Origin of the sequence: Fusobacterium ulcerans ATCC 49185, from assembly GCF_900683735.1 — a bacterium.
In the GTDB taxonomy this organism is placed as follows: domain Bacteria; phylum Fusobacteriota; class Fusobacteriia; order Fusobacteriales; family Fusobacteriaceae; genus Fusobacterium_A; species Fusobacterium_A ulcerans_A.
The window spans coordinates 2,076,177-2,191,519 of the sequence record NZ_LR215979.1 but is presented as its reverse complement, the minus strand read 5'-3'; the positions used below and the strand labels follow the sequence as shown (position 1 = coordinate 2,191,519).

The following is a 115,343-nucleotide window of genomic DNA, read 5'->3' as shown; positions in this document are numbered from 1 at the left end:
AGCAGCAGCACTAGGAATAGCAAGCATAAATATAAATTTTGCAGTTTCCTGTTCCTCTTCACTCCACATAATATCATTGCTAAGTCTTGCAAAAGCTACAGCAGGATACTTCACAGCAGTACTTTTTCCATGAGGAAGTCCTACTTCATAACCTACAGCAGTTTCAGCAATAGCTTCTCTGTCCATTAAAGATTTAAGATATTCATCATAATTATCCACTACCCCATCTTCAACGAATAATTTTGCCATCTCTTTAATTGCTTCATTTTTGTTTTTCATAGTTTTGTTTAATAAGATACGATTTGCATTTATTAATGCCATTTTGTTTTCCCCCTAATTAAATAAATTTTTAAATGTTATGTAAATTTCACTAATAGTTTGACAATTTTCTAAAGTGTCCAGAAGCTTTACTTCTCTTAATGTGTTAATGAATTCCATTAATCCATTGAGATGCTCCCTCTTGTCCTTGCTGGCAAGAGTGATAAGAAGTTTTACTTTTTCATTTTCAGGAAATTCCACAGGCTCATCTAACAGCAGAACGCTTATACCTGTTTTTAATACACTTTCGTTTCCTCTGGCATGAGAGAGAATTATTCCTTCCTGTATTACCATATAGCTTCCGAATTTGTTGATAAGATCTATTATTTCATCAAGATAACCTTCAGACACAATATTTTCATGAAGGAGTTTTTCTCCACTCATTTTGATTGCCTCTTCCCAGCTATCAGCTTTTTCTCTTTTTTCAATTCTTGACATACTGATCATATCAGTAAATTTTAAGAAGCTTGCTTTTGAAATATCATCTAGTATTTCATTTTTGAAGTGTCTTTTCATATCTTTGATAAAGTTTTCTTCATCGTGTATATCTGCATTTCTCTTTGTAAGTTCTAGAAGTTTAGATAATTTTATTTTGTTTTTAGATTGAGAAAGATGAAGAGCTTCCAGCTTTCTTACATCTTCTTTGCTCAATATTGGAGATACAGTTACCACTGGGAGAAGAGTACTCTCCAGATTAGATATAGTAGTTATTATTAAGTCTATATTCTCAACATTCTTGTAAGTTTCAAGCATATTATATGGAATAGTATCCACAATATTTACTGAGAACTTTTCCTGAATGCTCTCTGCTAAAAATTTAGAAGTACTGTATCCTGAACCACATACTATGAGAATATCTTTAAATACTCTTTTTTTAACTCTTTTGATTGCCAGCTGAAAGTGCATTGCTATATATGCTATCTCTTCATCTGACATACTCAGTCCTTGAAAATCACATTTTTTCCATGCTTCCTCTACTTGAGATAGTATCAGTGGATAGCTTTCTTTAAAATCATTATATATTTCTGAACTTAGCTGTATTCCTGTTTTTGCTCTGTAGATAGCAGGTTTTATATGGTTGATAAGTCCTTCCAGAAGAGTTTCATCTTTATCCAGACCAGAATATCCAAATTTACTTACTTCTTTAATCAATTGCATTATGAAGGTTTCTATCTGCACCCAGTTTCCATAGAATGAATGATCAAAATTGAAAGTGTTGCTTCCAAGAAAATATTCAGTAAGTGTGAGAAGTTCCCCCTCTGAAAATTCAGGTTCTTTGAGAAATTCCTTTACTCCCTGATACTCAGGGGTGTTTGACAGAAAGTTCATATTCTTTATTGTAGTTATTTCATGATTTTTATATCTGTTAAGAAGTATAAGAATATAGAAGAACAAAACTTTAAAAGCTTCATCACTTATATTTTTGTTGTTTTCTTTGAGAATATTTTTTAAAAGCTTGTATGCTTTATCTGTAATAGCTTTATCAAAGAAATCGTCCATCTCTTTCCATGGAATAAAGAATCCATGGTAATATGTTTTAGTTATGATTATTTCATCATTTTTAAATGCAATATCATAGTTTTTTAAAAGAATATCCAGAAGAAGTTTTCTGACATTTCTTTCATCTCCTGTGATAGTGAGGCATTTATTATTTTCATTAGAAAGATTCAGCATAAATGTTTTTAAATATTTTTTTATACGTTTGATGTCATTTTTTAATGTTACAGCACTTACTCCTAGAAATATACTTATATCTTCTATAGTAGTAGGCTCTTTTTTGAAAAGATAGAAGTTGATTATTATCTTTTCTCTTTCATCTTGTGAAAAACTGTAAAGATATATGTTTTCATTTATTTTCTCCACTACTGTATCCAGTGTAGAAGAAAAAGTGATTATGCCTTTTTTAATATTTAGCTCTGGAAGTTTTAAAATATTTAAATGGTAGTTACAGTCATCTATCTTATATCTAAGACTTCTTTCACTGAGATCCATAATTTTAGAATTTTCTTCCAATGTGTTGATTTTGTTCTGAGTTATGTTTTTTATGAGATTTAGAATATCTCTAGTCATGGCCATATAACTTCAACCTCCCTCAATATATTCTAAGTATACTTTTCTTTCATAAGATATTCAAGTAAAATGGTTTTCACTTTTTTTGTGAAAAGAAATATATCAATAGGAATATTTTGAATTTAAAAAAAACTATATGTATGTTTTTAGTATGAATAAAGTTGAAGAAAAGATAGGAAAATTATTTGAGGAAAACTGTTAAAAAAGCAAATCAATCAATTGTTGTGAGAGAATATTGACTTTTAAAATTAAAATCTGTATAATAAAGTTAGCATATACAAAAAATGGAGGTGAAGGAATGAAGAAAATTTCTTGCTAATAATTTAAATGGTGTATCAAAAAATGACAAACGGCATCGCCGTTGATTTTGATGTGCCTTAGCAGGAAAGTAATTCATTTTTTCTCTCATTTATATATACAGAAGATTCTTTTTTGAAGTATATTTTTTCTGTGACTTTGTGAGCTGTAAGAATTGACTTTCTTGCGGCTTTTATTAATTTCACAGGGGGGATGTGTATGTCACTTATAAATATATCAAATTTGACATTTGCCTATGATGGCAGTGGAGAAAATATTTTTGAAAATGTATCTTTTCAGATAGATACAGATTGGAAACTTGGATTTACTGGAAGAAACGGAAGAGGGAAAACGACTTTTTTAAATCTTCTTTTGGGAAAATATGAATATAAGGGAAGTATTTCAGATGGGGTTATATTTGAATATTTTCCATTTGAAATAAAAGATAAAACTTTAAAAACAATAGATATAATAAACAGCTTAAACCGTGATTATCAGATGTGGGAGCTTGAAAGGGAGGTGTCCCTTTTGGATATCTCAGAAGATGTATTATACAGAGGGTTTGATACATTATCTAATGGAGAGCAGACTAAAATACTTCTTGCAGTTCTTTTTTTGAGAGAGGATAGATTCCTTCTTATAGATGAGCCTACCAACCACTTAGATGCAGAGGGGAGAGAGGTAGTTGCTGAATATCTTAAATCTAAAAATGGATTTATTCTTGTATCCCATGATAGAAGGTTTTTAGATAACTGTATAGATCATATTTTATCAATAAACAGGACAAATATAGAGATACAAAAGGGAAATTTTTCATCATGGCAGATGAATAAAGAAATGCAGGATAATTTTGAAATTGCCAAAAACTATAAATTAAAGAAAGATATTAAAAGATTAGAACAAGCAGCTAAACGAACTTCAGAATGGTCAGATAAAAAAGAAGAAAAGAAAAGTAAAAAAAGTTATGGGGGAAGAGCTCCAGCCATGATAGATAAAGGATTTGTAGGTGCAAAGGCAGCTAAAATGATGAAGAGATCAAAAAATCTTGAAGCAAGGCAGAATTCTGCTTTAGAAGAAAAAACGAAACTTCTTAAAAATATAGAGCTTTCAGAGTCCTTAAAAATAAAACCTGAAGAATATCATTCAAATAGAATGATAACTTTAGATAAAGTTTCTATATTTTATGGAGAAAAGGAAGTGTGCAGAAATATTAGTTTTGTTATAGAAAAAGGAGATAGAATCGCTTTAAGAGGTAAAAATGGTTCTGGAAAATCTACTATATTAAAGCTTATATTAGGAGAGGATTTGAAATATACAGGAAATCTTTACAAAGGAAGCAGAATGAAGATATCCTATGTATCACAGGAAACAGGGTTTCTTAAAGGGAAGCTTTCAGATTTTGCTCGTGACAGCAGTATAGATGAAACATTATTCAGAGCTATATTAAGGAAGATGGATTTTTCAAGGGAGCAGTTTGAAAAAGATTTAAGTTCATATAGTGGAGGGCAGAAAAAGAAAGTCCTTGTAGCTAGAAGTCTATGTGAAAAAGCACATCTTTATGTGTGGGATGAGCCATTGAACTTTATAGATGTTCTTTCAAGAATGCAGATAGAGGAACTTCTTCTGGAATTTCAGCCTACTATAATATTTGTAGAACATGATATGGTATTCTCTGAAACTATTGCAAATAAAATAGTAAAATTATAAGGAGATAGAAAGTTTCAATTTTTTTTGAAAGAAAATATACATAGAAAAAAATTCAAATAAATTGTACACTTATAATTGAAAAGAATATAAAGCAGGAGGAATATAGATGTATCCATTAAAATTTAAAAAGAATCTTGTAAAAAAAGTATGGGGTGGAAGAAAATTTAAAGAAATTTTAAATATGGAACTTCCAGATGATGAATTATATGGAGAATCTTGGGAGGTAAGTTCTCACAAAGGTGGACTATCTTATGTAGAGAATGGTGAATTCCAAGGAAAATCTTTAATAGAACTTATAGAAAAATATGGAAAGGATATATTAGGAGAAGAGATAACAGATAAATTCAAAGGGAAATTTCCTCTTCTTATAAAATATCTTGATATTAATGACAGACTTTCAGTTCAGGTACACCCAAGTGATGAATATGCTTTAAGAGTAGAAGGAGAGTTTGGGAAAAGTGAAAGCTGGTATATAATGGAAGCTAGTGATGATGCCACTCTTATACTTGGAATCAAAGCAGGAATAACAAAAGAGATATTTAAAGAAAAAGTAGAGGCAAAAGAATTTGATGGACTGTTTAATACAGTAAAAGTGAAAAAAGGGGACTTTATAAATCTATGTCCAGGAGTTGTTCATGCAACTATGGAAGGATCTATCTTGATTTGTGAAGTACAGCAGAATTCAGATACTACTTACAGAATATATGATTTTGACAGACTGGTTGATGGAAAACTTAGAGAACTTCATATAGATAAAGCACTTGATGTAATAGATTTTGAAAGAGATGTAGAAATAACAACTGATGTGGGAAGAAAGAAAATACTTTTAGCAGGAGCAGAGAAAGAGGAACTTATCAGAGGAGAATATTTCAGCATAGATAAATATCTTGTAGATGGAGAATTTAAGGATGAGATAAATAGAAATTTTAAAATTTATTCTATATTAGATGGTGAAGGTAAGATAATATATAACGGAGAAGAATATCAGGCTGAAAAAGGGGATACATACTTTATTCCAGCAGGGTTAGAATTAAAAATAACTGGAAAGTTAGAAATTCTTAAATCTTTCATGTAAATTTAAATTAAGAGATGATTCAAATATCCTAAAAGATATAAAATTTGAATCATCTTTTTCTTTTTATTCAGAGGAAATTAAAAAAATACATGGTATACATTCTTACAGTTTATATTTTTCTAAAAATATATTGAATAAAAGTTTTCTTATGTTTATAATATAAGAAAAGTACAACAAGGAGTTACCTATGAAAACAACAAAATATGTTATAGGCTTGATAATAGCGGCAGCTTTGAGTGGATGTACTACTGTTGGAGTTTCTCCTGGAATAGGAATAGGCTGGGGAAGTGGAGGAAGAGTAGGAGCAGGAATATCTTTGAATACATGGATGAAACCTGATGGGGATTGGGGATCAGACAGTAAATATAGAGATTTCTATATTAAAAACTATAAATATCTTGTAAAAAGATATGATCAGCTTAGTGCTCAGAAAAATCCAAATATTGAAGAGGTTAAAGAGCTGAGAATAAAAATGCTGGCTTTAAGACAACAGGTAAATACTCAGTGGAATGAAATTGATAAGAGAAAAGATTTTATAAGAAACTTTAATCAGGATATAGATTTTTATCTTAATAGTGTAGAGAGCTATGAGGCAAGAAGAGTATGGTAATATTTTAAATATAAAATATAAAATTAAATTTGGGGTGAAGCAATGTTTGGTTTGATGGAAGGTATGGATTTATCAGGGTTTATTTTTTTAGGAGTAGCTTGCTTTTTTGCAGCTTTTATTGATGCAATAGCAGGTGGAGGAGGACTTATCAGTTTACCAGCTTTTCTGGCGTCTGGACTTCCTGCTCATGTGGCACTTGGTACAAATAAGGTAGCAGCTTGCTGTTCTACAATAGCCAGCAGCGCTAAATTTGCTCAGTCAGGAAAAATTAACTGGCAATTGATGAAAAAATTAGCAGCATTTTCATTTATTGGAGCAGTACTTGGAGTAAAGACAGTAGTAATGATAGATTCAAAATACCTCTATCCAATAGCGATAGTTCTTCTTATTATGGTGTTGATATATACACTTCGTAATAAAAATCTTGGAGAAGAGAATAGATTTGAGGGATTGAATGGACAGAATGTAAAATGGGGAATTATAATGGCTTTTGCTTTAGGTTTTTATGATGGATTCTTTGGCCCAGGAACAGGTTCTTTTCTTATATTTGCTATGATTAGAATATTCAAGATAGATTTTACTAATGCAAGTGGAAATGCAAAAATATTAAATCTTTCAAGTAATGTGGCAAGTGTTATAATGTTTGTATCTATGGGAAAAGTAGCATATATTTATTCTTTTTCTATGGCTGCTATAATGGTGGTTGGAGCAATAATTGGTGCTAAAATGGCAGTGACAAAAGGAACAAAATTTATAAAACCTATGTTCCTCATAGTAACTACAGTAGTTCTTTCAAAAATGATTGCTGAATCTATATTTGGAATAGATGTAGGAGCAGGAATAAAAAACCTGATGTCAATGTTTATAAAATAAATTAAAGAGGGCAGCCAAAAGCTGGATTATATTTCTGCTTAGGAGCTGCCCTCTTTGTTTTTAGAATATTTATAAACTATTTAAGAGATTGATTTTTTCAGCAATTCTTTTTTTACCTCTCTAAATGTTGTTCTTAATTTATTTTTTTTATAATTATATTTTCTCCAATATTTATTCTAGGTTCAGAATGACCTAGTTTTTTTACTATTCTCATTCTATAACGAAGTATAGCCTTTTCTATAGCTTGTTCTTTAGTTTCTGCCTTTACTACCATAAAAAATTTAGTAAAGTAAATATCATTTATTATGTTTATTATAAAATTACTCATTATTTCACCTCTAACCTTTTAATAAGATTATACCATGTTAATAGGAAAAAAATAAATATTTATAAAATTGTTAAATTTTTTTAGTAGAATTTTATGTATTTAAAGAAAAATAAAAAGCTGCACAGAGGCAGCTTTTTTTTAATCAAGTATGTATCCAATACTAAACTGAGATATTACATCTCCTCTTTTATTATCTTTAGATACTGAAAGTTCTATTGGTCCAAACATAGTTTCATATGTCAGAGAAAGAGCAAATCCCTGATGATAGTCATCCCACAGGAGATTGTCATTTCTGCTCATAGTATCACTTTTTTCTTTAACTTCTCTAAATGTTCCTATATTCCAATTAGTTCCTAGATAAAGATTAGTAGATATTTCATAATCAAGTCCTAACCTTCCTATAAGGAACTGGTCAACAAGCTTTTGATGTACTTCATATCCATAGAAAGCAAATTCTTTATTCTGAATATGGTTTTTAGTACCTCCAAGTTTTATATATTGATCAAGAAGTATATTATCTCCAGAGATAACTCCACCATAGAATCCATAAGAGAAATTAAACTTTTTGTTTATAGGAATATATCCATCAAACTGATAAAGAGGACCATAGAAATTTGATTTAGAAGCACCAAATGTTCCTCCCCATACATAGTTTAGTTCACCTTTTACACCAGAAGTAGGACGATTTCCACCACTTAGTCTATCCAGAGATAATTTAAAGAAAGCTTCATTGTAGTTTTTAGAATATTCAAATTGTTCTGTCCATTCAAGTCCTGTTTCCTGCTCAAGTTTAGAATAATTTACAGCAATTCCATAAGAAGCTAAAAGCTGGTTGTCATACTGAGTAAGAACTCCAGTTTCAAGCCTTAGAGCTTTAGTAGTATAATCAGAAATCTTTTTTGTATTGTCATATAAATAAAGAGGTGACTCTTTGTAGCTTGCATTAGCAAAGATACCTATTTTATTAGAAACTCCATAGTAGAAGAAATTTCTAGTTGATAGACCTAGATAATCTCCAAATTGTGCATTTATTGTGCTGCTGCTTCCAAGTTTCTTCGCATTGGAAAGTTCAGTACCAATATTAAAAGTAGTTCCATAGCCAGTGGCATAACTTGCTCCTATACCAAAGACATTTGCAGGATTAATATCTGCATCAAGGAAAAGAGTATTTCCTTCAACTTCATAATATATTTTATTTATAAAATCTATTCCATAAAGTTTCAGCATTATATCTTCCATTTCTTCATCAGTAATAGATTTATTCATATATTTTGCTAGAAGATTATTTAATATCTCTTGTTTGTCAGGTGAAAACTTATCAGAATACATAATATTTTCAATATAAATATTGTTATTTGAAACAGGGGCTTTAACTATCTTATCTCTTTTAGGAAGTTTTTTTAAATCAGGTATTTTTTCCTGAGCTGCTTCAAATCCAAGAGTTATAAATTCCCTTCCTCTTTTCATATCAGTGGCATTATATGCCTGTATATCTGGAGAAATAAGAATAGTAGCCATTTCTCTCTGATGTTGTGTAGAAGAGGCACTTTGTATAGTTACCAGCTGATTCATAACACTAAGAATATTATAATCTTTGTTGTCTTTTACTTCATTCCCTACATCACTGGCAATTACTATATCTGCTCCCATGTTGATAACATCTTCAACAGGAAGATTTCTTGAAATCAATCCATCTACATAGAGATTCCCATTTATTTCAACAGGATCAAGAATAGTAGGAATAGCAACACTTGCAGTTATTGCTCTGGCTAAATCTCCTTTGGAAAGGGCTACAGCTTTACCAGAGTTTAAATCAGTTGTTATTATTCTTAAAGGAATAGGCAGTTTATCAAAATCATTGATATTATCCACATTGGCAAGCAATTTTTTCAGTCTTAAATAGATAATCTCTGTACTTCCAAATCCCTTAGGAAGAGAAAGATTAAATTCTTTATCATATCTCACAGTAGCAGCATACTTTTGGTTATTTAGTTTTTTCTCAAGAGGAATTTTTTTGTTGTCAAGTTCTCCACTTATATATCCATTCCAGTTTATATCTACCAGAATATTTTCTATCTGATCTGGAGTATATCCAGCAGAATAAAGAGATGCAACTACTGCTCCCATACTTGTACCTGTAATATAATCAATTTTAATATTTTGTTCTTCAAGTACTTTAAGAACTCCTACATGGGCAAGCCCTTTTGCACCTCCACCACTTAATGCAAGTCCAATTTTCAGCTCAGATTTATTTTTTTTAAGTTTAACAGCTTTTGTTTTTTCTAGTGTTTCTATTTTTTCTTCTAAAAGTTTTACTTGAGCTTTCAATTTATCTATTTCAATATCTTCTTCTAAAGTTAAATTATTACTTATTGATTTTAAATTTGAAAAACTTTTAGAGGGTATTAATCCAATGAAAAGTATAGTAAAAATGAGAAGAAACTTTCTCTTCATGAAATCCTCCTAGTGTGATATTTTAGTAATATTTTTAATATATAATCTATATTATAGCAATTTTTCATAATAAAGAAAATAAGAAATATCTTAAATTTGATTTTTAGTGATATAAGTGTTATAATTGCTAGAAAAATAGAAAAGAAGCGTTAAGATGTTAAGAAATATTTTCTTTTTATAAAATTTATTCGAAATATACTAGGATAAATATTAAGTAAAAATATGAAAAGATTTTATAAAATATTCTAAAAATTAGGAGAACAAAAGATGAAAGCTGATAGACACCCTGAGTTGCTGGGAAGTAATTATAAGATGACTGCTGTTAACAAAGAAATATTTTGGAATTTAATTCTTTTACTGCAAAAGCAATTAAAAGATCAAAGTAATAAAAACCCTGTTAGTAAAATAGATACTTTAAACTATGTTAATTCAAAGATAGAAATTAAAGAATTAAAAAGTTTAAATTATAAAAATATATCAGATAATATAATAGAAAAAGCTGTTAAAGCAATTTATAATACAGATTTTGCTTTTAGAAATGAAAATTTTTCTAAAACACACAAATTATTTAACAAATTAGAGATTTCAGAAGATTTTGAATATATTACAGTTGAAATTAAAGTAGGATATAGATATTTATTTTATCCAAGCAATTCATTTTTAACTAAATTAGAAAAAACTTTCAGAAGACAAATAAAAGCTAAAGAGAATAGTAAAGCAGATTCAACATATAGATCAACTAGAACTAAAGCAAGAAATTTTATAACAAAAGATATTACTCTTGAAGATTTAAAAGAATTTAAAAAGATAGTAGATGAAAGAATGGTAGAATTAAAAGAGGCTAAAAAAGAATCTGAGAAAAATTTTCAAGTTCAATAAGAGTATTAATTTTTAAAATACAAGCTTCCTTATCATGGGGAGCTTTTTTTATATACTTCAATTGATTGAGAAGAAAAAAGAAATAATCTTTGAGTTAGGAAATTTCTTTTATAGCAATGCCTAGAGGAATAGGAAAAAAGTATGGAGCTACTTAGATAATAAGATATGGAAAAAATGAGAAAATTGTGATATAATTACTAGAAAACTGAAATTTAAAAGCTCGTAAGTAGTAAGAGGTAAAAGGTGAACAGCATTTCTGCTTTTACTCCTTATTATTTACCTTTTAAGTTTCTAAGTAGACTAGAAGAAAATAATAGGAGGAATTTATGTTTGATGAAAAAAAAGTTGAATTGGAATTAGCTGGAAGGACGCTAAGTTTTTCAACTGGAAAAATAGCAAGACAATCTTGCGGAGCTGTAATGGTTCAATATGGTGATACAGTATTATTAAGTACTGTAAACCGTAGTAAAGAACCAAGAAAAGGGGCTGACTTTTTCCCTTTAACAGTTGATTATATTGAAAAGTTTTATGCTGCTGGAAAATTTCCAGGAGGATTTAATAAAAGAGAAGGAAGACCTTCAACTAATGCAACATTGACAGCTAGACTTATAGACAGACCTATAAGACCAATGTTCCCAGAAGGGTTTAACCATGATGTACATATTGTAAATACTGTATTTTCATATGATGAAAAAAATACACCTGACTACTTAGGGATAATAGGATCTTCAATGGCACTTATGCTTTCTGATCTTCCATTCTATGGACCAGTAGCAGGAGTAGTAGTAGGATATAAAAATGGAGAATTTATTTTAAATCCAACTCCAGAAGAATTAGAAACAAGTGACCTTGAACTATCTGTAGCAGGATCAAAAGATGCAGTAAATATGGTTGAGGCAGGAGCAAAAGAACTAGATGAGGAAACTATGCTTGCTGCAATAATGTTTGCTCATGAAAATATCAAAAAAATCTGTGCTTTCCAAGAAGAATTTGCAAAAGTTGCTGGAAAAGAAAAAATGGATTTTGTTAAAAAAGAAGTTTTACCATTAGTAAAAGATTTTATAGATGAAAAAGGAATGGAAAGATTGAAAGCGGCTGTTCTTACTTTAGGTAAAAAAGCAAGAGAAGAAGCAGTTGATTCATTAGAAGAAGAATTAATGGAAGCATTTATTCTTGAAAATTATGAAGGTGTTGAAGAAGAGGATATTCCAGAAGAAGTAATTGGAGAATTCAAAGGATATTATCATGATCTTATGAAAAAATTAGTAAGAGAAGCTATCCTTTATCATAAACATAGAGTAGATGGAAGAAAAACTACTGAAATAAGACCATTATTTGCAGAAATTGGAGTTCTTCCTATTCCTCATGGATCAGCAATGTTTACAAGAGGAGAAACTCAAGCTGTTGTTGTAACTACTCTAGGAACTAAAGAAGATGAGCAGTTAGTTGATGACTTAGAAAAAGAATATTTCAAAAAATTCTATCTTCACTATAACTTCCCTCCATACTCAGTAGGAGAAACTGGAAGAATGGGATCACCTGGTAGAAGAGAATTAGGACATGGATCTCTTGCTGAAAGAGCTCTTAGCTATGTAATTCCATCAGAAGAAGAATTTCCATATACTATAAGAGTAGTATCTGAGATAACTGAATCAAATGGATCATCTTCTCAAGCATCAATCTGTGGAGGATCACTTTCACTTATGGCTGCTGGGGTACCTATTAAAGAACATGTAGCTGGAATAGCTATGGGACTTATTAAAGAGGGAGAAGAGTTCACAGTATTAACAGATATAATGGGACTTGAAGACCACTTAGGAGATATGGACTTTAAAGTAGCAGGAACTAAAAAAGGAATAACTGCACTTCAAATGGATATAAAAATAACTGGAATAACAGAAGAAATAATGAGAATAGCTTTAAAACAAGCATTAGATGCTAGAAATGAGATATTAATTGTTATGAATAACGCTATTTCTACACCAGCAGATCTTAGACCTAATGTACCAAGAATTTATCAAATGAAAATAGCTACTGATAAAATAGCTGCATTAATTGGACCTGGAGGAAAAAATATTAAAGGTATCATAGAAAAAACTGGAGCAACTATTGACATTAGTGATGATGGTAGTGTTTCTATTTTCTCTAAAGATGAAGAAGTATTAAAAGAAACAATAACTCTTGTAAATGCATTTGTAAAAGATGTAGAAGTAGGAGAAATATATAATGGAAGAGTAGTAAATATTGCTAAATTTGGAGCATTTATGGAAATACTTCCTGGAAAAGAAGGACTTCTTCATGTTTCTGAAATTTCAAATGAAAGAGTAGCAAATGTAGAAGATGTGTTGAAAGTTGGAGATAAATTTGATGTAAAAGTTATTTCTACTGAAAATGGAAAAATTAGTTTAAGTAAAAAGAAAATTTAGTTCTTTATACAAAGAGAACACAGAGATACCTTTCTGTGTTCTCTTTAGTATGAAGTTATTTTAGATGAGGTGAAGAATGAAATTTGCTTTAATTAGCTTGGGATGCAGCAAAAATCTTGTGGACAGCGAGAATTTTATTGGGATATTAGTAAACAAAAGAGGATTTGAAGTAACTAGTGAATTAGGGGAAGCAGATATTATAATAGTTAATACTTGCGGTTTTATTGGAGATGCAAAGAAAGAATCAATTGAAACTATCCTAGAGGTTAGTGATTTAAAAATAAATGGTAATCTAAAAAAAATAATAGTAACTGGATGCCTAGCACAAAGATATGCAGGAGAAATATTAAAAGAACTTCCTGAAGTTGATGCTGTAATTGGAACTGGTGAAATTGATAAAATAGAAAAAGTAGTAGAGGAAGTACTGGCAGATAAAAGAGTTGTAGAAAGTACTAAAATGGATTTTCTAGCAGATTCTGAAACTGATAGGGTTTTGACTACAGCTTCTCATACAGCTTATTTAAAAATAGCTGAAGGTTGTGACAGAAAATGTACTTACTGTATAATTCCGCAATTAAGAGGAAGCTTGAGAAGCAGAACTATAGAAGATATACTTAAAGAAGCAAATAAACTTGTAGATTCTGGAGTGAGGGAACTTAACCTTTTAGCTCAAGAAACTACTGAGTATGGAATAGATTTGTACAAAGAGAAATCTTTGGCAAGATTGATGAAAGAATTAGTGAAAATAGATGGGTTAAAATGGCTTAGAACTTACTATATGTTTCCAGATTCTCTTACTGATGAACTTATAGATGTTATGAAAAATGAAGAAAAAATATGTAAATATTTTGATATACCTGTTCAGCATATATCTGATAATATACTTCAACAGATGGGAAGAGCTAAATCTGGAGATCATATTAAAGGGATACTTAACAGAATAAGAAAAGAGATACCAGATGCAGTGATAAGAACAGCAGTTATAGTTGGTTTTCCAGGAGAAACAGAGGAAAATTTTGAAGAGCTTAAAGCTTTTATAGAGGAATATAAGTTTGATTATGTAGGAGTTTTTAAATATTCAAGAGAAGAAGATACAAAAGCTTATGACATGGAAAATCAAGTTCCAGAGGAAATAAAAGAAAAAAGATGGGTGGAAATAACAAATCTTCAAAGTAAAATTGCTGAAAATAAAAACAGGAATATGTTAGGAAAGATTGTAGAAGTAATGATAGATGGTGTTTCTAGTGAAAGTGAGTACTTATTAGAAGGAAGAACAAAAGGTCAGGCTCTGGAAATAGATGGAAAAGTACTTACAAATGATGGAACAGCAAAACCTGGAGAAATTGTTAGAGTTAAATTAGAACAGAACTTTGATTACGATTTTATAGGGCCAATAGTTGAAAATGAGCAGTAAATAATAAATTCTATGGAGGATGTCAAATTATGAACTTACCTAATAAGTTAACTTTTATAAGATTAGTATTGGCTGTACCTTTCATATATTTTCTTCAGGAATCAAATGCTGAAGGTTTTGTATATAGAATGATAGCTTTTGCATTGTTTGTAGTGGCTTCATTAACAGATTTTTTTGATGGTTATCTAGCTAGAAAATATAATCTGGTAACTGATTTTGGAAAACTTATGGATCCATTGGCAGACAAGATACTGGTCATATCAGCTTTGGTACTTTTTGTTGAATTGAGATATATTCCAGCTTGGATGTCAATAATAGTAATAGCAAGAGAATTTCTTATAAGTGGAATAAGAATGCTTGCTGCTGCTAAAGGTGAGGTTATTCCAGCAGGAAAACTTGGAAAATATAAGACAACAAGTCAGATGATAGTTATCCTGATAATGATTATAGTAGGAAATCAATGGTATAATTTTTACCTTATGCTTATACCAATAATTCTAACTTTATGGTCTGGATGGGAATATACATCAAAAGCTAAACATTATTTTATGAACTCAAAATAGAATAGAATAAATGTTTAATAAAGAAAAAGGAGTGTTTATTTATGTATATGTTCATTAGAATTTTTGATTTATTAATAACAGTTATAAATACTCTTATATTAATAAGAGTAGTGCTTTCATGGCTTTCTCCTAGTTCAACAAATGGTTTTACAGAATTGGTTTATAATCTGACTGAGCCTATTTTGAGACCATTTAGAGTGTTGCTGCCAATGGGAAATTTCAGACTGGATATTGCACCTATAATTGCATATATCTTTTTTGGAATAGTAAGAAGAGTAGTTTTTATGATACTGCTTTAATTAGATGTGGGTGACTTATAGTTTTTTGGTCACCCATATTTTATAATTTTTAAGAATAATAAAACAGGAGTTGATTATAGAGTGGAAGAAATTATAAGTGAATATCATATACCTGTCCTGTATAGAGAATGTATTGATAACCTTGTTATAAATAAAGATGGTATTTATCTTGACTGTACTCTTGGAGGAGGAGGTCATTCTGAAGGAATATTAAAAGAGCTTTCTGAAAAGGGAAGACTTATCTCTATAGATCAGGATCAGCAGGCAATAGATTTTGCTAAGAAAAGATTAGAAAAATATGGAAATAAATGGCAGGTTTTTAAAAATAACTTTGAAAATCTGGATACAGTTATATATATGGCTGGCTATGATAAAGTAGATGGAATACTTATGGATATTGGAGTATCTTCTACACAGCTGGATGATCCAGAGAGAGGATTCTCATATAGATATGATACAAAGCTTGATATGAGGATGAATCAGAATAGTCCTCTGTCTGCTTATGAAGTAGTAAATGAGTACAGTGAAGAAGCTCTTATGAAAATATTCTTTGAATATGGAGAAGAGAGAAACTCAAGAAGAATAGCGAAATTTATCTGTGAAGCGAGAGAAATAAAAAAGATAGAAACGACAGGAGAGCTTGTAGCTATAATAAAAAGAGCTTACCCAGAAAGAGCAGCAAAACACCCTGCTAAAAAAACATTCCAAGCTATTAGAATTGAGGTAAATAGAGAGCTCGAAGTGCTGGAAAAAGCTATAGATAAAGCTGTAGATTCTTTAAAAGTAGGAGGAAGATTAGGAATAATAACTTTCCATTCTCTTGAAGACAGACTGGTAAAAACTAAATTTAAAGATTTGGCAACTGCCTGTAAATGCCCTCCAGGGTTACCTATATGTGTATGTGGAGGTAAGGCTAAAGTTAAATTGATAACTAAGAAGCCTATAATTCCAGAAGGAAATGAAGTAGAATTCAATAATAGAGCTCACTCTTCAAAATTAAGAGTAGTTGAAAGGATAGGGTAGAAGTGAGAAAGACTTTTTTTAGTGTACTTATTACTATAGTTATAGTATGGCTCATACATGGAATGTTTTTGATAAAAATATCAAAGCTCGAAATAGCCATAAATGCTGATAGAAAAACCTTAGAAACAGTAGAGAAAGATCTGGATAAAAAAATTATAGAATATGATTCTAAAGTGGATTTGGAAAAAATAGGAAAAGAAATGAGAACTAAGAATAAAATGGAGATATCTAACAGTATAAAATTTTTTCAAATTGAAGAATAATGCTGTTTTGGAGGAAAAATGGTAAAAAAGTTTGAGATAATTGAACTCAAGATAGATAAGATAGTAAATGGGGGAGAAGGGTTAGGATACTATAATGATTTTGCAGTATTTGTACCTATGTCTGTACCTGGAGATATATTAAAAGTAAAAATAATTTCTGTTAAAAAGACTTATGCCAGAGGTTTGATTGAAGAGATAATTGCATCAGGTGAAGAGAGAGTAGAAGACATCAATAAAATATCTTTTGAGGATTTTCAAGGGTGTGATTTTGGAATGCTTAAATATGATGCTCAGTTGAAATATAAAAAGCTTATGGTTGAGGATGTTATTAAAAAGATAGGAAAAATAGAAAATGTATCTGTAGAAGATGTAATTGGAAGTGAAGATCCATATCATTATAGAAATAAGATAATAGAACCTTTCAGAAAATCAAAGGGAGAAATTATAAGCGGATTTTTTAAAAGAAAATCTCATGATGTTTTTGAGGTAGAAGAGAATATACTGAATTCAAAACTTGGAAATAAAATAATAAAAGAGCTGAAAAGTATATTGAACAGAGAAAAAGTTTCTGTATATGATGAGAATGAGCATAAAGGAATATTGAGAAATGTAATGGTAAGAACAAATTCTAAAAATGAAGTTATGCTTGTACTTATTATAAATGCAGTAAAAGTTGAAAAAAGATACAAAGACATACTTATGGAACTTAAAAATAAAGTTGAAGAGATAAAATCTATTTATATATCTTTAAATCCAAAGAGAACTAATGTTGCCTTGGGAGATAAAAATATATTTATCTGGGGAGAAAAAACTATAACAGAAGAGATAGATGGAATAAGTTTTAATATTTCACCACTTTCTTTTTTTCAGATAAATCTTCCTCAAACTAAAAAACTGTACAATACAGCAGTGAACTATTTTAAAGATCTTAAAAATAAAAATGTTGTAGATGCTTATTCAGGAACTGGTACTCTTGCAATGATACTTTCTAAGAAAGCTAGAAAAGTATTTGCAATAGAATTAGTACAGTCAGCAACTAATGATGGAATAAAAACAGCTAAAGAAAATAAAATTGAGAATATAGAATTTATAAATGGAGCTGTAGAAGATAAACTTCCTGAGCTTATAAAAAAAGGAGAAAAGGTAGATGCAATTATTTTTGACCCACCTAGAAAGGGAATAGAAGAAAGCAGTTTATTAAAGGTAGCTGAGAGCAATATAAGAGAGATAGTATATATTTCTTGTAATCCATCTACTTTTGCCAGAGATGCTGAGATACTAAGCAAACAAGGGTATATTCTTGAAAAAGTACAGCCTGTAGACATGTTTCCAGGTACTGCCCACACTGAAGTAGTGGGAAGATTTATCAAGTAAAATAAGCGTTTGAAGTAATAAAAAAAATATTGGTAGCCTTGCCTACCAATTGCCAACTAAAAATAATAATATTGGCAGAGATAATTAAATTCAGAAGGGAGAAAAGTATGAAGAAACTATATGAGGAATGGAAAAGAACAGCTAAACAGGTTGATGTAGAAAAATTTAGTGTATCAATAAGTGAATTAATTTCATGGTATACAGCTAAAAGACCAAGATTAATAATAAATCCAGTATATCAAAGATTTTATCGTTGGGAAAATGAACAAAAATCTGAATTAATTGAATCTATTCTATTGGGATTTCCAATACCACCATTATTTTTATATAAATCTCAGGAAGAGGGACGATTTGAGGTTCTAGATGGACTGCAAAGATTAGCTACTATCTTTGAATTTACAGGAAATTTAAGAAAAGAAGAAATAATTCCAAAATATGATTTAAGTAAATTAACTAGAACACCATTTTTAGAAGAGTTAAAAGGAAAGGAATGGTATGATTTTGAGATTCAAGGCTTAGATTTTACATTTCTTTCAAGAAGCTTAGACTTCATAGTTTTAGATAGTAATAAAAATGATAAATCAATTAAATATAAATTATTTAGAAGATTGAATAAGTCTTCAACAGTTTTAGAGCCACAAGAAATTAGAAATGCAACAATAGCTGAGATTGATACAGAATTATATAAAAAAATAATAGATGCTTTTTCTAATCAAATAAAACTTGATTTCTTAAGTGAAACTGAAAAAAGTTACAGAAAAGATATAGAGTTATTTATTATGTTTTTATTAATAAAAAAATATTTAGAAGATGAAAATATGGTTAATTCAATAAAATATAAAAGTACAAATTTTAGAGAATTATTAGATTATTATACAGATACTTTAATTGGAAATAAAGAATATATAGAGATAGGATTGAAAGAATTTGAAATTTTTATGGAAATGACAAAAGATTTTGGATTTAAAAGATATGATGAAAAAGCACAAAAATTTAAAGGTCTTTTTGTAAATGCCTTTTTTGAAATAGCTTCAACTATATTTTTTATAAAAAGAAGTTTATTATTAAATGAGAAATTTTTAAAACAAGAATTTTCTATGTCATATGCAGAATGGCAAATAAAAATAAAGAAAAATAATCCACCAGCAATAGTTAGAATATTTGAATCTATTAATTATGCTAAGGAGATTTTAAAATATGAAGAACAAGAGAATTGAAAATATAAAATTAACAGAAAAAATAATTGATGAAAATTTTAAAGATTCAATAATTGAAATAATATTAGTAGTAGATGTATACTTAAAATTATTAAGAGAAGTAAAAGAAGATATAGAAAAATCTTTTATTATTATTGCAGGAATAGCTTCTTTAAATTCTTTATATGAAAAATATATGAAGGACTTTTTAAATAAGTATTTAAAAGTATGGAGTTATTCTAAAAAAGGAAAAGAGAAAGAATTAAAAGTTTTATTATCAATTATCTATAAGAAAGGTAAGTTCATATCAAATTTTGAATTTAAAGATATTTTGGAATATAAAGATAAATGTAAAAATGAAAATATTATAGAATTGGTAGAAGAGAGATCTTTTAAAGATAAATATAAGTCTTTTGAAAGTACAGAAGATATTTATATTATGTTAGTACAGCCTTTTTTTAATTTGGAGACTATTGAAGAAAAGATACGAGCAATTCAAGAAATTATAGATACTGAATTAGAGGATAAAAATATAGATCAAGATTTAAGAAAAATAGATATCGAACTGTTAAAAAACATAAATCAAATTAAATCTCAAATTAGATATATATATAAAAATATAAGAACCAATCTTATACATGGAGATTTTTCAAATTTTGAAGATATCTACATTAGTAAAAGTTTTGATTCAAAACTTTTTGGAAAGTATTGTATTTTGTGGATGATTATTATATATTTAAGTTTAAAAAATTTAACAGAGGATATAAAATAATCTATAGACAATCTTTTTTTGTTATAATAGCTATCGTTAAAAAAAAATAGATAAGGTGGAGTAATGGAAAAAATCTATGAATATTTTGAAAAAAAAACAAGTAATTATCTAAATTCTAAAAATAAAGAATATAGAAAAACTTTTTCTCAGTTTTTCACTCCAAAGGATATAGCTAAAATTATGGTAAAAGATATATCTTTTTATAATGGAGTTACTGAGATTAAGATTCTTGAACCTTCAGCTGGAACAGGAATATTAATCCTTGCTGTGATAGAAAAAATATTATTAGAATTTAAAAATATAAAAAAAGTATACATAGAAGCAATAGAGTTGGATAAAGAACTTTATAAAATTTTAGAAGAAAATATGAAGTATTTAAAAATGAATACTTTAAATAAAATAGAAATGAATATTTTGCTTCTAAATGAGAATTTTATTGAATTATATGGCGAGGTATGGGAAACAAATGATAAAAATCTTTTTTCTTATCTTAATACCAAAAAAGAAATAACAAAATTTGATTTAATTATTTCAAATCCTCCTTTTAAAAAAATAAATAAAAATGATAAAGAAAATAAATATTTTAATGATTTAATATTGGGACAGCCAAATATTTATCATTTATTTATAGCACTATCTTTAAAATTACTTGTTCCAAGTGGAAAGTATATTTTAATTTCACCTAAAAATTATTTGGGAGGAAAATATACTGAAAATCTTAGAAAATTTATTTTTAATAATTTTTCATTAGAAAGTATACATCTATTTAATGAAAGAAATAAGGCTTTTGGAAGTGAAGTTCTTCAAGAAATATGTATTGCTTATTTTATAAATGAAAAGAAAGATAAAATTGAAATATCTTATAATGGAAAAAAAGATGATTCTTTTATTGTAAATACTAAAGATATATTTTTAAAAAATTCAAATGCTCTTATTTTTCCTAAAAATGAAATAGAGTTGAAATATAAAAAGAAATTAACTAAAGGTTATAAAACTTTATTAGAACAAGGATTAGAATTTAAAATTGGTCAAATTGTACAATTTAGAATTGATAAAGAAGATAAAAAAATACAAGCTTTTTCTGAAGGAGAAGTTCCTTTGTTACTTGTTCAGCATATAACTAAAAATAATATTAATTATTTTCCTTTGACTGGAAATAAAGGAAAAGGAAAAATAATTTCCTTAAATTTTAATGAAAAAACAAAAAGAAAACTAATTAAAAATGAAAATTATGTTATTTTGAGAAAAAATGTTGATTTTGAAAGTGAAAATTTTATTCAAGCAGCTGTTTATAAAAAAAATACTTTAAAAACTGAGTATTTAGGAATAGATAATAATCTAGCATATATCACTTCTGCTGATGGGAATCTGTCTTTAGAAAAAGCAAAAAAAATATGCTCATTTCTTAATTCAAGATTATTTAAAAATTATTATAAAATGTTTAATAATAGCCATACTATAAATAGTTATGAAATTAATAATATGCTATTTCCAATATTTTAAAAAAGTCAGAAATTTTATTCTGACTTTTTCTTTATTGTATAAAAAAACCACTTGCTAAGCGAGTGGTACAAAAAAGCCGGAAGGCTATGCTTAGAAAATAAAAGCTCCTTTGATATAATTAATTAGGTTTGCTGGCCGATTAACTAATCAAAGGAGGTCATAAGATGTATGACAATAATAGTCTATCACATACAACATGGAATTGTAAATATCATATCATATTCGCACCAAAATATAGAAGGCAGGTAATATATGGAAAAATCAAAGGAGATATAGGGCAGATATTAAGAAAACTCTGCGAATTTAAAGGAGTAGAAATAATAGAGGCTAATGCCTGTAAAGACCATATACATATGTTGGTAAGTATACCTCCGAAAATAAGCATATCAAGTTTTATGGGATATTTGAAAGGGAAAAGTTCATTGATGATATTTGATAAATATGTAAATTTAAAATATAAATATGGGAACAGACATTTTTGGTGTAGAGGATATTATGTTGATACAGTAGGAAGAAATAAAGAAAGGATTGCAAAATATATAAGGGAACAGTTGCAAGAAGATATAGCGAATGATCAATTGACATTGAAAGAGTATATAGATCCTTTCGGAGAAAAAACAAACTAAAGCACACCAGCTACTTAAGTAGCTGAATGAAGAATTACGCGGTTGGCAAACCATTCAGTAAGGCTTAAGCCTAAGCTAGTACGGTGGAGCAAACCACCACTTCAAGTGGTGGTTTGTGATTATAACTAAATTTTTAAAAATCTTAACAGAATCTTCAGCCATTTTTATAGTAGCATGGGTATAAGTGTCAAGAGTAGTTTTTATAGAACTATGCCCTAACCTGTCCTATACAGATTTAATATTAGCCCCAGCTTCAATTAAGAATGTAGCATGGGTATGTCTTAAAGAGTGGAAATTAAATTCAATTCCTAATTCAAAATTAATAATTTTTGAAGCATACTTAAAAGAATCAGGAGTAATCATTGCTACATTTTCTTTTGTACAAACCATTTCTACAAAATCATAAACTTGTGTATCAACATAAGAGTCAAAAGAATGAATTATTTTTATATCTTTTTTGGGGTACTTTCAATTCTTACATATTGATTAATGTAATATTCTAAATATTTTTCTTCATTTAATTTTTGCTGTGATTTCCATTTCTTTAAAACCTCAATTAAGGTTTGACCTATTTTTATTTTCCTTACAGATCCTGGAGTTTTAGTTGTTCCAAAACACCAAACAGGAGGTCTTTTATCTTCTCTCTTATAAATAATTTTATTTATATCAATAAAACCTTTAGCTAAATCAATAGCTTTCCAAGTTAATCCCATTACTTCCCCAATTCTGCATCTAGTATAAAATCCCATTATTAGAGATATATAAAAGGGAGAACTTTCATTAAATCTTTTTATAATTTTTTCAAAATCTTCAATAGAGATTATTTTTTTATTTATTTTAGATTTTTTTAATTCTATTTTAGGAATTTTTACATATTGCATAGGAGTTGACTTTAATTACAAGGAAAAACTACAAAGGTTTAGTAGAAAATTTAAGTTATTAGAGTATTTTTGAGTGAGAGTAAAAATCAATATACAAAAAATAAAGAAATAGATCTGATTGTCAAAGATAGTAGAATAAAATATTACTTTTTTATATAATAGTTGTAAAAAAATACTCTCCTTACAGAATAAAATTATTTATGCTATACTATAAATAATAATTTGGAATTAAATTCTAATCATATTAAAAAATGTTTATATTATACGAATAAATAAAGTGGAAATTAATGGGGAGACTAATGAAAAAGAAATATAATGAATTTTATTTTAATGATGATGGAATAATTTATCCTGATTCAGAATATTGGGATGCATATGAAAATAATAAAATAAGTACAATAAAGAAATATGATGGTAAAATGTATTGTCCAATGTGCTTGAAAGCACCTTTGACTATTGCTAATGGTATAGAGCGTAAGTATTTTAAAGTGGTTAACTCAGATATGGGGAAACATGATGAAGGATGTGCATATTTGTTGGAAAAGGCAACAAAGAAAGAAATTAATCAATTTTATGGTGAAGTAGATAAGGATGATATAAAAAATAGATTGACTTTATGTATGAATAAAATGCTTAAGAAAAGTATACATAATACTGAAATGAATAATATGATAGAAAGTCTTAATAAAGATAGTTGTAGTGATATGTTTGTGATTGAAAATTCCAAAAAGGAAAAAAAATATCTACCTAATATCAATTTATATTCAAGATCGATAAAAGAAAATATAAATATATTAAAAATTTATTATGGACAATGTAAAATATATGTTGCTTCTTTTAGTGAAAAAGAATCAAAAGAAGTTAAGCGCTATTATTTGAATATTTTAAATCGTAATACACTATTTAAAATTTGTAGTGTCTCTCTTAGTCCAACTGTATACAAGTATATAGGAATTAATTTTTCAGATACTAAAGAGAATGCAAAAGAGTATTTTTTATGTTTTGTTGCAGAAATGAACTTGAAGAATAATTATTTGAATTGTTCAATTGGTGATTCTAGAAGAACTTTATTTGAAGAGATTTAATGAGTCTAAAGTTAAGTATTTGTAAATACAATGATATAAATAAGTAATAAAAAATATCACTCATAATATCTAAGGGAAGAAGATAAAATAAAAATATATAGCTTTAGAAGGATATAATTTGAATTTATAAGATCAAGTTTTATATTATTGTTTAATAATAGACTTAACTTTAAGTAATAATAGTGGGGAAGATTTATCAAGTAAAATAAGAGTTTGAAACAATAAAAATAGAATACTGGTAGTTTTTGCCTAGGAGAGATATTACACCTATCTTCCCTTCAATAAAAAATTATTTGGCTTTCCTTTAAAAGAGTAATACAATTAAGTAGGAAAATAGAAAAAGTCTGTTTGTAAAAACGACAAGTAAAAAAGAGGTTTACACCAACCTCTTTTTTATTTACCTTAAATATGTTTGTAGCTTTTCTTTATCTAAAATATGAATTTGCCTATTTTTATAACATAGTATACCTTCTTTTGTACATGCTGCAATAGCACGATTGATACTTCGCACAGGGGATTTAGTTTCTTTTGCCACTTCTTCTTTTGTTAGAGATTTTATGTTGTTAAGTTGATAATGAGTAGCAATACAGCGTAAAAAACGTTCTTTAACAGTCAATTGTGATATCTCCTCGATATACTCACTATTCAAAATCAACTTATGAACAATCTCTTTGATAATTAGTTTGGTTACTTCAAAATCCTTTTTCATCCAATCAAAAAAATCGTTTCTATGGAGTTTATCTACTATACATGGAGTCATAGCAGAAATTTCTACTGGCTTTCTTCCTGTATAGAACTGTTCTGCTTCACCAAAAAAACTACCTGGTTTATAAATATGAACAGTTGAAAACCCTCCTTGTGAATTTGGAATATAAGCTTCTGCCATACCATCAATCAAGAAATGGACATAATCATTTTCAGTTTCTGCATAAAGTATAATTTCACCTGGAGAAAATGTATTGTGTTGTAATTTTTTTTTCACATCATTGGGCATAAAATCAACTAACTTCATTTTATTTCTCCCCTTTGGGTCAACTGACCTTTACTTTAATTATAGTTGTAATTTATAATGAAATCAACTAGAAAATTAACTATATATTGAGGTGGTGTATAATGAGTGTAATCATAGATAGAATTTTGAACCAAATAGGTGACCATGAGATTATTGATAAGCTGCTATCCCTGTCACAAGCAGATTTGAATTCGCTACTTTTGGAGATTTTTGAAAAACAAACTGAGAAATTTACTCCAGCAAATATGCTAAAGTCATATCGGTTAAACCGATTTTCTGTACCTAGCAAGATAAATCCTGCAAGGTTTCATGCTTTGGAAGCACAACTTTTATCAATAGCACAGGAAATGAATATTCAAACAGTTTTACTTTCTCCCTCAGCACCTCTTGGTAGTTGCAGTGTCTTTGGTTGTGTTAACCAGTACAATGTAGTAAGTGCTTTACGTGGAACAGAAACACTTTCTGACCCATCCAACATGTTGGCAATCATAATTGCTGATAAATTAAGAAATAAAACAGTCACCAACACCTCTCCCTTGCATTATTCAACGACAGCAAGGGTAATCCGAGCACAGCCAGTTGAGGGAAAAGGATTTTTTTCTCACTTTGGAATATATTGTATGGTATCATCATGTAAGGATAATGGTTCTTATACTAGTGAAAAAAAGCTATTAGAAAAACACTTAACTTTTTATAAAGAAATGCTCCAAACACAATTTGGAGCAAAGTTATCAATTATTTTACGGAAAAGGGGAGGCTACAAAGATATTGATGGTTTTTTTGGTAAAATGACTGAGACTATAGAAACTATATTCCCTGAAATTTCGCTCTCATTTGATTTTGAAAATGTAGATAATAAGTATTATCAGGGTATCAACTTTAAGATAATGCTAGAAACAAAAGACTGTCAAATTGAAATTGGTGATGGTGGATTTGTTGATTGGATTTCTCAGATACTTGGTAATAAAAAAGAAAGATGTTTAATTAGTGGTATTGGATTAGATAGGCTTCTATTATTTAATGAATGAAATAAGAATAAAAAATATTTATATAAATATGCTGTTGATTTAACTAAGTGACATGTGTGCCACTTAGTTAAATTTTTATTTAATAGTTTTTAAAATTTGGTTTAGCATTTTATATTCAGTATGAGTAAGTTCTTCAATGAGATTTTTATTTTAAAAATAATAAAAAAATATTGAAAAAAATAGATTTAAATAGTATCATTATAATAATATGTGTATTCTTTAAGTTTAAAGATATTTTTTGAAAGAACGAAGAATTGTTGTGTAAAATAATAAAATTTTCAAAATAAAATACTTTAGCAAAACAAGGAGCAAAAATGGTGAAAAATAAAAAGCTTATAAAATCTATTTTTTTCATTTTATTATGTGCAGCATGCCTAGTTTCAATAAATTCCATTGTACAGCTTCAAAAATATGGCCGCTGGATCAATTATCTAGGAATAGTAAGAGGAGTATCTCAAAGAATATTTAAGCTAGAAGCAAATCATCAAGGAAATGATGAACTTCTTGGTGATATTGATGATATTTTACATGACCTTTCTACAGGAAAAGGAAAATATGGACTTCCTTATGTGGAAAAAGATCCAGTTTATTCAGAGAATCTGAAAGAGTTGAATAAAAAATGGGAATTAATTAAACAGGATATTTATGATGCAAGAAATGGAAAAGATAGTACAGATCTTCTAAAAGCAAGTGAAGATTTTTTTTTGTTGGCTAATAAGACTGTTTTTGCTGGAGAGGAATACACAAAAAATCAAGCTACTAAACTAATGTTATTAGTAGTTCTTCTTTCTATATCTTCTTTGATCACATGGTTGCTTATTTTCATATTACAGTCAAAAAATCAGAGTTATTTAGAAAAAATGAATAATAAATTTAGAGATATGATATATAAAGATGATTTGACAGGAGAGTGGAATTCAAAAAAATTTAAAATAGATGGAGAAATAATTATAAAAGAAAATCCAGAAACAAAATTTGCTATTTTTTATTTAGATTTTGAAAATTTTAAATACTGTAATGATGTACTAGGATATAAATTTGGGGACTATATATTAAAAGAATATACTAGACTGCTCAAAGAGGACATGGAAGAGAAGGAGATATTTGGACGTATTTCAGCTGATAGATTTGTTGTTTTGAGAAAATATACAGATAAATCTGAACTTATAGAACGTCAGAAAAATGTAAATGAGAAGCTTAAAGGAGTTGTAGAAAAAAGTAATGAACGCTATAATGCAGTCATATATTGGGGAATATGCTGCCTTGAAGATGTAAATGAGGATATGAAAATAACAGAGCTGATAGATAAAGCCAATTTTGCTCAAAAAACAATAAAGGGACAGCTTACTAATTATGCTTTTTATAATGAAAGTATAAGAAGCAAAATGAGAGAAGAAAATTATATAAGAGATAATATTTTAAAAGCAATAGAAAATGAAGAATTTATAGTATATTTTCAACCAAAAGTAGAATTAAAAGAGAGTAAAATAAGAAATGTGGAAGCTTTAGTAAGATGGAAAAATTCTGAAGGAAAAATGCTTTCCCCAGGAGTTTTTATTCCTATTCTTGAAAAAGATTTATTAATAAGTGTTTTAGATCAATATGTTTTTGAAAAGACATGCCAATGGTTGAGAAAACAGATGGATAAGTATAAAAGAGTATTTCCCGTATCTGTAAATGTATCTAAAATGCAGTTTTATAGTCTGGATTTTATAATGGTTTACAGTAAAATAAAAGAGAAACATAGTATACCAGATGGCATATTGATAATTGAATTTACTGAATCAGCTATCTTTAATGATATAAAAAGAGTAAAAGAAATAATTTTTGAGCTTCATAGAAATGGATTTTTATGTGCAATAGATGATTTTGGAAAGGGCTATTCTTCTTTGAATGCTTTAAAGGATATGAGGGTAGACAGTCTTAAAATTGATTCATTATTCTTTAACGAAAGTGAAAATAAAGAGAGAGAAAAAATTGTTGTAAAAGGAATAATAGATTTAGCCCAAAACCTTAATATGACTATAGTAGCAGAGGGGATAGAAAAAGAGGAACAGGTTGATTTCCTTAGAGAAGCAGGTTGCGATATGATTCAGGGATATATATTTTATAGACCTATGCCTATTGAAGAGTTTGAAAAGCTAGAAAATATAAGATGGATAGAATATAAAAAAGAGAATGATTAAATAAAATATAATTTTTAAATTTCTAAAACTTAATTTTTTTAATAATCATTCTCTTTTTATAGATTATTTATTTCTTAGAAGAGCTTCAATTTTGATAGGAAGTCCAAAAAGATTAATAAATCCTTCAGCGTCCTGTTGATTGTACACAGTATCTTCATCAAATGTAGAAAATTCTTCAGAGTATAGAGAATATTTAGAATCCATACCATTTAACAAAATATTTCCTTTGTAAAGTTTAAGATTTACAGTTCCAGTTATAAATTCTTGTGTTTCTTCTACAAAAGCTGATAGAGCTTTTCTATATCTAGTAAACCATTGTCCATTGTATATTAATTTTGCCATGTCATTAGATAGTTTCATTTTTGCTTGAAGGGACTCTCTATCCATACATAATCTTTCAAGCTCTTCATGAGCAAAATAAAGTATAGTTCCACCAGGAGTTTCATACACTCCACGAGATTTCATTCCAACAAGACGATTTTCAACAAGGTCTATAACTCCCACTCCATGCTTTGCTCCTATCTCATTTAAAGAATTTATAATATCAAGAGCTGACATAGACTTTCCATTAAGTTTTACAGGAACACCTTTTTCAAAATCTATAGATATGCACTCAGGAGTATCACTTGTTTTCTCCAGAGGAAGCACCCACTGCAGTACATGATTGTAGTCTGGAGCATTGTGAGGACTTTCAAGTTCAAGTCCTTCGTGGCTTATGTGAAATAGATTTTCATCTCTGCTGTAAGAAGTGTTTTCTTTAAATGGGAGTTCTATCCCATGAGATTTCAAATATTCAATTTCCTGTTTACGAGATTTGATATCCCAGATACGCCAGGGAGCGATAACTTTCATATTAGGTGCAAGAGCTTTGATACCTAATTCAAATCTCACCTGGTCATTACCTTTTCCAGTAGCTCCATGAACTATGTAAGAAGCACCTTCCTGCTGAGCAATTTCTACAAGAGCTTTAGCTATTACAGGTCTGGCTATAGATGTTCCTAATAGATATGTTCCCTCATATTTTGCTCCTGATTTAAGCATAGGGATTATGAAATCATTAACTAATTCCTCTTTTTTATCAGCAGCATAGAACTTTGAAGCTCCTATCTGCAGAGCTTTTTTCTCAACAGCTGCAAAATCATCCTTTTGTCCAACATCTACTGCTACAGCTATAACATCGAAATCATAATTTTCCTTTAACCATGGAATGATAACAGAAGTATCTAACCCTCCTGAATATGCTAAAACAACTTTTTCCTTCATTTTAATGCCTCCCTTAAGTTTTAAAATAATCTATTTCTGAATTTTTTTATTTATCTCCAAAATATTTTTGAATAAGTTTATCATAAGTTCCATTTTCATTAAGCGTCTTTAGAGCCTTGTCTATATTATCAACAAGAGCTTTGTTGTCTTTTCCAACAGCGATTGCATACTCTTCTTTAGATACATCAGTATTGATAAGTCCAAGTTCATTGTTTTGTTTAGCATAATTTTTAGCAGGCTCAGAGTCTAAAACCACTGCATCTACTTTTTTAGCTTTAAGAGCCATTATAGCTTCTGCTGCTCCGTTGTATCTCTGAACTTTAACTCCATCTATTGCACTTACAGCAATGTCCCCTGTATATCCAAGGATAACTCCAACATTGTGTCCAGCAAGTTTATCAAAAGATTCAACTACTGGATTTTCTTTGTTGATTAAAATCATTTGATTAGATGTATAATAAGTTTCAGAGAAGTTGACGAATTTTTTTCTCTCCTCTGTAGCTGTCATTCCAGCTATGATTACATCTAATTTTTTAGCCTGAAGAGCTGGAAGCAGTCCATCAAAAGCTATATTTTTCCATTCAATCTTTTTTCCCATTAGCTTGGCAATTTCCTCCATAAGTTCCACATCAAATCCAACTATTTTTCCATTTTCAAGATATTCAAACGGCTGAAATTCGGCATTAGTTCCCACATAAAGAACTTTACTTTCTTTGGCAAAACTTACACTTCCAACAATCCCCATAAGCAACATCATAACTGCACAAAATAATTTTTTCATAATTTTTCCTCCCTTTAATCTTTTAATATGTTTAAAATAAATGTTTTGGCTATATTTGGGTATAAAAAAAACAGACCAGCAAATTTTTTAATGCTGATCTGTTGATATTTTAAAATATAAAATACACAGTGATATGGCTGATGCTTCTTTGAATAGAGATATAGCTCATACCTTTAGTATAAATTGAATTTTATTAATCTTCAAAATATTTTCAGGAAATAAACTATTACCTATGCTTCAAAAAAACATCTTTTTTAGAATAAGCCATAATGTTATCAGATTCATTAAAAAAGATAGAATATGCATTTGTAGTATATTTCCTGTTCCTCAATTTTAATGCCTTCAACATGATGACCCTCCTTTTTTATTTTTTAATAAGCTAATAATATCACAACATATTTTTGAAGTCAATCTTTTTTTAAAAAATATTTTTTGAAAAATTATTTTTATTTGATAACTTTATCCTTTTTCATTTCAGTTTGAAGTTTCTCTGCAAGTTTTAAATAATTGTCCCATGCAGTATTACGAATAGTGAATCCTGATTTTTTATAATCTCCAGTTTCTTCAGTCGCAGGAAGCCCTGTAAGATCAAGCATATTTTGAGTAGCCACAACTTTATCATTAAGTTCATCCATTTGGATATTAAAACCAATACGAGAATCTTCATCAAAGTCTACACTTTCATATTTTGATTGTCTATAGTATTGTTTTTGTCTAGGAAGTTTGATATCTTCAGGAGAGTCTGCAAATATTTCATCATATCTGCAAGAGATGATTTTTCCATCTTCAACAACAACTTTCAATCTTCCTGTGATTCCTTTTCCAAGATCTTCAGCTATACTGTAAAATTTAGCTTTAGAAGGTTTTTCAGTTGCTGGTGCAAGTTCAGCAGCTAATGGAACCATAGATTGCTGAATACTGTTAGAAGCCCCTGCTACTGTATCAAAATCCCCTGTTAATCTTTGCTCATCCATCATTTGTTTCTCAGCTTTTAATACTCCCTGTATCCAAGCAGCACCTTTAGCTTCTCCCATTTTGAAGTTATATGAAGACATACGTTTTGATACATTTTGAAAGTAACGGTTGTAGTAATTAGGTCTAGTCATTTCATTAAATTCAACTAGAACAATTTTTCCATCTTTTTTTACAACTTCTAAAGTTCCAAGATGTCCTTGACGGAATCTTTTTTCATTTTTGTAATAATCCCCTTTGATGATTCCTAATTGTGGCTGGACACTCCATTCTAGAACTGGTTTTTCTTTTTTTACTGTTTCCGCAAAACTTATACAGCTGATAATAAGAGCAGCAGCAATAATAATTTTTTTCATTATTTCCCCCTTGTTAAAGTTTTAATATTCTAAAATTATACTATATTTTAAAAAGATTTTAAACGTTTTTTTAAATTATTCTGTTAAAATTTAATTTCTTAACCATGAGTTTATCATAGCTTTCACTGAACGATTCATTTCAGTCATAAAATCTGATGTAATTTTTCTTTTGTACATATGAATAGCTTGATTGTGACATCCAGAAAGAAATGCAGGGGAATCTTTTTCAGCTATTTCTTTGTCCATATCTTCAAATTCCTCTATTGAAGGTTTTCTATAAATATTTTTATGAACAAGCATATCCTTAGTAAAATATCTTCTTTTCATAGTTCTGTTTTTCTGCTGTTCAGTAGGATATCCAATACATAACATTGTAATAGGAAGAGCATATTTAGGAAGGTTAAAAAGTTCTTTATGTATTTCAAAATTTTCCATGATATCACCAATATAGCAGCTTCCAAGTCCAAGATCCTCAGCAGCAAGGACAGCTGTTTGAGCAGCTATAAGGGCATCATTAATAGCAAGAAACATATCTCCTTCTTTAGGGATATACTTTTCCAAATTATTTTCTTTATTAAATTTTTCTACTCCAGAGGCTTCTATATAATCCATCCATCTTTGAAAATCAGCAAGAAATAAAAGCAGAATGGGAGCTTTTCCAATCATTCCCTGATTATCACAAGTTTTAACAAGCTTATTTTTTATAGATTGATCATCTATGTCGATAATGGAATACATCATCATATTACCTGCTGTAGGAGCTTGAAAAGCTGCTGTTATAATTTTATCTTTTATTTCTCGAGGAATTTCTTTCTCCTCATATACTCTTACTGATTTTCTTTTCATGATAAGCTCTAAACAATTCATAAAATACCTCCCAAGATAAAATATTCTTAAAAATAGTATACTATGTATTTCTAAGAATTAAAATATTTTATTGAAAATAAAAAAAGTAAATAAACATCATAAATTAAAGCTTAAAAAACTAATAAAGCTATTTGGATATTTATCTACTCTTAATGAAATATAAAATTTTTATTTAAGTATAAAATTGGTATAAAAATTAAGCCTTGCAGATGAAGTAACTTATTTCATAAGTTAAAGTACAAGAAGCAAAAGAACGTATTTTACTGATGCTTGTCTTTTGAAAACCTGTAACACCAGTATTTTTCAGATGTCTTAATGCCTCTAAAGGGCTATTGAATTCAAGGATTACAGTTTCTTTCATGAAATTTATATCTCTGAATCTTTTTTTTAATATTTGATTAATTTCATTGTTTGCTAAATAATTTAATGAAATATTGAAATGTTCATCTATCTCTTTTAAGTTTCCTTTTGTATATAGAGAAAAAGCTAGATTATCACTTGATTGTGAAATATTATCTATCAGTTTTTCAAAAGAATTTACCCATTGAAAAGCTGAACTGGAAATTATCATATCAGCTTTTGGAAAAGTAAGACTTTCAATATCTCCTTGAATAAATTCGTTATAATCTAAATCAGACAGATATTTTTCCACATCAAAAAAATCATTAAGAATAAGATAGCGAGGGTTATTTTTAGAGAGAAATTCTCTTGTGAATATTCCAGTTCCACATCCAAGTTCAATGACTTTATTCATAGCTTTAGAAAGGGAAATATCATTTTTTATATATTCAACCAAATTAGCAGCTACTTTTTTTTGAACTATTGCATTTTTATCATATGTAGTAAAATTTTTTTCAAAAGTCATATTATTCTCCAATCAAAATATCCCAGCTTTTTATTGCAGAAAAAGGATAATGTCCGCAAGTTATTTCTGTGAAAGCAGTTTCATTAGTTTCAAAATATTTTTTTTGTCTTGAAACAGGAATTATTTTATCTTTTTTTCCAATAAAAGCATGAGTAAATACATTTTTCTGTGGGACATAATGGTCTTTAAAATACTGTAGTTCATCTTTTATATCCTGAAAATTCTTTTTAGATGGAGAAAAGGTATCATCAATCCCCATATTTCCATAAAATTTCAGTAAAGTATCAGGAGTAAGAGTATCAAGAGTTAGATTAAACACTCCTTCAGAAATTCCATTTTTTCCAATCATTTCTGGAGAACCATTTAATGATATTACTTTTTTACATTTTATATTATTTTCTGTTAGATATTTAGCAAGATAATAGCTTCCAAAAGACCATCCAACAGGAATGACTTCATTGTATTGTTGAAAAATAGCACTATTAATATCATATGGAAAATTTATTGTCTTTAAAGTGTATCCAGAAGGAATATCCAAGTGAGAAATGATGTTTTCATCCATTCCCCAGCCATTAAAAAACAGTATCAATTTCATATTTTAGCTCCTTTACAAGTCTTGAGATATCTTCTTTTGAAAGAGATGGGTTTAATCCTATTCTAAATCTGGCTGTTCCTTTTGGAACTGTAGGCTCTTTTACTCCATAAAGTAAAAATCCTTTTTTCTTCATATTTTCAGATATTTTTATAATTTTTGAATTATCTCCTATTATTATACTAACTATATGAGTTGAAGATAAAGTTTCTATATGATTTTCTTTCAAAAGAGAAAGAGTATATTCTTTAATTTCTTGAAGTTTTTCTATTTTTTCTTTAAAATATGGGATTTTTTTCAATATAAAAAGATTCCACATATGATTTACTGGAGGAAGAGCAGTACTGTATATAAATTTTCTGCTTTTATTAATTATATAATCTTTTGATAATTGAGAACAGATAACATATGCTCCCACAGACCCTCCGCCTTTTCCTAGAGGAATCACAAGGAAGTCAATATCATTAACAACATCAAGTTCTTTAGCTATTCCATAACCATAAACTCCATAAGAGTGAGCTTCATCTATCATAAGGTCGAAGTTGTATGTTTTTTTTAGTTGAATAAGTTTTTGGAGGTCAGCTATATCTCCATCCATACTGTAAACTGTTTCAGAAACCACAAGAATATCTTCATAACTGTCTTTGTATTTTATGAGAAGCTTTTCAAGATTTTCCATATCCAGATGTTTATATCTCATAAAAACAGCTTCACTGTTAAGAATTCCATCATAAATACTGGCATGATTTAATCTGTCAGTAAGTATTAAAGAATTTTTATTATAAAAAGTTTCTATAATAGAGGAATTAGCATCAAATCCAGAATTAAATAATATAGCTGGACTTTTATAAATAACTTCAAGTTCCTTTTCCAATTCCATGACCTCATAATAAGAACCATCTATAAGTCTGGAAGAACTTGAAGAAAGTTTTGGGTTGTATTTGGAATAGAATTCATTTAATAGCTTTTCATCATTTGCAATTCCCAAATAATCATTGGATGAAAGATTTATAAGAAAATTCTCACATTTTTTTAACTCCCTGAAATTATTAACAGATTTAAGGGCATTAAGTTCTTTTATTAAAATTTCTTTTTTCATTAAAATTCACCAGCTTTATTTGAAGTATATACAATTGTAGCACTAAAAAAACAATATTTCAATTCATAAAATAGAATGAATAAAATTTCAATATAGATAAATTTTCTTAAATAGTATAAAATAGTAAAAGTAACTAGGTGAAATTTTTTTGGAGGGATTTAAGTGAAACATAACAGAACAAAGCAACAAGCATGGTTTATCAGAAAGATATTATTTTCTATATTTTGTTATATAGTATTTCTGATTACAACAGCAGACATTACTAAAGGGATGTCTTTGGGAGCTCAGACAATATTAGATGAAAAACCAAGGCTGGAAGAAGTAAAAAAAGAAAATGTAAATGAAGTAAAACAGGAAACTGATGAGAAAAAAGCAACTGAGGAAAGTGATAAAAAACAAAAAATTGAAAAAATAGCAGAAGAAACTGAAAATTCATCAATTACAAAAGAGGTTGAAAATACAGATAAATCTTCTGAGATAATAAATGAGAAATATAAATATGCTAAAGGGAATATAAGAGTTTTTAAAGAAGCTAAAATGACTCCTAAAGCAGAAGATAACTTAAAAATAGGAACAAGAGTGGAAGTTCTTGAAGAGAAAAAAGTTGAAAAAGTGAAAGAAAAAACTGTAAAAAAACCTGATGGAAAAACAGAGGTTCAAAAAACTACTACTGTTGAAAACTGGGAAAAAATATCTTATCAAAAAAATAGAGAGAAAAGAACTGGCTGGATAAAGAATAAACAACTGGTAGATACTCTTGGAGCAACTCTTCCTAAAGAATGGAAAAATCTTGATTTTTCTCCAGTAGAGAAGAAGAACTATCCTGAAAATAAGAGAAGAGAAGTAAGAGGAATATATGTAACAAGCAGTTCAGCTTCATTAACAAAGAGGGTAGATGACCTTATAGCTCTTTCTAAGAGAACTAAGATTAATGCTTTTGTAATAGATGTAAAAGAAGATGATGGAACACTTTTATTTAAAATGGAGGCAGGGGCAAAGTATAATCCCAATGCCAATAGAAGATCTCCAATAAAAGACATAAATAAATTTATGAAAAAATTAAAAGACAATAACATATATACTATAGCAAGAATAGTATCTTTTAAAGATCCTACTTATGCAAAAGCTAATCCAGATAAGGCTATAATCACTAAAGCTACTGGAAAGCCTTTTACAAACAGTGATGGGGTTATATGGGTATCTCCTCATGACAGATATCTTTGGGAATATAATATAGCAGTAGCTAAAGAAGCTGCTCTTGCAGGATTTGATGAGATACAGTTTGACTATGTAAGATTTCCAGCTTCTAATGGTGGGAAACTCGATAAAGAACTTGATTATAGAAATCCTAATAAAGAGTCAAAACCTGAAACTATACAAAAGTATCTTCAGTATGCAAGAAAAGAATTAGAACCTTTAGGAGTATATATTGCTGCTGATGTGTATGGTCAGGTGGGAAGCCTTCCAGATGATATGGCTCTAGGGCAGCATTGGGAATCAGTAAGTAATGTAGTAGATTATATATGTCCAATGATATATCCAAGCCATTATGGAAAAGGAGTGTATGGACTTCCTGTTCCAGATGCTGAACCATATAAAACAGTATATCGTTCAACACAAGATTCTATGAATAGAAATGCCAATATAGATACTCCAGCTATGATAAGACCATGGATACAGGCTTTTACTGCTAGATGGGTAAAAGGATATATAGTTTATGGACCTGAACAAATAGAATTACAAGTAAAAGCTTTAAAAGATTTGGGAATAAATGAGTATATTTTATGGAGCCCTACAAATAAATATAGAATAGAAAAAGAGTCATCTTCTGTTAAGAAAACAGAAACTATAAAAACTGCAGAAACAACTAAAAAGGCTGAAACAGTAAAGAAAACTGAAGCTGTAAAAAAGCCATAAATAGAAAAAAATAATAAAAGTGTTTGAAGATCGAATAAGATATGTTATAATAAGGGATAGTTCTGTGTAGGAGTTGATATTTTGGAAGGTATAATTAATGTGAATAAACCTAGCGGAATAACTTCTTTTGATGTCGTAAGAAAATTGAGAAGAATTCTGCATGAAAGAAAGATAGGTCATACAGGAACTCTGGATCCTTTAGCAGAAGGTGTTTTAGTTGTATGTGTAGGCAAAGCAACAAAAATGGTTCAGGATATAGAGGGATATGAAAAGACTTATACTGCAGGATTTGAACTTGGATATAGAACAGACACCTATGATACAGAGGGTCAGATAATAGAAAAGAGAGAAGTTAGTGATATTACTCTTGAAAAACTCAAAAATGTATTGAAAAATTTCATTGGAGAGATAGAGCAAGTTCCTCCTATGTATTCAGCTTTAAAGGTAGATGGAAAAAAACTTTATGAACTGGCAAGACAAGGAATTGAAATTGAAAGAAAAGCCAGATTGATAGAGATAAAGTTTATAGATATCATAGAGTTTGACGGAGTAAAGGGAAAAATTAGATGTGGTGTTTCAAAAGGAACATATATCCGTTCGTTGATAGATGATATGGGAAAAGCTTTAGGAACTCTTGCTACAATGACATCTTTAGTGAGAGAAAAAGTAGGAAGTTCAAATATTGAAGATTCTTATACGCTGGAAGAGATAGAAGCTATTTCTCTTGAAAAGAAAACAGATTTTTTATGCAGTGTGGAAGATTTCTTCAGATATCCTAAAATAACATTAGAGGGAGAAAAGAATATGGTTCTTTTTCTCAATGGAAATACAGTAAGACTCATAACTGCTGATGGTAGATATAGGATATATGATGATACTGGAAAGTTTTTAGGATTGTGTAATGTAAGTAATAATTTATTAAAGGGATATAAATATTTTTAATTCCCGTAAGGAAGGTTGAAGAATGAAAATCAAAAACATAGCAATAATTGCCCATGTTGACCACGGAAAAACAACACTAGTAGATTGTCTTTTAAGACAGGCAGGAGTATTTGGGAGCCATGAACTTGAAAAAGTAGAAGAAAGAGTAATGGACTCAAATGACATTGAAAAAGAAAGAGGAATAACTATTTTCTCTAAAAATGCATCTGTGCAGTATAAGGACTATAAAATTAATATAGTTGATACTCCAGGACATGCTGACTTTGGAGGAGAAGTACAAAGAATCATGAAAATGGTAGAATCTGTTGTACTATTAGTTGATGCTTTTGAAGGACCAATGCCTCAAACTAAATATGTTTTGAAAAAAGCATTAGAGCAAGGACATAGACCAATAGTTGTAGTTAATAAGGTAGATAAGCCAAATGCAAGACCAGAAGAAGTGTTATACATGGTTTATGATCTTTTTATAGAATTGAATGCCAATGATCTTCAATTAGATTTCCCAGTAGTATATGCTTCTGGAAAAGGTGGATTTGCTAAAAAAGAACTTACTGATGTAAGTGATGATATGACTCCATTATTTGAAACTATTCTTGATCATGTTGATGACCCAGAAGGAGATCCTGAAAAACCTATGCAATTCCTTATTACTAATATAGCTTATGATAACTATGTTGGAAAATTAGCTGTAGGAAGAATACATAATGGAATTGTAAAAAGAAATCAAGAAGTTATGTTAATAAAAAGAGATGGAAAAATGATGAAAGGGAAAATTTCAGTTCTTTATGGATATGAAGGATTGAAAAGAACTGAAGTTCAAGAAGCTCAGGCAGGAGATATAGTTTGTATAGCAGGTATAGATAATATAGATATTGGAGAAACATTTGCTGATGTAAATGATCCAGTTGCTTTGCCACTTATAGACATAGATGAACCTACTCTTGCAATGACTTTTATGGTAAATGATTCACCATTTGCTGGAAAAGAAGGGAAATTTGTAACTTCTAGACATATATGGGAAAGACTGCAAAAAGAACTTCAAACAAATGTAAGTATGAGAGTAGAAGCAACTGATGCTCCAGATGCATTTGTTGTAAAAGGAAGAGGAGAACTTCAACTTTCTATACTTCTTGAGAATATGAGAAGAGAAGGATTTGAAATACAAGTTTCAAAACCAAGAGTTCTTATGAAAGAAGAAAATGGTCAAAAGATGGAACCAATTGAAATGGCTCTTATTGATGTTGATGAATGCTATACAGGTGTAGTTATAGAAAAAATAGGAAGCAGAAAAGGAGAAATGGTATCAATGGTTCCAGGTGCTGATGGATATACTCGTTTAGAGTTTAAAGTACCAGCAAGAGGACTTATAGGATTCAGAAATGAATTCCTTACAGATACTAAAGGAACTGGAATAATCAATCACTCATTCTTCAGTTTTGAGCCTCATAAAGGAGAAATTCCTATGAGAACTAAAGGTGTTCTTATAGCAACTGAACCAGGAGTAACAGTTCCATATGCTCTTAATAATATTCAGGACAGAGGAATATTATTCCTTGATCCAGGTGTTCCAGTATATGAAGGAATGATAGTTGGAGAACATAACAGAGAAAATGACCTTGTAGTAAATGTTTGTAAAACTAAAAAGCTTACTAATATGAGAGCAGCAGGAACTGATGATGCTGTTAAATTAGCTACTCCTAGAAGATTCAGCTTGGAACAGGCTCTTGATTATATAGCAGAAGATGAATTAGTTGAAGTAACTCCAACAAATATCAGATTGAGAAAGAAAGTCCTTAAAGAAGGGGAAAGAAGAAAATTTGAAAAGAGAAATGAAGACTAATCATAGAGAGGTAAAATATGAAAAAACTACTGATACTTTTCATAATATCTATCACATTTATCAGCTGCAGCAGTTTTGGAAATAAAGATACCTATTTAGTAACTCCAGAAGAAGTATTGAATGCTGTAGAAACTGATAATGTAATGCTTTTAAATAACTTTTTTGCATCAGATTTTCCTGTTGATTTTGTGAATAAAGAAGGAAAAAGTCTTTTAGTGGTAGCACTGGAGAATGACAGCCAGAAAGTTTTGGATATGCTTCTTGCAAGGGGAGTATATTTAGAAAGAACTTTTGAAGAGGGAAAGACACCTATATTTTATGTAAGGAGTCTGAATGCTTTGGAACAGATAGTAAAAGCAGGGGCAGATATAAATAGAAAAAATAGCAGTGGAAAGACTTTGCTAAGTTATTTCATAGAAACAAAACCTTTAAGTTATAGTAAATATCTCATTGAAGCAGGGGCAAATGTAAATGCAGTGGAAGAGAATAACTGGACACCAGTATTCAGAGCAGCAGTAGGAACAGATATTTCTCTGATAGAAGCTATGAAAAATAGTGAGGGAGATTTTACAAAACAAGATTTAACAGGAAATTATCCAATATACTATGCACAGGATAAAGAAGTCTTATTAAAACTTTTAAATAGTGCAAAGTATGATTTGAATACAGAAAATAAAAAAGGAGAAAATGTTTTAGGAGAAATTTATCTTAGAGCAGTATCTCATAATTATACTTCTGTTATAGAAAAACTTTTAGAAATAGGGGTAAATCCTAATTATATGTCTTATGGGGATAGTGCTTTATCAATAGCCAAAGATACTAGGAATGAATCTATGATAAAATTTTTGAATTCAAAAGGAATAAAATAAATAAAAAACACTGTCATTCATTTGGCAGTGTTTTTTGTATATGCTTAATAATAAAAAAAATTTATTATTATAGAAAATTCTTAATGATGTATGAAAATATAGAATTCTTTCTTGACATATTTTATCAGTTATGTAACAATAGTTACATAACATATGTTTTAAATAAAAATTTAATGGGGGAAGTGAATTTATATGCCACCTAAAGCAAAAATAACCAAAAGAATGATTTTAGATACAGTTTTGGATATTACAAGAGAAACAGGATTTGAAACTGTAAATGCAAGAAGTGTTGCAAATAAACTACAATGTTCTACCAGACCAATTTTTACCTGTTATGAGAATATGGATGCATTAAAAAATGAGTTTCTTATTTTTGCTTATGAATATTACAATCAATATGTAATTAATTATCAAAATTCTGTAGATATCAGTCCTTATTTAATCCATCCTCTGTCATATATTGAATTTGCTCAAGAAGAAACATATTTATTTAAGCTGCTGTTTATAAGTGATATGGATTTGCAAATGACAGATATAAAAGATTTTTACAAAGAAGTGGACAATGAAAAAAGAGCAGAAGCTTTTTCAAAAGCTATAGGAATAAGGCTGGAATGCGCAAAAGTAATATTTTTGGATTTGTTTCTTTATACTCATGGAATAGCAGTATTAACAGTTATGAAAAAATTAACTTTAGATAGGAATAATGCTGAAAAAATGTTAATGAATATATTATCAGCTTTTATTAAACAAGAAAAACCAGATTGGAATTCAGCCATTTGATGCTGAATGTATAAGGGAGGAGAATATGAAAACAAATCACTACTTAATTGATTTTTATAATAACTATGATGAAGATAAGAGATTAACATTAAAACATGGATCAGTTGAGTTTCTCACAACTATGCATTATATTGAAAAATATATAAGACCTGGTGATTGTGTACTTGAAATTGGTGCAGGAACTGGCAGATATTCTCATACATTAGCACGTCTGGGATATAGTGTGGATGCAGTGGAGTTAGTAGGACATAACATAGAGATTTTTCGTCAGAATACTCATCCTGAGGAAAATATAACAATTAGACAGGGAAATGCCATGGATTTATCTGGATTTTCAGACAATCAATATGATATTACCTTATTGTTAGGTCCCTTGTATCATCTTTATACTATAGAAGATAAACATCAAGCTTTAAAAGAAGCAATTCGTGTAACAAAGCCAGGAGGAGTTATTTTTGCTGCATATGTTATATCTGATATGTGTATTCTTGATGAAGGATTCAATCGTAATAATGTTAATATTGAAAAATATATAGAAGAAGGTTTGATTGATGCTCAAACATTTGCAACTAAATCACAGCCAAAAGATTTATTTGAACTTGTTCGTAAAGAAAATATTGATGATTTGATGTCAAAATTTTCTGTGTCACGGTTACACTATGTTGCATCAAATGGTTGTACTTTATTTATGCGTGAAAAGATAGATGCTATGGATGATAAAACATTTGAATTATATTTAAAATATCATATTGCTACTTGTGAACGTGAAGATTTGATAGGATTTACTAATAATTCGCTTGATATATTCAGAAAATAAGTATTTATTTTAAATTTTTAGAATATTTTAAAATTTGTCAAAAAAAAGTGGAAATTATTTAAAGAAAATAGTAAAATATAAACTGACAAGTAATGTTTACACAAAAGGAGGTGGTATTTAAAATGAAGATAAAAACAGGGATTGTATATTATTTTATGGCATTTGTCTTTTTGTTTTTTACTTCAACTTTAAATATAAAGACTACCAGACCTCCTTTAATAGTAAGAAGCACACAAGAAAATCTAATTCTTTTGCATGAAAAACAACCAATTCAAAATTATGTCTCTGCAAATTTAACAGACAATGGGAACACAGATGTAGCTGTATGGAGAGATTTTCTCCCAGAAGTCTTAATAGAAAGCAGTGTCCAAGAAGAAAAAATAATCACTCATGAAAAAATTGAGAACAAACAGTATAAAAAGCCATTATACACCATACTTTCTCGGTATAGAGAACGGGTATTGAGGATTTGATATATTCTTTCATTTTTAAATAACAATTATAAAAAAATGGAGGAAAAAAATGTTAAGTGCAAAAGAGAAAATGGAATTGGAAGAATTAGAATTAATGAATGATAAAATAGATGAGGAAACAAATAAGGAAATTGAAGATGAATATGAGTATGACAATAGATTTGGAGCTACTCTATTATTAATTTCATACTGCGCTATTGCTTTATTTATAATTTATAAAGTGGCAGAACTTTTAGTAAAAAGATTTAGTTGATAAGGAGTAAAAGGGGATGGATTTAGGAAAAAAGCTATCAGCAGTATTTATAGGATTATTTTTATCAGTCGTAGTTTATGCTAATGGAACTGCTTTTCAAGCAAAAGAGCTGTATAATGAAATGAAATTAAATGGGCTCATTAAATATGATGTTTTTGTACAAGGAGTAGAAGGATTTAATAAAATTGATAAGAAAGAAAAAAATATTCTTACAATAGTTGATTTTTCATTGCCTTCAACAGAAGAAAGAATGTATGTTTTAGATTTAGAAAAGAAGGAACTTCTTTTTAAATCTTATGTATCTCATGGAAAAAACACAGGTGACTTATATGCAGAAAATTTTTCTAATGTAGCTGAGTCTAATAAGAGTTCTTTAGGATTTTTTATGACAGAAGCACCATATAAAGGAAGTAATGGATATTCATTGAGGCTTGCTGGATTGGAAAAAGGAATAAATGATAATGCTATGAAGAGGAATATAGTAGTACATGGAGCTGACTATGCTAATCCTGAAATGATAAAAACATCTGGAAGATTGGGAAGAAGTTTTGGATGTTTTGCAGTCCCAGAAGATATCAATCATGAAATAATTGATACCATAAAAGGCAGAAGTATTATATATGTCTATGCAGACAAATTAAAATTAACAGAAGAAAGATATGTAAGTTTAAGCCTTTAAAAAATTTAACCTCTAGACTGGTAATTCAGTTTAGAGGTTTTTATACTTTTCTCAATTATAAAAATACCTCATATATCTTTTAAAATATATGAGGTACTGTTATTTAATCTTCTAAATTTTCAACTGTGGTTTCTTTTAAGAAATTAAAAAGTTTTACAAAATTTTCTTTATTAAATATAACGAATTCCCCAAGAGATTTTTTCATTGGAAATATACTAAAAACTTTATTTGTGATAAAAAAAGAAACATATCTGATATTTTCATCTTCAGGATCTATATATATATTTATAAAAAAATTACTTTTATTTTTTTCTTCCACAGATAAGAGGTATTTTAAAGCATCATATTTTCCATTGAGTATTTCACTTTTTAACCATGGGATATTTCCAACATATTGATAATAAAGTTTTGTAGTCAATTTTGGTTTCATATTATTTCACCTTTAAATTCCATTCCCATGCAGTTCTTATTATATCTTTTACATTAGTGTAATGAGGTTTCCATCCAAGTTCAGCTATAGCTTTTTCACTTGAAGCTATAACGCATGGAGGATCTCCTGGTCTTCTTGATGTAATTTCTGCAGGAATATTTATTTTAGTTACTTCTTTTGCAGCATTAAGCATCTCAAGAACTGTAAAACCACTGCCATTACCCAGATTGTATATACCACTTGTATTTTCTTCTAATTTTTTGAGTGATAGGATATGAGCTCTTACTAAATCTACAACATGAATATAATCTCTCACTCCAGTTCCATCTTTAGTATTAAAATCGTTTCCATAAATAGAAAGCTTAGGAATAGTTCCTTTTGCAGCTTTTAATATAAGAGGAATAAGTGCAGTAATTCCTTCTCCCATTTGACCAATCTCATGTTTTTCATGAGCTCCACCTACATTGAAATATCTGAATATAGAATAATTTAATCTATAAGCTTCTGCACAGTCCATAATAATTCTTTCAGACATAAGTTTACTCATTCCATAAGGGTTAATAGGATCTTTTGAATGATTTTCATCTACAGGCTCAGGTTCTTTTACATTTCCATAAACAGCTGCAGTAGAAGAGAAAACTATATTTTTAATATTATTTTTTCTCATTGATTCTAACAGGCACATAACAGTGTAAGTATTATTCATATAATATTTATTGGGCTCTACAACACTTTCAGGGACTTTTATATACCCAGCAAAGTGCATTACAGCATCAATTTTGTTTTCATTAAATATTTTGTCCATCATATTACTGTCTTGAACATTTCCATGATAGAATTTTGCTCTTTTATCTACAAGCTGCATAAAACCATTTTCCAAACTATCTATAACAACTACAGAATAACCAGAATCAAGAAGTTCTGCAGTAGCATGACTTCCAATATATCCAGCTCCTCCTGTAACTAAAATATTTTTCATAAAGGACCTCCTAAAAAGTAGTATCAATATATTATAACATTAAAAAAAGCAAGTTTGAATGGTAAATTTAGATATATTTTCTTGGAGTTAAAATATTATCAGGTATAGGTACTTTTTTATTGAATAACTTTATAAAACTTCCGTTAAAAAGAAGCATAATTAGTGTACCTATTCCAATACCTTGGAGGGATTTATTATATATTCCAAAAAGAAGAGCTATAACAAAAGGAACACCAAGATATACATAATTTGCCTTTTTCATATCAGGAACCAAATAATCATTAACAGTTTTTAAAAATTGATCAAAAGGGTTCATAGCTATATTTAATCTAAGATAAACAGAGATTCCACAGCTGAGTATAAGATTTCCAATTATAAAGAAAAGTATTTTTGAAACTATATGCTCAGGATGCACCCATGAAAATATATTTAAAAAGAAATCAAGAAATTTTCCAAATATATATGCTACAAAAAAAGAACCAGCAAGTTTGAAAAATTCAAATTTTTTACTGATGAATATAATTGGTATAAAAACTAAAAAATTAAGAATAATAGTACATATACCTATTTGGAGGAGAAAGACTTTTGACATTCCTATACTTGCAGCAACCCAAGGACCACTTCCAATATCTCCTTTAATTAACAAAAAATTTCCAAAAGCATTTACTAAAATTGAAAAAATCCAAAGAGCATATTTCTTAATTAGATTTATATTCATGTTTCCCCTCACTTATAAAAATAAACTATATTCCATAATTTTTGATTATACCACGCTTCTTTCGAAATTTAAATAGAAATTAGAAAAATTAATATTTTCTATAAAAAAACTTGATTTTACAGATTTTAAGATATAATTTTTTTATGAATTAAGATTTTGAAAAAAGAAAGAAAAGAACAAAAAAGCTGCCATTTGGCAGCCAACTTCTATTTTGTATAACTTAAATATTCTTCTAAAGTTTCAATGATGCAGTTATAAAAGAAATCATGGGCTAATGAATAGTCTTTATAGTAACTTTTATCAAGAGCCTGATAATATTCTAATCTGTCTACAGTTAGAATAGTAATTGGAGGATAACCAAGTTTTAAAAGCTCTAAATTAGTTAAAAGTCTGGAAGTTCTGCCATTGCCATCTATAAAAGGATGTATGTTAATAAAGTGGCAAGTGAATTCTATAATTCTATTTATTGTAATGGGACCTCCATTATACCAGTTGAGAAGTGCATATATTTCCTGAGAAATTAAATGAGAAGGAATGACATTATGAGAAGCTCCACCTATTTGTACATTTGCATCTCTATATTTTCCAGCACTGACTCTATCAATTCCACTTAAAATTATAGAATGGATCGATTTTATATCATATTCTGATAATTTTCTATCTTTCAATTCTTCAATAAATAAAAGAGCTTCAGCATGATTTTTAACTTCTAAATGTTCTCTTAAAGTTTTTTTAGCAATAGTGATGCCAGTTTCTATTATAACTTTTGTTTCTATTTCTGTAAGTGTATTTCCCTCAATAGCATTTGAATTATATGTATTTTTTATTATATAATTTTCTTTAATTCTTTTGAGTTCACTTTGTGAAAGAGGTCTTTTTTTAATTCATAAATTTTATCTAATTTATTTAACATATAAGCTCCTTTGATATTCCCAGTTTCCTTAATATGTTTTCTACTATACACATTAATAAATTCTTCTATTTTATATATTTTAACATTATCATAACTCGTTATAAAATACAACTTTTTTCTTTTTTATAGAAAAAGAACATATCAAAATTTATTTTTGATATGTTCTTATAGTTGAATGCATATTTAATATATTTTAATATTGAGCTTCTGAAAGAACTTTGTCTTTTCCAAATTCTTTATCTAGAATAAGAGTAATATTTACTTCAGCTTTTGTGTCTAAAGCAGCTCTTATTTCATCAGCTATATCTTTAGCCACATCATTATAAGCTTTTTTATTAAATTCTTCCCAAGCTTTATCTGTGAAAAGACTATCTGTTTCTATAACTACAAAAGGTGTTCCATTAATCACTCCTATATCTATATCATCAATTTTTAATTTGTGTGTACCATCAGTGATATAAGAATGTTTCAGCTCTATTTTTTCTTCTAATAAATCAAGTGTCTTATCTCCACCAGCAAAAGCAAAAGAAGACATAATCAGCATTAATCCTATAAGTTGTTTTTTCATAAATGTACCTCCAAGGAATTAAAAGTAGTATTCTAAAAAGTTCAGATTAGGCCATAATTCTGCAAAATCAAGTTTAATTATAGGTATATTAGTATTTATTTTACTGTTATCAAGAGTTAAAATTAAATCTGGTTTCATATTATTTGAAAAGAAACAATCTAATTCATAACTTGAAATTATAGTGATGTTATTTATCTTATAAAAGTTTTTAAGATATTTTGAAACAAGTTTTCCTAAAAAATGTTTAATAGAGTTATCTATTATCAGAATACTTTTCCTGCTTGTCTTTAATCCATCAGATTTTAAAATATGATTTTTCAATAATAAAGTAATGAAAAGGAGATCATCAGCATGAAATTGTCTAAATACTTTTTTAGTAAAATCATTTACAATTTCAAAAATATTTTCACATGAATCAGGAATATGAGAGATTTTTTTTTGATGCTGGCTTATATTAAATTCAGCTTTATAGTTAGAAAGCTTAAAAGAATATGAAAGTATCATTAAAAAATTCTCATCAATAGTAAAATTAATATTTAATTTTTCTTTTAAAATAGCAAGAAATTCTTCAATCTCTGGTTTTAACTTATACTCTCCTTTATAAGTTTCAATATCAGAATCAAGAAAAACAGATATGATTTGGTCAGTCTCATAATCTTCAATAGGTATATGGATATTATTTAATAATTTTTCCTTAAGATTTTGATATTTTTGAGAATGTGAATTATTTTCTATTTTTAAAGAATCATCCTTAAAATTTTTCCTTAATTTTCCAGATAATATAATGCCTATTACATAGTAAAAGCTTTCTGGAGGAAGAGTAATATTGATATCTCTTGTAACTTCCATAAGCATTCTATCTATTAAGGATATACTGCAATTTTCATTAAACACCTTTAAGAATTTCTGAAATATTTTATTAATATTCCCTTTTTTTATCAGTAATTTTTCTATAAACTGGCTAAGAAGCTGTCTTAAATCAGCTTCTTTTCCAACTAAGGTAACTCCTTTTCCTGCTACTGGAATGAGTTCAATATTTTTATTAGAGAAAAACTCTTTTACATCTATCATATCATAGTTGAGAGCTCTTCTTGTTATCCCAAGTTCTTCTGATATTGGATTTAATGTTATAAGGTTATCTGTAAGTAGTTTTAATATAATATATTCTTTTCTTTCTTCTACAGTTATAACTTCTTTGGAAATAAGATGGGAAATTAATCGAAAATCTTTGTTTTTAATGTAATAAACACCATTATTTTCAACTAAAGAGTTCAGATTGTTGTTTTTTAAGAAATCTTTTATTGTTTTTATATTGTTTGCTACAGTTCTATTTGTTATGGAAAAAAAATCTGCAAGTTCCTCAATTGTAAACTTATTCCCAGTGAGGAATAAGTTAATAATTTTAAGAGAACGCTTTGTTAAAATCATTAGAACACTCCTCTAGTTTTTTATAATACATATCATTATAGAAAAAAATTATGAAAATTGAGTGACAAATGAAAAAAAATATGGTAATATCTATACATAAATATATATAGATAAAAAAGAGGTGATTTAAATGGCAGCTAAAAAAAATGAAGAAGTGAGTAAAGAAAAAGCATTAGACCTTGCTATAAAACAAATATCAAAAGAGTTTGGAGAAGGTTCTATAATGAAACTTGGAAATAACCTAAGTATGAATGTAGAAGTTATTTCAACTGGGAGTTTAAATCTTAATATGGCATTAGGTGTAGGAGGGGTTCCTAGAGGGAGAATAATAGAAGTATATGGAGCTGAAAGTTCAGGAAAAACAACAATAGCTCTTCATATAGTGGCAGAGGCTCAAAAAGCTGGAGGAATAGCAGCATTTATAGATGCTGAACATGCACTGGACCCTGTATATGCAAAAGCCTTGGGAGTAGATGTAGATGAACTGTTGATATCTCAGCCAGACTATGGAGAGCAAGCTTTGGAAATAGCAGATATGCTTGTAAGATCAAATGCTGTAGATATTATAGTAGTGGATTCAGTAGCTGCACTTGTACCTAAAGTAGAAATAGATGGAGAAATGGGAGATCAGCAGATGGGACTTCAAGCCAGACTTATGTCAAAGGCTTTGAGAAAGCTTACAGCAACATTAAACAAATCTAAAACAACAATGGTGTTTATTAACCAGATCAGAGATAAAATTGGTGGATTTGGATTTGGACCTCAAACTACAACTACTGGAGGTAAAGCTTTAAAATTCTATTCATCAGTAAGATTAGAGGTAAAAAGAATAGGATCAGTAAAGCAGGGAGATGAAGTAATAGGTAATGAAACTGTTGTAAAAGTTACTAAAAATAAAGTGGCTCCTCCATTTAAAGAAGCAGCATTCCAAATAATGTATGGAAGAGGAATAACTAGAGTAGGAGAAATAATGGAAATAGCTCTGAATAATGATATAGTTTCAAAATCTGGAGCATGGTTTAGCTTTGGAGATATCAGACTTGGACAGGGAAAAGAAAATGTAAAGGCAAGACTTGAAGCAGAACCAGAATTATTTGAACAGATAGAGAAAAAAGTTCTTGAAATAATAGAAAAGGGGGGATTAGATAGTAAACCTTCTAAAAAGAAAGCGACAGAAAGTACTGAATCGGATGAAAATGACGTATTAGATTTTGATGTTGATAATGAAGAAGTTATTGAAGAAGAAATATAATTTTAGGAATTGAAGATAGGAGCTGATTTATGAAGATATTTAAATCTGGCAGAGGAAATTATTTATATGCAGAAGTTTCTTTTTGGGCAAGAATAAAAAAATGGTTGAGAAAAAATAGAAAATGTAATAAAATATTATTATAAATAAAAAATTATGTTTTTAAAATTCAAACCCCCAAGAGGAGATGAGGTATATGGAAAAAATACTTTTAAAAAATGGGAAATTTGTTTTGGCAAATAGAATTGTTTCAGGAGATTTATTAGTAATAGATGGTAAAATAAAAAAAATAACAGAAAATGAAAATCCTTTATATGAAAATGGTATAGATTTAAAAGGAAAATATGTAGTGCCAGGATTTATAGATGCACATATTCATGGAGCATATGGAGCAGATGCGATGGATGGAACTGTGGAAGCATTAAAGACTATTTCATCATTTGTGGTAAAACATGGAACTACTAACTTCCTTGCTACAACTCTTACAAGTACAAAAGAAATATTAAAAAATGTTTTGGAAAAAATAGGAGAAGTGCAGGACAAAGAATTAGATGGAGCAAATATATTTGGTGCTCATATGGAAGGACCATATTTTGATATACAATACAAAGGTGCTCAAAATGAAAAATATATGAAACCAGCTGGAATAGAAGAGATAAAAGAGTATTTAAATGTAAAACCAGGACTTGTAAAATTATTTTCATTATCACCTAAAGGTGATGCTGCTCTTGAAGCAATCAAATTCTTAAAAGAAAATGGAGTAATAGTTTCTGTCGGGCACTCAGCAGTTTATTTTGATGATGTACAAAAAGCTATAAAAGCTGGATTAAGTCACTCAACACATACATATAACGGAATGAGAGGATTTACTCACAGAGAACCTGGAGTAGTAGGGGCAGTATTAACTAATGATGCTGTAATGGCAGAAATTATATTTGATAAAATACATGTACATCCAGAAGCGGTAAGACTTTTGTTAAAAGCAAAAGGTGTAGATAAAGTAGAATGTATTACAGATGCTATGAGTGCAACTGGACTTCCTGATGGTAATTATAAACTTGGAGAACTTGATGTTTATGTAAAAGACAGTCAGGCAAGACTTGTAAGTAATGATTCATTGGCTGGAAGTGTTCTTACTTTAGATAAAGCATTTAAAAATGTTATTGAATTAGGATACAGTATTTTTGATGCAGTTAAAATGACAAGTACAAATGCAGCTAAGGAATTTGGTCTTAATACTGGAGAAATTTCAGAAGGAAAAGATGCTGACCTTGTTGTATTAAATGGAGATTATTCTGTTAATATGACTTTTGTAAAAGGTAAATTAAAATATCAAGCTTAAAAAGATAAAAAATAATATAAAATAAAATTTATTTAGATGACCTATTCTTGAAAAGAAGCTGATTTTAATTTTTATGTAAAAAAAGATCTTGACAAAAGTAAGAATAACATCTACAATAAACATGAATAAAATAGATCCGGTAGGTAAGGCTACTACAGGGATATGGATTGCTGCCGCAAAATAGTGGAGACACTATGCGTTGGTTTGAACAGGCGATATCGAAACCAAGGTATCATCTAATGCAATTTCACCGCCCTGCAGAGTTAAAGCTCAAACGGTGGCATAAATCATGTAGTGGTGATTTTATATTTGGGATATTTCCCATACCATTGTTTTTGCTTTGGTATGGGATTTTTTTATTGATAATAATTTTTAGAAAGTAGAGAGGTGAGAAGGATGGACACGGGAAATAGCAACAGTACAGACCTGAAAGGGCAGAGTATGAGTGGAATAGATGAGACTGAATGTCTGTCCTTCTGCTCTATAAAAATATATAATATATAATCTTTGTTCTTTTAGTTATGTTTTGCTTGCTTTCAAAAACTTATTAGAAAGTAAAGGAGGAACAGACCAATGATGAAAGAAAAAATGAAAAGAACTCATCTAAGAAAAAATACAGAAAAATTAGTTCATAGAGATGAGGTAAATGCAAGAATGGAATATGCAGCAAATAATGATATTGCTGACATATTAAAAAGATTAGGAAGCACAGCAAAAGGAATAACAAAGGAAAGAATAAAATTTTCTAAAGAAAAATATGGAAGAAACAAAGTAACACAGGGAAAGAAAAAATCTCTTTTCAAAAAGATATGTGATGCTTTTATAAATCCTTTTACAGCAATACTTTTTTGTTTAGCAATAGTTTCTGGAATAACAGATATTATTCTTCCTATTTATCATAATACTCCTGAAGATGTGGATATTATGACAGTAACAATAATTTTAACTATGGTATTGATATCAGGAGCTCTTCGTTTTATACAAGAGGCAAGAAGCAATAATGCAGCAGAAAGACTTCTCGAAATGATTACAACTACTACATGTGTAGAAAGAATGGAAGAGGGAAAAAAAGAGATACCTTTGGAAGAAGTTGTAGTTGGAGATATAGTACATCTTGCAGCTGGAGATATGATTCCAGCAGATATGAGAATCATTGAAGCTAAGGATTTATTTATCAGTCAGTCAGCTTTAACTGGAGAGAGTGAACCTTTAGAGAAAATATCAGAAGTGGCAAAAGAAGAGAGAGAAACTCTTACTGAATACAATAACCTAGCATTTATGGGAAGTAATGTCATCAGTGGAGCAGCAGCTGGAGTAGTAATTTCTGTTGGAGATGATACTATATTTGGCTCAATGGCACAATCGATATCAGAAGAGCCAGTGGTTACAAGTTTTGAAAAGGGAGTAAATTCAGTTTCATGGGTACTTATTCGTTTCATGCTGGTAATGGTTCCAGTGGTATTTTTTATCAATGGAATGACAAAAGGAAATTGGATACAGGCATTTCTTTTTGCAGTATCTATAGCAGTAGGGCTTACTCCAGAAATGCTTCCTATGATAGTGACTACTTGTTTGGCAAAGGGTGCAGTATCTATGTCAAAGAAAAAAACTATAGTAAAAAATCTCAATTCTATTCAGAATTTTGGGGCTATGGATATTCTTTGTACAGATAAAACAGGAACTTTGACACAGGATAAAGTAGTGTTGGAATATCATATGGATGTTCATGGTAAAGAGGACAGCCGTGTGCTTCGTCATGCTTTTCTTAACAGCTGGTATCAGACAGGACTTAAAAATCTTATGGATGTGTCTATAATCCAAAGAACAGAAGAAGAGAGCAGTGAAGATATCTCTTTGAAAAAATTAAATGAAATGTATAAGAAAGTAGATGAGATACCATTTGACTTTTCTCGTCGTCGTATGACAGTAGTTGTTGAAGATGGCAGTGGAAAAACACAGATGATTACTAAGGGAGCAGTGGAAGAAATGCTTTCTATATGTAAATATGTGGAATATAAAGGTAATGTAGAACTTTTGAATGATGAATTAAAAAAAGATATTCTTCAAACAGTGGATAATTTTAATGAAGATGGAATGAGAGTTATAGCAGTAGCACAGAAAACAAATCCTTCTCCAGTAGGAGCTTTTGGAGTAAAAGATGAATGTGATATGGTTCTCATAGGATATCTTGCTTTTCTTGATCCTCCAAAAGAAACTACAGCCAAAGCTATACAAGCATTAAAAGAGTATGGAGTAACTACTAAAATTTTAACAGGAGATAATGATAAAGTTACAAGAAGTATATGTCAAAAGGTAGGACTTAAAGTAGAAAAAATACTTTTAGGTTCTGATTTGGAAAGAATGAGTGACTATGAATTAGGAAAAGCTGCAGAAAATATAAGTGTCTTTGCAAAACTTTCTCCTGATCAAAAAGCCAGAATAGTAAAAATACTTCGTGATAATGGACATACTGTTGGATTTATGGGAGATGGAATAAATGATGCAGCTGCTATGAAAGCAGCAGATATAGGAATATCAGTGGATACAGCAGTGGATATTGCTAAAGAATCAGCAGATATTATTCTTTTGGAAAAAGATCTGATGGTACTTGAAGAGGGAATAATAGAAGGACGTAAAACATATGCCAATATGATAAAATATATAAAAATGACAGCTTCATCAAATTTTGGAAATATGTTTTCTGTACTTGCAGCAAGTGCATTTATTCCATTTTTACCTATGATGAGTGTCCAATTAATATTTTTGAATTTGATTTATGATCTTTCATGTACTGCTATTCCTTGGGACAATGTAGATGATGAATTTTTAAGAATACCAAGAAAATGGGATGCTTCATCTGTTGGAAAGTTTATGTTGTGGATAGGACCTACAAGTTCAATATTTGATATAACAACATATCTTGTACTTTATTTTATTATATGTCCAATGTTTGTATCAGGGGGGCTTCCTTATCATATGATTCCAGCATCAGATGAATCAATGAGAACTATGTTTATAGCTTTGTTTCAAACAGGGTGGTTTGTCGAATCTATGTGGACACAGACATTGGTTATCCATATGATAAGAACACCAAAAATTCCATTTATTCAAAGCAGAGCTTCATTGTCAGTAACTTTGCTTACTTGCAGTGGAATATTATTCCTTTCATTAATTCCGTATACAAAACTTGGAGAAATGATAGGACTTACAGTACTGCCAGCTGTATATTGGCCTTTCCTTATAGCTACAGTTATTCTTTATATGGTATTAGTTACATTCCTAAAGAAGATATATGTGAAACGTTATAGAGAGCTTTTATAAAATTAAAAAAAGGAGTGGGAGTTTTTCACTCCTTTTTTAGTAAAATATATTTTAATTTATTTACATTAAAAGAATTAAAATTTTATCAAGATTTTTTTATTTTCTAAATTTATTATAAAAACTTTTATTTGATTCTATAATTTTGTAAAATAAAAAGAAAATATTTTATGAAAAAGAGTTTTTTTATATAAAAAAAATAATAGAGAATATTAGCAAAAATATAGTTTACAAAATTATTCTCGATCAATATAAAATGAAAATACTTTATAAAATCTTTTAAAAAATAATTAACCATACAGATTTGGTAAAGGAATCGAAGAAATGTATAATTCATATATCTCTAGAGAGAATCTAAAAAATTTGATATTCTATATTGAATTTAATAATATAGATAGCTTGGAGGAAATATGAGTAAATGGACAATGATTTATGATGAATGTTATGAGGAAATAGTTCAGGAAATAAAAAAAACTAGAGAAGAAAAATATACTCAAAAGGAGTTTTCGCAAAAATTGGGGATATCACAAAAAACAGTAAGTTGTTATGAGAATTGCAGAAATGAAATGAATATAAAATTGCTTGCAGAAATTTGTGAAATATTAGATATAAATTTTATGAAAAGAATGGAAATATTTTTTAAAGCATATAGTTCAAACAAAAAGAAAAAAAAATAATATATTACAAATTTGGTATAAAATAAGCGAAGGTATATAATCCAATTATCTCTAGAGAAAAAATAAAAAATGGAGGAATTAATATGGCAGAAACATTTACAGGGAATCAATTAAAAGCAATACCAATAGAATCGTTAGTAGCAAGTCCATTAGTAGCAGTAGTAGATGCACAAAAGCAATTAAGTGCTTCTATGTATAGTTTTATTAAAGAGGTGGCTCTTGATGAAAATGGCAATGTAAAAAACGTTAATTTTAACTATTCAGCAGTTGAAAATGGAGAAAAAGTAGAAAAAACTATCTCTGCACCATTTATTGCAATGACAGGGATTCCAAATTTATCAATGGAACTGGTTACAATAGATTTTGAAATGGAAATTTCAACTTCAGATACAAGTACAAGCTCTACTGATGTGGGAGCAAGTGTTTCAGGAGGATGTTTTGGAGTAAAATTTAGTGGTAGTGTATCACATAAATCAGAACAAACAAGAAAATCAGACACAAGATCTAAATATACTTTCCATGTAGAAGCTAGGAAACAGGATACTCCAGAACCATTAATGAGAATAATTGAGGCAATAACTAATGATGTAACAAAACCATCTCAAATAACAGATGGAAATGCACCTAGAAATAGTGAGAGTATTATAAATACTCAAGAAACAGCTGCATAATAATTTAATGGGAGCTCATTAGAGCTCCCTGATAAAAGGAGGAGAAAATGATAAAATGTTATCCTTGGAAATTTAGAAAGTCACAAAATGACCAATCTCTTTCAGATATAACAAGAGGGCTTCTTTATTCAGCTAACGCTGCTCAGCAAATATTAAATAATCATTATATTGAGTCTATAGCCAAGTATTTTGATGAAGATGGCAACCCTATAATGTATAATTTTAAAGTGCAAGATAATAAAAAAGCAAGTATCCCTCTTTTAGCTTTAACAGAACCTAAAGGATTAAGGCTTAAAGAAATAGAAATAGATCTCAATGTTAGAATAGATGAGGGAAAAGTAAAAACTAAAGATGGGATTCCTGAAGAAGATGAAGTAAGATATGCTGACAGAACAAGTTTTGAGGTTACTCTTGCTCCTACTAGTGATAATACTAAAGGAAGAACTTCAAATAATATAGGAATAAAATTAAAATTTGAAGAACAGGATAATCCAGAAGGAATAGAAAGAATAATGGATGAATTTAGAAACAGACCTCTCATATATACTATGTTTGATACAGAAGAAAATGAAGAAGAAAATGAAGAAGAGATTGAAGAAGAGGAAGAAGAAATAGAAGAGGTGCCAAAGAAAAAAAATTCTTTAAAGAAAAAACGTAAAAAAGCTTTATATGATGAAGATGATGAATAAAAAAATCAAAAACTTCTTCCAAAAGATAAAAAGAAAATTTTATAAAACCCCTGAAGAAAAGAGAAAGGATCTTTCTAAAAAAATATTCTACATAGCTGATGAAATAACATATTTAGAAAATACACTTAAAAAATATAATTTTTATTCAGCTAAAATATATTTTTCCTTTAAAAATGATGATATAATAGAAGATATAAAGAATGGTTTGGAAGGAAGAAAATTATTTAACTATGAAATCATTAAAAAAGATAATAATATAAAGCTGATACTTACTAAAAAATAGGAGGTAAGAATGAAAGTTAAAGACATATGTGAAGTTATTGATACCAAAAAAGTTATGAGAGTAATAGCTTTAAATGAAATAAGTGGAAATGAAAATGTTATATGTAAATTTAGTTTTGCTGGAGGAATATCTGGATATAGCTTTGGAAGAAGTCAGTTTGATGTGAAACATAATGAAGCAGCTAGAAATTTCCTCAAGAACAAATGTGGGTTTACACAAGCAGAGATGGATAAACTTTTAAGATTGGATAAAGATATAGCTCCATTGAATGAAAAATTAAAAGCCCATAGAAAAGAGATAGATGAACTTGATGCAGAGCATATAAAAAAAATGATAACACATGTTTCATCATTGGAAAAACTTCCTGATATGGATGAAAAAACTTTTGTTCATTTAGTAGATTACCATAATCAATTTAATCTAAGCAAAGGTGGAAAAATGCATCAATGGCTACAGTTAAAACCACTATTGACACCAGATGATGTACTTAACTTTAAATTAGGACTAAAATGGGGAAAAGAGCATCCAGAAGATGTCAAAAGAAGATGGAATAATATAGAGAGAGAATGGTAAAATAAAAAATTGAGGAGGATAAATTATGGAAATAATAAATAAATTAAGGCAGAATACTATTATTTTTGCAGGATATGGATACCATGAAAAAACAATTGATGTAACTGAAAAGATAAAAGCTGGATATAAAACTGGAAAAATAGAATTTAAAGCTGGAAATGATATTGCTGGAGATCCTTTTGTAGGCAGAAGAAAATCTTTATATATTATTTGGACAGAAGATGGAATAACAAAATCAGGAACTGTTGAAGAGGGAGATGGAAGAGGAATTGTCCTTCCAAAAACTTTGGCAGTAGCTGATTAGTAAAGTAATTTCATAAAAATTGAATATTGAAAATCAATAATAAAAAGCTGTGATAAAAGTGATGTTTTATCCAGCTTTTTCTTTAATAAGAATGTTTTGTGAAATTTTTATTAAACTCTTGTTATTAATTTAAAAAATAATAGTTATAAATGGGGAAAATAGACTTTAAAACTGGATTTAAATAGGACTTGATTTTTTGAAATAATGGAGGGAAAGATGGAGAATTTAGAAGGAGGAAAAAAAGATCAGAATTTTTTGAAAATCAATAACAAAGTAAAAAAAATTAAAAATTTGGTATTATTTATTTTTATATGTTTATCGCTTTTTTTCATGGGAAGATTTTTTTATGTAATATATGACGAAAAAGTAAATTTAGATAATGAAATAGAAAACTCATTATCACTGGCAGAAAAAAAATTAGATATGTATTTAAAAACTTTTAAATGGGAAGAGATAGATGAAAAGAAAATTAATTATAATACTATATTTCAAAATTATCTTATGTATAAACCTAAGACAAATATAAATCAAAATTACACAATATATAAGTTGCCATATGTTAGAGAAAAGTTTTCTTCAATTATTAACAATGGGATAATTATATCAAAAGAGAATGAGAGAAATAATAAAAAATTAGAAAGAATTTTGTCTAAGGAATTAAGTACTTTAAATGAAATAGAAAAAATATTAGAAAATGAAAATTTAAAAAATACTAGAATAGTAGCAGTAAATAATGACTATAGAATGATTTTTTCTAAAGAAGTACTTGATGAGTTGAAGGAAAAATACTATAGTGAATCACTAAAATATCCAATAATTTCTGGAAAAAATATGAGATTTTACAAGAAGAAAAATGGAAAAATTTATTATTTAGAAATAAAAAATTATAATTTATTTTTAAAAACTCTTCTTAAAACTCCAGAATTTAAAAGATATGAGTATTTATTTTTAATATCTCCCTCAACAAGATATATATATCATCCTAAAAAGGAACTTTTAGGAATGGATCTATTTAGTGAGGCTTTAATAGATAAAGATAAGAATTTAAATAAAGCTGCAAAAGTGCTGTATGAAAAAAATCCATCAGAATATTTTTCAAGAGTAAGTAAAAATAAAGTAACATCTCAATCTTCAATTATGGGATATAAATATTTTTCACAAATACCTTTATATATAGGAATAGTAACTATAGATGAGGAATCTGTTGTGGGAAGAATAATAGATATAAAAACAGATTTATTTTTAATGATAATATTTTTCTCACTATTTTTAGGAAGTTATCTTGTAATGAATTTAAAAGAAATATCTTGGAAAAAAATAGCATTAGTGTCAGGAATACAAATACTTCTTGTATGTGCTTTTATAGGAACAATAAATTATTGTTCGTTAAAAGAAGAGATGAAGAAATTTGAAACAATAAACAATAAGGAAGCTTTAAATAATTACTTATGGACTAATAAATTAAGCAAAGACCTTACTGTAAAACTACAGATAGAATCAATAGAATTTAAAGAAGCAAATAATGTGAAGATGACAGGAACAATCCAACATGAGAGTGAACCTAAATATGATATTTTCTTTCCAGATGCTGTAGAATATAGTGAATGGGTTGTAAATGAGAAAAATGGAATTGTTACTAAAAAGTTTTTAATGCTTCTTAGAGAGGAATTTAATTATTATAAGTATCCTCTTGAAAGTAATGTAATTTCATTAAAAATGCAGGGAAGAGGCATGGATGAAGGAAAAGTTGTAGTTCCAGATTTTACAGAATATCCTGAAGGAATGCTGATGTCAGCTAATCATGGAATCAGAAAAGATATTGTCCTAAATGGTTGGAACATGATAGGAACTTTTTTCAGCTTTAATAAAATTTCTGACCTAGAGCAAGAACTTGTTTTTAATATTTATTTAAAAAGGAATATGCTGTCCCCATTTATTTCAAGTCTTCTTCCAGTTTTTATTATTTTATCGATGATATTTGGAATATTGATTTTAATAGAAGAGGGAAAAGAGAATGAAAGAACAGAATTTACTTTAGGATCATCTTCAGGGCTATTCTTTACAGTTATATTATCTCAAAGTCGCCTTAGAGATAATATAGCAACAGATGAACTTTTATATTTGGATTATTACTATTTTTTGTTGTATGCATTGCTATTGATAACTGTTTTAACTGTATTTTTCTATAAATATAAAAAAATAGAATATAAATATATTTTTAATCTGAAAAAACTATTTTGGTTTTTATCAAGTTTTATAATAATGTTAATCACACTTATTATTTATAATATATAAATAAAAAATGAAGGGGCTGTTTTAAATTTGCAACAGTCCCTTCATTTTAGTATTATCGAGTAAAAATAAATTTATCTTTATCAGATAATTCAATGTTAATTGAATATCCAAGCTCAGAAAATTCTTTGATTTTTTCTACATCATTAATTTTGTTTTTAATAAGATAATTAAGCATACTTCCTCTACCCTGTTTTGCAAAACTGCTCACTGATTGGAATTTTCCATTTTTATTTTCTTTAAAATCAATATCAATAATTCTATAAAGAAAATTTTTTCGTTCTATCATTTTAGAATATTCGCCTGAAGCAAGGTTTATAAGGATTTTATCAGAATCTTTCTGTAAAAGATTTGTGATATAATTTGTAACATAATTATTCCAAAATGAATATAAAGAGGAAGAATTTAGTTTCATAGTCATATCCAATCTATACTTTTTGACAAAATTAGAAGGATGTAAAACTCCATAAAAAGCAGAAAGAATAAGTAGAGTATTTTCAGCATACTCAATATTATTTTTATCATATTTTTCTAATTCTAGGTTTTTAAATGAAACTCCATTGTATAATGAAAATGCAGATATCTCTTTTAAAGAATCAAAATTTTTTATATTTTTAAAAGTTTCATCTAAAAGTTTACCCTTAATTTTCATAATTTCTGCAATCTCTTCTTTTGAAAAGGATTGAAGTTTTTTCAAAAGTTTATTATTTTTTTCTTTAAAAAATAAAGGAGAAGAGGATAGAGATAATATCTCACTATCTCTCATCTCTTTGCTTGGGGAGAATATAATCTTCATTAGAAGAATATCCCATTGTCACAATAGTTTTCTCCAAGAAGTGGGAAGAAGATAATACAGCAGTCTTTATCCCCATTTATTTTTTTTATAGCTCTTGTTAAAAATTCTCCAACTGTAGCTTTTACTTCTGGAGTTCTTTCAAACCAGTATAGTTCAACAAATGTATATCCATCTACTATTTTTCCATCATAGATATATTCAGTATCCATATGTTCAATAGTAAACCAAGTTCTGTCACACTTGATTATCTCAGTAAGACCATCAATTATCTCCTTGCTGTTTTCAACTAAAGCTTTTTTATCCATTCCTCTAACTTTTAAATGTGGCATAATTCCCTCCTAAATTTTTATTATAAAGACTCCTTTTCAGGAATCAAAGTTACATCAATATAGTTATTTAAGTTTATTGCTTTCTTAGCAAAGTCCATTAAATCTTTTTTCTGCATTATTTTTGCATATTCTTCTGGTGTAGGAACCTTATATTCTGGGTCAACAGTAGATTTTTGGTAGAAATAATTTAGCCAGAACACATTTTCTTTCAATTCATTCTTGTATGAAAGTTCATAATTTTTTATAATACTGTCTATTTTCTTTTGATCTATATCTTTGTTGGACATATCAGAAATAACTTGCAGTACTGCTTTTGTCAATTCATTAACTCTCTTAGTATCACAGCTGAAACTTATTGTCATTCTGTCTTCTCCAAAGTTATTAGGTGAAAGAGAAACTTTAGATGAAATAGAGTATACACCACCTATTTTTTCTCTTATATCTTCAATAAGAGCTATATTTAATACTCTTGAAAAACCACTGTATAGGATTCTTTCCTTTTCTCCATAAGTGCTGTTATATGGGAATATTAAAGTTACAGTTGATTTTTTATCAATTCCTTTTACCACTTCTTTTTTCACAATATCTTTAGGGATATTCAAATCAAGTGGTTTAGGAGAAATTACTTTTTCACTACTAGGCAACGAAGCAAAATATTTCTCAAGAAGTGCAGGAAGTTTCTTTTCATCAAATGAACCAACTACTAATAATTGATATCCATTAAAATCATCAAATTTATTTTTGAATGTATTTAAAGCTTCATTTTTATTAATCTTTTCTAAATCCTCAAGAGATAAAGGAAGTCTTCTTTGATTATTTCCACTATATATTTTAGAAATTTCGTCACTATAGACTGCTCTTGGAGAGTTATTTCTATTAAGAATAGCTTCTTTGGTATTTTCTATCATTGTTTTAAATATTACATCATCAATTTTAGGTTCTTTTATAGTATAGCTCATATATTCCAAAGCTGGAATAAGGTTTTCTTTATCTGTTGTAATAGAAATTCCCTGCTCATAGTCAGTGATATAAGGAGATAGACTGAAGTTTTTTCCTTTCATAAAATTTTCCAAATCATTTGGTGAAATGTTAGATGCACCAGAACTGATTACAAGATCACTGCTGAAAATAGAATTTAGATATTCAGGGTATGCATCAACTGAACTTCCCTCTTTTTTAAATAGTTTTATATATATTTTATCCTTATCAAAGTCTGTAGATTTAGATAATACTTTTATTCCATTAGAAAGACTAAAACTTCCATCAGAGGATTCAATTATTTTTCCATTTGTAACTTGAATAGGAGGAAGTTCTACATTTGATGATGAAAAATCCAATAGGTTATCTTTTGCTTCTCTGCTTTCAGTCATTACTTTTTCAAGCTGTTTTTCATCAGGAATCCCTTTTCCAGTAGAAGGAGCAGTAAGGAAATAAAGAGTATTGCTGTTATATATTTCTTCCATTCTTTTATTAAGATCAGATAATTTTATTTTATCCAATTCTTTTGAAAATACTTCAAATTCTTTATCTACATCTAAGAAGCTGTCACCAGACATAATATATTCCACAAGAGCATTTATATATGTTCCATGCTGTATGCTTTCTTTATTTGCAACTAAAGTTTTATAATTGTTATAAATATTTTTCTTTTCTAATTCAAGTTCTGTCTGATTTATTCCTTTTATCATAGAAGTTTTTAATGCTGCATTTAGAAGAGCAGCCCCTTCTTCAGTTCTTCCATCTCTTATAGCAGCTACTGCACTGAAAATATCACTGTGGTTGTTGATTGAATATTTATACACAAGGCTTTCAATAATAGGAGAATTATCTTTTTTAGAAAGATTAGATAATCTTGTATTAAGAATATTAAAAAGGAGCTGATCTATAATACTTGCTTCCATTCCTTCCTCAGTATTTATTATAGTTCTATCTAATATTTTTGTCATATAGAAAGTGTTGTAAGTAATTTCAGGATCAGTAAATACTATATATTTATTTTTAAGTTCAGCAAGCCTATAATCTTCAGGAACAGTAACTTTTTTGTCACTTGTATAGTCAAAATATTTTTTGATTATATTTTCAACTTGAACAGGATCAAAATCCCCAACAGCAACTACAGACATATTTTCAGGTAGATACCATCTATCATAGAAGCCTTTTAGGATTTCAGAAGTAGCTCCATTTATAGTTTCTGTAAGACCTATAGGAAATCTGTCAAAATATCTTGAGTTGCCAAAGATGGCTTTTTTATGAATATCTCCTAGTCTTTGAGAAAGACCTTGTCTTAATCTCCATTCTTCTATTATTACTTTCTTTTCATTTTCTACCTGATCAGGTGCTAAAGTCACTTCTGTAGCCCATTCTCTAAGAACTTCTACACCTTTTTCTATATCTTCAGTTGTAGTAGAAGGTACTTGTAGCTTATATACAGTTCTGTCAAAAGAAGTATAAGCATTTAAATCTCCACCAAAATTTAAACCAAGTGATTGAAGATACTTGATCATATCATTTTTTTCATACTTTGTAGTACCATTGAAAGCCATATGCTCAAGGAAATGAGCCAACCCCTGCTCCTGTTCCTCTTCATATAAAGAACCAGCTTTTACTACAAGATTAAGTTCAGCTTTCTCTTCTGGCTTTTTATTTTTGTATATATAATAAGTTATTCCATTTGGAAGTTTTCCAGTAACTAGGTTTGGACTGTTTTCCAAAGGTTTTGAGAAAACAGTTATAGAAAGTATAAAAAGCAAAATAGTAAAAAGGTATTTCTTAAATCTATACATTAATTATCACCTCAAAAGTTGTTTTAAATATATAATAACACAATTTTGTTAAAAGATATCAGAAATTTTTTCTTTTTTTCTTCAAGTTCCTCTAAAAAATGTTATAATAAAAAAGAAAGATAATTTTGATAAAATTCTAAAAAAGGAAAGTGAGAAGATGAGTTACAGGATAGTATTGATTCATGGATTTCATAGAGATTACAGAGATATGGAACCATTGGAACAAAATTTAGCTTCATTAGGGTATAAAGTAGAAAATTTAAATTTTCCTCTTACTTTTCCAGATATAAAATTTTCAGTGGATATGCTTAAAAGCTTTCTTTTGGATCTTAAATATGGGGGACTTAGTGAAAAAGAGGAAATTGTTCTCATTGGATATGGACTTGGAGGACTTCTTATTGAAGAAACTTTGAAAGACAAAGAGGCAGAGGATATTGTTGATAAAATAGTATTGATAGCTGCTCCACTGAGAGATTCAGTTGTTCATAGAAGATTAAAAAGAATTTTTCCCCTGTTGGATACTATATTTAAACCTTTAAAACTTTTTAAAAGAAAAAAAGAATATGAAATAGATAGAAAAATAGAAATTGGATTGATTATAGGAACAGAAACAGAGGGGATATTTAGTAAATGGCTGGGAGAATATAATGATGGGCTGGTAAATTCTAAAGAATGTATGTTGGATTATGCAAAAGATACTCTTTTTCTTCCTCTTGTTCATGATGAAATACATAAAAAAATGGGAACAGCAAAATATATAAATAATTTTATATCAAAGGGACAGTTCAGAGTAGATTAATTGGAGGGAGCAAATGGAAAAAAAGATAGAAAAATATGTAGAACTTGCTGTAAAGATTGGTATAAATCTTCAGCAAGGACAGATTCTGGTTATAAATTCTCCAGTAGAAACAGCTGATTTTACCAGAAAAATTGTAGAAGAAGCATATAAAAATGGAGCAAAAGAGGTAGTAGTCCACTGGAATGATGAGATATGTGGAAAATATAAATATCTGTATGGAGCAGAGGAATTATTTGAAAATTATCCTCAATGGCAGGTAGAATCTATTATGGAGTATATGAGAAAAGGAGCAGCTTTTTTAAGTGTATATGCTTCTGATCCAGAGCTACTAAAAGATGTAGAGCAAAGTAAAATAGCAAAATATCAAAGAACAAGAAGCAAAGCATTGAAAGAACATTATGACAGAATAATGAATAACTATAATCAGTGGTGTGTAGTATCTGTGCCAACTAATGCCTGGGCTGGGAAGATATTTCCTGATCTAACTAAGGAAGAAAGTAAAGAGAAATTATGGGATCTTATTTTCTCAATAGTGAGAGCGGATAAAGATGATCCAATAGAAGAATGGAAAAATCATTTAAACTCATTAAAAAAGAATATGAATTATCTTAATGAAAAGAAATTTAAAAAATTGATATATAAAAATTCCCTTGGAACAAATCTGGAAATAGGTCTTCCAGAGGGGCATATCTGGACAGCAGGAGGAGAAACTTCAAAAGAAGGTGTATATTTTGTAGCTAATATGCCTACTGAAGAAATATTTACACTTCCTAAAAAAGATGAAGTAAATGGAATAGTTTACAGCAGTAAACCTTTTAGTTATGGAGGAAATTTAATAGAAAAATTTTCACTTACATTTAAAGAGGGGAAAGTTGTAGATTTTTCTGCTGAAAAAGGAAAGGACACTCTTGAACAGCTTTTAAAAAGTGATGAGGGAGCAACTTATCTAGGAGAGGTAGCTCTTGTTCCATATGATTCACCAATTTCAAATTCAGATACTATATTTTATAATACTCTTTTTGATGAAAATGCTTCATGTCATCTTGCATTAGGACAAGCTTATCCTATTTGCCTGGAAAATGGAAGTGAAATGGATGAGAGCCAGCTTAGAGAAAAAGGAGTAAATATTTCAATGGTGCATGAAGATTTTATGATTGGAACTTCTGACTTAGAAATAATTGGAATAGATCATCTTGGAAATGAAACTTTGATAATGAAAAATGGAAATTTTGCCTTTACTGAAAAGTAATAAAGTGGTAAAATGGAGTTCCTTGGCAGGGGAATGTATATACCAAAATAAAAATGAAGCTGATAGATAAACCAGCTTCATTTTTTATATAAATTCTTTTTCTCTTAGGAACTCAATAACTTTTTCTACACCCTCATCAATAGTTGAATACTGTATTGTATGATTAAATTGATATTTGTCTATACTTTTTTGATAAAGAGGATCATAGTATTCTTTTATCAATTCTGCTGCTAATTCTGGAAGTTTTTTATTTTCGAGCAGCTGTAAATAGCTTTCAATATTTTTTTTAGAGGTATAACGGCTGATTTTCATTATACATTCTCTTAATGCCTCTTCAGGAGCATCAGCATAATCTTCCATAAGAACTTTTATTCTATGTTCAGGAGTAGTTTCAGCTATCAGATGATATCCTGAAACAAGAGAATCATAGACAGAATCAGGAATGTAAATATTTCCTATTCTCTTGCTCTCACTTTCAGCAAGAATATATCCTTCCTTATTAGAAACAAGAAATTCATAAAGCTCTGTTTCAAATCTTTTCTGGCTTTGTTTTCTTTTCTCTCCAAGAGCTCCAAAGTGAGAACCTTTATGATCTGCAATTTTTTCAAGATTTAATACAGGATATCCCATTTCGTGAAGTTTGGCAAGTATTTTAGTTTTTCCAATGCCTGTTCTTCCATGAATGATGACATATTTAAACTTTTCATTGAGAATAGGTATTGACTTATATACAAATTCTCTATAAGCTTTATATCCTCCTTCAAGCTTTGTACACTTATATCCTAATGCCTGAAAAAGTGAACACATAGTTCCGCTTCTCATTCCTCCTCTTGCACAAAAGAAGACTATTTTTTTATATTTAGAAGAAAGTTCCTGTACTTGCTTAAAAATCTCAGGAAGTCTTTTAGAAATAAAATTTACCCCCAGTTCTTTAGCTAATTCTTTTGACTGCTGTACATAAGCTGTTCCAACAGCAGCTCTTTCTTCATCTAATAAAACTGGGATATTTACAGCATTGGGGATAGGTTCACTTTCAAATTCTTTTGGAGTTCTTACATCAACCAAAATGTAGTTATCCATTTCTAAAAGTTCCCTATAGGTAATTGTATTCATAAAAAATCCTCCCAAAATTCATAATATATATAATATACACCTTTTATCGACTCAAAGTCAATAAAGAGTGGAATCTTAATAAAAAATTATTATTAAAAATATGTATATATTATAACTGAAATATTTGAAAAAATAAATTATAAAAAAAATAAAAAAGGGAAAAAAGTATGGAAAAAGTATATATAATTGAGCTAATTCGAAAATATAAAAAAATCAAATTCATACTATATATAGTTTTATTTAAAAAAATAAACACTATATTTTGTAAGAATTATGCTATAATATTTTTGGTAATATAACAGGGAGGTAGTCATGGATATAGCTAGCTGGTTAGGAAAAGACAATAAATTAGGAATGGATATTTGGGAAAAAAAATATAAATATGATGGCGAAACATTCAATGAATGGTTAGAAAGAGTTTCTGGTGGAGATCAGGAATTAAAAGAAATGATAGCTAATAAGGAGTTCATCTTTGCTGGAAGAATTCTTTCAAATAGAGGATTGTATAAATTAGGAAGAAAGATAACTTATTCAAATTGTTATGTTATAGCACCTCCAGAAGATAATCTGGAATCTATATTTGATACTGCTAAAAAACTGGCAAGAACTTATTCTTATGGTGGGGGATGCGGAGTAGACATTTCTAAATTAAGACCAAAAGGATCAGAGGTAAATAACTCAGCCAAATATACTACTGGCTCAATATCTTTTATGGAACTGTATAATTTAACTACAGATATAATAGGTCAAAAAGGAAGAAGAGGAGCATTAATGATATCTATTGATGTAAATCATCCAGATGTTTCTGAATTTATCTCTATTAAATCAGATCTTAACAAAATACAGAAAGCAAATATATCTGTAAGAGTAGATGCTAACTTTATGAAAGCAGTAATTGAAGGTTTGCAGTTTGTGACTGAGTTTTTAGTAGAAGATACTGGTGAGGTAATCACTAAAGAAATAGATGCAAGAAAACTTTTTAAAGAACTGGCAAGACAAAACTGGAAATTTGCTGAACCAGGAATACTTTTCTGGGATAGAATATCAAAATGGAATCTATTAAGTGAAGATGAAGAATTTGAATATGCTGGAACAAATCCATGTGCAGAAGAACCACTGCCAGCAGGAGGAAGTTGTCTTTTAGGCTCTCTTATACTTCCAACATTTGCAGAGGGAAAAGAGTTTAACTTTGATAGATTAGCATCTGCTGTACAAAAATCTGTAAAAGCTCTTAATGATGTACTTGATGAAGGACTACCATTACATCCTCTTGAAGAGCAAAGAGAATCAGTAAGAGATTGGAGACAGATTGGATTAGGAATATTAGGGGTAGGAGATCTTTTAATTAAACTTGGATTGAAGTATGGATCACCTGAATCTTTAGAATTCTGTGATAATATAGCAAAAGTAATAGTAGACAACGCATTGAAAGCAAGTGCACTTTTAGCTAAAGATTTTGGAGCATATCCTAAATATAAAGCCAATAAAGTATTGAAATCAGAATTTCTATTAGAAAATGCGAGTATAGAAACATTTGAGTTAATTGAAAAGTATGGACTTAGAAATTCACAGCTTTTAACTATAGCTCCTACAGGTTCAATAGGAACAATGTTAGAAACAAGTACAGGAATAGAACCTAATTTTGCATTTTCTTATGTAAGAAAAACAGAAAGTCTTCATGGAGAAGATGTATTTTATAAAGTATTCATTCCAATTGCCAAGAAGTATATGGAAGAAAATAATATTATAGATGAAGAGGATTTACCAGAATATTTTGTAACAGCTCAAAATCTGAATCCATATGATAGAATAAAAATGCAGGGAATATGGCAAAAAAGAATAGATGCAAGTATTTCCTCAACAATTAATCTTGTAAATAAAGTTTCTGTTGAAGAAGTTGAAAAGCTATATTTAGAGGCTTGGAAAAACGGACTTAAAGGAATGACAATATATAGAGCTGGTTGTGACAGGGAAGGAATACTTACTGTAACACCAAAAACAGAAAAGAAAGTAGAAGAATTAACATTACCAACTATACCTAGAGGAGAGTTGAAACCAATAGCTCCAGATACAATTTACTATCCAACTACAATGAGAATAGGTTGTGGAAAACTTAAAGTAATGATAGGTTATTCCCCAAGTGAGAGAGCTATTCAAGACCTGTATGTAATAAGAAGCGGAGTAGGTGGATGTGAGAAAAATATTCAGGCTGTGGCAATATATATGTCTGGAATACTTAGACTAGGTGGAAATCTATTTATGCTGGAAAAAGCAATAGCAGGAGTAAGTGGATGTACATCATTTGCTGTAGCTAGAAGTAAAAATCAAGAGATAAGCAAAGGAAATACATGTCCATCAGCTATTCTTAATATTCTTAAGAATTTTGAAAAAGATATGGGATTAGATGCACATGAAAAAGCTATACAGAAAATAGATGAAGAGGAAAGAAAAGAGATAGAAGAAATTAGTGAAAGAGAAGCTGATTATGTCACTCGTTGTCCTGAATGTGGTGAAATAATAGATGTTACTGGTGGATGTTATACTTGCAGAAGCTGTGGTTTTTCTAAATGTGAATAATATGAATTAATAAAAATGGTTCAAAAGTTGATTTTGAATCATTTTTATTTTATTAATTTAGAAATTTATTTTTTTATGTAGAAATAGTTAGGTTTTAAAGTTTGATTGTAGTCTTTGCAAATGTTTTTTTTAAAGAAAAAAACTTGAATTATAGATATAAATAAAGTATAATTGTTTTAGATAATTTCCTAATAAATTTGATAGATGATGTTAGTAAAAGAACCCCAAGGGGTTCTTTTACTTTAATAAATTAATAATTTTAGTTCTTATGCAACTATAGGTAGACAAAAAGTAGCAGATAGTTGGTAGTATGGAAAGATGGAAAATGATAAAATAAAATATCTTCTGGAAATAGGAATTTAGGAAGTTTGGCAGAATAAAAAATAATTAGAATATTTTTAATCTTTAAAATTGATATTATGACTGCAGAGGTTTTTCATACCTTACTTTTTACTAATTTCAATGGTATAATATTAACAAATATAATAATAGATGTTGGTGAAAAAATTAATGAAAAATGAAGCTAGAAGATTGCTTAAAGAAATATATGGATATAATGATTTTAGAGATGGACAGAAAGTAATAGTATCTTCAGTTCTTCAAAGAAGAGATACCTTAGGGGTAATGAGTACTGGAGGAGGAAAATCTATATGCTATCAGATTCCAGCTCTTCTTTTCAAGGGGATAACAATAGTTATTTCTCCTCTGATATCTTTGATGAAAGATCAGGTAGATACTTTAAAACTTTTAGGAATAAAAAGTGTGTATATAAACTCTACTCTCTCTAGAGAAGAATATTCTGATGCTATGCATAGAATAAGAAGTGGAAATGCAAAGATAATATATATAGCACCTGAACGACTCGCAAATGAAAAGTTTGTAGCTTTTATAAAAAAACTGGATATAGCTATGATAGCTGTAGATGAAGCCCATTGTATTTCTCAATGGGGTCATGATTTTAGAAAAAGTTATCTAGAAATACCTAATTTTGTAAAAAAAATAGGAAAACCAATACAGATGTTGGCTCTTACAGCAACAGCAACTTCTGAAGTAAGACAAGATATAGAAGAAAAACTTGAAATGAAAAATCCATTCAGTTATGTAGCAGGTTTTGATAGAGAAAATATCTTTTTTAAAGTAGTAAAAAATGTAGTTGCTGAAGCATATATAGTAGATTATTTAAAAAAAGCTCCTAAAAAATCAGGAATAATCTATGCTTCTACCAGAAAAGAGGTAGACAGCCTATATGCCTATCTTGAACTTAGGGAATTTAGTGTGGGGAAATATCATGCTGGACTTACTGAAAAAGAGAGAAAAGATTTTCAGGAGAAGTTCATTAAAGATGAAATAAAAATAATGGTAGCTACAAATGCTTTTGGAATGGGAATAGATAAATCCAATGTAAGATTTGTACTTCATAGAAATATACCAAAGGATATGGAAAGTTACTATCAGGAAGCTGGACGTGCTGGAAGAGATGGTGCCCCTGCTGAAGCTGTTCTCATGTATTTTGAAGAAGATGTAGGAACACAGGAATATCTCATAGAAATGAATGAGGAAACTGAAAATCAGTTGAAGAAAGAGAAAAGGGAAAAGCTTGATAAGATGGTGGAGTACGCTTATCTTGAAAGCTGTTACAGAGAATATATATTGAAATATTTTGGAGATAAGAGGATAAAGAATTATTGTGGAAAATGTGGTAACTGCAAATCTTTCAAAAATGTTGAAGATCTTACTGTAGAAGCTCAAAAAATACTCTCTTGTATAGGAAGAGCAAAGGAAAGTATAGGAATATCTACTTTAACAAATATACTTGTAGGGAAATCAGATACCAAAATGGATAAAAAGGAATATCATAAATTATCTACTTTTGGAATAATGCAGGAAAGAGAAAGAAACTGGATAGAGGAATTTATAAATTTCTTGATATCAGATGGGTATCTTGAGCAGAGTGCGGGAAGTTTTCCAGTGCTTAGACTAAATGAAAGGGCCAGAAAAGTGTTGAAGAATGAAACTACTGTATTTAGGAGAGTAGATGAAAAAGTAACATTTGATTACTATGAAGATCCATTATTTGAAAATTTGAATCAGCTGAGAAATAAAATAGCGGAGAAAGAAAAAGTAGCTCCATATATTGTGTTTTCAGATCTGACACTTATGGAAATGGCAGAGAAAAAACCTAAAAATAGATGGGATATGTTGAAAATAAGAGGAATAGGAAATCAGAAATTTAAAAACTATGGGGAAGAATTTTTAAAAGTTATAAATAGTTTTTCAGATGAAGATATGGAGATTATCCGACTGGAAAGTATAGTTGAAGATAAATATCTGGAAGAATCTAAACTGGAAGACTTAAAAAATAAATTACAAATAAATATAAGTTCAGAAAAATTGAGAGAAATTTTAATTAAGTCATTATTTAGTTAGAACATTAAGGAGGTTACAATGAAAAAAATATTGGCATTTCTTGTTTTATTGACTACACTTGGATGTAATCCAGGGGATAAAACACCAGAGCAAACGGCTGAACCAGAAAAAACACCAGAGGCAACAAAAACAGAGAATGTGGTGGTAACTCCGCCAGTAAAGGAAACAGAATTAAAAATTTTAGATGTATCAACTACATCTGGAGAAAAACCTAATATTGAAATAACTCTTTCTGATGAAATAGGACTTAATAGTGATATAGATGCATATATAAAAGTTGATGGGGAAAATGGTTATGATATTATTAAAATGAAAAATAAGATAATCATAAGAGGAGATTTTTCTACTGGAGAAACATACCAAATAGAAATTTTAAAAGGATTGAAATCTAAAAATGGAGTTGTATTAAATGAAAATTTCAATACAACAGTAGCTTTTAAAGAAATCGAGCCTAAGATAGCTTTTTCAAATGAAGGAATAATTCTTCCAGCTGTGAATGATAAGAGAATAAGTTTTAAATCTCTTAATGTAAAAAAAGTAAATGTAAAAGTTAAGAAAGTTTTTGAAAATAATACTACTCAATTTTTACAGAATTTTGTATTTAAGGGAAATGGAAATGTATTCAATTATGGATTGCAGGGAGATTTCTATAAAATCGGAGATGTTCTTTTTGAAAAAGATTATGATTTAAATAATATTAAAAATAAATGGATTCAAACTGAAATTGAATTAGGAAGTCTAGTAGACTATAAAGGATTTTTTATAGTTGAATTATCTTTTAATAAAGATGGAATAGACTACACTTTCCCAGAAGGTGTAGAAAATTGGCAGCAATATAGTTTCTTTGAAAATAATGGAAAAATAGGAAAAGTTATTTTACTTTCAGATATGGGTATCCTTGCTCAAAAAACTAAAGATCAATATTTAGTAACTGTGACTAATGTAGCCAAAAACAGTGTTGTAAAAGGTGCTAAAGTAAAAGCTATAACTTACAATAATCAGGTAATTGAAGAAAAAACTACCAATGAAAATGGAGAGGTAACTTTTGATGGAAAAGATAAGATTTTCTATATCATAAGTGAATTGGGAGATGAAAAATCAATACTTAAATTAAGTGATTCTCTTCTGTCATATGATGGGTTTGCTGTAGATGGTATATATGCAACTGAAGGTGTAAAAAGTTTTATGTATACTGACAGAGGAATATATAGACCTGGAGATGATATCTATCTTTCTGTAATAGCTAGAAATGCAGATGACAGCTTCCCTGAAAATCATCCAATCAAATTAAACATATATACACCAACAGGGAAGAAATTCTTAGAAAATTATGTTTTAAATAATGGAAAAAATGGATTCTATACATATTCTTTCAAAACTAATCTGGATTCAGAAACTGGTATTTGGAGAGTAGAGGCACAAGTAGGAAGCACTACATTCAGAAAAGATATTCCTGTAGAAACTGTAGTTCCATATAAAATAAAAGTTGATGTTGATGCACCTAAAGTAGTTGATATAAATGAAACTGGTAATTTTGAAATAAAAATTGCTTCAGATTATCTTTTTGGTGCACCAGGAAGTGACTTGAGATTCAACAGTGAATTGCAAATAAGAGAAGAGAATGTAAGATTTGAAAAGTTCAAAAACTATACTTTTACAAATCCTACATCATATAATTTCTATCATAGAGATTATAAAGAGGGAGTACTGAACAACGAAGGAAAAGGAACTATTAATTTTGACATAGCTAAAGTTACTCCTAAAAATATAAATTTAATAGGAACTATCACTACTAAAGTATTGGAAACAAGTGGAAGACCTGTTTTAGATAGAAGTATGGTAACATTAAAGAAATTTGATACATATGTAGGAATGGAAATACCATCTGACAGATATATGAAGAGTGGAGATAAAGTAAATCTTCAAGTTATAGCAGTATCTAGTGATGGAGAAAAACTTGTTCCTGGAAGAAAAATGAAATATAGAATATATAAGAATGAGTATTCTTGGTGGTGGGACTATAATGACTATGGAAGTTTCCTGAAATCAATAAAAACAGATACAAATACTACTTTTGTTTATGAACAGGAATTTATATCAGGGGATAAGCCATATATTATAGATTATCCAATAGATGGAACAGGAGAAATATTTATAGAAGTAGAAGATGTAGAAACTGAACAAAGTACAGGAGTAAATCTCTATGTAAGTACTTGGATGGACCCTAGTGTAAGTAAAAAAGTGGATAAACTTAAAATGGAAACTGATAAAAAATCTTATAATATAGGAGAAAAGGCTAAGATTATATATGAGGGAGAAAAGGGAGCAAAAGCTCTTATCACTATAGAAAAATCTGGTCAAATAGTAAAGAGATATTGGAAAGATGTTAATGATATTAAAAATGAAGAAGAAATAGAAGTTACTGAAGGAATGTTCCCTAATGCTTATGTAACTATATCTTTATTCCAAGATTATAATAACTTTACAAATGACAGACCATTAAGACTATATGGTGCTGTACCTCTAATGGTAAAAAATGAAGCTACTAGACTAAACTTAGAATTAAATACTCCAAAGGAGTTAAGACCAAATGAAAAATTCAGTGTAAAAGTTAAAAATAAAGCTGGAAGACCTATGGAGTATACAGTAGCTGTGGTAGATGAAGGACTTTTAGATATAACAGCATTTAAAACTCCAGATCCTTGGAACTATTTCTATCAGAAAGAAGCTCTTCAAATAATGTCTTATGATAACTATAATGAAATTATAGGAAAAACTTTTGGAGAAGTACATCAAGTATTGAAAACTGGAGGAGGGGAATTCTTAGCTGAAATGTCAGCAATGGATAAATCTAGAAGCAAACAAATGGGACTTGAAGAAGCTCAAAGATTTAAACCAGTAGCAATGTTCAAAGGAGTTCTTACTACTAATGATAAAGGTGAGGGAGAAGTAGAATTTACAATGCCTAACTATATGGGGTCTGTAAGAGTCATGGTAATAGGAGCAGATAAAGGAATGTATGGAAGAGCAGAATCTACAATTACTGTAAAAGCTCCAATAGTTATGAATGCTTCACTTCCTAGAACATTAAAAGTTGGAGATGAATTCAAGGTTCCAGTAGAAATATTTGCTTTAGAAGATGATCTTGGAGAGATAACTGTAAGTATCAATTTCAATGGAGAAACAAAAACTGAAAAATTCACTTTGAAAAATAAAGAGAAGAAGACAGTATACTTTACAGAAAAAGTTCCTAATAAAATAGGGGCAGATAAAATAACTATAAGTGCAAAATCTAATAAATATAATTATGAAGAAATTACTGATATAGATATAAATTCAAATAATCCATATATTTATCTGAATAATATAAAAACTGTACCAGGTGGAAAAGAAGTTGTATTTAATGCACCAAAAGATTCAATAGAAGGAAGTGTAGAAAGTACATTAACTATTTCTAGTTCACCTATACTGGCTATAGACCAAAGACTTAAATGGCTTATCAGATATCCATATGGATGTGCAGAACAGACTACATCAAGTGTGCTTCCTCAATTATTTATAAAAGAACTGTCTTCTGAAAATGCTTTTGATAAAAAGAGAATAACAGCTAATATTAATTCTGGAATCACTAGACTGTCAAAATTCCAGCTTTATGATGGGTCATTTACATACTGGCCTGGAAGCAGAGAGGCTGACTTATGGGTAACTAACTATATTGGACAATTTCTGATAAGTGCAAGAGATAACGGATATTATGTACCAGAAGATATGTATAACAGATGGCTGGATTTCAGTAAAAAACAAAGCAAAATAGCAGGAGCTGATTTAGACAGAAAGGCATATACTTTATATTTATTAGCCTCAGCTGGTTCTCCTGAGATAAGTGAAATGAACCTTATATATGAAAACTATATGGAAAGTCTTTCAATAACGAGTAAATGGTATATGGCAGCAGCATATAAATTAATAGGAGAAAATAAGATAGCTGTAGACATTGCTAATACTCTTCCATTAACTGTGCCAGAATATGATTATGACTACTATAGATATTCTTATGGTTCAAATCTGAGAGATAAAGCTATTGTACTTGGAGCATACTATAAAGTGTATGGAAAAATAGAAGAAAAATTATACAACGATTTACTTCAGGCACTTCAATCACAAAACTGGCTTTCTACTCAAAGTACAGGATACTCTTTGATGACTATAGCTGAAATGGTAAAATCAGGAGCTAAAGAAGAGGTATCTGGAACTATCGAAATAGATGGACAGTTAAAAAGATTTACAACTAAAAATGGAACTTATACAGAATCAATTTCTGATAAAGTGAAAGATATCAAAATAGTTTCTGGCAATTCAAAAGATATGTTTGTTAATTACTATTGGGAAGGAGTTCCAGTAAATTATGAGGGAGAGGATATTGCTAAAAATATCAAAATAGAAAGAAAATTCTATGATATCAACGGAGCAGAAATAGATCCAAAATCTCTTACATCAGGAACTACATTCTGGTTGGAAGTAAAAGTACTTCCTGAAAATACAAGAGGATACTACTATATAAATGATGTAGCATTGACACAAGTACTTCCTACAGGATGGGAAATAGAAAATGTAAGAGCATTGAAACAACAGTATCCAGAGTGGGTAAAAACTAGAATGGGAAGTACTAATATAGATTATGAAGATATCAGAGATGACAGAGTTATGTGGTTCTTTGACTTCAATAACTACAGCAGAACTGGAAATAGCTTCTTTGTTAAGATAAATACTGTAACAGTTGGAAAATATAAATTCCCAGGAACTATGGCAGAAGCTATGTATGATAAAAATTATGAAGCTTACCTAAAAGGATTTGAAGTAGAGGTCAAATAATGAAGAAAAAATATCTGATATTTTCAGGAATTGTTCTAAGTGGGATTATTCTCACTTCATGGACATATTTAAAATATGATACTGATAAAATACTTAGTACATTTGAAGAAAGATACAGTCAGGTGGTGTTAGATGATAAAAATGACATCCTTGGAGCTTATCTTAATAAAAATGAACAGTGGCATTTGAAAAGTACAGATAAAATACCTGAAAAATTAAGAGAAGCAGTTTTAAATTATGAAGATAAAAATTTCTATTCTCATAAGGGAGTAGATGGAAAAGCAATAATTAGAGCTGCAAGAGATAATATATTCCAAAGGAGGAGAACAGGAGCCAGTACTGTAACTATGCAGGTAGCAAAAGTTCTTGAACCAAAGCAGAGGAGCTATTTTAATAAATATAGAGAAATAATTCATGCAGTGAAGATAGAAAGAAAATTCACTAAAGATGAGATATTATCAATGTATCTAAATAATGCTCCCTATGGTGGAAATATTGTAGGATATAAGACAGCTTCACTTTTATACTTTCAAAAAAATCCAGATGAACTTACTTGGGCAGAGGGAGCACTGTTAGCAGTGCTCCCTAATTCTCCTGGGCTTATGCATGTGGAAAGAAACAGAAACAGACTTATAAATAAGAGAAATGCTCTTTTAAAAAAATTATTGGAAAGAGGTGTCATTGATGAGAGGCAGTATGCTTTATCAAAGATGGAGCCTATTCCTGAAAAAAGATATAGATTTAGATCTCTTGCTCCACATCTGACTAGAAGATTGACACAGGAAAGCAATGAAAAAATAATTAATAGTACTATCAATAGCCAGCTTCAAGAAAAAATAGAAAAAATAGTGAGAGATTATTCTGAATACCTAAAAGGTGAAGGAATAGGAAATGCAGCTGTATTAGTAGTAGATAACAAAACTTACGAAGTAAAAGTATATATAGGGTCACAGAATTTTTATGATTTTAATACTAATGGCCAGGTAGATGGAATAACTGCTAAGAGATCACCAGGTTCTGTATTGAAACCTTTCCTCTATGCTTTGGCAATAGATGAAGGGATAGCAGCTCCAGAGTCAAAGATACCAGATGTTCCTTTATATTTTTCAAATTTCAGTCCTCAAAATGCTAATAAAAAATATTATGGATTGATTGAAATGAGAGAAGCTCTTATAAAATCATTAAATATTCCTTTTGTATCGTTATTGAAGGAATATAAAGATGATAAATTTTTCTATTTTTTGAAAGAGGTATTGGACTTCAAAGACAATAACCCATCAAGATATGGACTTTCTCTAATACTTGGAACTAAAGAGCTAAGTGTGGAAAATATAGCTAAACTATACACTGGATTGGGAAATTATGGAAATTTTAGAGATTTAAAATATACAAGAGATGGGCAGAAAGAAAAAGGAAATCAGCTTATATCAAGAGGTTCAGCATATCTTACATTGGATACTATAAGACAGCTGGAAAGACCTGGACTTGAAAGTATGTATAGGGAAAAGAATCCTGTTTCATGGAAAACTGGAACAAGTTATGGACGAAGAGATGGATGGGCAGCTGGAGTTACTCCAGACTGGACAGTAGTAGTTTGGGTAGGAAATTTTACAGGAGAAAGTAATAGTAATTTGTCAGGAGTAGTTAGTGCAGGAAAACTTTTGTTTAATGTATTTAATGCTCTTCCAAAGAAAACAGCTCTATTCAATCTTCCAGAAAAAGATCTTGAGGTTATAAAAGTAGATAAAGAAACTGGATATAGAATGAAGTTTGATGTACCATCAAAAGAGATACTCTATCCTGTAGGAGCTAAACCTTTAAAGCTTTCTCCATACTATAAAAAAGTTTTTCTAAACAAAGATGGAGAAGAGATAGATTCAAGAAATGAAGACTTTACTGAAAAAGAGGAAAAAGTAGTGCTTAACTATCCTATTGAGATAATAAACTATTTCATAAGACAGAATATGGATGTTTCAAATATTTTTAGTAGCAAAATCAAAGAAAAAAGTGTAAAATTCATATATCCAATAAAGAACTTAAAGATAGTTATACCAAAAGATTTTGATGGAGAGAAGAGCGTCATAGTAAAAGTAGCAAATGTAAAAAAGCAAAATCTTTACTGGTATATCAATAAGGAATATATAGGTAGAGACAAAGATAAAGAAAAAAGTCTTAATCTAAAAGAAGGAGAATATGAAATAACTGTAGTAGCTGAAAATGGTGAAACAGAAAAAGTAAAATTTGAAATAGTAAAAAATAGAGTAGGAAGGAAGTAGAATGGTAGAGTTTTTTATAGCAAAGAAACATATATTTGAGAGAAAAAGACAGAGTCTTATTTCAACTTTGGGAATAGCAATAGGGATAATAGTTTTAATAGTTTCTATTGGAATAGCAAATGGATTAGATAAAAATATGATAAACAGTATTCTTTCTATGACAAGTCATGTACTGGTAGAGAATGGAGATAAATTATCAGATTATAATGAATTAAAAGAAAAAATAGAAAAAATTCCTGGTGTAAAGGGAGCTGTTCCCAGTATAGAAACACAGGGTATCTTTAAATATAATGGAATATATGGGGGATACATATCTGGAGTAAAAATAGAAGGCTTTGATTTAGAAAGTGCCAAAAAAGCTATGGACCTAGATAAAAAAATTGTAGAAGGAAGTATATCTCCTGATAAAATAGATGGTGTTCTTATAGGAAAAGAACTCTTTAGAAATATTGGAGCTTCTCTTGGAGATGAAGTGACTATTATTTCATCAGAAAATAAAGAGATAAAATTTAAGATAGAAGGAGTATTCCAAAGTGGATACTATGATTATGATATAAATATGATACTCCTTCCTCTAAAGGCTGCTCAATATCTTGTGTATAGTGGTGATACAGTAAATAAGATTGATGTAACATTAAATGATCCATACAAAGCTCCTGAAATAGCTGATAAAATAATGTCTGAAACAAAAATATTTTCAAGAACATGGGGAGATCTTAACAGAAATCTTCTTTCAGCTCTTTCATTGGAAAAAACTGTTATGATAATGGTATTTTCTTTAATAGTAATAATAGCAGGGTTTGTAGTGTGGGTAACATTGAATATGCTTGTAAGGGAAAAAATAAAAGATATAGGAATAATGAGATCAATGGGATTTTCAAGAAAAAGTATAATGAAGATTTTTCTTATTCAAGGAATGCTTTTGGGAATTGCAGGAATAATAATTGGAACAATTGTTGCTCTTTGCTTCCTATGGTACATTAAGAATTATACCCTTGCATTTATAACTTCTATCTATTATCTCACTAAGATACCTGTTGAAATATCTTTTAAAGAGATAGGAATAATAATTGGAGCAAATATTGGAATAATCTTTGTATCAAGTGTATTCCCAGCATATAGAGCTGCCAAAATGGAAACTGTGGAGGCATTAAGACATGAGTAGAGAGATATTGAGATTAGAAAATATAGAAAAATATTACAGTGGGAATATAGATAAGCTCCATATTATAAGAAATCTGAGTTTAACTGTAGAAGAAGGAGAATTTATTTCAATACTGGGAAGATCAGGTTCTGGAAAATCTACTCTGCTGAATATAATTGGACTGTTGGATAAAATAGATAAGGGAAAAATATATATTGGCGGTCAGGAAGTGGAAAAGCTTTCTGATGAAAAGAAAGATATTTTAAAAAATGGAATGCTAGGTTTTGTATTTCAATTTCATTATCTTCTCCCAGAATTTACTGCTTTGGAAAATGTAATGCTTCCTGCTCTGGTGAATGATTTCAAAAATAGAAAAGAAGTAGAAGAGAGAGCAATGGAAATATTAGATGCTGTTGGACTGAAAGACAGAGTAAAACATAAACCTTCACAATTATCAGGTGGAGAAAAGCAAAGAGTCGCAATAGCCAGAGCTTTGATTAACTCACCTAAAATACTTTTGGCAGATGAACCTACAGGAAATCTTGATGAGGAAACAAGCGAAACTATTTTTGATATACTAAGAGATATTAATAAAAATAGAAAGCAGACTATAATAGTGGTTACCCACTCAAAAGATTTGGCAAAGATTTCGGACAAAAAACTTTATCTTAAAAAAGGTATTCTGCATTTAACAGATGATTAGAAAAAAATTTCAAATTTTTTATATAAAAAAAGAGGAAATCTGAAAAAACAGCAGTATAATATTATACAAAGCAAAGAGAACTTGCGGACTTAAAAGGAAGTGGTATTATGAAAATGTCTATCCATGGAAAACAATTAGTTGTAACTGATGCAATCAAAAAGTATGCGGAAACTAAACTAGGGAGGGTTGAAAAGTATCACGATAGTATCATAGAATTAGATGTTAGCTTATCAGCAGTGAGAACTAAAACTGGAAGCAGCCATACAGCTGAAGTATTGGCATATCTGAGTGGAAGTACTTTAAAAGCTTCTTGTACAGATACTGATCTATATGCAGCTATTGACCAAGTTTCTGATATTATAGAGGCACAGCTTAAAAAGCATAAAGAAAAAAGAGCAATAAACTATGGACAGGTTCCAGGAGTTAAAAAAATAAAATATGATCCTGAAACTAATACAGTTGAAAAAGAAGCAGCAGTAAATGTAGTTAAAGTTTATCTTCCTCCAAAACCAATGGATATAGAAGAAGCTATACTTCAACTTGAATTATTAAACAGAGCATTTTATCCATTTACTAACTGTGAAACTGGAGAAATGAATATAGTCTATAAGAGAAAAGATGGAGATTATGCTCATGTAGAACCAGCAACTAAAAAATAGTTAAATAATTGTTATTATTACCCCTTTCAGAGATGAAGGGGGTTTTTAAATTTTTAGAAAAAATACTTGAATTTTTACATTAATAGGTATATACTACCAGTAGTTGTGCAGAAGTGGCGGAATGGTAGACGCGCTGTCTTCAGACGGCAGTGGGGGTGCCCCCGTGAGAGTTCAAATCTCTTCTTCTGCACCATTTATTTTAATAATCTGCAGTGTCTTTTGACATTGCTTTTTTATTTTTTGAATTTTAAAAAATATTTTATCATTTTTAGAGAAAAATAAAAATAAATGTGCAAAACTTGGAAATATTTAGTATAATAGTATCATTAAATAAAATGTTGAAGAGGTGATGTCTGAGATGAATGGAGATATAAAAGAAAGAATTAAAAACGCTAAAAGGATAGTAATTAAAGTTGGAACATCTACATTGACTTATGCCAATGGAAATCTTAATTTGAGTCTTTTAAATAAACTTGCTTGGGGGCTTAGTGACTTGAGAAACCAAGGAAGAGAAGTAGTTCTTGTAACATCAGGAGCTATAGGAGTGGGGTCTAAAAAACTTAATTTTAAAACAAGACCTAAAGAAACTAGAGAAAAACAGGCAGCAGCAGCAGTAGGGCAAGCTGAACTTATGCATATATATCAAAATTTTTTTGGTGAGTACAGTCAGAAGACAGCTCAAATACTTTTGACAAAAGATGATTTTAAAGAGGGAGAAAGAAAAACTAATACTAACAATACATTTGAAACATTACTGGAATATGGAGTTATCCCTATTGTCAATGCAAATGATACTATCTCTACTTTTGAAATAGAATTCAGTGATAATGACAGACTTTCTGCAAGTGTAGCTTCTTTGCTGAAAGCTGATCTTCTAATTATACTCACTGATATAGATGCACTGTATGATTCTAATCCTAAAACTAATCCCAATGCTCAAAGAATTGCATATGTAGAGAAAGTAACTGATGAGATAATGGAAATGGGTGGAGAAAAGGGAAGTGAATTCAGTGTTGGAGGTATGGAAACAAAACTTTTGGCAGCAAGAGAATGTTGTGATGGTGGTGTAGTAATGGCTATACTAGATGGTTCTAACCCTCTCCTTATAGAAAAATTAATATCAGGGGAAGATGTAGGAACAGTTTTTGACTGTATGGCTTAGGAGGAAATATTATGGAAATATCAAAAATAGGAGAAGCTGCTAAGAAAGCTTCTGTAAAAACAGCTCAGCTTTCTACTGGAGTAAAAAATGATATACTTCAAAAATCAGCAGATGCTTTAATAAGAAATAAGGAAAGAATAATTGAAATAAATAAGGAAGATGTAAAAAATGCCCTTGCAAATGGTGTGAAGCAGTCCTTTATAGACAGACTTACTTTGACAGAGAAAAGGATTGAAGACATGGCAGCAGGATTGAGGGAAATAGCTATGCTTAATGACCCTGTTGGAGAATATGTATATGGTAAAACGCTTCCTAATGGACTTATCATTCAGCAAAAAAGAGTTCCCCTAGGAGTGGTGGCTATAATATTTGAATCACGTCCTAATGTAGCAGCTGATGCCTTTGGACTTTGCCTAAAAAGTGGAAATGCAGTTATTCTAAGAGGTGGAAAAGAAGCAATAAAAACAAATGTAGCTATTGTAAGTGTATTTAAAGAAGTATTGAGAGAGGCTGGACTTTCAGAAGATACTGTACAGGTACTTGAAGATACAAGCCATGAAAAAGCTGCTGAACTTATGAAAGCTAACGAATACATAGATGTCCTTATTCCTAGAGGAAGTGCTAGATTAATAAATACTGTTATTAACAACAGTACTATTCCATGTATACAGACAGGAATAGGAAATTGTCACATATATGTTGATAAAACTGGAGATTTGAAAAAAGCTGTAGATATAATAATCAATGCTAAAACTCAAAGACCTGGAGTATGTAATGCAGTAGAAACTATACTTGTACATGAAGATATAGCAGCTGAATTACTTCCTATAATGGGAAAAGAGCTGTTAGAGAGAAATGTAGAGATAAGAGGAGATGAAACTGTAAATAAATATATTACTAAATCTAAAAAAGCAACTGAAGAAGATTGGGCTACAGAATATGAAGACTATATTCTTGCAGTAAAAACTGTAAAAGATTTAGATGAGGTAATAGAACACATTGGAAAGTATGGGACTAAACACTCTGAATCAATAATAACAGAGGACTATTCAAATGCACAAAGATTCTTAAATGAAATAGATGCAGCAGCTGTATATGTAAATGCTTCTACAAGATTTACAGATGGAGGACAGTTTGGTTTTGGAGCTGAGATAGGTATCAGTACTCAAAAGCTTCATGCAAGAGGACCTATGGGGTTGAAAGAATTGACTACCACTAAGTATGTAATATTTGGTAATGGACAAGTCAGAAAATAGAATAAGATAAATAAGATAAGGAACCTTAAATGATTAGGGTTCCTTTTTTTATGCCTAAAAATAAATTTAAAGTGTATATAAAAATAAGAAATGATATATTTCTAAAAAAATAAAAAATTTTAAAAGAGAAAATATATAGTCTTTTTTTGATGAAAGACAATAAGAGAATAAATCTCATATAAATCAAGATATTTTAATTAATGTAATTAAGTTAAATAAAAGAAAAGAATAAAGAATATATGAAAAAGTAGCTATGTGAATTAAAAACTATTATATAAAGAAAAAATAAAAATAAGAAAGAAAAAGATAAGAAAAGAGAAATATAAAAAAACAAATAAAGTATGATGAAATATATAAAAAACAGATAATTGAAATATAAAAAAAGAAAAAAATTATATCAGAGGGGAAAAGTAAAAAAGTTCTAAAATAGAGAGGTAAAAAATGACTCCTTAAAAAATAAGGGTTCAAGTGATGTGAAAGTTCGCCTTATTACAATAAAGCGCCCTGTAGAAATCTCTTCAAGAAAATTTCTTTTGAAACTTTTTAGAATTATAGAATAGTATAGTGAAATAATACTACTAAAATAGAATATTGTCAATACCAAAAAAAGTCATAAGTTGATATTTTTAAGAAATGTTAAAACGACTTTGCTGAGTTTTGGATGTGTAAAAGTTCTCATTATTGTAATAATGCGAACTTTTTTCAATTTTATGAAAGTAGTAATTTTTACAAAACTTTAAAATTGATATTTAATTTTGAAAGCTGGAAAAAATATGAGAGTTAAGTTTTGGAAAAGAGTGAAAAAAAAGAGGTAGAAGTCAGACAATATAAGTTGAAATCTATCTATTTCAAATAATACTATTAATTGTATATTTAAAATTAAAAATATTACAAAATATATAAAATTAAGAAAATAAAAAAGAGAAATATATAAAATGAAAAAATATAAAAAAAGAAACATCTTAAAATAAAAGTCAAGGAGCAAGGGGAAAGTGAAAAGACAGAGTTCAAAGATTTTAATGATAGTATTACAATTCATATTCTATTTTTTAATAAATAAAATATTTAAAGTTCCAGATAGAATTATGTACAACACTTTCTTTATCTATCTTGTATTAAACCTTACTAAGAACATGTATTCCTTTAAAACTATACTAATATGGGAAGAATTGAAAAAACAACTATTTGTACATACTGAATATCTCATAATAATGCTGATAAATGATGCAGCATTCTGGGGAAGCAAGTATATACCAGTTCATCTGATAGTGGGAATAACATTTACCTTCTTTAACTTAATCATAATAAAAATCATAAGAAATATATTTAGAAAATCATTGGAAAAAAGACTTCTCATCATAGGAATTGGAAATACAGCCAGAGAACTGACTCATGTAATAAAAGAAAATAATTTTACAATGTACAACTTACTGGGATATATATCAGCTAATTCTTTAGAGGGAGTTAATCAAGGTATAAAAGTAGAAGAAGAAAAGATACTGGGGAACTGCTGTGATATTGAAAGAGTAATAGAAGAAAATAAAATAAATGAAGTAATAATAGCTCTCCCACTAGCAGATAATAAACAGATGTCAGAGATAATAAATAGATTGGATGGAAAAGTAAATAAGATAAAATTTACACCAGAGTTAAATGGAACATATACTTTTAACGCAACTATAGAAGACTATGATGGAATAATGCTTGTATCTTCATACAATGGAATGAATAGAAGAACAAATAGATTTCTAAAGAGAAGTTTTGATATAGTGACAGGAATAGTAGGATGCTTAGTCTTTTCTATGCTTTACCTTATATATGCCCCAAGGATAAAAAAGGATGGAGGAAAAGCAATGTTTCTTCATACCAGAATAGGACAATATTTAAAAACTTTTAAGATGTATAAGTTTAGGACTATGTATGCTGATGCAGAAAAAAGATTGGAAGAGATGTTATCTAAGGATGAAAAACTAAAAGAGGAATTCTATAAGAATTTTAAATTGAAAGATGATCCAAGAATAACAGAGGTGGGAAAATTTTTAAGAAAGACATCATTAGATGAATTTCCACAATTTATAAATGTAATAAAAGGAGAAATGTCATTTGTAGGTCCAAGACCTGTAGTGCAAAAAGAAGTAGGTATGTACTATGGTGAAGAAAACAGCAAAAAGATATTTATGGTAAAACCAGGAATAACAGGAATGTGGCAGGCAAATGGAAGGTCAGATGTTGAGAACTATGATGAAAGAATAGCATTGGATCTTTACTATATAAGAAACTGGTCATTGTGGCTGGACATAATAATAACAGTGAAAACAATAAAGAATGTTATTGGAAAAAGGGGGGCATATTGATATGGAACCTTTAGTAAGTATAATTACTCCAGTATATAATGCAGAAGAATTTTTAGAAGAAACCATATTATCAGTTTTGAATCAAACATATGAAAATTGGGAATTAATATTAATAGATGATTGTTCAAAAGATGATAGTTATAAAATTATAGAAAGATATTTAGGAATAGATAAAAGAATAAAATATCTAAAAAATAAGAGAAATAGTGGTCCAGCTGTTACAAGAAATAATGGAATAAATATTTCTAAAGGAAAATATATAGCTTTTTTAGATAGTGATGACCTTTGGTATAAAGATAAGTTAAAAAATCAAATTAATTTCATGGTGGAAGAAGGATTAAAAATCAGCCATGGAAATTATTACTTTTGTAACTTAGAAGGGAAAATTTTAAAAAAAGTAACTGTAGATAAAGAAATTGATTATAAAAAATTATTATTAGGAAATCAATTTAAAACAATGACTATGATTATAGAAAAAAAAATTCTGAATAAAAAATTGTTTCCTAATATAAAACATGAAGATTATGCTTTTTTTCTTAATATTTTAAAACAAGGAAATATTTCTGTTAAAAATGAATATTATGACTCTATTTGTAGAATAGGAAAAGTAAGTATATCTTCAAATAAATTAAAAAGTGCAATATGGACATGGAAGATATATAGAGAATATGAAAAATTAAACTTAGTAAAAAGTTGTTATTATTTTATTAATTATACTTTGAGAGGAATAAGAAAATATAAATAAAAGGTGATTAACTAGTGTTAAAGTCAATATTAATTATAACTTATGGTAGAGAAAAAGAATTGTATGAAACGTTAAGAGATATTTATCCATATGAAAAAGATGATTTAGAAGTTTTATTATTGGATAATAATGAAACTAATTATAGAAAAGAAAAAATAATTAAAATTTTTGAAAAAAGTAAAGTAAAACTAAGATATTTCCATGATGGAATGAATTATGGAGTAGCTTTAGGAAGAAATTATGTTATAGAAAAAGCAAAGGGAGAAATATTAGTAACTTTAGATGATGATATTGAAATTAAAGATATAAATTCTTTAATTTATAAGATTGAAAATTATTTTAAAGAATTACCAGAAGTAGGATGCTTAGCTTTTAATATAAAAAATTTTTATACTAGAAAGCCTTTAAGGCATGAAATTCCTCATGGAAATAAAAATTTGGATTTTTCAAAAAATTTGGAAACTTATTACTTCATTGGAGCTGGACATGCTATAAGAAAAAAAGTATATGAAGAATGTGGAAAATATCCTAATAATTTAGGAAAATATGGTGGAGAAGAAGAAGATCTTTCTTACAGAATAGTAGAAAAGTACAAAATACAGTACTGTAGTGATTTGGAAATATTTCATAAAGTTTCTCAGAATGGAAGAATAACTAGAAAAGAAGAAGATTATCTTAGATATAGGAACAAAATTATAGTAAGAAGCAGATATTTACTTCCACAATATCAAATATCAAATTACATAATTTGGAGTCTTTATTATTTATTGAAAAAAAATGGAAAATTAAAGGAAGTAGTAGATACAGGAAAACAATTGAATAGTATAACAAAAATAGAAAATTCTAGAAAAAAATACTTGAATAAAAAATTAAAAAAATTAAAAGCAAGAATTTTATACTGAAAAATGGAGAAGAAATGATTATATATTTAATTGTGTTGAGTAGTCTTTTATTAGGAGTATTTAGTGAGCACTTTGTAAAAATAAAAATTTTAAATAAAATTATATTTCAATTTAATATTATAGTATTATTTTTAATTGCAGCATTAAGATATAAGATAGCATCTGATTATTCTCTTTTTGAAAAAGTTTATAATCAGATAAAAAAATTAGAAAAATTTCAAGAATTAAATCAAATCAAAATAGAAAGAGGATACTTATATTTAAATTATGTTTTTACAAAAAGTAATTTGGATTATAAAGTGTTCATATTTTTATTACATGCTATTTTATTTATTTTTTTATATAAAGTTTTAAAAAAACAAAGCAACAAAAATTTAGGGCTATTTATGTACTATTGCTTATATTATTTAATTAATAATTTTAATAATTTAAGACAAGGAATTTCAGAAATTCTTTTTTTATATAGTTTGAAATTTGTTATTGAAGATAGGTATAAAAAGTATTTTATATTTAATTTATTAGGCTTAACTTTTCATCGAATTAGTTTTTTAGCCTTATGTGGATATTTATTTATTAGAAAAAAGCAAAAAATATTAAATTATTTACTATTAATTTTAATTAGTATTCTTTTTTCTTTATTTTTTATTGATGCAAAAGTAATTAGCTTTCTTAATGAAAATTTTAATAATTTTGAATTTGTAAGAAGAGTACATTATTATTATTTTATAAAATCAAAAGGAAAGTTTGGAGGAAACTCAATAATTGGCTATATATATAGATTAGTACTTTTTATGCAGGCTCTTTTTTTATTAAAAAATAGTAAAAAAAAATATGATATTATTGTAGCAAATTTAATTATTTATTCTGTAAGTATCTATTTTTTACTTTCTAATGTTGGAGTATTAGCAGGAAGAATATCTAAATTTTATCAGTGTGCTTCAATTTTATTAGGCATAAGATTAGTTACCAGTATAAAAAGCTATAAAAAAAAATTAGTTATAATTATTTTTATAGTTTTTTACAATGTTGCTTTTTTTATAAAAGAGTTAAATGATGTACATCCCATAACAAAAGAATACTATTATCATCCTTATAGAAATATATTTATAAAAGGAGAAGAGAAAAAATGGGAGCAACTTTATTAATAATAAAATTAATTATAATTATTTTTATAGCATTTAGAAAAGAATTATACTATAACTACATCTGAGAGTATATTATAAAAGGAGAATATAAAAAATGAAAACAGTAGCTTTTTTAGAAAATCAATATTCTTTGTTAATATTTTTATTAATTAATATAAAGAATAAAAAAGATATAAAAATATATAGAGAAACAGATATAGATAAAAGCAGTAAACTAAAAATATGGTTATTTATATTAAAAATTATTTTTAAATACAATACTGTTTATGGACAAGATCATACAGCTATTGGAAATAAGTTGTTATTAGCTAAAAATTTTATTTTGTTAGAAGATGGACTAATGAATTATAAAGAAAAAAAAGATTCAAAATTAAAGTATTATATAAAAAGAATATTTTTAAAAAAAGCTATATTAGGACAGGCATCAAATGTAAAAAAGATATATTTGACAGGATTAGCTCCTATTCCAGAAGAAATAGCTCATAAAGTAGAGATAATAAATTTAAAAGAGTTATGGAATAAAAAAACATTAGAAGAACAAAATGAAATATTAGATATTTTTTCATTTGATTTAAATATTAAAGAAAAGATAAAGAGAAGAAATATGATTTTATTTACTCAGCCCCTATCAGAAGATGGGATAATAACTGAAAAAGAGAAAATAGAGTTATATTCGAAAATTATAAGAAAATATGATAATGAAAAACTAGTAATTAAGAAACATCCAAGAGAGAAAACTGATTACAAAGAAATATTTAACAATATATTGGTTATAGAAGAAAGTTTTCCAGCAGAAATATTCGATTTTTTGGACATAAAATTTGAAAAAATAATAACTATTTTTTCTACTGCAGCATTAAATTTATCACAGGATATAAATATTGATTTTTATGGAACAGAAGTAGAAGATAAATTATTAAGATATTTTGGCAGCTTTGAAAATGTAATGAAAAGAAATAGTTATTTATAAAAGTTGAGGAAATAAATGAAACTTATAAAGAACAAAATAATAAAGAATATATATTGGCTGGTAATAGATAAAATAGTAATTTTAATATTACAATTTTTTATTGGAGTAAAAATAGCAAACCATTATGGAAAAATAAATTATGGGGAATACAGCTATGCTGTATCAATTGTGGCTTTTGCTCCAATTATTCTAGAAATATTAAATGTTAGAATTATAAAAAAATTTTTTTATAAATATAATTTTAATTTGATAGTTTCTATAGTATCTACTTTTAAAAATATTATTTCTATAATAATTTTAATCTTTATAATAATTTTTAAATTTGTTATAGGAATTGAAGAGAATTTGTTTTTGATGCTTGTATTTTTAAGTATAGACAATATTTTTATTACATCTACTATAGGTATTGAAAACTATTTTGAATACAAATTAAACTCTAAGTATATAGTTCTTACTAATAATGTTATAAAAATATTCTCTTATTTACTACAATATTTAGGTATTATTTTAGGCTTTAAAATAATAATGATCCCAATAATAAGATGTATTGGAAGCTTAATAAGAGGTATTTTACTTAGATATAATTATAGAAAAGTCTATAAAACTAATGAAAAAATCCTTTTTAGTTATAAAATACTTAAAAAAATTATAAAAGAAAGTTATTATTTATGGTTATCTTTTATATCTTATATTATTTCAACAAATATGGATAAAGTAATGATTGGAAATATGTTAGGAGTTGGAGAAGTAGGAGTATATTCTATTGGAGTTCAGCTTATAGGAATATTAACAATAATTATAAGTTCATTTCAATCAACAATTTTTAGTGAATTATTAGAATTATATAATGAAAAAGATATAAAAAAATATGAAAAGAAATATATTTTTTATACTAAAATTCTCACAAATATATATTTTGTAGGAATAATAATATCTATAATTGTATTGAAAAAGTTATTTGAGCATATATTTTCTATTGAATATATTAAAGCTATTAATATTTATATAATACTTTCAATAGGGATATTAGTTAAAGCAAATGTATTTCTAAGAAGCAGTCACATAGTTTTAGCGAATAGAAGCAAAGTTCTTTTAAAAAGTGAACTTATTGCTATGATGAGTAATTTAATGTTAAATTATTTTCTTATAAAAAGGTATGGAATTTATGGAGCAGCAACAGCAACAACAATAACTCAGTTTATATCATTATGGATTATAGATTTATTTTCAATAGATGGTAGAAAACTATTAAAAAAACATTTATCTGGATTTTGGATATTTGATATAAAAAAATATATAAGATAATTTGGAGGAGATTATGAAAAAGATAGCAATTATTCCCTTAAGAGCAGGATCAAAAGGAATTCCAGGAAAGAATAAAAAAAATTATAAGGAAAAACAAAATTTATGGCTGTTAGATTTGGTAATGTTTTAGGAAGTAATGGGAGTATTATTCCAAATTTGGGGAAACAACTAATCCACAGTACCTAATAACAGTATATTATAAAAGTAAAAAAATATTTAATAAATAATTTATAAACACATTATACAAGGGGGGAACTTAAAATGAAATATTGTAAAAAATGTTTAATGCCAGATACAAGACCAGGAATAAAATTTAGTGTTGAAGGAATTTGTTCAGCATGTCAAAGTTATGAAAAAAGAAAAAATATAGATTGGAGCGCACGTTGGAAAGAATTGGAAAAATTAGATCCAATTTATATAAGTTATTTTGTTCCATAGAATAGAATAATGAATTATAATATAGCTAAAAAATATGGATTTAGAGATTTAAGTCAGGAATGGAATAGAAGTCATCATGTTGAAAGTTTCAATCAAATTAATTCATATGGTTATTTATTTAATGGATGGATGAAGTGTCCTAAATTTGGGCATGCACATGCATCAGATCATGCATCAAGGTTTGCAAGAGAAGGAATTTAGAATAGAGAATATACTATTAATAAAGTGAAAGAAACAGAAAATAATCCTGATATAAAAATGATAGAAGATTTTATAAAGTTTGTGGAATATTTGCCCAAAGAGTTTTCTGATATTTTGGACAAATGGTACAATAGAGAAATATTCTTTAAAAATAAATTTGAAGAATGGGAACTTAAAAACCTAATATGGAAATAATAAAAAATAGGTTTCTAGAGTAATTTTAAATAGTTATTAAAGAGGGAATAGATGAAAAAAAAATTAATATTAATAGGAGCTGGAGGATTTGCAAAGTCAGTAATAGACTCAATAGATGAAAAAAAATATAATATTGAAGGATTTGTAGATAATATTAAAAGCGGTTCACATCTTGGATATAAAATACTTGCAAATGACCTCAAAGAATTGGAGAATTCAGAACAATATTGCTACTTTATAGCAATAGGTGATAATAAAAAGAGAACTTATTGGTATAAAGAAGTAGCTAAAAGAAATTTGGAAATAATAAATGTAATAGATAAAACTGCTGTTCTTTCAGAAAATATAACTTTTGGAAGAGGTATTTTTATTGGAAAATTAGCAATAATAAATAGTGATGCCAGAATAGGTGAAAATGTAATAATAAATACAAAAGCTTTAGTGGAACATGGAAATAGAATAGGAAATAATGTTAATATTTCTACAGGAACTATTTTAAATGGAGATGTAAAAATAAGAGATAATTGTTTTATAGGAAGTTCTGCTGTAGTGAATGGACAAATAACTATAGGAGAAAATAGTATAGTTGGTTCAGGAACAGTAGTTATAAATAATATAGATAAAGATGTAATAGTAGCTGGAATACCTGGAAAAGTAATTAGGAGATTGAATAATGAATAGAGTGTTTATAGTGGCAGAAATTGGTTGTAATCATAATGGTAATTTTGAACTAGCAAAAAAAATGGTGAAGATAGCAAAAGAGTGTGGAGTAGATGCAGTAAAGTTTCAAACATTTAAAGCAGATAAATTAATATCTAAATATGCTCCAAAAGCAGAATATCAAAAAAAAGTAACTTCTAAAGATGAGAGTCAGTTAGAAATGACAAAAAAATTAGAACTTCCCAATGATGAACTTATAAAATTATTTAGTTATGCAGCATCATTAGGACTAATAACATTTTCAACTCCATTTGATTTTGAGTCTATAGAATTTTTAGCAGAACAAAAACAAAAGATATGGAAAATACCATCTGGAGAAATTACTAATCTTCCTTATCTAGAAAAGATAGCAAAATTAGATATCTCTGAAAAAGAAATAGTAATTTCAACAGGAATGGCAACAATAGGAGAAATAGAAAAAGCATTAGAAATATTAGAAAAAAATGGAATGGAAAAAGATAAAATAACAATATTACATTGTAATACTGAATATCCAACTCCTTTTGAAGATGTAAACCTTAATTCTATCTCATATTTAAAAGATAGATTTAAAGAATGTAAAATTGGATTTTCAGATCATTCAGAAGGGTATTTTCCTGGAATTGCTTCAGTGATATATGGAATCACTTTTATAGAAAAACATTTTACATTGGATAAAAATCTTGAAGGACCTGATCATAAAGCTTCAGTAACTCCAGATGAATTAAGAGAATTGTGCAGAGGAATAAGGATTATTGAAAGATCATTAGGAATATTTGATAAAAAAGTAACAAGTTCAGAGAAAAAAAATAAAATAGTTGCAAGAAAATCAATTGTAGCTAATAAAGCTATAAAAAAAGGTGAAAAATTTACAATTGAAAATCTTACAACTAAAAGACCAGGAAATGGTATAAGTCCTATGTGTTGGTATGATATTTTAGGAAAAACTGCAGAAAAGAACTTTAAAGAAGATGAATTGATAATAGATTCAAGATTTAAAATACAAGAGGTATAAAATGAAAAAAATAGCAATTATTCCTGCTCGTTCAGGATCAAAAGGATTACCTAATAAAAATATACTTATGTTAATGGATAAACCTATTTTAGCTTATACAATAGAAGCTGCAATAAAATCTGAAAGTTTTGAAAAAGTTATTGTTAGCACAGACTCTTTAGAATATAAAGAAATTGCTGAAAAATATGGAGCTGAAGTAATTGTCAGAAATGAGGAATTATCAAATGATAATGCAACTTCATATATGGTGATAAAAGATATATTGGATAAAAATCTTGAACTAGAATATGACTATTTTGCACTTTTGCAACCTACTTCTCCTTTTAGAAATTCGGAGCACATAAAAGAAAGTATAATAAAATTTGAGAAAAATATAGATAATTTTGATTTCTTAGTATCTGTAGCAGAATCATCAAAAGCTTCTATATTGATTAAGGAAATAGATCAAGATGAAAGTTTAAAAAATTATAATATTGACTTTTCAAATTATAAAAGGCAGAAATTTAAAGAATATTATCCTAATGGAGCTATTTTTATAGGTAAAAAAGAAGAATATCTTTTAAAAAAAGATTTTTTTGGTAAAAAGTCAATAGCATATTTTATGAATAAGGAAGATTCAATAGATATTGATGATAGATTAGATTTTGAACTGGCTATTTTAATAATGAATACAAAGAACAAAAGAGAACAGCTTATTAAAAATATAAAAGCAAGAATAGAAGAGAAGAAAAATTTATTTAAAGAAAAAAAAGAAATAACTTTAATTGGACATTCCTTATTTGATAATTGGAACATAAGGAAATTTAAAGAGTATGAAGTAAATAATTTAGGAATAAGAGGTATAAATACAAAGCAATATCAAGATTTTGTATTAAAAGAAAATTTAATAACAAAGTTAGGAAATTATATTTTTTTAATGGCAGGAACAAATGATATTGTTATTGAAAATTGGAAAAAAGAAGATACATTATTATGGATAAAAGATACAATTTCATTTTTTAAAAAAATAAATAATAATGTAAAAATATTTTTTTTAGAAGTACCTAGAGTAATTTCAAGATTGGATAGAAGTAATGAGACTATTTTAAATCTAAATGAGTTTTTATATGAAAATTTAAAAGAAAAAGTAAATTATATAAAATTAAATGAATTACAAGATAAATTTGGAAATCTAAATATTGATTATACAAATGATGGATTACATTTTAATGAAAAAGGTTATGAAAAATTATATGAAATTTTAGTAAAGGAAATAAAAATATGAAAAAAGTGCTATATGTAACTGGATCAAGAGCAGAATATGGAATAATGAAAAGATTGTTGCTAAGGCTAAATAAAGATAAAGATATAGAATTAACAATAGTTGCTACTGCTATGCATGCTGATAAAAAATATGGAGAAACTTACAAAGTAATTGAGGAAGATGGATTAAAAGTAGATAAACTAATAGATATAGAATTGGATAACTCCAATAATAAAAAAGTTATTTATTCAATGGCTATTTGTCTGCAAGAATTTGGAAAATACTTATTTGAAAAATCTTTTGATGCAGTTATACTACTTGGAGATAGATATGAAATATTATCAGTAGCTATTGCAGCCGCTATGCACAATATTCCAATTATTCATTTACATGGTGGAGAAATAACTTTAGGAAACTATGATGAATTTATTAGGCACTCTATAACTAAAATGAGTAAGCTTCATTTAGTTTCAACAGAAGAGTATAAAAGAAGAGTTATACAACTAGGAGAAAACCCAAAATCTGTCCATAATATAGGAGCATTAGGTGCTGAAAATAGTTTTAAATTAAAATTATTAGATAAAAAAGAATTAATAAAAAGATTAAATATTACTGAAAAAGAATATTTTTTAATTGTTTTTCACCCTGAAACTGTTACAGGGAATGATATTGAAAAGCAAGCAAGAAACTTATTGGAAGCTTTAGATTTATTTAAAAAAGAATATGATTTTATATTTATAGGATCAAATTCAGATACAGGTTCAGAAACTATATATAGATTGTTTTATGATTATACATTAGAAAATAATTTTGACTTTTTAACTTCAGTAAAACCAGAAGAATATTTATCTTTAATAAAATATTCAAAAGGGTTGATAGGAAATTCTTCTTCAGGATTAATAGAAGTTCCATCATTTGGCATTCCTACATTAAATATTGGGGATAGACAAAAAGGAAGAGTGAGAGGAAAATCAGTAATAGATATATCAACAGATAAAGAAGAAATAAAAAATGGAATTGTTAAAATGTTAAATAAAGAATTTAAAAGCAAGATAAAGTTAGAAAAAAATCCATATTTTCAAGAAAATAGTTTAGAAAAGGCACATCAAATAATAAAGAATTTTCTATTTTCAGTTAAAATCAAAGAAATCAAAGAATTTTTTGATATAAACATAGAAGATTTGAAGGAGTAAAAAAATGTTTGAAAAAATAAAGAAACTATTTTCTAAAAACGAAATAAAAAAATTATTTGGAATAACTGCTTTTTCAATAGTAATTTCATTAAGTGAGGTAATAGGATTATCAATAATAATTCCATTTATGGCAATGGTAACTAAACAGACTATAATATTTGAGAATAGATATTTTTAATTATATATTAATATCTTTTTCAAGAAACTCTTATTATCAATTTACATGTAAATTGATGGAGAATTATTTAAAATATTCTTATCAAAATTTTATAAAAAAGAATTCTAATGATCTTATGAAAAATATTACAACAGAAGCTAATTTATTAGTTATATTAATTCAAAATTTTTTAATGATGTTAAGTGAAATATGTGTAGTATTTTTTATATATCTAGTAATGCTGTATGTTGATTTAAAAATAACATTATTTGTTACTGTATTTATGGGGATAAATATACTTCTTATAAAATATTTAATATTAAATAAAACAAAAAAATGGGGAACAGAAAGAAGCAAAGCTATGGAAGAATATTATCAAGGAATTCTTTTTTATAGAAAATCCCTTGATATCATAGTTGATGAATTAGAAAGTGAAGTTGAAAATATTGAAAATAATCCTATAGAGTTTAATAAAAAAATAGAATTAAAAGATATATGTTTTGAATTTGAAAAAGGAAAGGAAGTTCTAAAAAATATAAATCTAAATATAGTTAAAGGGGAAAAGATAGCATTTGTAGGAGAATCAGGATCAGGAAAAACAACTCTTGTAGACTTGATCACAGGATTGTATAAGCCTAAAAATGGAAATGTATATTTAGATGATATTAAATTGGAAGATAAAAATATTGGATATTGGAGGCAAAGTATAGGATATATACCACAGGAAGTATATCTTTTTGATGGAACAATAGCAGATAATGTTGTATTTAACAGAGAATATAATGAAGAAAGATTAATAGAATCATTAAAAAAAGCAAGAATATGGGAATTTTTAAAGAAAAAAGAGGGAATAAAAACAATAGTAGGAGATAGAGGAATAATGCTATCGGGAGGACAAAAGCAGAGAATAGCAATAGCTAGAGCTCCTTATGATAATCCTAAAATATTAGTATTAGATGAAGCTACTTCAGCATTAGATAATGAAACTGAAGAAGAAATAATGAAAGAAATATATGATGTATCTAAAGATAGAACACTAATTATAGTAGCTCATAGACTTACAACACTAAAAGATTGTGACAGAATATTTGTTATAAGTAATGGTGGAATAGAAAGAATAGTAAAATCAGTAGAGGAATTATAGAAAGGAAATAAAATGACAGAAAAAGAGTTTTTAACCTTATACAAGGAAAGAAGGAATCTAAAAAGCATAAGAGAAGCAAAAGAAAGATTAGATTCTTTCTGGAAATCTCTTTTTGATGTTTTAGATGTAGAAGACAAAGTAATAATAAAAGATTGGGGAATATTTGAAAAGAAAGAAGTAAAACCAAGAAAAATACTTAATTTAGCTACTAGGGAAATGATGATAACAGAAGAAAAGAAAGTTATTAAATTTAAACCTAGAATGAAAATGATAGATAAAGTAAATGAGCTCAATACTCTAATAGAGGAGGAATATGAACACTAGAGAATTTGTATCATATTATAGAAAATTGAGAAAAGAAAAAGATGAAACAACAGAATATGAAGAAGCAAGAGAAGAAATAGAAGAAATATTTAATCTAATAGCAGAAGTAACAGCTATGGATGAGGAAGTAAAATTTAAAAATAAAGGAACATTTTCGCTTTTAAAAAGAAAAAAAAGAAGAATAGGAAGTCCAACATCAAATGAAGTGAGAGAAATAATCCCTAAAAAAACAATAAAATTTGTACAGTCAAAAGTATTAATAATAGAATAAATAAAACTAAATACTAAATAGCCAACCAAAAACCAAAGTCTCTCAACTAAAAATAACCGAGAGGCTTTTTTCTTTAACATAGTGTATGAGCAGAAAATCAAGTGTAAAATATAGAAAAATATGATATAATTAATTCATTGAAATAAAGTAGAGGAGATGGCAAATTGGGAAGAATTATTTACTTCACTGGAGGCTCTCGAAGTGGAAAAAGCAGACATGCAGAGCAGTATATAATTGATAAAAATTATAAAGACAGAATATATCTGGCAACTGCAATCATATTTGATGATGAAATGAGAGCCCGTGTAGCTAAGCATAGAGAGCAGCGAGGGGAGAACTGGACTACTGTAGAGGGATACAAAAATACAGTGGAACTTGTAAAACCTCACATGAAGCAGGGGGGAGTTATCCTGCTGGATTGTCTGACAAATATGGTAACCAACCTCATGATAATGGAGAAAGAATATGACTGGGATCATATACCTGATGAAGAACTTACATCAATAGAAAACAACATAAAAAAAGAAGTAGAAGAACTTCTGGAATATATAAAATCATCAGATCAGGATATTGTTATAGTTTCCAATGAGATAGGAATGGGAATAGTTCCTGCTTATGCATTAGGGAGACATTTTAGAGATATATGCGGAAGAATGAATCAGATAGCAGCAGCAAAGGCTGATGAAGCATACTTTGTAGTTTCTGGAATAAAAATGAAATTAAAATAGTTTTAGGAGGATATTTAATGAAAGGAATATTGTTACTTTTTAGATTTATGACTAGACTTCCTATTGGATTAGATCCAAAATTTGATTCTGATGAATTAGGAAAGAGCATGAAATTTTTTCCAGTAATTGGAATGATAATAGGTCTTATACTTTTTGGAGCATTCTGGCTGCTGTATACTGTAGTATATTCACCAATGGTCATGGCAGTACTGCTTGTAACTATAGAGGTAATACTTACAGGAGGACTTCATCTTGATGGTCTGGCAGATACATTTGATGGGATATTCAGCTATAGAAGCAAACAAAAAATGCTTGATATAATGAAAGATTCAAGATTAGGTACTAATGGAGGACTTGTCCTTATACTATATTTCATGCTAAAAGTAGTTCTTCTTGTAGAGATATCAGAATTTGCAGGACTTAATATGGGAATACTACTTCTAATAGTTCCAGTGATAGCAAGATTAAACAGTGTGGTAAATTGTGCATCAGCACCATATGCTAGATCTACTGGAATGGGAAAAACTTTCGTAGATCATACTGATGCTGGAGGAGTAGCTATTGCTACAGTATTAACAGCAGCTTTTGTAGGAGGGGCAGCTTACTTATTTGGACTTCCTTATACAATTTTGATTGTTATACCAATAATAATGCTTCTTGGATTCTTCTATGCAAAATTGATGACTAGAAAAATTGGTGGAATCACAGGAGATACTTTAGGGGCAGTAGTTGAGCTTTCAGAAATAATAGCTATGTTTGTTATATACATATTAGCAGCTGTATAGGTGGTCTAAATGGGGAAATTGATAATTGTCAGACATGGTCAGACTCAAATGAATGTTGAAGGAATATTCTTTGGAAAACTTAATCCAGGGCTGAATGAAATGGGAAGAGTACAGTGTAAAAAAGCTGAAGATATATTGAAGAAACATGGTTATGACGCAGTTTATTCAAGTGATCTCTTGAGAGCCGCAGAAACAGCAGAGCTGGTAAATTATTTAAAGCTTCCTATTAAATTTGATAAAAGGCTTCAGGAAATAGATTTTGGAATATTTGAAGGATTGAGCTATACAGAGATAAAGGAAAAGTATCCAGCAGAGTGTGAAAAGAGTAAAAATGAATGGAAAACTTTTGATTTTGTTACTGGAGAAAGTCTTGAAAAGCTCCAAAGCAGAGCTATAGAATTTATAGAAAGTCTGGATAAAACAAAAAATAATTTAGTGGTAACTCACTGGGGTGTTATTAACTGTATATTAAGTTGGTATTTTTCAGATAAACTAGAAAGTTACTGGAAATATAGTGTAGAAAATGGAGGAATCTGTATAATAGAGTTTGCAGATGGTTTCCCAATACTAAAAGGACTAAACATAGGGTGATGAGATGAAAGAGTTAAGAAAAATTATTGGAGAAATAGAAGGGGCAGATAAAGAAGCGGTAAGAGCAGCACAGGAAGAACTTGACAGAAAAATGAAGCCTAATGGGAGTCTTGGAACTCTTGAAGATATAGCTCTAAAACTAGCAGGAATTAGTGGGTTTCCTGTGAAGAAGGTAAATAAAAGATGTCATATAGTAGCATCAGCAGATAATGGAGTAATAGAAGAAGGGATTTCTTCATGTCCTTTGGAGTATACACGTATAGTATCTGAAGCTATGCTTAATAGAATAGCGGCAATAGGTCTTTTGACAAGAACTATAGGAGTGGATTTCAACCTTGTAGATATTGGGATAAAAGATTCAATTCCTAGAGATTATCCTAATCTATACAGAAAAAACGTAAAAAAAGGAACTAATAATTTCTATAAAGAACCTGCAATGACACAGGAAGAATGTATAAAAGCAATAATGACAGGAATAGAATTGATAAAAGAAAAAGTAGAAACAGGCTATGATATTTTTTCAAATGGTGAAATGGGAATAGGTAATACTTCCACAAGTTCAGCAGTTCTATATTCTTTTACAAAAGGCGATATAGATAAGATAGTTGGTAGGGGAGCAGGACTTTCTGACAACGGTTTTATAAAAAAGAAAAAAATAATAGTGGAATCTTGTGAAAAATATGATACATTTAATATGGATCCAGTAGATGTACTGGCTCATGTAGGTGGACTGGATATAGCTTGTATGGTAGGAATGTATATAGGTGCAGCCAGATACAAAAAACTTATGCTTGTAGATGGATTTATATCAAGTGTAGCAGCTTTGGCAGCTTGTAAAATAGAACCAAAGATAAAAGATTATATAATTGCAACTCACATGAGTGAAGAACCAGGAATGGAATTAGTATTAAAAGAGTTGAGAGAAGAGGCATTTTTTAATATGAAAATGAGACTGGGAGAAGGAACAGGAGCAGTTCTTGCTTACCCTATAATTGATTGTGCAATAGAAGTAATAAATGGAATGAAAACACCAACAGCAGTATATGAACTTTTTCTATAGGTGGAGGTATGGAAAAATATTCTCCAGAGGGGCATAGAAAAAGACTCAAAGAAAAATATATGAAAAGTGGATATGAAGCTTTTCATGAATATGAAATATTAGAGATACTGCTCACATATTCTATTCCAAGAAAAGATGTAAAACCAATAGCAAAAAACCTTTTGAAAGTATTTGGGTCAACAGGAAAAATATTTGGTGCAGATATAAAGGAATTGTTAAAGGTAGAGGGAATAGGAGACAGCAGTGCTGTATTTCTAAAATTAATGGGAGATATAGCTAAGAACAGTTACAAAGAAAATTTGAAAGATAATGATATTTTAAATATAAAGAGTAAAAATGATCTTATATCTTATTTGAGAGGAGATATAGGTTTTTCTAAAAGAGAAGAGTTTAAAGTGTTGTTTTTAAATTCAGCAAATAATTTAATAGCAAGTGAAACACTTTTTTATGGTACAATAGATAAAAGTGCAGTTTATCCAAGAGAGATAGTGGAGAGGACAATAAGGAATGGAGCTAAATCAGTAGTTTTTGCTCATAATCATCCATCTGGGAATACAAGCCCATCTAAGCAGGATATAGAACTGACACAACATATGTATGACAGTCTTAAAACTTTAGATATAAGGCTGATTGATCATATAATAATTACAAAAAATTCCTACTTTAGTTTTTTAGAAGAAGGATTGATAGAATATTAGGAGGAATTAATGGAAGAAAACAGAGTAGAGCAGGAAATTGTTTCAACTGAAACTGTAGCTGCTCCAGCAGAAAAAAAGCTATATAAAGTACTTGGAGTAATGTTTGAGATAACTAAAAAAAGATATTACTTTGAAGTTGTAGATGATATTGAGTATAAAAAAGGCGATAAAGTAATAGTTGATACAGTTAGAGGAAAAGAGATAGGGGTTGTCTATGGAGAACCTATGATGATGAAAGAAGAGCAGCTTGTACTTCCTTTAAAGCCTGTTATAAAAAAAGCTGATGAGCAGGAAATAAAAAGATATAATGAATTGAAAGAGGAATCAGCTAAAGCAAATGCTCAATGTAAGGAGAGAATACTTCATCATAAACTGCCTATGAAGTTGGTGGGAACAGAGTATACATTTGATAAAACTAAGCTTATCTTCTATTTTACTGCTGAAGGAAGAATAGATTTCAGAGAATTGGTAAAAGATTTGGCTAATATTTTTAAACTTAGAATAGAACTTAGACAGATTGGTGTGAGAGATGAAGCAAGAATACTGGGAACAATTGGTATTTGTGGAAAAGAACTATGCTGTAGAACTTTTATAAATAAATTTGATTCTGTATCTATTAAAATGGCAAGAGATCAGGGACTTGTAATAAACCCTGCTAAAATATCAGGAGTATGTGGAAGACTTCTATGTTGTATAAACTATGAATATAGTCAATATGAGCAGGTGTTGAGAAGTTATCCAGCTGTAAATCAACAAGTAAGAACTGAAAAAGGAGATGGAAAGGTTATAAGTATAAGTCCATTGAATGGTTTCCTTTTTGTTGATGTGGAAAATATAGGTATTATGAAATTTGAGATCGATGAAGTAAAGTTCAATAAAAAAGAGGCAAGTAAGCTGAAAAGTGAAAAAACTCGTGAAGAACTTGAACATAAGGAACTTGAAAAGGAGTAAAAATGTTAGCAAATGAAGATATTACGTTGCTGGCTGGGAAATATAAGCTTATTCAAAAGAAAGATGGGTTTAGATTTTCTGTAGATGCAGTAATTTTATCAGACTTTTTTGCTTATCCTAAAAAAGGAAAAATATTGGATATAGGAACTGGGAATGGTGTCATTCCTATACTTCTTTCTTCAGAAAAAAAGGGAGAAGATATAACTGGTATAGATATACAGGAAGAAAATATTGAACTGGCAGAAAAAAATATTGAACTTAACTGCCTTAAAGAAAATATAAAAATAGTACATGGTGATGTCAAAGAATATTCTATGGGAAATTCTTTTGATTATATAGTTTCAAATCCTCCATATATGAAAGTGGATGGAAAGAAGCAAAATATCCTTAGCTGCAAATCTATAGCAAGACATGAGATAAAATTGAATCTTTCTCAACTGGTGCAAAGTGCAAAAAGACTTTTAAAGCCAGTGGGAAGTTTCTCTTTGGTTCATAGGAGTTATAGATTCACAGATATATCAAGAATTCTTGAAGATAGTGGGTTCTCTCTTAAAAGAGTGAGATTTGTTTATTTTTCTAAGGAAAAAAATTCAAACCTTGTTCTGATTGAAGCCTGGAAGGGTAAGAAATGCAAATTGGAGATAGAACCGCCGCTTTACTTAGAGGAGAGTGGTTACTGAAGACAGGAAGCTATAAGATAGAGTTTTGAGGATTTTTAAAAATATGTAATTAAAAAATTAGAAGGAGAATATTTTTAGAGGTGACAAATGGAACTTTTACAATTTTTAGAAGAAAATGATTTAGAAGCATTTAAAGAAAATTTAGATATGGACAGTGTTGAAGAAACAGATGAAAATGGAAATACTATTTTACATTATTGTGTTGAAGATGGAGCATATGATTTTATAGATGCTTTAGTATATTGTGGTGCTGATCCTAATGCTAAAAATAAAGATGGAGATACACCTATGCATATAGCAGCAATAAAAGATTTAGGAAAGATAATGGAACTTCTTATAGAATTTGGTGGAGAAGTTAATATCAAGAATAATCATCAAAGAACTGCTTTAAATCTTGCTACTGCTTCAAAAGCAAGGAGTGTTCTAAAAGTTATAGAAAATAGTGGAATGGACTATTCAGCTATGGTGGGGAGAGAAAAAATTGCTCATCATAAAAGATTAGAAGAAGAATATTAAAACTTAGGGATAGAAATATCCCTTTTTTTATGTTTTTTTAAAATAGAATTGGCTATTAAAATTAATTATTTTTTAGTTTAAGAGTAACTTCAGTAGAAAGAAAGTCTATTAATATTGTTCGCCAGCTCTAAATCGCTAAACTCGTTTCACTCAGACAGTAGCGATTTTTAACGAGCTGTTTCACTTTATTAATCACGACTTTCTTTCTAATTTTCGTTACTCCTAAACTATGATTTGTTTAAAAAAAGAGTCAAAAAAAGTTTTAGGAATCTTTAATAAACAACTCCTAAAACTTTTTAATTTTCTATAATTTCAATATTTTATTTTATAAAATAGAACACCATAATAGCTGCAAGGACATATAACCCAATACTTACCTCTTTAGCTTTTCCAGCACCTATCTTAACTACTGCATAAGAAATTATTCCAGCACCAACCCCATTAGAAATACTGTTAGTAAATGCTGTACAGATAACCATAAAGAATACAGGGAAAGATTCTGTAAAATTATCATATTCAATATTTCTCATTCCACCAAGCATAAGTATACCCATTATGATAAGAGCTGGAGCAGTTGCAGCAGCAGGTACCATAAGAGCCAGTGGACTTAAAAATAAACTGAAGAAGAATAATATCCCTGTAGAAACAGCAGTAAGTCCTGTTCTACCTCCAGCCCCAACACCAGCAGCAGATTCAACAAATGTAGTGATAGTAGTAGTTCCCATAGCAGCTCCAACTACTGTACCTAGAGCATCTACTAAGAAAGGTTTCTGAATATCAGGAAGATCTCCATTTTCATCTAAAAGACCAGCTTTTTCAGATACTCCCAGCAATGTTCCCAATGTAGAGAAAAAATCTCCAACAAAGAATACAAATAATATAGGAAGTACTTTTATACTGAATATATTTGAAAAATCAAGTTTAAAAGCAATATCACTTATAGTACTAGGCATAGCTACAAAGCTGGCAGGAATTTTAGTAACTCCCAAAGGAATTCCTATAAGAGTAGCAGAAACTATTCCAAGAAGCATATCACATTTAACTCTTCTGGCAGCAAGAATAGCTGTTACAAAAATTCCAAAAAGTGCTGTCATAGCTGCTGGATTGCTCAAATCTCCTATTGAAACAGAACCATTAACAGCTTTCATAAGTCCACCATTTTTGAATCCTAACTCAATAAGGAAAATTCCAACTGCTGCTCCTATCCCAAGCTTTAAACTTTTAGGAAGAAATCTTACAATAACTTCTCTAAAACCAAATATAGACATAATAAGGAAGATTATTCCAGATACAAAGTTCATAGCAAGACCTTGTTGCCATGTCACAGCTCCGCTTCCAACTAATGTCATAGCAAGGAAAGCATTACTTCCCATGGCTGGGGCTAATGCAAAAGGAAGTTTAGCATAAAATCCCATAAGCAGTGTAAAAATACAAGATGTAATAGCTGTTACTGTGAACACTTGATTGGCAGGCATTCCTGCCCCTTTCATAATCATTGGATGAACTATCAGGATATATGACATAGTCATAAAAGTAGCCAATCCAGCCCCCATCTCAACCTTGATGTTGCTTCCTCTTTCTGTTATCTTGAAATATTTATCCAAGAAACTTTCATTTTTGCTGTTCATTTTTTTGTTTTTCCCCCTTGTTAAAAAGCATTATTTAAAATTGTTTGATAACTTTTTGATTAACTACATCTATAAGACCAAGATCACTCATTTTTACCTCTGGAATAACAATAAGAGCCAGAGTACTAGGTCTAGTTATAGGGCTGTCAGTTTCTATACCATAAGTTCTAAGGAGAGCATTCATTCTTTGAATATCTAAACTGACATCTTTAGCTGGTTTTTGTGAAAGCATACCAGCTATTGGGAATGGAAGTTCATCAATTATTTTTCCATTTTCAGCTACAACTACTCCTCCACCTATTTCAGCTATTCTTTTAGAGATAGCCACAGCATCCTGAGGGTCATTGTATATAATGGTAATATTATGAGAGTCATGAGAGTAAGTAGTTCCTACAGCTCCTTTTGCCATATAGAAATTTTCAACTACAGCTAAAGCAATATTATCATTGTGATATCTATTAGCAATAGCAACAAAATTTAGTTCAGTTCCACTAAGATCAATATATCCATCTTTTACAGGAACTTCAAATATTTTTTTTCTAGTAATACTTCTTACCCTATCAGTATATTCCATACCAATAATTTCTATTTTTCCATTTTCTACAGGAACTTTTATTTTAAAATCTTCTGTTGAGAAATCTTTTATATTTACAGTATTTCTATTTTCTATTTCAATAACAGGCTTTTTGATTTCAATGATCATCTGATTGTTCTCTGCGACTAATTTACCTTTATAGTATACAGAACTTACATTGATATCTTTAAGATTATCAAATACTACCATATCAGCAAAGTAGCCAGGAGCAACAGCACCTAATTTTTCCAAGTGGTAAGCTTGGGCAGTATTTAAAGTGACCGCTCTTATTGCTTCTATTGGATCAAGTCCAGCTTTTATAGCAATTCTTACACAATCATTTATATGACCTTTTTCAAGAATATCTTTAGGCTCTCTGTCATCTGTACATAAGGTTAAGTTTCTAGGTGACTTCAAGTCTTTTATATTTTCAACAATAGAAGTAATATTCTTTGACATAGAACTTTCTCTAGCGTCAACAATCATTCCTTTTCTTATTTTTTCTTTTGCATGGATTCCATTTCTTACTTCATGACATGATACAGGACCACCACATAGATAAGCAGAAAGATCTTCACCAGTCACTTCAGGAGCATGTCCTTGAAGAAATTTATTTTTTTGATATGCAGCATCTATTATATCTTCCATTCTTTTATCAGAATTAATGACACCAACATAGTCCATTACTTCTCCTAATCCAAGAATTCTATCTTTATCCAGCATTCTGTCTATCATATCAGCTGTAAGTTCAGCTCCAGTAGTTTCAAGCCCTACTACTGATGGTACACATGAAGGAATAAGGAAATATTGATTCATAGGAAGATTTTCAGAAGCTTCAAGCATATAGTCAACTCCCTCTTCTCCTAAAGCATTTCCTATTTCATGGGGATCAGCTATTATAGTAGTAGTTCCCTTTGGAATAACAGCCTCAGCAAAGTGATATGGAGTCAGATGACTACTCTCTATATGCAAGTGGGAATCAATAAATCCAGGAGCAAGATATTTTCCTTTCAAGTCTACTATTTTCTCAGCTTTTTTATTTTTATCATTTTCAATTTCTACTACATCTGCAATATATTCATTGTATAGATATACATTAGCCATATAGATTTCCCCAGAAAACACATTTACAAGATTAGCATTTTCCAGTTTTAAAGTTGCTTCTCTCTTTCCAAGGGCAGTTTCTATAAGTTTTCTTCTATCTATTTTATTCATTTATTCCTCCTTGAATGAAATTATATCATTTTTAAAAATATATTATATTATATACTATAATTTGGAAAACGTAAATAAATACATTTCAAGCATAATTAAATAAGGGGTTTTAATTTTGAAATTTAAAAGATTCATAAAACATAAAATTTTATATTGATAAAAATAATTAATCTAAGTTTAATGTTGACAAAAATAGAATTATAGAGTAATAAAGTAACATAGAAAAAAGTTAAAAGGTTGAATATTAATGTATAAAAAAATATTGACTTTTTCTCCATCTCAGAGATGGAGCAGCAAAATTTTTTGCCTGAAAGTATGCTATGCTGCTCCATCTCTTGTTATAATATATTTGCTAGCAAAAGATGGTTATATAATCCTAAAATGAGAGTAGGGAGGAATAAGAAATGGCTTCGGAATATAAATTAAATTTAAAAGTATCAAAAGAGGATTTGGAATTAATAAATGGTGCAGGTAAAAGAGTAGTTTTAGTAAAAGAGAATGGAGAAGGAAGTTTCTCATCAGGTTCAGAATTTATTGATGATGTAGCATGGGTTACTTTTCAACTTTGGGAACTAAATAATGTAACTTGGCAGGAAGAATATTATGTTTATGCTTCAGATGTAGAAAAACAAAGTGGTGCAGTGATAGAAAAAGCATCATATGAAGAAGCAGAACCAAAAACAAAAATGTATACATTTGATAATGGATATTTTTCTGCATCTCAATTTAATGGAGAAGCTCATCCAACAGCTTATTTTATAAAAAATGGATATGATAAACCTGAAACATTTGGATTAGCTCAAACAGTAAAAGTTGGAAAACAAGTATATGAAGCAAATCCTATTAATGCAATGACTGTATTTAATAATGAACAAGCATATTTTATTCCAATTGAAAAAGTAAAAGTATTTTTAGCAGCTAAAGCTGAAAATGGTAAAGTAATATCAATAGCACAATCACAAGCCTTACTAGTAGATTTTACTGAAAAACCAGAAAGAACAATAACTTATGATAGAAGTACTTCGAAATTTGTAATAGTAGATTAAAAAATACTAGAGGTAGGTATAAAAAATTATGGAAGAAAAAATTTTAAGACCTATAGAAGATTATAAAGCAGAATTAGAAGCGCTTAATTTTATTTGTAATAACTATGAAGCTAAAAGTAAAAAAGCAGGAGATAAAAAATCTGTTCAAAATTTAGCTGATGCTGAAGGTATTCAAAAACGAGTAATGAAAATTGGAGAAAATGTATTACAGAATATTAAAATACATTTAGAAGAAGAACTTTTTCTTACAGATGAAGAAAAAGAATTACTTGATAAATGTAAGAAAGCACTAGATACAGAAGTGCCAATTTTTCCTCCTTCAGACGGGATAATAACTGGAACAGTTTTTGGAATAGGAAAGCTGATAAATCTTGTAAGTTACTTATATGAAAGATATCAGATTTCAAGAAATGATAAAGAATTATTAAAATTTATTGAAGAAAAAGGTCTTGAAGTAATGGCTAATTATCCAGCTTCTATTATCGCTGATATAATAGAAAGTGCTGTTACTTATGCTATCCCAGATTCTAAAATGATAGAGTTAGTTTTAAAAGAGTTAGAAAAAGCTAAAGATTTAGGAAATAAATATAGAAAAGAAACAGAAAATTTTACTATTGAATATGCAAAGAGACTTTTGCGTGTAGCAAAATATGCATATTCAGGAATAAAAGAAAATAATAAATATTTAATTTCTCCAATGAGAAAAATTGAACTGCCTGATGCAATAGGAGGAATGGAGTCTTACAATCAGAGTACAGGAATGTTGGAAATTCCAGGAAGTATGAAAGTTATATTTGGTAAATTAGAAAAAGATATAGTAATTGGATTTGCAGGGACAGAAATAACAAGTAAACTCTCAACTTTAGGGACTGATATCCAACAAATTCTATCTCCTAATTTAATGTATTTAAGAGCAGCAGGAATAGTATCAATTATGCGAAGCTATTATCCTAAAGAGCAAAAAATAATAGTAGCAGGACATTCATTAGGAGGAGGACTTGCACAGGCAGCAATTGTTTCAAATATAAGAAACGAAAATGTTTTGGAAGATAATCTCTTAGGTGCTGTATATAATTCTGCTGGACTTTCATTGGTAACATTATTAATAGCATCAGAAGATGAGAGAAGAATAGAACAAGCATCAAAGAACATAACACATTACAGAGCACCTCTTGATCCTGTATCAGCGTTTGGAGCTCTTATAGGAACAGTAAAAGAATTAGAAGGAGCTTCTGTTCCATATCATTGTATTTCAAATATAAAAAATAGTTTTATATAGGTTAAATGAAAATTACTGAAAATACACTATACAGCCAGGGAGATTTTTTATCTCCTTGGTTTTTTATATTGCTGTATTCCATTATACTAAATTGTTTTAAAAATATTATAAAATATGTTATTATAGTTATAAGTGAAGAATAAAAATATTGGGGGAAAGGTTAAGGAGCAGCTATGGAACTTATAAAAAATCTTTTTGGGGAAAAAGGTTATATTGATGGAATAACAATTATAGATGTAAAAGGGGAAATACTTTTTACTGTTAAATTTAATAGTAAGCTTAATAGTAATAGTGTAGATTATGAAGTAATGGGGAAAAATTTTTATGAAATATATGAAAATCTTTCTGGAAATAAAAGCAGTATGTATAGAGCTATGGAATTGGAAATGCCTATATATGTTAAAAATCAAAAACTTAAACCTAAAAATCATAAAGAAATATTGATTTCTTCATTATCAATACCAATAAAATTTGGGGGAAGAGTAGTTGGAGCAATAGACTTATCCTCAGAAGAGATAACTGATTCCAAAAAATTTGAAAAAGATACTGAAATAAATTTAGATGAATTAAAAAAAATAAATTTAAAAAATCTTTCTTTAAATAAAAATGGAGCAAAATATACTCTTAATGATATTATTACCAATAACTTTGAAATGAAGCAGTTAAAAGAATTTATAAAGACTATATCTGATTCATATCTTCCAATAATGATTTATGGAGAAACAGGAACTGGAAAAGAGCTTTTTGCCCAAGCTATCCATAATGAAAGCAAGAGGAAGGATAAACCTTTCATTGCTCAAAATTGTGCAGCTATACCAGAGAATCTTCTTGAAAGTATATTCTTTGGAACATCTAAAGGAGCTTTTACAGGGGCTGTAGACAGTCCAGGATTATTAGAAATAGCAGATGGAGGGACTATTTTTTTAGATGAGATTAACTCTATGCCTATGAATCTGCAGTCTAAGCTATTGAGAGCTTTACAGGAGAATAAAATAAGAAGAATAGGAGCAAAGGATGTAATAGATATCAATGTAAAAATAATTGCAGCTTTGAATAAAGATCCTATGAAAGCAATAGAAGATAATGAATTAAGAATGGATCTTTACTATAGGCTTAGTGTTTTAAATATAACTATTCCACCATTGAGAGAGAGAAAAGATGATATCTCTGTTCTTGTAAATTATTTTGTTGCTAAATATAATGAACTTCTTGAAAAAAATGTTAGATATATCTCAAGTGATATTTGTCAGGCATTCCAGACATATGATTGGCCAGGAAATATAAGAGAGATAGAGCATATAGTAGCTTTTGGTATGAGTGTTATAAGACCAGATGAAGAAAAACTTGAATTTTCTGATTTAGAAAGAAAATGGGTAGAGATAACTGGGAAGAAAAAACAAAAAACAGAACTTCCTGTTAAAGATTTAAAAACAATGGTAGAGGAATATGAAAAAAGTGTAATAGAAAAAGTTCTGGAGATGTCTATGCACAATATAACAAAAGCTTCATTGATACTAAAAATACCAAGACAAACTTTACAGAGAAAAATAAAACAATATGAATTATAAGGAGTGAGAATATTGAAAAAGAAATTTGCATTTATACTTATGGGAAATCATTATACTCCAGAAGTACATAAAGCTGTATTTGAAACTGAAAATCAGGTGACTTATATTTGTACTATAAAGAGTTTTAATGAAATGGAAGAAAAAATAAAATATTTGATGGGAGAAGGAGTTGGGGCAATAGAGCTATGTGGTGCTTTTGGTAAAGAAAAAGCAGACGAAGTAGTAAAAATGACAGATAATAAAGTAGCAGTTGGATATATTATTCATGATCCTTCCTTAGATCCTTTGTTTAAGAAATTTTTTGGTAATTAAAATTGAAAAAAGATATGTAAAATTACTTGGCCTGGAAATTTTGTAATTAAATTTCTGGGCTTTTCTTTTACCTAGCTCAAATATGATTAGAAAATCAAAAGTTGGCATTAAATTGCTCAAATATGGGCAATATATATAATTTATAATGAATTATAATAAAACTTTTAATTTGAAAATAAAACACAAAGTAAAAAAACAAAGAAATAAATTTTATAATAATGACATATTTTATCCTTTTCAGATCATAAAAAAAATATTAATTATTGGCATGAATATTGCTTTATATTATGGCATAAATAAAGCAGTATACTAAGGAGGATAAATGAAAGTAGGATTATTAAAAGATATTAAGGATGGAGAATTCAGAACTATAATGACACCTAATGAAGCAGCGGAATTAATTTCAATAGGGGCTGAAGTATATGTAGAAACTGGAGCAGGTGCAGGGGCAAGTTTTGAAGATGCAGATTATGTAAAAGCTGGAGCAAAAATAGCAAAAGATATGAAAGAAATCTATGCAACTTGTGACTTTGTTACAAAAGTAAAAGAATTGGAAGAATGTGAATTTGACCTTTTAAGAGAGGGGCAAATAATATTCACTTGTCTGCACCCAGCAGCTTCAAAAGATGAAGTAGATGTTTTACTAAAATCAAAAGTTATAGCTTTCACTGCAGAAGACACTCACAGATATGGATCACCTAACTGTGAAATAGCTGGTAAATTAGGACTTTTAAAAGGTGCTGAACATCTATTGAGAACTAATGGTGGTTCTGGACAGTTAATTTGTGGAGCAGGAGGAGCACCAGCAGCTAATGTTCTTATTATAGGAGCTGGACTTGCAGGAACTGGAGCATTACAACTAGCTTATGGACTTGGAGCTAACATAACAGTGATGGATATCAATGTAAAAATATTAAGAGATTTAATAGAAAAATATCCAGGTATCAATACAATGATATCTAACTCAGCAAATATAAAAGCTTTAATGCCTAATCTTGATATTATATTAAACTGTGTAAAATGGCCTAAACATAGAAGAGATCACCTAGTAACTAGAGAAATGCTTTCTCTGATGAAAAAAGGATCTGTAATAGTAGATGTAAGTGCTGATGTTGGTGGAGCTATTGAAACTTATCATCATACTACTCATGAAAACCCTACATTTGTTGTAGATGGGATAGTACATTATGGAGTAGACAATATACCAGGGGCAGCTTCAAAAACTACATCTATAGCTTATGCAGCAAGTGTTATAGAACATTTCAAATCAATAGTTCAAAATGGAGTAAAAGAAGCATGCAGACTTAATGGATACCTTAGAAGAAGCATGACTTCATATATGGGAGTGCTTACACATGAAGAAACATCAGCTATCCAAGGAAGAGAATGGGTAACTCCAGAAGAGATGTTAGGATTAGAAGAAGGAACTTATAGCATAGCACCTAAAGCTACAAGTACTTCATCAAAACCTACAACTTGTAAAAAATAGCCAACCATATACTCAAACATAGATTGTACTTTAGAAGGATGGATAAAGTAAGAAAAAAGCTAAGACCAGAGCATTTCACTTTATCCATTTTTTTCTAAAAAGTAAAAGGGGAAAATTTTATTATAGGAGGTAATCATGGATTTTAGCATTGAAGTGTTGTTTTTGGATTTAATGAAGGCAGCAGTACTTATTTTTTTAGGGCATATGTTGAGAAGTAAGGTTAAATTTTTACAAAACTTATATATACCATCAAGTTTAATAGCAGGGTTTATAGGACTAGCTATAGGACCATATGGAATAAATATTCTTCGTTTTTCTAGTCATATGGGAAATTATACATCAGCATTTATGGTTATTGTTTTCTCAGCAATTGCTTATGGAAGTTTCTCGGTAGTCAAAGAAGAGAAAAGACTTGGAGAATTGAAAGAATCAAAGGGAGAAAGCTTAAAAAGAATACTTGCTTTATATGTTTATCGTTCTATTGCCTCAATATTGGTGTATATAGTTCCAATTGGTGTAGGGGTATATATTATAGATAAATTTATTATGAAACTTCCAGAAGGATTTACTATCCTTGTAGGAGGAGGATTTGTAGGAGGTCATGGAACTAATGCAGCATTTGGATCAGCTGTAACAGAAGCAACTGGTTGGACAGGAGCTACTGATGTTGGAATGACATTTGCTACTGTAGGTGTTCTTGTAGGTCTTATTGGTGGAATAATATTAATAAAAAATGCTACTAATAATAAATACACAAGTTTTGTAAATAGATTTGATGCTTTGCCTGAACAATTTAAAACTGGATGGATGCCAGAAAATAATGAACCAGAAATGGGAAAAGAAATGGTAAGTCCAATAGCTTTGGATCCACTGGCTTGGAGCTTTTTAATGATAATAATTCCAACTGGATTAGCTTATGCAACTATTAAGTATGTAAGAATATATCTTTCTACAATGCCTACATATTTATGGGCTTTTCTTATAGCGGTGGCTATGACACAATTATTGAAATATTCTGGAATTGGAAAACATGTAGATAAACGTTCTATCTCAAGAATAAGTGGGAGTGCAACTGATTTTCTTGTATTCTTTGGAGTAGCAGGAATCAAGATAGAAATAGTTATGCAGTATGCAATGCCAATTATAGTTTTATCAGCTTTAGCTTTAGGAAGTTTATTACTTTGTATGTACATGATTGGACCTCGTTTGAATAATAAATACTGGTTTGAGCGTTGTATATTTGTATATGGATATTGTACAGGAGTGTATGCAATAGGTTTGACTCTTTTAAGAATATGTGATCCAGAAGGAAAATCAAAAACTTTGGAAGATGCAGCAGTAACTTCACCAATAGACTTTGTTGAGTACTATACTCTATTGTTAGGGCCAATTCTGTTAAGTACTGGAAGAGTAAATACCTTTATGACAGTTATGGTTATAACATTAGTAGTAAGTTTTGTAGCAGCATTTGTATTAAAACTTTGGAATCCAGTACATAAGGAAAGACTTAGCGATGCAGAATTAGAAATCTAAATCCAATGGAAATAATTGATTATTAAGTAAATAAAAAAATGGTGGCTGAATAAGTCACCATTTTTTTATATTACATGAGTTAGAGGCATTAAAATAATACCTGCAAAAGTTGCTATCAAGGCTTCCTTAGTATAACCATATTGTCTTGAGCTGGGAAGAAGTTCTTCAATAGCTATATAGAGC

At 28.8% G+C, this 115,343-nt stretch carries 108 protein-coding genes, 1 tRNA gene, 1 pseudogene and 1 riboswitch (2 of these 111 cut by a window edge); of the genes and pseudogenes, 82 read left to right on the top strand and 28 right to left on the bottom strand.

Features of this window, described 5'->3' with window-relative positions; translation table 11 throughout:
- Positions 1–321: the 5' portion of a PTS sugar transporter subunit IIA gene (locus tag E0E45_RS09835; RefSeq protein WP_130891001.1), read on the bottom strand. The gene continues 120 nt to the left of window position 1, outside the view; 321 of the gene's 441 nt are visible here — the first part of the coding sequence; it begins with the start codon at positions 319–321; its stop codon lies beyond the left edge, outside the window.
- 12 nt (positions 322–333) lie between these two features.
- A complete protein-coding gene (locus E0E45_RS09830) occupies positions 334–2,394 on the bottom strand; it encodes a BglG family transcription antiterminator (RefSeq protein ID WP_130891000.1) in 2,061 nt (686 codons plus the stop codon).
- Positions 2,395–2,904: 510 nt separating this feature from the next.
- Between E0E45_RS09830 and abc-f the strand changes: the two genes are divergently transcribed.
- The 4 genes from abc-f to E0E45_RS09810 all read left to right on the top strand — a co-directional run bounded on the left by abc-f (position 2,905) and on the right by E0E45_RS09810 (position 6,950).
- The gene (gene abc-f / locus E0E45_RS09825; protein ID WP_130890999.1) at positions 2,905–4,392 is read left to right on the top strand and encodes a ribosomal protection-like ABC-F family protein; all 1,488 of its coding nucleotides are present in this window, start codon (positions 2,905–2,907) and stop codon (positions 4,390–4,392) included.
- Positions 4,393–4,498: 106 nt separating this feature from the next.
- Positions 4,499–5,467, top strand: coding sequence for a type I phosphomannose isomerase catalytic subunit (locus E0E45_RS09820; RefSeq protein WP_130890998.1), 969 nt, complete (start codon positions 4,499–4,501; stop codon positions 5,465–5,467).
- Positions 5,468–5,654: 187 nt separating this feature from the next.
- Positions 5,655–6,077, top strand: a complete 423-nt coding sequence (locus tag E0E45_RS09815; protein ID WP_130890997.1) for a hypothetical protein — start codon at positions 5,655–5,657, stop codon at positions 6,075–6,077.
- Positions 6,078–6,119: 42 nt separating this feature from the next.
- Entirely contained in the window at positions 6,120–6,950 is an 831-nt protein-coding gene (locus E0E45_RS09810; RefSeq protein ID WP_130890996.1) for a TSUP family transporter, read from the top strand.
- A gap of 133 nt (positions 6,951–7,083) precedes the next feature.
- Here the strand turns inward: E0E45_RS09810 and E0E45_RS09805 are convergent, their stop codons facing one another.
- Together E0E45_RS09805 and E0E45_RS09800 are read right to left on the bottom strand one after the other, a co-directional pair.
- Positions 7,084–7,278, bottom strand: coding sequence for a hypothetical protein (locus E0E45_RS09805; RefSeq protein WP_130890995.1), 195 nt, complete (start codon positions 7,276–7,278; stop codon positions 7,084–7,086).
- Positions 7,279–7,416: 138 nt separating this feature from the next.
- Complete coding sequence (locus E0E45_RS09800) at positions 7,417–9,732, bottom strand: patatin-like phospholipase family protein (RefSeq protein ID WP_130890994.1); 2,316 nt, start codon at positions 9,730–9,732, stop codon at positions 7,417–7,419.
- Positions 9,733–9,999: 267 nt separating this feature from the next.
- On the opposite strand from E0E45_RS09800, the gene E0E45_RS09795 reads away from it, so the two are divergent.
- From E0E45_RS09795 to tnpA, 12 genes are all read left to right on the top strand, one after another.
- The gene (locus tag E0E45_RS09795) at positions 10,000–10,611 is read left to right on the top strand and encodes a hypothetical protein (protein ID WP_130890993.1); all 612 of its coding nucleotides are present in this window, start codon (positions 10,000–10,002) and stop codon (positions 10,609–10,611) included.
- Positions 10,612–10,937: 326 nt separating this feature from the next.
- A complete protein-coding gene (gene pnp / locus E0E45_RS09790) occupies positions 10,938–13,037 on the top strand; it encodes a polyribonucleotide nucleotidyltransferase (RefSeq protein WP_130890992.1) in 2,100 nt (699 codons plus the stop codon).
- Between the two features lie 76 nt (positions 13,038–13,113).
- Positions 13,114–14,451, top strand: coding sequence for a 30S ribosomal protein S12 methylthiotransferase RimO (rimO, locus tag E0E45_RS09785; RefSeq protein ID WP_130890991.1), 1,338 nt, complete (start codon positions 13,114–13,116; stop codon positions 14,449–14,451).
- A 29-nt stretch (positions 14,452–14,480) separates the two neighbouring features.
- Positions 14,481–15,014: a CDP-diacylglycerol--glycerol-3-phosphate 3-phosphatidyltransferase gene (gene pgsA / locus E0E45_RS09780; RefSeq protein ID WP_096402080.1), complete on the top strand. Its 534-nt coding sequence runs from the start codon at positions 14,481–14,483 to the stop codon at positions 15,012–15,014.
- 41 nt (positions 15,015–15,055) lie between these two features.
- Entirely contained in the window at positions 15,056–15,313 is a 258-nt protein-coding gene (locus E0E45_RS09775; protein WP_130890990.1) for a YggT family protein, read from the top strand.
- Positions 15,314–15,394: 81 nt separating this feature from the next.
- Entirely contained in the window at positions 15,395–16,336 is a 942-nt protein-coding gene (gene rsmH / locus E0E45_RS09770; protein WP_130890989.1) for a 16S rRNA (cytosine(1402)-N(4))-methyltransferase RsmH, read from the top strand.
- A 2-nt stretch (positions 16,337–16,338) separates the two neighbouring features.
- The gene (locus E0E45_RS09765) at positions 16,339–16,599 is read left to right on the top strand and encodes a hypothetical protein (RefSeq protein ID WP_130890988.1); all 261 of its coding nucleotides are present in this window, start codon (positions 16,339–16,341) and stop codon (positions 16,597–16,599) included.
- A gap of 18 nt (positions 16,600–16,617) precedes the next feature.
- Positions 16,618–17,973, top strand: a complete 1,356-nt coding sequence (gene rlmD / locus E0E45_RS09760) for a 23S rRNA (uracil(1939)-C(5))-methyltransferase RlmD (protein ID WP_130890987.1) — start codon at positions 16,618–16,620, stop codon at positions 17,971–17,973.
- Positions 17,974–18,080: 107 nt separating this feature from the next.
- Positions 18,081–19,190, top strand: coding sequence for a DUF262 domain-containing protein (locus tag E0E45_RS09755; RefSeq protein WP_130890986.1), 1,110 nt, complete (start codon positions 18,081–18,083; stop codon positions 19,188–19,190).
- On the top strand, positions 19,171–19,941 hold the full coding sequence (locus E0E45_RS09750) for a hypothetical protein (protein ID WP_130890985.1): 771 nt from the start codon (positions 19,171–19,173) through the stop codon (positions 19,939–19,941). Before E0E45_RS09755 ends, E0E45_RS09750 begins: the two co-directional genes overlap by 20 nt.
- Before the next feature lie 63 nt (positions 19,942–20,004).
- Entirely contained in the window at positions 20,005–21,444 is a 1,440-nt protein-coding gene (locus tag E0E45_RS09745; RefSeq protein ID WP_130890984.1) for an Eco57I restriction-modification methylase domain-containing protein, read from the top strand.
- Between the two features lie 164 nt (positions 21,445–21,608).
- The gene (gene tnpA / locus E0E45_RS09740) at positions 21,609–22,070 is read left to right on the top strand and encodes an IS200/IS605 family transposase (RefSeq protein ID WP_130890983.1); all 462 of its coding nucleotides are present in this window, start codon (positions 21,609–21,611) and stop codon (positions 22,068–22,070) included.
- Between the two features lie 225 nt (positions 22,071–22,295).
- Here tnpA and E0E45_RS17510 read toward each other — a convergent pair whose 3' ends face one another.
- On the bottom strand, positions 22,296–22,460 hold the full coding sequence (locus E0E45_RS17510) for a tyrosine-type recombinase/integrase (RefSeq protein ID WP_145988170.1): 165 nt from the start codon (positions 22,458–22,460) through the stop codon (positions 22,296–22,298).
- Between the two features lie 56 nt (positions 22,461–22,516).
- Positions 22,517–22,951 carry a tyrosine-type recombinase/integrase gene (locus E0E45_RS17505; RefSeq protein WP_145988169.1) on the bottom strand — a complete coding sequence of 145 codons (435 nt, stop codon included), beginning with the start codon at positions 22,949–22,951 and terminating at the stop codon, positions 22,517–22,519.
- Between the two features lie 299 nt (positions 22,952–23,250).
- Between E0E45_RS17505 and E0E45_RS09730 the strand changes: the two genes are divergently transcribed.
- On the top strand, positions 23,251–24,036 hold the full coding sequence (locus E0E45_RS09730; RefSeq protein WP_232044093.1) for a hypothetical protein: 786 nt from the start codon (positions 23,251–23,253) through the stop codon (positions 24,034–24,036).
- Between the two features lie 397 nt (positions 24,037–24,433).
- On the opposite strand, the gene E0E45_RS09725 is transcribed toward E0E45_RS09730, so the two are convergent.
- Entirely contained in the window at positions 24,434–25,048 is a 615-nt protein-coding gene (locus E0E45_RS09725; RefSeq protein ID WP_130890981.1) for a Crp/Fnr family transcriptional regulator, read from the bottom strand.
- A 101-nt stretch (positions 25,049–25,149) separates the two neighbouring features.
- Between E0E45_RS09725 and E0E45_RS09720 the strand changes: the two genes are divergently transcribed.
- Together E0E45_RS09720 and E0E45_RS09715 are read left to right on the top strand one after the other, a co-directional pair.
- Positions 25,150–26,076: a hypothetical protein gene (locus tag E0E45_RS09720; RefSeq protein ID WP_130890980.1), complete on the top strand. Its 927-nt coding sequence runs from the start codon at positions 25,150–25,152 to the stop codon at positions 26,074–26,076.
- 314 nt (positions 26,077–26,390) lie between these two features.
- Positions 26,391–28,262: a putative bifunctional diguanylate cyclase/phosphodiesterase gene (locus E0E45_RS09715; protein ID WP_130890979.1), complete on the top strand. Its 1,872-nt coding sequence runs from the start codon at positions 26,391–26,393 to the stop codon at positions 28,260–28,262.
- Positions 28,263–28,325: 63 nt separating this feature from the next.
- Here E0E45_RS09715 and E0E45_RS09710 read toward each other — a convergent pair whose 3' ends face one another.
- The 8 genes from E0E45_RS09710 to E0E45_RS09680 all read right to left on the bottom strand — a co-directional run bounded on the left by E0E45_RS09710 (position 28,326) and on the right by E0E45_RS09680 (position 35,057).
- Positions 28,326–29,525 (bottom strand): argininosuccinate synthase, encoded by a 1,200-nt coding sequence (locus E0E45_RS09710; protein WP_130890978.1) that lies wholly within the window; start codon positions 29,523–29,525, stop codon positions 28,326–28,328.
- 46 nt (positions 29,526–29,571) lie between these two features.
- Positions 29,572–30,306, bottom strand: coding sequence for a basic amino acid ABC transporter substrate-binding protein (locus E0E45_RS09705; RefSeq protein WP_130890977.1), 735 nt, complete (start codon positions 30,304–30,306; stop codon positions 29,572–29,574).
- 226 nt (positions 30,307–30,532) lie between these two features.
- The gene (locus E0E45_RS18040) at positions 30,533–30,655 is read right to left on the bottom strand and encodes a hypothetical protein (protein ID WP_269472036.1); all 123 of its coding nucleotides are present in this window, start codon (positions 30,653–30,655) and stop codon (positions 30,533–30,535) included.
- A gap of 97 nt (positions 30,656–30,752) precedes the next feature.
- Positions 30,753–31,634 carry an FMN-binding protein gene (locus tag E0E45_RS09700; RefSeq protein ID WP_130890976.1) on the bottom strand — a complete coding sequence of 294 codons (882 nt, stop codon included), beginning with the start codon at positions 31,632–31,634 and terminating at the stop codon, positions 30,753–30,755.
- 90 nt (positions 31,635–31,724) lie between these two features.
- Complete coding sequence (locus tag E0E45_RS09695; protein WP_130890975.1) at positions 31,725–32,501, bottom strand: nitroreductase family protein; 777 nt, start codon at positions 32,499–32,501, stop codon at positions 31,725–31,727.
- A gap of 196 nt (positions 32,502–32,697) precedes the next feature.
- The gene (locus E0E45_RS09690) at positions 32,698–33,366 is read right to left on the bottom strand and encodes a methyltransferase domain-containing protein (protein WP_130890974.1); all 669 of its coding nucleotides are present in this window, start codon (positions 33,364–33,366) and stop codon (positions 32,698–32,700) included.
- 1 nt (position 33,367) lies between these two features.
- Positions 33,368–33,961 carry a pimeloyl-ACP methyl esterase BioG family protein gene (locus E0E45_RS09685; RefSeq protein WP_130890973.1) on the bottom strand — a complete coding sequence of 198 codons (594 nt, stop codon included), beginning with the start codon at positions 33,959–33,961 and terminating at the stop codon, positions 33,368–33,370.
- On the bottom strand, positions 33,939–35,057 hold the full coding sequence (locus tag E0E45_RS09680) for an aminotransferase class I/II-fold pyridoxal phosphate-dependent enzyme (protein WP_130890972.1): 1,119 nt from the start codon (positions 35,055–35,057) through the stop codon (positions 33,939–33,941). The genes E0E45_RS09685 and E0E45_RS09680 overlap by 23 nt, the downstream gene beginning before the upstream one ends.
- Before the next feature lie 162 nt (positions 35,058–35,219).
- Here E0E45_RS09680 and E0E45_RS09675 point away from each other — a divergent pair, with 162 nt between their 5' ends.
- The 9 genes from E0E45_RS09675 to E0E45_RS09635 all read left to right on the top strand — a co-directional run bounded on the left by E0E45_RS09675 (position 35,220) and on the right by E0E45_RS09635 (position 43,627).
- On the top strand, positions 35,220–36,974 hold the full coding sequence (locus tag E0E45_RS09675; protein WP_130890971.1) for a putative glycoside hydrolase: 1,755 nt from the start codon (positions 35,220–35,222) through the stop codon (positions 36,972–36,974).
- An 81-nt stretch (positions 36,975–37,055) separates the two neighbouring features.
- Complete coding sequence (gene truB / locus E0E45_RS09670) at positions 37,056–37,916, top strand: tRNA pseudouridine(55) synthase TruB (protein ID WP_130890970.1); 861 nt, start codon at positions 37,056–37,058, stop codon at positions 37,914–37,916.
- A gap of 22 nt (positions 37,917–37,938) precedes the next feature.
- Positions 37,939–39,756 (top strand): translational GTPase TypA, encoded by a 1,818-nt coding sequence (typA, locus tag E0E45_RS09665; RefSeq protein ID WP_130890969.1) that lies wholly within the window; start codon positions 37,939–37,941, stop codon positions 39,754–39,756.
- 17 nt (positions 39,757–39,773) lie between these two features.
- The gene (locus E0E45_RS09660) at positions 39,774–40,625 is read left to right on the top strand and encodes an ankyrin repeat domain-containing protein (protein ID WP_130890968.1); all 852 of its coding nucleotides are present in this window, start codon (positions 39,774–39,776) and stop codon (positions 40,623–40,625) included.
- Between the two features lie 192 nt (positions 40,626–40,817).
- The gene (locus E0E45_RS09655) at positions 40,818–41,405 is read left to right on the top strand and encodes a TetR/AcrR family transcriptional regulator (RefSeq protein ID WP_130890967.1); all 588 of its coding nucleotides are present in this window, start codon (positions 40,818–40,820) and stop codon (positions 41,403–41,405) included.
- 25 nt (positions 41,406–41,430) lie between these two features.
- A complete protein-coding gene (locus E0E45_RS09650) occupies positions 41,431–42,222 on the top strand; it encodes a class I SAM-dependent methyltransferase (RefSeq protein ID WP_130890966.1) in 792 nt (263 codons plus the stop codon).
- A 122-nt stretch (positions 42,223–42,344) separates the two neighbouring features.
- Positions 42,345–42,695, top strand: a complete 351-nt coding sequence (locus E0E45_RS09645) for a hypothetical protein (protein WP_130890965.1) — start codon at positions 42,345–42,347, stop codon at positions 42,693–42,695.
- A gap of 49 nt (positions 42,696–42,744) precedes the next feature.
- Complete coding sequence (locus tag E0E45_RS09640) at positions 42,745–42,948, top strand: hypothetical protein (protein ID WP_130890964.1); 204 nt, start codon at positions 42,745–42,747, stop codon at positions 42,946–42,948.
- 16 nt (positions 42,949–42,964) lie between these two features.
- Positions 42,965–43,627, top strand: coding sequence for a murein L,D-transpeptidase catalytic domain family protein (locus E0E45_RS09635; RefSeq protein ID WP_130890963.1), 663 nt, complete (start codon positions 42,965–42,967; stop codon positions 43,625–43,627).
- Positions 43,628–43,730: 103 nt separating this feature from the next.
- Here E0E45_RS09635 and E0E45_RS09630 read toward each other — a convergent pair whose 3' ends face one another.
- The 6 genes from E0E45_RS09630 to E0E45_RS09605 all read right to left on the bottom strand — a co-directional run bounded on the left by E0E45_RS09630 (position 43,731) and on the right by E0E45_RS09605 (position 48,663).
- Entirely contained in the window at positions 43,731–44,057 is a 327-nt protein-coding gene (locus E0E45_RS09630; RefSeq protein ID WP_130890962.1) for a hypothetical protein, read from the bottom strand.
- Between the two features lies 1 nt (position 44,058).
- On the bottom strand, positions 44,059–45,036 hold the full coding sequence (gene galE, locus E0E45_RS09625; RefSeq protein WP_130890961.1) for a UDP-glucose 4-epimerase GalE: 978 nt from the start codon (positions 45,034–45,036) through the stop codon (positions 44,059–44,061).
- A gap of 67 nt (positions 45,037–45,103) precedes the next feature.
- The gene (locus E0E45_RS09620; RefSeq protein ID WP_130890960.1) at positions 45,104–45,754 is read right to left on the bottom strand and encodes a YczE/YyaS/YitT family protein; all 651 of its coding nucleotides are present in this window, start codon (positions 45,752–45,754) and stop codon (positions 45,104–45,106) included.
- A 206-nt stretch (positions 45,755–45,960) separates the two neighbouring features.
- Complete coding sequence (locus E0E45_RS09615; RefSeq protein WP_232044092.1) at positions 45,961–46,422, bottom strand: Fic family protein; 462 nt, start codon at positions 46,420–46,422, stop codon at positions 45,961–45,963.
- 438 nt (positions 46,423–46,860) lie between these two features.
- The gene (locus tag E0E45_RS09610; RefSeq protein WP_130890959.1) at positions 46,861–47,235 is read right to left on the bottom strand and encodes a hypothetical protein; all 375 of its coding nucleotides are present in this window, start codon (positions 47,233–47,235) and stop codon (positions 46,861–46,863) included.
- An 18-nt stretch (positions 47,236–47,253) separates the two neighbouring features.
- Entirely contained in the window at positions 47,254–48,663 is a 1,410-nt protein-coding gene (locus tag E0E45_RS09605; protein WP_130890958.1) for an HTH domain-containing protein, read from the bottom strand.
- A 130-nt stretch (positions 48,664–48,793) separates the two neighbouring features.
- Between E0E45_RS09605 and recA the strand changes: the two genes are divergently transcribed.
- The 10 genes from recA to E0E45_RS09555 all read left to right on the top strand — a co-directional run bounded on the left by recA (position 48,794) and on the right by E0E45_RS09555 (position 60,064).
- A complete protein-coding gene (gene recA, locus E0E45_RS09600; protein WP_130890957.1) occupies positions 48,794–49,915 on the top strand; it encodes a recombinase RecA in 1,122 nt (373 codons plus the stop codon).
- Positions 49,916–50,108: 193 nt separating this feature from the next.
- On the top strand, positions 50,109–51,254 hold the full coding sequence (gene nagA / locus E0E45_RS09595; protein WP_130890956.1) for an N-acetylglucosamine-6-phosphate deacetylase: 1,146 nt from the start codon (positions 50,109–50,111) through the stop codon (positions 51,252–51,254).
- Positions 51,255–51,382: 128 nt separating this feature from the next.
- A riboswitch (M-box (ykoK) riboswitch) is annotated at positions 51,383–51,544 on the top strand.
- A 283-nt stretch (positions 51,545–51,827) separates the two neighbouring features.
- Complete coding sequence (mgtA, locus tag E0E45_RS09590; protein WP_130890955.1) at positions 51,828–54,575, top strand: magnesium-translocating P-type ATPase; 2,748 nt, start codon at positions 51,828–51,830, stop codon at positions 54,573–54,575.
- A 407-nt stretch (positions 54,576–54,982) separates the two neighbouring features.
- Positions 54,983–55,249: a helix-turn-helix domain-containing protein gene (locus E0E45_RS09585; protein ID WP_130890954.1), complete on the top strand. Its 267-nt coding sequence runs from the start codon at positions 54,983–54,985 to the stop codon at positions 55,247–55,249.
- A gap of 83 nt (positions 55,250–55,332) precedes the next feature.
- Complete coding sequence (locus E0E45_RS09580) at positions 55,333–55,920, top strand: DUF2589 domain-containing protein (RefSeq protein ID WP_130890953.1); 588 nt, start codon at positions 55,333–55,335, stop codon at positions 55,918–55,920.
- A 47-nt stretch (positions 55,921–55,967) separates the two neighbouring features.
- The gene (locus E0E45_RS09575; protein ID WP_130890952.1) at positions 55,968–56,609 is read left to right on the top strand and encodes a DUF2589 domain-containing protein; all 642 of its coding nucleotides are present in this window, start codon (positions 55,968–55,970) and stop codon (positions 56,607–56,609) included.
- Positions 56,590–56,892 (top strand): hypothetical protein, encoded by a 303-nt coding sequence (locus E0E45_RS09570; RefSeq protein ID WP_232044091.1) that lies wholly within the window; start codon positions 56,590–56,592, stop codon positions 56,890–56,892. The genes E0E45_RS09575 and E0E45_RS09570 overlap by 20 nt, the downstream gene beginning before the upstream one ends.
- A gap of 9 nt (positions 56,893–56,901) precedes the next feature.
- Positions 56,902–57,465, top strand: coding sequence for a hypothetical protein (locus E0E45_RS09565; RefSeq protein ID WP_130890951.1), 564 nt, complete (start codon positions 56,902–56,904; stop codon positions 57,463–57,465).
- A gap of 25 nt (positions 57,466–57,490) precedes the next feature.
- A complete protein-coding gene (locus E0E45_RS09560; protein ID WP_130890950.1) occupies positions 57,491–57,769 on the top strand; it encodes a hypothetical protein in 279 nt (92 codons plus the stop codon).
- 216 nt (positions 57,770–57,985) lie between these two features.
- Positions 57,986–60,064: a hypothetical protein gene (locus tag E0E45_RS09555; RefSeq protein WP_130890949.1), complete on the top strand. Its 2,079-nt coding sequence runs from the start codon at positions 57,986–57,988 to the stop codon at positions 60,062–60,064.
- 52 nt (positions 60,065–60,116) lie between these two features.
- Here the strand turns inward: E0E45_RS09555 and E0E45_RS09550 are convergent, their stop codons facing one another.
- From E0E45_RS09550 to E0E45_RS09540, 3 genes are read right to left on the bottom strand one after another with little or no spacing between them, the layout of a single operon-like run.
- Positions 60,117–60,857 (bottom strand): YaaA family protein, encoded by a 741-nt coding sequence (locus E0E45_RS09550; protein ID WP_130890948.1) that lies wholly within the window; start codon positions 60,855–60,857, stop codon positions 60,117–60,119.
- Positions 60,857–61,186: a DUF1904 domain-containing protein gene (locus tag E0E45_RS09545; RefSeq protein WP_130890947.1), complete on the bottom strand. Its 330-nt coding sequence runs from the start codon at positions 61,184–61,186 to the stop codon at positions 60,857–60,859. Before E0E45_RS09545 ends, E0E45_RS09550 begins: the two co-directional genes overlap by 1 nt.
- 20 nt (positions 61,187–61,206) lie before the next feature.
- On the bottom strand, positions 61,207–63,969 hold the full coding sequence (locus E0E45_RS09540) for a M16 family metallopeptidase (protein WP_130890946.1): 2,763 nt from the start codon (positions 63,967–63,969) through the stop codon (positions 61,207–61,209).
- A gap of 157 nt (positions 63,970–64,126) precedes the next feature.
- Here E0E45_RS09540 and E0E45_RS09535 point away from each other — a divergent pair, with 157 nt between their 5' ends.
- Positions 64,127–64,768 carry an esterase/lipase family protein gene (locus E0E45_RS09535; RefSeq protein WP_130890945.1) on the top strand — a complete coding sequence of 214 codons (642 nt, stop codon included), beginning with the start codon at positions 64,127–64,129 and terminating at the stop codon, positions 64,766–64,768.
- Between the two features lie 13 nt (positions 64,769–64,781).
- Positions 64,782–66,017, top strand: coding sequence for an aminopeptidase (locus tag E0E45_RS09530; RefSeq protein ID WP_130890944.1), 1,236 nt, complete (start codon positions 64,782–64,784; stop codon positions 66,015–66,017).
- A gap of 84 nt (positions 66,018–66,101) precedes the next feature.
- Here E0E45_RS09530 and mnmH read toward each other — a convergent pair whose 3' ends face one another.
- Positions 66,102–67,130 carry a tRNA 2-selenouridine(34) synthase MnmH gene (gene mnmH / locus E0E45_RS09525; RefSeq protein ID WP_130890943.1) on the bottom strand — a complete coding sequence of 343 codons (1,029 nt, stop codon included), beginning with the start codon at positions 67,128–67,130 and terminating at the stop codon, positions 66,102–66,104.
- A gap of 312 nt (positions 67,131–67,442) precedes the next feature.
- On the opposite strand from mnmH, the gene E0E45_RS09520 reads away from it, so the two are divergent.
- The 36 genes and pseudogenes from E0E45_RS09520 (at position 67,443) to E0E45_RS09360 (ending at position 104,516) form a co-directional block, all read left to right on the top strand.
- Positions 67,443–69,707 (top strand): adenosylcobalamin-dependent ribonucleoside-diphosphate reductase, encoded by a 2,265-nt coding sequence (locus E0E45_RS09520; RefSeq protein ID WP_130890942.1) that lies wholly within the window; start codon positions 67,443–67,445, stop codon positions 69,705–69,707.
- Positions 69,708–70,217: 510 nt separating this feature from the next.
- Entirely contained in the window at positions 70,218–72,134 is a 1,917-nt protein-coding gene (gene recQ, locus E0E45_RS09515; RefSeq protein WP_130890941.1) for a DNA helicase RecQ, read from the top strand.
- Positions 72,135–72,152: 18 nt separating this feature from the next.
- The gene (locus tag E0E45_RS09510; RefSeq protein WP_130890940.1) at positions 72,153–77,006 is read left to right on the top strand and encodes an alpha-2-macroglobulin family protein; all 4,854 of its coding nucleotides are present in this window, start codon (positions 72,153–72,155) and stop codon (positions 77,004–77,006) included.
- Positions 77,006–79,282 carry a penicillin-binding protein 1C gene (gene pbpC, locus E0E45_RS09505; protein ID WP_130890939.1) on the top strand — a complete coding sequence of 759 codons (2,277 nt, stop codon included), beginning with the start codon at positions 77,006–77,008 and terminating at the stop codon, positions 79,280–79,282. Before E0E45_RS09510 ends, pbpC begins: the two co-directional genes overlap by 1 nt.
- Before the next feature lies 1 nt (position 79,283).
- Positions 79,284–80,447 carry an ABC transporter permease gene (locus tag E0E45_RS09500; protein WP_130890938.1) on the top strand — a complete coding sequence of 388 codons (1,164 nt, stop codon included), beginning with the start codon at positions 79,284–79,286 and terminating at the stop codon, positions 80,445–80,447.
- Entirely contained in the window at positions 80,440–81,129 is a 690-nt protein-coding gene (locus E0E45_RS09495; RefSeq protein WP_130890937.1) for an ABC transporter ATP-binding protein, read from the top strand. The genes E0E45_RS09500 and E0E45_RS09495 overlap by 8 nt, the downstream gene beginning before the upstream one ends.
- A gap of 107 nt (positions 81,130–81,236) precedes the next feature.
- Entirely contained in the window at positions 81,237–81,788 is a 552-nt protein-coding gene (hpf, locus tag E0E45_RS09490) for a ribosome hibernation-promoting factor, HPF/YfiA family (RefSeq protein WP_096402131.1), read from the top strand.
- Positions 81,789–81,895: 107 nt separating this feature from the next.
- Positions 81,896–81,981, top strand: a tRNA-Leu gene (locus E0E45_RS09485).
- 165 nt (positions 81,982–82,146) lie between these two features.
- Positions 82,147–82,950: a glutamate 5-kinase gene (proB, locus tag E0E45_RS09480; protein WP_232044090.1), complete on the top strand. Its 804-nt coding sequence runs from the start codon at positions 82,147–82,149 to the stop codon at positions 82,948–82,950.
- A gap of 11 nt (positions 82,951–82,961) precedes the next feature.
- Positions 82,962–84,206, top strand: a complete 1,245-nt coding sequence (locus E0E45_RS09475) for a glutamate-5-semialdehyde dehydrogenase (RefSeq protein ID WP_130890935.1) — start codon at positions 82,962–82,964, stop codon at positions 84,204–84,206.
- Between the two features lie 992 nt (positions 84,207–85,198).
- Entirely contained in the window at positions 85,199–86,560 is a 1,362-nt protein-coding gene (locus E0E45_RS09470; protein ID WP_130890934.1) for a sugar transferase, read from the top strand.
- 1 nt (position 86,561) lies between these two features.
- Positions 86,562–87,305, top strand: coding sequence for a glycosyltransferase family 2 protein (locus E0E45_RS09465; protein WP_130890933.1), 744 nt, complete (start codon positions 86,562–86,564; stop codon positions 87,303–87,305).
- A 14-nt stretch (positions 87,306–87,319) separates the two neighbouring features.
- Positions 87,320–88,207, top strand: a complete 888-nt coding sequence (locus E0E45_RS09460) for a glycosyltransferase family 2 protein (protein WP_130890932.1) — start codon at positions 87,320–87,322, stop codon at positions 88,205–88,207.
- Positions 88,208–88,221: 14 nt separating this feature from the next.
- Positions 88,222–89,352 (top strand): EpsG family protein, encoded by a 1,131-nt coding sequence (locus E0E45_RS09455; protein ID WP_130890931.1) that lies wholly within the window; start codon positions 88,222–88,224, stop codon positions 89,350–89,352.
- 94 nt (positions 89,353–89,446) lie between these two features.
- Positions 89,447–90,322 carry a glycosyltransferase family 52 gene (locus E0E45_RS09450; RefSeq protein ID WP_130890930.1) on the top strand — a complete coding sequence of 292 codons (876 nt, stop codon included), beginning with the start codon at positions 89,447–89,449 and terminating at the stop codon, positions 90,320–90,322.
- Positions 90,323–90,337: 15 nt separating this feature from the next.
- On the top strand, positions 90,338–91,627 hold the full coding sequence (locus tag E0E45_RS09445) for an oligosaccharide flippase family protein (RefSeq protein ID WP_130890929.1): 1,290 nt from the start codon (positions 90,338–90,340) through the stop codon (positions 91,625–91,627).
- A 93-nt stretch (positions 91,628–91,720) separates the two neighbouring features.
- A pseudogene (locus E0E45_RS18095) lies at positions 91,721–91,792 on the top strand (polysaccharide biosynthesis protein); the annotation flags it as partial.
- A gap of 96 nt (positions 91,793–91,888) precedes the next feature.
- Entirely contained in the window at positions 91,889–92,065 is a 177-nt protein-coding gene (locus E0E45_RS17780; protein WP_197730054.1) for a hypothetical protein, read from the top strand.
- Positions 92,066–92,074: 9 nt separating this feature from the next.
- A complete protein-coding gene (locus E0E45_RS17775) occupies positions 92,075–92,266 on the top strand; it encodes a hypothetical protein (RefSeq protein WP_197730053.1) in 192 nt (63 codons plus the stop codon).
- A gap of 24 nt (positions 92,267–92,290) precedes the next feature.
- Positions 92,291–92,461: a hypothetical protein gene (locus E0E45_RS17770; protein ID WP_197730052.1), complete on the top strand. Its 171-nt coding sequence runs from the start codon at positions 92,291–92,293 to the stop codon at positions 92,459–92,461.
- 51 nt (positions 92,462–92,512) lie between these two features.
- Positions 92,513–93,142, top strand: a complete 630-nt coding sequence (locus E0E45_RS09430; protein ID WP_130890928.1) for an acetyltransferase — start codon at positions 92,513–92,515, stop codon at positions 93,140–93,142.
- Positions 93,135–94,175, top strand: coding sequence for an N-acetylneuraminate synthase (gene neuB / locus E0E45_RS09425; RefSeq protein ID WP_130890927.1), 1,041 nt, complete (start codon positions 93,135–93,137; stop codon positions 94,173–94,175). The genes E0E45_RS09430 and neuB overlap by 8 nt, the downstream gene beginning before the upstream one ends.
- A 1-nt stretch (position 94,176) precedes the next feature.
- Entirely contained in the window at positions 94,177–95,439 is a 1,263-nt protein-coding gene (locus E0E45_RS09420) for a cytidylyltransferase domain-containing protein (protein ID WP_130890926.1), read from the top strand.
- Positions 95,436–96,611, top strand: a complete 1,176-nt coding sequence (gene neuC, locus E0E45_RS09415; protein ID WP_130890925.1) for a UDP-N-acetylglucosamine 2-epimerase — start codon at positions 95,436–95,438, stop codon at positions 96,609–96,611. Before E0E45_RS09420 ends, neuC begins: the two co-directional genes overlap by 4 nt.
- Positions 96,612–96,615: 4 nt before the next feature.
- Complete coding sequence (locus E0E45_RS17865) at positions 96,616–96,789, top strand: hypothetical protein (protein ID WP_232044089.1); 174 nt, start codon at positions 96,616–96,618, stop codon at positions 96,787–96,789.
- A 55-nt stretch (positions 96,790–96,844) separates the two neighbouring features.
- On the top strand, positions 96,845–97,912 hold the full coding sequence (locus E0E45_RS09410; protein WP_232044088.1) for an ABC transporter ATP-binding protein: 1,068 nt from the start codon (positions 96,845–96,847) through the stop codon (positions 97,910–97,912).
- Positions 97,913–97,924: 12 nt separating this feature from the next.
- Entirely contained in the window at positions 97,925–98,236 is a 312-nt protein-coding gene (locus tag E0E45_RS09405; protein ID WP_130890924.1) for an HU family DNA-binding protein, read from the top strand.
- Entirely contained in the window at positions 98,226–98,507 is a 282-nt protein-coding gene (locus tag E0E45_RS09400) for an HU family DNA-binding protein (protein WP_130890923.1), read from the top strand. Before E0E45_RS09405 ends, E0E45_RS09400 begins: the two co-directional genes overlap by 11 nt.
- 164 nt (positions 98,508–98,671) lie before the next feature.
- Complete coding sequence (cobU, locus tag E0E45_RS09395) at positions 98,672–99,235, top strand: bifunctional adenosylcobinamide kinase/adenosylcobinamide-phosphate guanylyltransferase (RefSeq protein ID WP_130890922.1); 564 nt, start codon at positions 98,672–98,674, stop codon at positions 99,233–99,235.
- Positions 99,236–99,252: 17 nt separating this feature from the next.
- Entirely contained in the window at positions 99,253–100,020 is a 768-nt protein-coding gene (gene cobS, locus E0E45_RS09390) for an adenosylcobinamide-GDP ribazoletransferase (RefSeq protein WP_130890921.1), read from the top strand.
- A 9-nt stretch (positions 100,021–100,029) separates the two neighbouring features.
- Positions 100,030–100,611, top strand: coding sequence for a histidine phosphatase family protein (locus E0E45_RS09385; protein WP_130890920.1), 582 nt, complete (start codon positions 100,030–100,032; stop codon positions 100,609–100,611).
- A gap of 4 nt (positions 100,612–100,615) precedes the next feature.
- The gene (gene cobT, locus E0E45_RS09380; RefSeq protein WP_130890919.1) at positions 100,616–101,671 is read left to right on the top strand and encodes a nicotinate-nucleotide--dimethylbenzimidazole phosphoribosyltransferase; all 1,056 of its coding nucleotides are present in this window, start codon (positions 100,616–100,618) and stop codon (positions 101,669–101,671) included.
- An 8-nt stretch (positions 101,672–101,679) separates the two neighbouring features.
- Complete coding sequence (gene radC / locus E0E45_RS09375) at positions 101,680–102,369, top strand: RadC family protein (RefSeq protein ID WP_130890918.1); 690 nt, start codon at positions 101,680–101,682, stop codon at positions 102,367–102,369.
- 9 nt (positions 102,370–102,378) lie between these two features.
- Complete coding sequence (locus E0E45_RS09370; protein WP_130890917.1) at positions 102,379–103,320, top strand: PSP1 domain-containing protein; 942 nt, start codon at positions 102,379–102,381, stop codon at positions 103,318–103,320.
- A 2-nt stretch (positions 103,321–103,322) separates the two neighbouring features.
- Complete coding sequence (locus E0E45_RS09365) at positions 103,323–104,000, top strand: tRNA1(Val) (adenine(37)-N6)-methyltransferase (protein ID WP_130890916.1); 678 nt, start codon at positions 103,323–103,325, stop codon at positions 103,998–104,000.
- Positions 104,001–104,087: 87 nt separating this feature from the next.
- Positions 104,088–104,516, top strand: coding sequence for an ankyrin repeat domain-containing protein (locus E0E45_RS09360; protein ID WP_005976327.1), 429 nt, complete (start codon positions 104,088–104,090; stop codon positions 104,514–104,516).
- Positions 104,517–104,836: 320 nt separating this feature from the next.
- Here the strand turns inward: E0E45_RS09360 and E0E45_RS09355 are convergent, their stop codons facing one another.
- Both E0E45_RS09355 and ade read right to left on the bottom strand, forming a co-directional pair.
- A complete protein-coding gene (locus tag E0E45_RS09355; protein ID WP_130890915.1) occupies positions 104,837–106,144 on the bottom strand; it encodes an NCS2 family permease in 1,308 nt (435 codons plus the stop codon).
- A 34-nt stretch (positions 106,145–106,178) separates the two neighbouring features.
- The gene (gene ade, locus E0E45_RS09350; RefSeq protein ID WP_130890914.1) at positions 106,179–107,933 is read right to left on the bottom strand and encodes an adenine deaminase; all 1,755 of its coding nucleotides are present in this window, start codon (positions 107,931–107,933) and stop codon (positions 106,179–106,181) included.
- Between the two features lie 404 nt (positions 107,934–108,337).
- Between ade and E0E45_RS09345 the strand changes: the two genes are divergently transcribed.
- The 6 genes from E0E45_RS09345 to E0E45_RS09320 all read left to right on the top strand — a co-directional run bounded on the left by E0E45_RS09345 (position 108,338) and on the right by E0E45_RS09320 (position 115,160).
- Positions 108,338–108,979 (top strand): hypothetical protein, encoded by a 642-nt coding sequence (locus E0E45_RS09345; protein WP_130890913.1) that lies wholly within the window; start codon positions 108,338–108,340, stop codon positions 108,977–108,979.
- 28 nt (positions 108,980–109,007) lie between these two features.
- On the top strand, positions 109,008–110,258 hold the full coding sequence (locus tag E0E45_RS09340; protein ID WP_130890912.1) for an alpha/beta hydrolase: 1,251 nt from the start codon (positions 109,008–109,010) through the stop codon (positions 110,256–110,258).
- A gap of 173 nt (positions 110,259–110,431) precedes the next feature.
- Complete coding sequence (locus E0E45_RS09335; protein ID WP_130890911.1) at positions 110,432–111,826, top strand: sigma-54 interaction domain-containing protein; 1,395 nt, start codon at positions 110,432–110,434, stop codon at positions 111,824–111,826.
- Between the two features lie 12 nt (positions 111,827–111,838).
- Positions 111,839–112,138 (top strand): DUF6506 family protein, encoded by a 300-nt coding sequence (locus tag E0E45_RS09330; RefSeq protein WP_130890910.1) that lies wholly within the window; start codon positions 111,839–111,841, stop codon positions 112,136–112,138.
- 322 nt (positions 112,139–112,460) lie between these two features.
- Positions 112,461–113,627 carry an alanine dehydrogenase gene (locus E0E45_RS09325; protein WP_130890909.1) on the top strand — a complete coding sequence of 389 codons (1,167 nt, stop codon included), beginning with the start codon at positions 112,461–112,463 and terminating at the stop codon, positions 113,625–113,627.
- Between the two features lie 135 nt (positions 113,628–113,762).
- Positions 113,763–115,160 (top strand): sodium/glutamate symporter, encoded by a 1,398-nt coding sequence (locus tag E0E45_RS09320; protein WP_130890908.1) that lies wholly within the window; start codon positions 113,763–113,765, stop codon positions 115,158–115,160.
- Between the two features lie 65 nt (positions 115,161–115,225).
- On the opposite strand, the gene zupT is transcribed toward E0E45_RS09320, so the two are convergent.
- Positions 115,226–115,343: the final stretch of a zinc transporter ZupT gene (zupT, locus tag E0E45_RS09315; RefSeq protein ID WP_130890907.1), read on the bottom strand. It continues 659 nt past the right edge of the window; the window shows 118 of its 777 coding nt (coding positions 660–777); its start codon lies beyond the right edge, outside the window; its stop codon occupies positions 115,226–115,228.

Excerpts from the sequence above, each read along its gene's own strand:
- E0E45_RS09830 (WP_130891000.1), bottom strand. The coding sequence starts at position 2,394 with ATGGCCATGACTAGAGATATTCTAAATCTCATAAAAAACATAACTCAG.
- abc-f (WP_130890999.1), top strand. The coding sequence starts at position 2,905 with ATGTCACTTATAAATATATCAAATTTGACATTTGCCTATGATGGCAGT.
- E0E45_RS09820 (WP_130890998.1), top strand. The coding sequence starts at position 4,499 with ATGTATCCATTAAAATTTAAAAAGAATCTTGTAAAAAAAGTATGGGGT.
- E0E45_RS09815 (WP_130890997.1), top strand. The coding sequence starts at position 5,655 with ATGAAAACAACAAAATATGTTATAGGCTTGATAATAGCGGCAGCTTTG.
- E0E45_RS09810 (WP_130890996.1), top strand. The coding sequence starts at position 6,120 with ATGTTTGGTTTGATGGAAGGTATGGATTTATCAGGGTTTATTTTTTTA.
- E0E45_RS09805 (WP_130890995.1), bottom strand. The coding sequence starts at position 7,278 with ATGAGTAATTTTATAATAAACATAATAAATGATATTTACTTTACTAAA.
- E0E45_RS09800 (WP_130890994.1), bottom strand. The coding sequence starts at position 9,732 with ATGAAGAGAAAGTTTCTTCTCATTTTTACTATACTTTTCATTGGATTA.
- E0E45_RS09795 (WP_130890993.1), top strand. The coding sequence starts at position 10,000 with ATGAAAGCTGATAGACACCCTGAGTTGCTGGGAAGTAATTATAAGATG.
- pnp (WP_130890992.1), top strand. The coding sequence starts at position 10,938 with ATGTTTGATGAAAAAAAAGTTGAATTGGAATTAGCTGGAAGGACGCTA.
- rimO (WP_130890991.1), top strand. The coding sequence starts at position 13,114 with ATGAAATTTGCTTTAATTAGCTTGGGATGCAGCAAAAATCTTGTGGAC.
- pgsA (WP_096402080.1), top strand. The coding sequence starts at position 14,481 with ATGAACTTACCTAATAAGTTAACTTTTATAAGATTAGTATTGGCTGTA.
- E0E45_RS09775 (WP_130890990.1), top strand. The coding sequence starts at position 15,056 with ATGTATATGTTCATTAGAATTTTTGATTTATTAATAACAGTTATAAAT.
- rlmD (WP_130890987.1), top strand. The coding sequence starts at position 16,618 with ATGGTAAAAAAGTTTGAGATAATTGAACTCAAGATAGATAAGATAGTA.
- E0E45_RS09755 (WP_130890986.1), top strand. The coding sequence starts at position 18,081 with ATGAAGAAACTATATGAGGAATGGAAAAGAACAGCTAAACAGGTTGAT.
- E0E45_RS09750 (WP_130890985.1), top strand. The coding sequence starts at position 19,171 with ATGAAGAACAAGAGAATTGAAAATATAAAATTAACAGAAAAAATAATT.
- E0E45_RS09745 (WP_130890984.1), top strand. The coding sequence starts at position 20,005 with ATGGAAAAAATCTATGAATATTTTGAAAAAAAAACAAGTAATTATCTA.
- tnpA (WP_130890983.1), top strand. The coding sequence starts at position 21,609 with ATGTATGACAATAATAGTCTATCACATACAACATGGAATTGTAAATAT.
- E0E45_RS17510 (WP_145988170.1), bottom strand. The coding sequence starts at position 22,460 with ATGGTTTGTACAAAAGAAAATGTAGCAATGATTACTCCTGATTCTTTT.
- E0E45_RS17505 (WP_145988169.1), bottom strand. The coding sequence starts at position 22,951 with ATGCAATATGTAAAAATTCCTAAAATAGAATTAAAAAAATCTAAAATA.
- E0E45_RS09730 (WP_232044093.1), top strand. The coding sequence starts at position 23,251 with ATGAAAAAGAAATATAATGAATTTTATTTTAATGATGATGGAATAATT.
- E0E45_RS09725 (WP_130890981.1), bottom strand. The coding sequence starts at position 25,048 with ATGAAGTTAGTTGATTTTATGCCCAATGATGTGAAAAAAAAATTACAA.
- E0E45_RS09720 (WP_130890980.1), top strand. The coding sequence starts at position 25,150 with ATGAGTGTAATCATAGATAGAATTTTGAACCAAATAGGTGACCATGAG.
- E0E45_RS09715 (WP_130890979.1), top strand. The coding sequence starts at position 26,391 with ATGGTGAAAAATAAAAAGCTTATAAAATCTATTTTTTTCATTTTATTA.
- E0E45_RS09710 (WP_130890978.1), bottom strand. The coding sequence starts at position 29,525 with ATGAAGGAAAAAGTTGTTTTAGCATATTCAGGAGGGTTAGATACTTCT.
- E0E45_RS09705 (WP_130890977.1), bottom strand. The coding sequence starts at position 30,306 with ATGAAAAAATTATTTTGTGCAGTTATGATGTTGCTTATGGGGATTGTT.
- E0E45_RS18040 (WP_269472036.1), bottom strand. The coding sequence starts at position 30,655 with ATGTTGAAGGCATTAAAATTGAGGAACAGGAAATATACTACAAATGCA.
- E0E45_RS09700 (WP_130890976.1), bottom strand. The coding sequence starts at position 31,634 with ATGAAAAAAATTATTATTGCTGCTGCTCTTATTATCAGCTGTATAAGT.
- E0E45_RS09695 (WP_130890975.1), bottom strand. The coding sequence starts at position 32,501 with ATGAATTGTTTAGAGCTTATCATGAAAAGAAAATCAGTAAGAGTATAT.
- E0E45_RS09690 (WP_130890974.1), bottom strand. The coding sequence starts at position 33,366 with ATGACTTTTGAAAAAAATTTTACTACATATGATAAAAATGCAATAGTT.
- E0E45_RS09685 (WP_130890973.1), bottom strand. The coding sequence starts at position 33,961 with ATGAAATTGATACTGTTTTTTAATGGCTGGGGAATGGATGAAAACATC.
- E0E45_RS09680 (WP_130890972.1), bottom strand. The coding sequence starts at position 35,057 with ATGAAAAAAGAAATTTTAATAAAAGAACTTAATGCCCTTAAATCTGTT.
- typA (WP_130890969.1), top strand. The coding sequence starts at position 37,939 with ATGAAAATCAAAAACATAGCAATAATTGCCCATGTTGACCACGGAAAA.
- E0E45_RS09660 (WP_130890968.1), top strand. The coding sequence starts at position 39,774 with ATGAAAAAACTACTGATACTTTTCATAATATCTATCACATTTATCAGC.
- E0E45_RS09655 (WP_130890967.1), top strand. The coding sequence starts at position 40,818 with ATGCCACCTAAAGCAAAAATAACCAAAAGAATGATTTTAGATACAGTT.
- E0E45_RS09650 (WP_130890966.1), top strand. The coding sequence starts at position 41,431 with ATGAAAACAAATCACTACTTAATTGATTTTTATAATAACTATGATGAA.
- E0E45_RS09645 (WP_130890965.1), top strand. The coding sequence starts at position 42,345 with ATGAAGATAAAAACAGGGATTGTATATTATTTTATGGCATTTGTCTTT.
- E0E45_RS09640 (WP_130890964.1), top strand. The coding sequence starts at position 42,745 with ATGTTAAGTGCAAAAGAGAAAATGGAATTGGAAGAATTAGAATTAATG.
- E0E45_RS09635 (WP_130890963.1), top strand. The coding sequence starts at position 42,965 with ATGGATTTAGGAAAAAAGCTATCAGCAGTATTTATAGGATTATTTTTA.
- E0E45_RS09630 (WP_130890962.1), bottom strand. The coding sequence starts at position 44,057 with ATGAAACCAAAATTGACTACAAAACTTTATTATCAATATGTTGGAAAT.
- galE (WP_130890961.1), bottom strand. The coding sequence starts at position 45,036 with ATGAAAAATATTTTAGTTACAGGAGGAGCTGGATATATTGGAAGTCAT.
- E0E45_RS09620 (WP_130890960.1), bottom strand. The coding sequence starts at position 45,754 with ATGAATATAAATCTAATTAAGAAATATGCTCTTTGGATTTTTTCAATT.
- E0E45_RS09610 (WP_130890959.1), bottom strand. The coding sequence starts at position 47,235 with ATGAAAAAACAACTTATAGGATTAATGCTGATTATGTCTTCTTTTGCT.
- E0E45_RS09605 (WP_130890958.1), bottom strand. The coding sequence starts at position 48,663 with ATGATTTTAACAAAGCGTTCTCTTAAAATTATTAACTTATTCCTCACT.
- recA (WP_130890957.1), top strand. The coding sequence starts at position 48,794 with ATGGCAGCTAAAAAAAATGAAGAAGTGAGTAAAGAAAAAGCATTAGAC.
- nagA (WP_130890956.1), top strand. The coding sequence starts at position 50,109 with ATGGAAAAAATACTTTTAAAAAATGGGAAATTTGTTTTGGCAAATAGA.
- mgtA (WP_130890955.1), top strand. The coding sequence starts at position 51,828 with ATGATGAAAGAAAAAATGAAAAGAACTCATCTAAGAAAAAATACAGAA.
- E0E45_RS09585 (WP_130890954.1), top strand. The coding sequence starts at position 54,983 with ATGAGTAAATGGACAATGATTTATGATGAATGTTATGAGGAAATAGTT.
- E0E45_RS09580 (WP_130890953.1), top strand. The coding sequence starts at position 55,333 with ATGGCAGAAACATTTACAGGGAATCAATTAAAAGCAATACCAATAGAA.
- E0E45_RS09575 (WP_130890952.1), top strand. The coding sequence starts at position 55,968 with ATGATAAAATGTTATCCTTGGAAATTTAGAAAGTCACAAAATGACCAA.
- E0E45_RS09570 (WP_232044091.1), top strand. The coding sequence starts at position 56,590 with ATGATGAAGATGATGAATAAAAAAATCAAAAACTTCTTCCAAAAGATA.
- E0E45_RS09565 (WP_130890951.1), top strand. The coding sequence starts at position 56,902 with ATGAAAGTTAAAGACATATGTGAAGTTATTGATACCAAAAAAGTTATG.
- E0E45_RS09560 (WP_130890950.1), top strand. The coding sequence starts at position 57,491 with ATGGAAATAATAAATAAATTAAGGCAGAATACTATTATTTTTGCAGGA.
- E0E45_RS09555 (WP_130890949.1), top strand. The coding sequence starts at position 57,986 with ATGGAGAATTTAGAAGGAGGAAAAAAAGATCAGAATTTTTTGAAAATC.
- E0E45_RS09550 (WP_130890948.1), bottom strand. The coding sequence starts at position 60,857 with ATGAAGATTATATTCTCCCCAAGCAAAGAGATGAGAGATAGTGAGATA.
- E0E45_RS09545 (WP_130890947.1), bottom strand. The coding sequence starts at position 61,186 with ATGCCACATTTAAAAGTTAGAGGAATGGATAAAAAAGCTTTAGTTGAA.
- E0E45_RS09540 (WP_130890946.1), bottom strand. The coding sequence starts at position 63,969 with ATGTATAGATTTAAGAAATACCTTTTTACTATTTTGCTTTTTATACTT.
- E0E45_RS09535 (WP_130890945.1), top strand. The coding sequence starts at position 64,127 with ATGAGTTACAGGATAGTATTGATTCATGGATTTCATAGAGATTACAGA.
- E0E45_RS09530 (WP_130890944.1), top strand. The coding sequence starts at position 64,782 with ATGGAAAAAAAGATAGAAAAATATGTAGAACTTGCTGTAAAGATTGGT.
- mnmH (WP_130890943.1), bottom strand. The coding sequence starts at position 67,130 with ATGAATACAATTACCTATAGGGAACTTTTAGAAATGGATAACTACATT.
- E0E45_RS09520 (WP_130890942.1), top strand. The coding sequence starts at position 67,443 with ATGGATATAGCTAGCTGGTTAGGAAAAGACAATAAATTAGGAATGGAT.
- recQ (WP_130890941.1), top strand. The coding sequence starts at position 70,218 with ATGAAAAATGAAGCTAGAAGATTGCTTAAAGAAATATATGGATATAAT.
- E0E45_RS09510 (WP_130890940.1), top strand. The coding sequence starts at position 72,153 with ATGAAAAAAATATTGGCATTTCTTGTTTTATTGACTACACTTGGATGT.
- pbpC (WP_130890939.1), top strand. The coding sequence starts at position 77,006 with ATGAAGAAAAAATATCTGATATTTTCAGGAATTGTTCTAAGTGGGATT.
- E0E45_RS09500 (WP_130890938.1), top strand. The coding sequence starts at position 79,284 with ATGGTAGAGTTTTTTATAGCAAAGAAACATATATTTGAGAGAAAAAGA.
- E0E45_RS09495 (WP_130890937.1), top strand. The coding sequence starts at position 80,440 with ATGAGTAGAGAGATATTGAGATTAGAAAATATAGAAAAATATTACAGT.
- hpf (WP_096402131.1), top strand. The coding sequence starts at position 81,237 with ATGAAAATGTCTATCCATGGAAAACAATTAGTTGTAACTGATGCAATC.
- proB (WP_232044090.1), top strand. The coding sequence starts at position 82,147 with ATGAATGGAGATATAAAAGAAAGAATTAAAAACGCTAAAAGGATAGTA.
- E0E45_RS09475 (WP_130890935.1), top strand. The coding sequence starts at position 82,962 with ATGGAAATATCAAAAATAGGAGAAGCTGCTAAGAAAGCTTCTGTAAAA.
- E0E45_RS09465 (WP_130890933.1), top strand. The coding sequence starts at position 86,562 with ATGGAACCTTTAGTAAGTATAATTACTCCAGTATATAATGCAGAAGAA.
- E0E45_RS09455 (WP_130890931.1), top strand. The coding sequence starts at position 88,222 with ATGATTATATATTTAATTGTGTTGAGTAGTCTTTTATTAGGAGTATTT.
- E0E45_RS09450 (WP_130890930.1), top strand. The coding sequence starts at position 89,447 with ATGAAAACAGTAGCTTTTTTAGAAAATCAATATTCTTTGTTAATATTT.
- E0E45_RS09445 (WP_130890929.1), top strand. The coding sequence starts at position 90,338 with ATGAAACTTATAAAGAACAAAATAATAAAGAATATATATTGGCTGGTA.
- E0E45_RS17780 (WP_197730054.1), top strand. The coding sequence starts at position 91,889 with ATGAAATATTGTAAAAAATGTTTAATGCCAGATACAAGACCAGGAATA.
- E0E45_RS17775 (WP_197730053.1), top strand. The coding sequence starts at position 92,075 with ATGAATTATAATATAGCTAAAAAATATGGATTTAGAGATTTAAGTCAG.
- E0E45_RS09430 (WP_130890928.1), top strand. The coding sequence starts at position 92,513 with ATGAAAAAAAAATTAATATTAATAGGAGCTGGAGGATTTGCAAAGTCA.
- neuB (WP_130890927.1), top strand. The coding sequence starts at position 93,135 with ATGAATAGAGTGTTTATAGTGGCAGAAATTGGTTGTAATCATAATGGT.
- E0E45_RS09420 (WP_130890926.1), top strand. The coding sequence starts at position 94,177 with ATGAAAAAAATAGCAATTATTCCTGCTCGTTCAGGATCAAAAGGATTA.
- neuC (WP_130890925.1), top strand. The coding sequence starts at position 95,436 with ATGAAAAAAGTGCTATATGTAACTGGATCAAGAGCAGAATATGGAATA.
- E0E45_RS17865 (WP_232044089.1), top strand. The coding sequence starts at position 96,616 with ATGTTTGAAAAAATAAAGAAACTATTTTCTAAAAACGAAATAAAAAAA.
- E0E45_RS09410 (WP_232044088.1), top strand. The coding sequence starts at position 96,845 with ATGGAGAATTATTTAAAATATTCTTATCAAAATTTTATAAAAAAGAAT.
- E0E45_RS09405 (WP_130890924.1), top strand. The coding sequence starts at position 97,925 with ATGACAGAAAAAGAGTTTTTAACCTTATACAAGGAAAGAAGGAATCTA.
- E0E45_RS09400 (WP_130890923.1), top strand. The coding sequence starts at position 98,226 with ATGAACACTAGAGAATTTGTATCATATTATAGAAAATTGAGAAAAGAA.
- cobS (WP_130890921.1), top strand. The coding sequence starts at position 99,253 with ATGAAAGGAATATTGTTACTTTTTAGATTTATGACTAGACTTCCTATT.
- E0E45_RS09385 (WP_130890920.1), top strand. The coding sequence starts at position 100,030 with ATGGGGAAATTGATAATTGTCAGACATGGTCAGACTCAAATGAATGTT.
- cobT (WP_130890919.1), top strand. The coding sequence starts at position 100,616 with ATGAAAGAGTTAAGAAAAATTATTGGAGAAATAGAAGGGGCAGATAAA.
- radC (WP_130890918.1), top strand. The coding sequence starts at position 101,680 with ATGGAAAAATATTCTCCAGAGGGGCATAGAAAAAGACTCAAAGAAAAA.
- E0E45_RS09370 (WP_130890917.1), top strand. The coding sequence starts at position 102,379 with ATGGAAGAAAACAGAGTAGAGCAGGAAATTGTTTCAACTGAAACTGTA.
- E0E45_RS09365 (WP_130890916.1), top strand. The coding sequence starts at position 103,323 with ATGTTAGCAAATGAAGATATTACGTTGCTGGCTGGGAAATATAAGCTT.
- E0E45_RS09360 (WP_005976327.1), top strand. The coding sequence starts at position 104,088 with ATGGAACTTTTACAATTTTTAGAAGAAAATGATTTAGAAGCATTTAAA.
- E0E45_RS09355 (WP_130890915.1), bottom strand. The coding sequence starts at position 106,144 with ATGAACAGCAAAAATGAAAGTTTCTTGGATAAATATTTCAAGATAACA.
- ade (WP_130890914.1), bottom strand. The coding sequence starts at position 107,933 with ATGAATAAAATAGATAGAAGAAAACTTATAGAAACTGCCCTTGGAAAG.
- E0E45_RS09345 (WP_130890913.1), top strand. The coding sequence starts at position 108,338 with ATGGCTTCGGAATATAAATTAAATTTAAAAGTATCAAAAGAGGATTTG.
- E0E45_RS09340 (WP_130890912.1), top strand. The coding sequence starts at position 109,008 with ATGGAAGAAAAAATTTTAAGACCTATAGAAGATTATAAAGCAGAATTA.
- E0E45_RS09335 (WP_130890911.1), top strand. The coding sequence starts at position 110,432 with ATGGAACTTATAAAAAATCTTTTTGGGGAAAAAGGTTATATTGATGGA.
- E0E45_RS09325 (WP_130890909.1), top strand. The coding sequence starts at position 112,461 with ATGAAAGTAGGATTATTAAAAGATATTAAGGATGGAGAATTCAGAACT.
- E0E45_RS09320 (WP_130890908.1), top strand. The coding sequence starts at position 113,763 with ATGGATTTTAGCATTGAAGTGTTGTTTTTGGATTTAATGAAGGCAGCA.